Genomic DNA, 115343 nt, shown 5'->3' on the forward strand with positions numbered 1-115343 from the left:
ATGGATATCGACCGCGCCCGCACGTTTCTCGAGATCGTTCATTGCGGCAGCTTCCTCAGGGCCGCCGACCGGCTCCATGTCACCCAGACGACCGTCAGCGCCCGCATCCGTACGCTCGAGGACGAGCTCGGCCGCCAACTGTTCGTTCGCAATCGCAACGGCGCGCAACTGACCCCGGCCGGCCGCGAGTTCGAGCGCTTCGCCCAATCCTTCGTCCAGATCTGGGAGCGCGCCCGCTACCAACTGGCCATCCCCTCCGGGCGGACAAGCGTCGTCGCGCTCGGAGGCGAGCTCAGCCTGTGGAACCCGCTGCTGCTCGACTGGCTGGTGTGGATGAAGAAAGCCAGGCCCGAGATTGCCGTTCACGCCCATGTCGGCGTGCCGGACCAGTTGCTCGACCAGCTCAGGAACGGGGTGCTCGACATCGCCGTGCTCTATGCGCCGAAGCTTTTGCCCGGCTTCAAGGTCGAGATCCTCCAGGAAGAGCAGCTCGTGCTGGTCAGGACCTTGCCCGGCAATGGCAGGCCGGAGGCCGACACCTATGTCTATGTCGACTGGGGGCCGCTGTTCGCCGCCCAGCACGATGCCAGCTCGACGGCGTTTGGCGAGCCCGGACTTGTCGTCGGTCTCGGCCCGCTCGGCCTGAGCTACATCCTGCGCGCCGGCGGAACGGGCTACTTCCGCAAGGGCGTGGTTGCCCCGCTGATCGCCGCGGGCGAGCTGGAAACCGTCGAAGGCGCGCCCGAATTTACCTATCCGGTCTACGCCGTCTGGCCCGAAGCCAGCGAAGCACGGGCCGACGTGCAGGAGGCGCTGGCTGGGCTGAGGCAGACTGTCCGGTAAAGGAGCGCCCCAAGGCAGGAGCGCCCGCAACGCGGGTCATGCGCTGCCGATGACCCGCATCAACCGCAGATCGTGACTGCGCCGATGTTGCCGGCACGCGGCCGCAAGGGCAGCACCAAGAACCTCGATGTCGGACACTTCATGAGGCCGCCAGCCGCAATGGCAGCCATCGGGGCAGGCATGAACGTCGGCCACTTCGCGATAGATCGACCCGACCGCCTGCGCGGCTAGCCGCATCACCGCAATCGGAGACAGGCCTGTCTTGTGCATGACTTCGCAAAACTCATTCATGATCGTTGCGCGGATATGCGCCGACGCCTCTTCACTGCGGCGTTCCATCTCGGCCATCTTTGACACTCGATAGTCTCCATCTGATATGTTGTCCCGCGACAGTCCGGCCCTTCCTCAGGCAGGACGGCGTAGATCTGCCGCGGCGGTCTTGTCCTGTTCCAAGACGAAATCGGAGGCGATTGCCCGCAGCGCCCGGCGCGCTGCGTCTAGCTTGCGCATCGCCTCGAACATCGTCTCGCGGTCGGCGCGGTGGCGCTCCAGCTCAACCGCGAAAACGGCATTGCCCACACTGTGGGGTTCCGGCACGGCATTGACGCGCTTCAGGCTCAGATCAGCCTGACGCCTTGCCCGGCGAACCTGGGCGCCCAGCGCTTCGACCTCGGCGAACGTCTCGCGATATCGGCGCATCCCATCGCCCTGCGCCTCGCCGGCATCCTTGAAGGGGTTGACATGCATCATGACCTGCTGACCCCTGGCGCAAGCTCGTTGTCGCGGATGCGCGGAAAAGTCTCGCGACCAGCGATGACGACCGGCTCTTCCGCGGCATAGGATTCGGTCGAAAGCGGCTTGGGCTCGACACCCTTGCCGTATTGCAGTTTCTGCCAATGCCCAGGTTGTGGGCGAGCTATGTCATGACGATCGCAGGCCTGCGCCACCTGCTGGTCGCGCACGCCAAGCTGCACGGCGATCTCGGTCATCGGCCGTGACCAGACCAATTGATGAAGCTCGGCCCGCGTCAGTTCGACAGCTTGGCTGGTCGCACGCTGACCCAGCCTGCTGATCCGATGCGTCCCAACATTCATTGCCGAAAGAGCTATTGCCACGACCTGGTCCCATCGTGCCGACGGTGGCCGTTGCGGCCGTCCTGTCCCGAGCACAACCGGACCATATAAAACATGACTATTAATATCAAGTTTAGTTTGGCCCCGAATTTTGCTCTGTCGGCGACGGCCGGAGCCTTCGCCGACAGGCATGAGTTTGCGCACCGAAGCCTTAGGCCGCGTGGCCCGGCGCGTCGTCGTCCTCCGCCTCCGGCTCCGATTGCTCGAAGCTGGCTTGCCAGGTCGTGATCCTTTGGCGGCGTGCTTCATCTCCCAGGCACTCGGCCAGACGGACCTTCTGTCGCAGCGCGACACGCAACGCAGCCCGGGCATGGCGCCCGGCAGGCGCCTGGCCGGCGTCGAGCTCCCTGCCCGTCTCCAGCGCGTCGTCGACATAGGCCTTGCCGGCGAGAGCCTCGGCGGTGCCGAAACGGCTCATCAATTCCTGAAACTCGCTATGCAGGGTCAGGTCGAACGGCCGGTCCTTGCCCAGCGGATCGATGACCGGATTGCCCGGATGCAGCGAGCCGACTGGCAACAGGCCAGATGGGATCGGCGTGTTGGCCGAATGCGTGCGGCCTCCCTTCAGAAGCTTCGGCAGCAGATGTGTATGCGGTCCCTCGGGAGAAACCCCGCCCGTGTCGGGTCCACCGATCTTCTGGTAGACCTCGACACGGCCGATATTGGTCAAGGCGATCCGATGCGGATGGACCGCAAGGATCGCCGGCATCGCCTCATTGCCATGCTCGAACAGCGAACGGCCGAGATTGGCGCGCAAGACGGCCAGCAGCTTTGGCTCGCTGGTGCGGATGCAGAAGTCGCATTGCGGCAAGGACAGGCCCATGTCGAACAGGATGCCGGTGCGGTCGATACCCCGGATCGCGTGATCGTCCGGCCCGATCTCACTCAGCACGCTCCTGCTGCCGCGCCGCGCCTTGGTTTCAGGAAGGCACAACGCCACCGCCTGGCTCCAGCGATGCCGCTTCGGACTGAGCGCCTCGTAGGCGACAGGCACCAGTTCGCTCAACGTGCCGCGATCGACACGAATACCGCCCCGCCGGGTAGCCCGGGTCAGCAGGTGAGTGTCGTCTATCACCGCAACCTCGCCGTCATCCTGATGGAACTCGGCAATGGCGCCAAACGCGCCCATGCTCCATCCACTGCGCCAGTCGGTCAGGTGGTGACGCAGCAGCTGCTCGAGGTAACTCATGGTCGTGCTCCGGTATCGACGGCAACGAGATCGAGCGGCTGGACAACCAGCCCGCCCGCTGTCTTGCCGAAGAAGGCTTCGACGCCATAGACGTCGCGCAGGGTTTGGGCGGTCAGCACTTCATCAGGCGGGCCGTCGGCGACGATCCTGCCGGCGTCGATGAGCAGCAGTCGGGTGCACCAGCGGGCGGCGAGCCCGAGGTCGTGCAGCGAAGCCACGACGCTTCGTCCGCTGCTCGCGAGATCGGCAAACAGGCGCATCAGCGTGATCTGGTGCGACGGGTCGAGGCCCGATGTCGGTTCATCGGCGAGCAGCAGCGGCGTCTCTTGTGCCAGCGCCCGGGCGATCAGCACACGCGCCTTTTCGCCACCCGAAAGCTCGGTCGCAGCGCGGTCCCGAAAGCTGTCGACTTCCATCTTGCGCATTGCGGCGTCGATGGCGTTGCGGTCGGCAAGGGCGAGCGAGGCGAAACTTGGCCGATGGGGCGAGCGACCGAGGCCGACCAGCATCTCGACCGGCACGGCCCAGGCGATCTCGCGCTCCTGCGCAACGTAGGCCATATGCCGAGCGCGCTCCCTCGCGGGGACATGAGCGGCGGCGAGCGCACCCAACGCGATTGCGCCGTCTGCCGGTGTCAGTCCGAGCAATGCGCGCAGCAAGGTCGACTTGCCGGCTCCGTTCGGGCCGATAAGGCCGACAAACTCACCCGCCATGACGGAAAAGGACACGCCGTTGAGCACCGGCCGGCCGCCGAGCGACGCCCTGAGATCTTGAACATCGAGCAGCATCAGGCAAGCTTCCTTCTCGTGCGATAGACAAGCCACAGGAAGAACGGCGCGCCGACGATTGCGGTCAGAACGCCGAGCTTGAGGTCGCGGCCGGGCGCGATCAGCCGGACCAAAATGTCGGCGGCAAGCAGCATGCAGGCCCCGCCCAAGGCGCTCGCCGGCAGCAGCCGCGACGGGCGCGCGCCGACAAGCGGCCTCAGCATGTGCGGGATGACGAGGCCGACGAACCCTATGGCACCCGACACCGCCGTTGCGGCACCGACGGAGGCCGCCGTGCCGAACACGGCCAGCAACTGCACGCGGCGCATGTCGATGCCCATGCTGGCTGCCGTCTCGTTGCCAAGCGTCAACGCGTCGAGCGCCCGGCCGAGCGCCGCCAGCATCGCCCAGCCGACCAGCATGAACGGCAAGGCGAGCCAGACATGGGTCATCGACCTGTCGGTCAGCGAGCCGAGCATCCAGAACATGATCTCGAGCGCGGCGAACGGATTGGGCGACAGGTTGAGCGCCAGCGAAGTCATCGCGCCGGCAAAGCTCGACACGGCGACACCTGCCAGGATGATGGTCAAGGTGCTGCCGCGCAGGCCGGCAAGTGCCTGGACCACGACGACGGCGAGCACGGCGGCAGCCAATGCCGACAGCGGCAAGGCAAGCGGGAAGACAATCGTCAGGCCGGAATAGATGGCGATCACCGCGCCCAGCGAAGCTGAAGCGCTGACGCCGATCAGGCCCGGCTCGGCCAGCGGATTGCGCAGATAGCCTTGAAGTGCCGCACCGGAAAGCCCGAGTGTAGCACCGACCATCAGACCGAGCAGCGCGCGCGGCAGGCGGATCTCACGCATGATCAGCTCGATGGCGCCGGCCTTGTCGGAAAACAATGCAGCGATGCTGTCGCCGAAGCCGAGGCCCGCCGGACCGACGGTGAGCGAAAGCAGGAACAGAATGGTGGCCAGGATGGCAAGAACGGCAAACACGAGCCTGTAGCGGGACATGTCACTCACTTGGCGTCCCCCTCGGCGGCATCGCGCAGCAGGCGGGCGGCTTCAAGTGTAAACGGCGCGCCGCAAATGGTGTATCGCGACGGCACCGCCACCGCCCTGCCCTGCCCGGAGACCGCCCGATAGGCCGGGTGGACGAAGTTTTCCTGGGCGAGTGCCGGGACGCCATAGTCTTCGCCGCCACCGACGACCAAATCTGGTTTGGCCAGCACCAGCATCTCCAGCGGCAACCGCGCCGTGCCGCTGAGCCCGAGCTTGTCTGCAATATTGACCAGTCCGGAAAGCTTGACGATCTCGTCGACGAGCGTTCCAGTGCCCGAGGTGTAGCTGTTGGCGTAGTAGGTCGCGACGGTCTTGCCCGAGGCGCTTTCCTTGCCCAATTCGGCGACGCCACGATCAAGCGCGGCGACAAGTTTTGCCGCTTCTTCGCGCCGCTCCAGGACCTCTCCCATGCGCAGGATGTTGGCCCTGATGTCGGCAATGGAGCTGTCCGGCGCGAATTCCTCGACCCGGATGCCGAGGCGCCTCAGCAACTCAACCGTCGTCCGTGTCGTGTAGGCTCCGGCGAGTACCAGGTCAGGCTGCATCAGAAACACTTCCTCGGCAAGGCCATGATTGACGGCAAAGCCGTTGGTCCGATCGGCCAGCACCGACGTGTTGGGATCGCTTGCCAGATAAGACACTGAATGCAGCTGCCCCTCGGCCGCCAGAAGCATCGCCAGCTGGTCGGTGCAGACATTCATCGACACGACGCGTTTCGGCGGCCCGGCGGCTGCCGGTGCTGATGACAACGCGGCCAGCCCCGCGAGAGCGGACAGCCACGCTCGAAACCGAGCGCAGCTGAGACGATTGGTGGGCATGTTACCTCGCATCAGAACACACGCGTGAAGCTCAGATTGAAGCTTCGGCCCGGCGCGCGATAGTTGGTGACGGTCGAATAGTGTTCGTTGAACAGGTTCTCGACCGAAAACTTCAGGCTCGCCCGCTCGTCGAACGTGTAGTTGGCGGCGAAATCCACCGTCACATAGTCCGGCAGCTTGATGGTGTTGGCGGCATTGGCGTAGCGCGCCGCGCCGTAGAGCAGCTTGGCGGTGAGGTCGAGGCTGTCGGTCGCGGCAAAGCTCACCTCGGCGGCCGCCTTGAAGCGATCGCGATAGGGAATGTAGCGGCCGTTGTCCTCATTCTTCGGCGAGCGGTAGTCGATCGAAACCTTGCCACTCCAGCGCTCGTCGAACGCATGCGACAGGCTGGCCTCGATACCGGTCACCTTGGCGCGCGCGACATTGAACGGCAGGTAGGTCGGCGGGTTGGAGGCGATCGCGTCGGTCAGCCAGGTCTGGTAGAAGGCGACGTCAAGCTCGGTCCCCTCGCTTGGACGCCAGTTGATGCCGATCTCATAGGACCGCGACTTCTCCGGCTTCAGGTTGGGATTGGAGTAGTTGGGGTAATAGAGGTCGCTGAAGGTCGGCGCCCGGAAGCCGGTGCCGTACGAGGCGCGCGCCACAAGCTCGGGAACGAGCTCGTAGCTGGCACCGATGTTGTAGGTGGTGGCGCCTCCGAACTGTTCATTGTGATCGTAGCGCAGACCGCTGTCGATCGTCAGCGCGCCATAGTCGAGCGAGTACTGGCCGAACACCGCCACGAGGTCGCGCGAGCCGACACCGAAATCGACAGTCGAAGCCACCTCCTCGCGATAGGCCTCGGCGCCGCCGACCAGGACATGCCTGACTTCACCTGTTTCAAAGGACTTTTCCGTCGACGCGAAGATGCCGTAGCGCCTGGTGTCGAATTCGCTGCTGCCCACGACGCTGTCACGGACATTGGTCGAATAGTCGAGGTTGCCGGAAAGTTCGACGGTCGAGCTCCAGCTGTCGGAATGCTTCACCCGTGCGCCGATCCTGCCGGCGAAGGTGTCGGTGTCAACTTCATTGGCGGAAGGCGGGGAGGCATCGTACTGGCTGCGGCCCCGGGCAAACAGGCCATCGGCATATAGCGGCCCCAGCCAAACTCCTTGGCGGCTGCGACGCTGAGCGAGCCCTGCAGGAAGCCATCGTCGTCAGGCTCATGTCCCCAGGCCAGCGGCGTGGTGAAGTCGTAGCCGCGCGTGCCGAGGATGGAGCCACCGACGGAGTAATCGATGCCGTCCTCGGTGCGTCCGCGCAGATCGCCTGAGAGATAGCCACCCCAAGGATGCGTGAAGCCCGAGGTGATGCTGCCGCAGGCGTTACGGCCGTCGTCACACTGGCCGCCCTGTTTGGTGATGATGTTGACGACACCGCCGATGGCATCGGAGCCATACTGCGCTGAGTGCGGTCCCTTGGCGATCTCGATACGCTCGATCGACGACAGCGGAATGTTGAAGATCGAGCTCGTATCGCTGGTCGCCGATGAACTGCGGACGCCATTGACCAGCACCAGCGTCTGGCCGGCCGACATGCCGCGCAGATAGACATTGGACGAGGCCCCCTGGCCGCCATAACCGATGATCGAAACGCCGGCATAGTGCTTCAGCAACGACGGCAGGTCTGCTGCCGCGGACTTTCGCAATTCTTCCTCGTCGATCACTGTGGCCGACGACGTCGGGCGAACAAGCGCGGTTTCGCGGCGCAGCGGCGTAACGACCAGGCGCGGCAGCACGGTCACGCCGCCTGCAGCGGGCGCCTGCTGCGCGCTGGATGGTGTCGGGATGGCCAGCATGATCGCGCCGATGCCCAGGATAAGTCTCTGCATTTCTGCCCTCAAATGGTTTGGGGGGCGCGACAAGGATCGCACCCGGTTTCCAAACCGCAGGCAAGACAGGTCGGCAGGCAGACTTTGGGACAAGATTGACCCGACGGCCTTCCGCATGCGGCAACACTTTCGATGTCACCGCCACGAGCGACCGCGCCTGACCACACCCCGTGGACAAGCATGGGTGACTGGAACGGGCAGGTCTCCTGACTTCCGTGTCACAGCCTTTTTCCGCCTTCCCGAACGCGCGAATGCGTTCAGTGGCATGATGGAAGAGGCTCAACGGTTACAGTTGCGGGGGCAGTCGCGGATTTGGCCTTCGGCCTCACCGTGTTCCCTTTTCATCCGCCTCTCGGCGGAACCGATTCCGAGGCGGACGCTACTCAGGGATGCCGAGGCTTGTCAATCGCAATCATGCGATCGGCCATAAAATATATTGATTTTCAAATAGATAGGATCATTGGACACGGACAAACAGGGCAGCTTGTGCAATCGCCCCGGACGCGGCAAGCCCTGCATGGGACCGCCAATTGGACGGCACTGCCCCTCGTGGACAGAGGCCACCAGCACATTGCCAACGGGGTCGCGGAAACTGAACCGACGATGTGCGCGCTACGGCCATCGACATCATCTTCGGCCGCGTCGGTATCATCCGCGCATGTTCAGCCGAGCAAGGTCCTTGTCAGCGCATGATCCTTGTCGGCAAGCCCGTCGATGACGCTGAAGTGATGCCGGTCGGGCTCGACCACTGTAGCGGTGGTGGCGCCAAGCCCGGTCCAGATATTGGAAAGCAATGCGTTCTGGCGCAGGAACTCGGCGCGCTCGCCACCGCCGACCCAGCAGGTGATTCGGACGTTGTCCACCGGCCGCAGCAGCGCCGGGCTTTCAGCCAGCGCCTCGGTCTCGTCGATGTGGAGCGTCTTGTTCATGCCGGTGTTGATCAGCGGCCTGAGATCATGAACTCCCGAGAGCGAAACGACATGACGGATACGAGACTGCACATCGGGCGCAAGCGGCGAAGCAGCCGCGACCATGCGCGACACGAGGTGTCCGCCGGCGGAATGACCGGTCAGCATGATCGGGCCTTCGACCAACGCGGCTGCCTTGCCGATCGCCGCACCGACCTCGCGCACGATATCGCCGATCCTGACTTCCGGGCACAAGCTGTAGGACGGCATCGCCACCGCGTAGCCGCTGTCGATGGAACCCTTGGCGAGATGCGACCAGTAGCTCTTGTCGAGCGCCATCCAGTAACCGCCATGGACGAAGACGACGAGCCCCTTCGGCGTGCCTTCAGGCAGGAACAGGTCGAACCGGTTGCGCGGCCTGTCGCCATAAACGATGTCGAGTTGCGCCCTATCAGCTGCCGACAGGACGTCACGAAACGATTGCGCCGGTTCCACCCACGCAGCAGGCCAACGGTCGCCGCCGGCGATGTTGGCGCCATTGCTGTAGGCGTTGTCCCAATCGGCGATATGGCGTTCGAGCATACGGGCATCCCTCCAAGGCGGCAGCAATCCAGGCGCATAGCAATGGCCAGCGTGCCGGATTGCGTCAATGGGCCAGCGGCAGAAACTTTATGCTTGAAATAATTTTGGTCCGGTGCAATTCTCAGCCATCAGTCGAGAACGTGGGAGGTCTCGCTGTGCCAGACGCCGATCGCATGTCGATCTCGCATAGCCGCGGCCTGTGCCGAACGGCTACCCGTTGCGGCGCAGCACCTTCCCCCGAAGTAACGCATTCCAACGCACGCATGGCGCTTCCGTCATGCCGATGAGCAGGTAGGGGACAGCCGCAGAATGCTTGGACCGTCAGCGCATATTGACACCTTCACGCGCGATAACCTGCCACCCCAGGACCAGTGGCCGACCTTTCTGCTCGACGGCTTCGACTATCCCGAGCACCTCAATGCGGCCGTCGAGCTGACCGATCGCCTGGTCGAAAAAGGCCTGGGCGACCACACCGCGCTGATCGGCAACGGCCGCCGCCGCACCTACAAGGAGCTGTCCGACTGGACCAACCGACTGGCGCATGCGCTGGTCGAAAACTACGGCGTCAAGCCCGGCAATCGGGTGCTGATCCGCTCGGCCAACAACCCGGCAATGGTCGCCTGCTGGCTGGCCGCGACCAAGGCAGGTGCTGTCGTCGTCAACACCATGCCTATGCTGCGCGCCGGTGAGCTCGCCAAGATCGTCGACAAGGCAGAGATCACGATTGCGCTGTGCGACACGCGCCTGATGGACGAGATGATCGCCTGCGCCAAGGACAGCGCCTTCCTGACCAAGGTGATCGGCTTCGACGGCACCGCCAACCATGACGCCGAACTCGACCGGGTCGCGCTCGACAAATCCGTCATCTTCGAAGCGGTCAAGACCGGCCGCGACGACGTCGCCCTGCTCGGCTTCACCTCGGGCACCACGGGCGTGCCGAAAGCGACGATGCATTTCCATCGCGACCTGCTGATCATCGCCGACGCCTATGCCAAGGAGGTGCTTTCGGTCACCTCCGACGACGTCTTCGTCGGCTCGCCGCCGCTGGCCTTCACCTTCGGTCTTGGCGGCCTGGCCATTTTCCCATTGCGCTTCGGCGCGGCCGCGACCCTGCTCGAGCAGGCAACGCCGCCGAACATGATCCACATCATCGAGACCTACAAGGCGACGATCTCGTTCACCGCGCCGACCGCCTATCGCGCCATGCTGAAGGCCATGGACGAAGGCGCCGACCTGTCGTCGCTGCGCGTCGCGGTCTCTGCCGGCGAGACCTTGCCCGGGCCGGTGTTCGAGGAATGGCTGGCCAAGACGGGCAAGCCGATCCTCGACGGCATCGGCGCCACCGAGATGCTGCATATCTTCATCTCCAACCGCTTCGAGGACATGAAACCCGCCTCCACCGGCAAGCCGGTCGGCGGCTATGAAGCGCGGGTCGTCGACGGCGACATGAACGAGGTGCCACGCGGCACTGTCGGCAAGCTTGCCGTGCGTGGCCCGACAGGCTGCCGCTACATGTCCGATGACAGGCAGCTCGAATATGTCCGCGACGGCTGGAACCTGACCGGCGATGCCTTCATCCAGGACACCGACGGCTTCTTCCACTTCGCCGCGCGTTCCGACGACATGATCGTCAGCGCCGGCTACAACATCGCCGGTCCCGAGGTTGAAGCCGCCCTGTTCTCGCACCCCGAAGTCGCCGAATGCGCCGTCATCGGCGCGGCTGACAGCGAACGCGGCCAGATCGTCGAGGCCTATGTCGTGCTGGTTGCCGGCGTCGCCGCCGACGCCGCGACCGTCAAGCGCCTTCAGGATCACGTCAAGGCAACGATCGCGCCTTACAAATACCCGCGCTCGGTGAAGTTCATCGACGCCCTGCCCAAGACCCAGACCGGCAAGATCCAGCGCTTCCGGTTGCGTGCGGAGAAGATGAATTGAGCAAGCCTTACGATCCCTCCGTCGAGGGCGCGCAGATGTCGTTCAAGGACCGCATGTCCTACAGCGATTATCTGCATCTCGAAAAGATCCTCGACGCTCAGGCGCCGCTGTCGACCGCCCATGACGAGATGCTGTTCATCATCCAGCATCAGACGTCGGAGCTGTGGATGAAGCTCGCTTTGCACGAGATCGGCTCGGCGATCCGCTCGATTCGTGCCGACAAGCTTGAGCCCTCGTTCAAGATGCTGACCCGCGTGTCGCGCATCTTCGAGCAGCTCAACAGCGCCTGGGATGTGCTCAGGACGATGACGCCGAGCGAATACACCGAATTTCGCGACTCGCTCGGGCAGTCCTCGGGTTTCCAGTCCTGGCAGTATCGCGCCATCGAGTTCATGGCCGGCAACCGCAACACAGCCATGTTGCGCCCGCACGCCCACCAGCCCGAACTCAGCGAAAAGCTCGAGGCGGTTCTCGCCCAACCTTCGCTCTATGACGAGGCGATCCTGCTGCTTGGTCGCAACGGCTTCGATATCGGCGCCGACGGCAAGCGCACCGACTGGCGCGAAACGCGCAGCGAAAGCGAAGAAGTGCTCGTCGCCTGGCAGGCGATCTATCGCGATCCGCAACGCCACTGGATGTTCTACGAGCTGGCCGAGAAGCTTGTCGATTTCGAGGATTACTTCCGGCGCTGGCGCTTCAACCATGTCACCACGGTCGAGCGTATCATCGGTATGAAACGTGGCACCGGCGGCACGTCTGGCGCCTCGTATCTGAAGAAGATGCTGGAGGTTGAACTGTTTCCCGAACTCTGGAAAGTTCGCACCCGGCTCTAGGACTTCAAATCAAATAATCGGGAACACTTGGGAGGAGTAACCTAATGAAGAAAATCATTGCGGCAGGAATTTTCGGACTTTCGTTGGCGGCATCCGGCCTTGCCTATGCCGAACCGGTGAAGATCGGCGTCATCACCACGCTTTCGGGCGGCGGTGCGGGCCTCGGCGTCGACATGCGCGACGCGTTTGCGCTGGCCATGAAGCAGTCCGGCAACAAGGATGTCGAGCTGGTCGTCGAGGACGATGCCCAGAAGCCCGAGATCGCCGTCCAGCTCGCCGAAAAAATGATCCAGAGCGACAAGGTCGACCTGCTGACCGGCATCATCTGGTCGAACCTCGCAATGGCCGTGGTGCCTAACGCTGTGGCGCAGGACGTCATCTACCTGTCGCCCAACGCCGGCCCGTCGGCGCTCGCCGGCGCCAAGTGCAACAAGAATTATTTCAACGTCGCCTACCAGAACGACAATTTCCACGAGGCGATGGGCCAGTACGCCAACAAGGACTACAAGAAGACCTTCATCCTCGCGCCCAACTATCCGGCCGGCAAGGATTCGCTGACCGGCTTCAAGCGCTATTACAAGGGCGAGTTGGCCGGCGAAGTCTACACCCAGGTCGGCCAGACCGACTACGCCGCCGAGATCGCCCAGATCCGCGATTCCGGCGCCGACTCGGTGTTCTTCTTCCTGCCCGGCGGCATGGGCATCTCGTTCATGAAGCAGTACGCCCAGTCGGGCGTGAACATTCCGGTCATGGGCCCGGGCTTCTCCTTCGACCAGGACATACTGCCGGCGGTCGGCGACGCAGCCCTCGGCGTCAAGAACTCGGCGAGCTGGTCCAAGGATCTCGACAACGAGGCCAACAAGCAGTTCGTCGAGGCCTTCCAGGCCGAATACAAGCGCTTGCCCTCGGTCTATGCCGCCCAGAGCTGGGATACGGCAAACCTGATCCTCTCGGCGCTCGGCAAGGCCAGCGTCAAGGACAAGGATGCCTTCCGCGCAGCACTCAAGGCCGCCGATTTCAAGTCGGTGCGCGGCGAGTTCACCTTCAACACCAACAACCACCCGGTGCAGAACATCTACGTGCGTGAAGTGATCAAGGAAGGCGACGTGCTGACCAACAAGATCGTCGCCACTGCCTTCGAGCACCACAAGGACGCCTACGCCGACCAGTGCAAGATGTAGGATGGGTTCAGGCCCGCTCGTTGCAGGCCAGCCTTGTAACGAAGCGTCCGACCCCCACTCCGCCTCGCGGCGCTCGGCACCTCTCCTCCTCATAAGGGGAGAGGAAAGGAGCCAAGCCGCAGCGGCTTTTCCTCTCCACCGTCGAACGGGGGAGAGGTGTTTGCGAAGCAACCCGGAGTGGGGGTCGAATTCCCTCAGCAGCGCATTTGAAGAGTTGTAGGCGTCCCGCCACACTGAAACGACAATCCAGCCAGCGAAAGCGTCCCCTTGTCCATAGCACTGCTCCTCGAGCAACTTCTCAACGGGCTGCAGCTCGGGGTGATGCTGTTCCTCATGGCCGCCGGCCTGACGCTGATCTTCGGCGTCATGGGCCTGATCAACCTCGCCCATGGATCGCTCTACATGATCGGCGCCTTCGCATGTGCTGCGGTCGCGGCTGCCACCGGCTCGTTCTGGATCGGCCTGGCGGCGAGCCTCGTTGCTGCGGCAGCGGCCGGCGCAATCATCGAAGTGACGGTCATACGCCGCCTCTATGACCGCGACCATCTCGACCAGGTGCTGGCGACATTCGCGCTGATCCTGATCTTTTCCGAAGGCACGCGCTGGCTGTTCGGCTCGTTCCCGCTCTATCTCGACATTCCGCCGCTGCTGCAAGGCGCAGTCCCCCTGCCCGGCGGCGGCCAGTACCAGCTCTACCGTCTCGCCATCATCGGCGTCGGTGTGGTGGTAGCACTGGGCCTGTATGTGCTGATCTCGCGGACGCGGCTCGGCATGCGTATCCGCGCCGGCGAGTCCGACCGCGAGATGATCGCCGCACTCGGCGTCGATATCCGCACCCTTTACACCGTCGTCTTCGCACTTGGCGCTGCACTGGCCGGTCTTGCCGGCGCGCTCGTCGGCGCATTGCAGTCGGTGCAGGTCGGCATGGGCGAGCCGGCGCTGATCCTCGCCTTCGTGGTCATCGTCATCGGTGGCATCGGCTCGATCAAGGGCGCCTTGTTCGGCGCCATCCTGGTCGGCGTCGTCGATACCATGGGGCGTTTCCTGCTGCCCAAGGCTCTGGCGCTGATGATCCCCGCCGCCCAGGCCGGCCCGATAGGTGCAGCACTTGCCTCGATGCTGATCTACATCGTCATGGCGCTCATCCTTGCCTTCAGGCCTAGCGGCCTGTTTGCGACGCAGTCGTGAGGACGTCATGACCAACGCACCCATCATGACCCCCGAAACCATCGTCAACGTCAGCCTCGCATTGCTTTTGCTCGGCTTGCCGCTGGTGGCGCAGACGATGGGCGAGCCGTTCTACATCACGCTCGCAACGCGCATCGCCATCCTGGCGCTCGCCGCCGTCGGCCTCAACATCGCACTTGGCCTTGGCGGGCTGGTGTCGTTTGGCCACGCCGCCTTCTTCGGCCTCGGCGGCTATGCTGCCGGTATCCTCGCCACCCATGCCTTTGACGGCGTGCCGCTGTTCGCCGGTATCCCCGGCACCGCATCGATGCCCATCATCTGGCTTGTCGCTGTTCTCGTCTGCGGCCTGATCGCCTTGCCGATCGGCGCCATCAGCCTGCGCACCGCGGGCGTCTACTTCATCATGATTACGCTCGCCTTCGCGCAGATGATCTACTACTTCGCCGTGTCCTGGCCGGCCTATGGTGGCGAGGACGGGCTTTCGATCTATGTGCGCAACGAATTCCCCGGTGTGAACACCGCCCAGCCGCTGTCCTATTTCCTGATCTGCTATGCAGTTCTGATGCTGGCGCTCGGTCTGTTCTGGCTGCTGCGCGGCTCGCGCTTCGGCGCGTCCTTGCAGGCGGCCCGGCAGAACGCAACGCGGCTGTCCGCTGTCGGCATCGCTCCATTCAACATCAGGCTGGTTGCCTTCGCGATCTCGGCAATGGTCACCGGCCTCGCCGGCGCGCTGTTTGCCGACCTCAACAAATTCGTCAGCCCCTCCATGCTGTCCTGGCATATGTCGGGCGAACTGATCGTGCTGATCATCCTGGGTGGCAAGGGCCGGCTGTTCGGACCCGTCGCCGGGGCCATGCTCTATGTCCTGTTCGAATTCGCCCTTGGCGGCATCACCGAACGCTGGCAGTTCTTCCTTGGGTTGATCCTGCTCGGTGTCGTTCTGTTTGCCCGCGGCGGGCTGCTCGGTCTGCTGGCCGGAAAGGCGCGTCATGGCTGAGCCGATCCTCGAAATCCGCGACCTCCGCAAGACCTTCGGCGCCCTGAAGGCGACAGATGGCGTCAGCCTTGAACTCAGGCCCGGCGAGATCCACGCGCTGATCGGGCCCAACGGCGCCGGCAAGAGCACGCTGATCCACCAGATTTCCGGCTCGTTGCGGCCGGACAGCGGCAGCATCCGCTTCCTCGGCCAGGACATGGCCGGGCTCGACATGGCCGCGCGCGCCCGTCTCGGCCTCGGCCGCAGCTTTCAGATCTCGTCGCTGGCGCAGGAGTTTTCCGCCCTGCGCAACGTCATGCTGGCGGTGCAGGCACGCCAGGGCACGAGCTTCCGATTCTTGCGCCCTGTCATGAGCGACAAGAGCCTGACCGAACCGGCAATGGCGATGCTGGAGCGCGTCGGTCTCGCCGGACGCGCCCACCTGCCCGCTGCCGAGCTGTCGCATGGCGAACGCCGTCAGCTCGAGATCGCAATTGCGCTGGCGCTCGGCTCAAAGGCCTTCCTGTTCGACGAACCGATGGCCGGCATGGGTCCGGAGGGCTCGAAAGCGCTGACCAGGTTCCTCGACGGTCTGCGCCATGAAGCGCCGATCCTGCTGGTCGAGCACGACATGGATGCCGTCTTCGCCCTCGCCGACCGAATCTCCGTGCTTGTCTACGGCCGCGTCATTGCCACCGGCACTGTCGACCAGATCCGCAACGACCCCGAAGTCCGCCGGGCCTATCTCGGAGAAGCCGCGTGAGCCTGCTCGAACTCAAAGGCGTCGAAACCTTCTACGGCGCATCGCAGGCGCTCTTCGGCGTCTCGCTCGACGTCAAGGAGGGCGAGGTCGTGGCGCTCATGGGCCGCAACGGCATGGGCAAGACGACGACGATCAACTCCATTCTCGGCCTGGCGAAGCCGCGCTCCGGTTCAATCAGCTTCGCCGGCCGCCAGGTCGCCGGCATGCGTCCACATCGCATCGCCCGCTTCGGCCTGGGTCTGGTTCCGGAGGGACGGCGCTGCTTTCCCAACCTGACCGTTCTGGAAAACCTGCTTGCCGCAGCGCGCGGCAGCGAGTGGACACTGGAAAAAGTCGTCGAGCTGTTTCCACGCCTCGGCGAACGCCGCGACCAGTATGCCAACACGCTCTCGGGCGGCGAACAGCAGATGCTGGCGATTGGCCGCGCGCTGATGACCAATCCCAGCCTGCTCATTCTGGACGAGGCGACCGAGGGTCTTGCACCCGTCATCCGTCAGGACATCTGGGCGGCGATCCGCAAGCTTAAGGCTGCGGGTCAGTCGATCCTGGTTGTCGACAAGACGCTGTCGGAGCTGCTGCCGGTGGCCGACCGCTGCTTCGTGCTGGAGAAGGGCGTGACCGTATTCGAAGGCACGCCGGACCGGCTGACGCCTGACATCCAGGACCGCTATCTCGGTGTATGAAAAAGGGCGGCATCTGCCGCCCTCAGACTGCTGACAAACCCCTGGCGAGAGTTGGGGGTTTGTGATTCAGTGGGTGATGTTGAAGCGAGCCGGCCCTGAACAAACCGCACTTGAGATCGTCACGCTCGATCAACTGGTTCCAGTTGATCACCTTCTGCGCAAGATCGATGGTGTTATCGATTTCTCGTTCATCCACGATCTGACAGCGCCGCTTTACTGCGCCGACAATGGTCGCCCGCCACTTGATCCGACCTTGATGTTCAAGGCGCTGTTCATCGGCTACCTGTTCGGGGTGCGCTCGGAGCGGCAATTGGTGCGAGAGATCGAGGTCAATGTCGCCTACCGGTGGTTCCTGCGGCTGAAGCTGACGGACGCCTCGACATTGTCGCAAAACCGACGCCGGCGCTACCAGGACGAGACGATCGCGCAGGCGATCTTCGACCGCATTGTCGAGCAGGCGATCGGGGCAGGCTTGGTCGACGGCACGGTGCTCTACACCGACAGCACGCACCTGAAGGCCAATGCCAACAAGGGCAAGTACGACCTTGCCATGGTCGCCAAGTCGCGTGCCGACTACTGGGGCGAGCTCGACCGGGCGATCGATGCCGAACGGGCGTTGCACGGCCAGAAGGCGCTGAAGGAGCAGGAGCGGCAGCCTGCGGTGAAAGAGACGAAGGTCTCGCGCACCGATCCTGAGGCTGGCTATATGGTGCGCGAGGGCAAGCCGAAGGGCTTCTTTTATCTCGATCACCGCACGGTGGATGGCGGCTTCGGCATCATCACCGACACGTTTGCCACGCCGGCCAACGTGCATGACTCGATCGTCTATCTCGACCGGCTCGACCGCCAGGTGGAGCGTTTCGGCTTCGACGTCACGGCGGCGGGGCTGGATGCCGGCTATGCCACGCCAGGCATCGCCAAGGGCCTGGAGGACAGGAACATCCACGGTGTCGTCGGCTATCGCAACCCGACCCGGCCAAAGCCTGGCAAGATGAGGAAGGGCGCTTTCGTCCATGAGCCGGACCTTGACGGCTATCGTTGCCCGCAGGGCCAGTTGCTCACTTACGCCACCACCGATCGCGGCGGTTATCGCCACTACAGGAGCGACCCGACGATATGCCGCAACTGTCCGCTGCTGGCGTCTTGCACATCAAACGCCAAGGCCGAGCGCACCATCACGCGCCATGTCTGGCAGGATGTCCGCGAGCGGGTCGATGCCAACCGCTTAACCGCATGGGGCAAGGCGATCTATCGACGCCGCAAGGAGACGGTCGAGCGATCCTTCGCCGATGCCAAGCAGCTCTTCGGCCATCGCTATGCCCGCTTCCGAGGGCGAACACGCGTCGCCTGCCAGTGCCTGATCGCAGCCGCCGCCCAGAACATGAAAAAGATCGCAATCAGCCTCTGGCCAAAGCCAAAACCAAGCCTCGCATGAGGCCAAAGCGGGCTCGCAACGGCACTGGCATCTGCCCCCCGAAATCAATCCAAAAGCTCAATCAACCCACAAAACAAAACCCCGCCGAAATTCGACGGGGTTCGTCAGCAGTCTGAGGGCGGCATCTGCCGCCCTTTTCGTTTCCATTCGACCTGAGATCAGGTCACTGCCGACTTGACGGCAAAACGGGCTTCCTTCCAGGCGCCGGTCCGCATGATGTCTTCGAGGATCTCGACCGCCTGCCAGACGTCCTTGAAGCCGACATAGAGCGGCGTAAAGCCGAAGCGCACCGTAGCCGGTGCGCGGAAGTCGCCGATGACGCCGCGCGCGATCAGCGCCTGCATGATGGCATAGGCGTTGTCGTGCTCGAACGAGACTTGGCTGCCGCGCTTCGTGCCGTCGCGCGGGCTTTCAAGCTTGAGGCCGTAGGCGCCGCACCTGACCTCTACCAGTTGGATGAACAGGTCGGTCAGGGCAATGCTTTTCTTGCGCAGCGCTGCCATGTCGACGTTGTCCCAGTCATCGAGCGCGCCCTTGAGCGCCCGCATGGTCAGGATCGGCTGGGTACCGCACAGGAACCGGCGAATGCCGGCGTCCGCCGCATAACCCTGCTCGAAGGCGAAGGGTCTGGCATGTCCCCACCAGCCGCTCAGCGGTTGCTGAACGTCGGCGAGGTGACGCGTGGCGGCGTAAATGAAGGCCGGGGCGCCGGGACCGCCATTGATATACTTGTAGGTGCAGCCAACGGCGAAATCGACATTGGCACCGTCGAGATCAACCGGCAGGGCACCTGCCGAGTGGCAGAGATCCCAGACGATCAGGGCACCTGCCGCCTGGGCCTTTCTGGTCAGCGCCGCCATGTCGCGCAGCTCGCCCGACTTGTAGTTGACGTGGTTGACGAGAACCACCGCAACCTTGTCGTCGATCAGCTCTTCGATGCTTGGCGCATCGACGCCCTCGAGCCGGAGCACGGCACCGGCCCGCGTCGAGGCAACGCCTTCCGCCATGTAGAGATCGGTCGGGAAGCTGTTGCCTTCGGCGACGATGACCGAACGGTCGGGTCGCATCGCAAGGGCTGCATGCAGCACCTTGTAGATGTTGGTCGACGTGGTGTCGCAGACAACCGTCTGGCCAGGTGCAGCACCGATCAGGCGGCCGATGCGGTCGCCCAGCTCGGTCGGCATGTCGAACCAGCCGGCGGTGTTCCAGGCGCGGATCAGATCCTGCCCCCACTCCTTGGAGGCAGCTGCCTGGAGCTCGCTGAAGGCAGCATGCGACGCGGCGCCCAGAGAGTTGCCGTCAAGATAGATCACTCCTTCCGGCAGGATGAAGCGATCACGCATCGAACGCAGCGGGTCGACAGCGTCCATCGCCTCGACAGCGGCGAGATCGGGAAATGCAGTCATGATGCGGGCTATCCTTGATTATTCGCGAACGGTTTCGCGTGCTTGTGCCGGGCCCCGGCTGCGACGCAGGCTTGGAAGTGCAAGCATGGCGAGCACGAACAGGCCGGTGGCGAGCTTCAGATCGGGGGGCGGCATGCCGGCGGCGAGACAGAACGAGACCAGTTGGTAGTAGACGACAGCGCCGACGAACGGGGCAGCGAGCTGGCGCAGCACAGTCTGCTTGCCGACGATGGCTTCGCCGATCATCAGCGCGGCAAGGCCGTTGATCAGGATGCCGAGGCCCATATTGACGTCGGCAAAGCCCTGGCTCTGCACCATCAGCGCGCCGCTGGTCGCCGAGAACGCACTGGCGAGGCCGACGCCGCCGATGGTGGCGACCCAGACATTGATGCCTTGCGCTTCGGCCATGTCGGGATTGGCGCCGACGGCGCGGATCGCGGTGCCCTTCTCGGTCTTGAAGAACATGTTGAGCAGGATGAAGACGATCGCGCCAATGAGACCGGCAACGATGATCTTGGCGGCCGGAAAGCCGGGCTGGACGAAGGGCGCCCAGTCGAAAACCGTCGGCGCGCCGAACACGGACAGGTTCGACTTGCCCATGATGCGCAGGTTGATGCTGTACAGCATCGTCATCATCAGGATGCCGGCGAGCAGTGTGTGGATGCGGAAGCGCAGGTGGATGAAGGCGGTGCAGCAGCCGGCGAGGAAACCGGCGATCAGCGCCACGGCAAGCGCCGTCAGCGGAGAAGCACCAGCCGCCAGAAGCACGCCGCAGACGCAGCCGCCGAGCGGGAATGCGCCTTCGCTGGTGAGGTCGGGGAAATTGAGGGTACGGAACGGAATCATGATGCCGAGCACGACAAATGCCAGGATCAGGCTCTGCGCCAGGGTGACGGGAATGAGCGAGACGAAGCTCGTGAAAACGGTCTGGATAAAGTCCATGATGATCAGCTCGCCAGCAACATGCGGTCGGTTTTCACGGAGAAATGGCCGATCAGGTCGACAACCGTGACCTTGGCCTTTTCCTCGCCGGAGATTTCGAGCCGAAGTTTGCCGGCATCCAGCATGATGACGCTGTGACCGAAATCGACGGCATGCTGCATGTTGTGCGTCACCATCAAAGTGGTGAGCTTCAAGGCATCGACGGCACGCACTGTCGCCTGCATGACGATGTCGGCGGTGCGCGGATCGAGTGCCGCAGTATGCTCGTCGAGCAGCAGCAGATCCGGAGAGCCGCCGACCGCCATGATCAGCGACAGCGACTGGCGCTGCCCCCCCGAAAGCAGTTCGACGCGGGTGTCCAGGCGATTTTCGAGACCGAGGCCGAGAAGTGCCAGACGCTCCTTGTAGGCCGCGAGGCGTGAAGCATTGAGCCCCTGGCGCAAGGTACGTTTCTTGCTGCGCAGATCTGCGAGCAGCATGTTTTCGGCGACCGTCATCGAGGCGGCGGTGCCTTTCATCGGATCCTGGAAAACGCGAGCCAGGCGAATGGCGCGCTTGTGAACGGGCATGCCGGTGACGTCGTCACCATTGATCAGGATCTGGCCGGAATCGAGCACCAGCGCCCCCGAAATGGCATTGAGCATGCTGCTCTTGCCGGCACCGTTGGAGCCGATGACGACGCCGAATTCACCGGTGGCGAGCTTGAGGCTGAGGCCGTCCAGCGCGACTTTTTCGTCGGCCTGGCCCTTGTAGAAAACTTTACGTGCAGATCGGATTTCGAGCATCCGTCCCTCCCGGAAAAGGTAACGGCGCCTTGGAGCGCCAGGGCGCTCCAAGTTTCTGAACCTGCGCATCGTGCCTCTTGGGCCGATGCGCCAGACGCCGCTACCAGTTTTGACGAAGTCGAGTATTAGTCGACGATGCAGCCGCAATCAGCGAGCGACGCGGGGATCTCGATGCCGAAGGCGGCCATGGCCTTCTTCGAGATCGTCGCGGCATGGTCCTCATAGGCCGGGCGCGACGGCGCGATGGTCTTGGGGTCCTTGCCCTTCAGGATTTCGGCGGCGATCTTGCCGGCGTTGATGCCAACCTGCTCGTAGTTCACCGCGAAGCTGGCAGGCACGACACCGTCGCGGACTGCATTGTCGTCGGCATTGACGACCGGAATGCCAGCCTGGCGGGCCGCGGCGGCAACGGCCGGGATAGCCGGCTGGATCAGGTTCGAGGTCGGGCCGTAGATCACGTCGACCTTGCCGGCGAGCGAAGCGATGCGCTGCTGGATGTCGTTGACGTTGTCGATACCCACTTCGACCACTTCGAAGCCAGCGGCAGGCGCTGCTTCCTTGATCTTCTCGACCAGAGCGACGTCGTTGGCTTCACCCGGATTGTAGGGCACGCCGAAACGCTTGGCGTTCGGCAGCAGCTTCTTGGTGAATTCCATCACCGCCTTGACGTCCTGCAGGTCGGTAGCACCCGTCATGCCTTCGTCGCCGGCTTCCCACGACGGGACCAGCTTGGCGGCGACCGGGTCGGTCACAGCCGAAAAGACGATGTTGATACCCGAGCCGGCGAGCGCCTTCTTGGCGATCTGCGAGACCGGGGTGGTGACGGTGTACATCAGCTTGGGCTGTTCGGCCTGCAGCTTGGCGATCATCTGGGGAACCAGCGACGCGTCGAAATTGGTGTGGCTTTCGGTGAAGACGACGTCCTTGCCGTCGACATAGCCATTGTCAGCCAGCGCCTTCTTGAAGCCGGCGACGGCGGCGTTGAGCTGCGGGTGTTCGCCAAAATTGGCGACACCGATCTTGATCGGGTCGGCAACGGCTGCACCAAGGCTGACGGCAAGCGCGCCGGCCAGAACCAGGCCCGACATCAGACCGGATTTCAAGTTTCTCATCGATTCCTCCCAGATTGACTGCGCCGCACCCCTTAGCGGCGGCATGGAGGCAATCATGAGCAGTCCGGAGGGCTCTGTCAAACATTATATATAATTCTTGCCATGAGCCTCCATGATATATAATTTTTTGCAGAGACAGGGACGGATCACGATGCAGGATGACGAGCATTCGACCAAAACGGAAGCAGCCTACCGGCTGCTGCGCCGAGACATCCTGACCACCCGGCTGATGCCGGGAGCTCCGCTCAAGCTGAGCGCACTGCGCACGGCCTATGGCGTTGGTTGGACGCCGCTGCGCGAGGCATTGTCGCGACTTGAGGCTGAACGGCTGGTGACGGCGATTTCCAATCGCGGTTTCACCGTGGCTTCGGTTTCACGCCACGAGCTGGAAGATCTGGCGCGAGCCAGGATGGTGGTCGAACTGCCGCTTCTGCTGGAATCGATCGAGAAGGGTGGCAGCGACTGGGAAGAGGCTGTGGTTACCGCGCATTACCGCCTGTCGCGCTGCAAGACCGCAGTCGAGGATCCTTCCGATGCCTCCGTCGATGACTGGGACGAGAAGCACGAGGCGTTCCACTCGGCGCTGCTAAGTGCCGCCACGTCGAACTGGCTGCTGCGCTTCCGCTCGACAATCTCCGACCAGCTTCGGCGCCATCACAGGTTCCTAGGACTGGCACCAACCTTGCGCGCGGCCGCAGGCCAGAAGCAGGGCTACGAAGAGGCAATGGCAGCCCTTGGCGAGGCGCAGTCGATCGGACCGCACACCGCCCTTATGGAGGCCGCGCTCGACCGCGACCTCGAAAAGGCCAAGGCGTTGATGATCGATCACATCGGCTACACGCTGCATGTCTATGTCCACACCGAGGACTACAGCGGCAGCAGACACGCCGCCCGCGCCGGCAGCCTCAGAACACCCTCGGCCGCCGAATGACAGCCCCCTATCGCCCGTCTCTGGACGAGATCAGCGCCGCCCGCGCCCGAATCGCCTCTCATGTTCCGCGAACGCCGCTGGTCCGCCTCGATCTGGGCCTGCCCGACCGGCAGATCTTCCTCAAGCTCGAGACGCTGTCACCGATCGGCGCGTTCAAGCTGCGGCCGGCGCTGAACGCCCTTCTGTCACGCGACCGCGAGACGCTCGCCCGGGGTGTCGCCACCACGAGCTCCGGCAACATGGCTTATGGCATGGCCTGGGCTGCCAACAGGCTCGGCGTGCCGATGGCAGCCTACATGTATGCGGGCGCGCCGCAGACAAAGATCGATGGCGTGCGTCGGCTCGGCGGCGAAGTCCGCTTCATCTCGATGGAAACATGGTGGCAATACATCATCGGCGCTGACCGGCCCGAATTTCCGGAGCTTCTGATCAACCCGGTGTCGGACCAGGCGGTGCTGTCGGGCAACGGCTCCATCGGCATGGAAATTGTCGAGGACCTGCCCGAGGTCGACGTCGTGCTGACGCCTTATGGCGGTGGCTCGATGACCACGGGCGTGGCGAGCGCCGTCAAGGCCTTGCGACCCGAGGCAAAAGTCTTCGCCGTCGAGGACGAGAACGCCGCCCCTGTGACGGCGGCTCTTGCGGCTGGCCGCATCGTCGACATCGAGACGCGCCCTTCCTTCATCAAGAGCATCGGCGGGCCGTCGCTTGTGCCGCAGCTGTGGCCCATCGCGCGCGAGCTGATCGACGGCGCGGTGTCAGTCAGCCTGATGCAGGTCACCGAGGCTATGCGGCTGCTGTTCGCCAAGTCCAAGGTCGTCGCCGAGGGCGCGGGGGCAGCTTCGCTGGCTGCGGCGCTGACGAGCCAACATGCCAGGGGCAACATCGTATGCGTAATCTCTGGCGGCAACATCGATGCCGCCGCTTACTCGGCGGTTCTTGCCGGCAACATTCCTGCCCCTTGAACCTTTCAAGCTTGTACTATCGCGCGAAACGGCACTACAACTGCCCGAGAGGATAGCCGGCGCACCGGCCGCGGCGAGGAAAGACCCTGACACAGATGGAAGAGCGCAAGGATACAGCCGGCGCCGAAGGCTGGGTGGACGGCGAGACCAAGGTACTCGAAGCGCCTGCGGATCACGGCACCGAGCTTCGCCTTTGGCTGCGCCTGTTGACCTGCTCGACGCTGGTTGAAACAGAAGTGCGCCGCCGCCTGCGCGAAGAGTTCGATTCCACCCTGCCCCGCTTCGACCTGATGGCGCAGCTTGAACGCGCCCAGGACGGCATGGTGCTGGGCGAAGTGTCCAAGCGCATGATGGTATCGCCCGGCAACATCACCGTCCTGGTCGAGCGCCTGGCCGAGAGCGGCCACATCAGCCGCACCACCTCGCCCACCGACCGCCGCGTCCAGATCATCGCGCTGACGCCCTTCGGCCGCGCCGAATTCGAGAAGATGGCCGCAGCCCATGCCGACTGGATCGGCGACCTGTTCGGCACTCTGTCGGCCAAGGACGGCGGCATCCTGCTCGACGAACTCGGCAAGCTGAAGCGCTCCATCGTCGCGTCGCTGGCCAAGGGCAGCTAAGCGCTGCGTCACTCGCCTCAATAATGCGCTAAGCCCGAAACCGGGCCCGGTAGTCGCTCGGCGTCAGCCCGACGATGCGAGCAAAGACTTTTCGGAAAGCACCAGGATCGCCATAGCCGACCTCCCAGGCCACCTTGTCGACCGTCTGCGTGGTGAATTGCAGCAGCTCGCGCGCCTTGCCGACACGCAGGCGCTGGCCATATTCCGTTGTGGTGAGCCCGGTCGCCTTCTGGAAGCGGCGCAGGAAGGTGCGTTCCTCAAGGCCGGCCATTGACGCCAGCACGGCCAGGTTCAGTTCCTTGCCTTCGCCCGCCTGCAGCCAATGCTGCACCTTGAGGATGGCGGCGTCGCCATGGCTGAGTCGCGGCGCAAACGCGCTGTAGTAGCGCTGCTCGCGCCCGGGAGGGTCGAGCGCCAGGATGCGGGCCGTCTCGATCATGACGGTCGGCCCGAGAAAACGGTCGACAAGCCGGAGGCCGAGGTCGGTCCAGGCCATCAGGCTGCCGGCAGTGATGATGTCGCCGTCATCGATGAGCAGCCTGTCGGTGTCGAGCCTCGCCTCGGGAAAACGCGACCGGAACGCCTCGTCATAGACCCAGTTCGTCGTCACCGCCCGCCCGGCCAGCAACCCGGTTTCGCCGAGCACGAAGGCGCCGGCACAGACGGACGCCAGCACGCTGCCAGCACTATGGCGCTGGCGCAGCCAGCCGGCGAGCGACGCGATAGTCTCTCGCGAAATCGGATCGCCGAGCGCCGGCGGCACGACATAGACCTCAGCTACGCCAGAAGCGTCGGGATGGGTGTCGAACACCCGCTGAGGCGCATGCTCCGCCTGGTCCGCGCGCCAGTGGCTGACGCGCAGCTGGTTCGGCGGCATATCATGGCTCTTGCGGTTGGCGGTGCGGTTGGCGAGCTCGAACAGGTCGGTCATGCCAAGCACCGCCGACATCTGCGCGCCGGGGTACAACACCAGCCCGATCTCGATGACGCCAGCTTTTGCCATTTGTCGAAATCACCCCTTGTTATGTCGATATCGCCAATGGGTCGGCACCATAATCCATTGCATCCTGCAGGCAACATCCTTCCCAACAGCAAAGGCATCAGGGACATGAGCAAACGCGCGGTGATCGCCATCGACATCCAGAACGAATATTTCCCGGGCGGGAAGATGCCGCTCGTAGGCATCGAACAGGCAACTGAAAATGCCGCCCGCATCATCGCGGCGGCACGTGCCAAGGGCGACACCGTCATCCATGTCCGCCATCTCTCGAAGGCCGCCGACGCTCCGATCTTTGCGCCCGGCACGCCGGGCATCGAGATCAACGCCACCGTCGCCCCGGCCGACGGCGAGAAGGTCATCACCAAGAACTTCGTCAATTCATTCCGCGAGACCGATCTCAAGGCGACGCTCGACGCCAAGGGCATTGAGGAAGTCGTTATAGTCGGCGCGATGAGCCACATGTGCGTCGAAGGCGCCACCCGTGCTGCGGCCGACTTCGGCTACAAGACATCGGTCGTTCACGATGCCTGCGCCACGCGCGATCTCGAGTTCAACGGCAAGACGGTGCCGGCCGCCCAGGTCCACGACGCCGTCATGGCAGCGATCGCCTTCGGCTATGGCGAACTCGTGGATACCACGACGTACCTGTCGCGCTAGTACATTCAGGCCCTTCTGGCCCCGGTCGCACGCTCGCCGACCGGGGCCTTTTTGCGTTCACTTCCAAAATAACTTTAAGCTTGAAGTTTTTTTTGAAAGCGTCCATGGTGCCTCCATGGTCAGGGTCGGGCACGCATGTCCACTGGACCGAACGGCTTCAGGAGGAGGACGGCATGCGCATTGTCTGTATCGGTGGCGGACCGGCCGGTCTCTATTTTGCCCTGCTGATGAAGAAGCAGCACCCCGAGCATCAGGTTACCGTCGTCGAGCGCAACCGGCCCTTCGACACTTTCGGCTGGGGCGTGGTCTTCTCCGACGCCACCATGCAGTCGATGCGCCAGTGGGACCCGGCTACCGCCGAGACCATCGAGGACGCCTTCAACCACTGGGACGACATCGAGCTGGTGTTCAAGGGTCGCAAGATCCGCACCACCGGCCACGGCTTCGTCGGCATCGGCCGCAAAAAGATGCTGAACATCCTGCAGGAGCGCTGCATCGAGCTCGGCGTAGAGCTGGTGTTCGAGACCGACGTGCAGGGCGACCAGGACTTCCCCGAAGCCGACCTCATCATCTCGTCGGATGGCGTGAACTCGCGCATCCGGCACAAATATGCCGACATCTTCAAGCCCGACATGGTGATGCGGCCGAACCGCTACATCTGGCTCGGCACCGACAAGCGCTTCGACGCCTTCACCTTCGACTTCCAGCGCACCGAGCACGGCTGGTTCCAGGCGCACATCTATCGTTTCGACGACAACACCTCGACCTTCATCGTCGAAACCACCGACGAAGTGTTCAAGGCGCATGGCATCGACGAGATGGACCAGGATCAGTCGATCGCGTTTTGCGAGAAGCTGTTTGCCGGGACGCTCGAAGGCCACAAGCTGATGACGAACGCGCGCCATCTGCGCGGCTCGGCCTGGCTGAATTTCGGCCGCCTGATCTGCGACAAGTGGAGCCACTTCAATGGTCAAAGCCACGTCGTCCTGATGGGCGACAGTGCCCATACTGCACATTTCGCCATCGGCTCCGGCACGAAGCTTGCCATCGACGACGCCATCGAGCTGACCCGCCAGTTCGACCTCATCGGCCACGACAAGGCCAGCATCCCGGCCGTGCTCGAAGCCTATGAAGAAGTACGCCGCGTCGACGTCGCCCGCATCCAGAATGCGGCACGCAACGCCATGGAGTGGTTCGAAGTCGTGGGCACCCGTTATGCCGACACGCTCGAACCCGAGCAATTCATGTATTCGATGCTGACCCGCTCGCAGCGCATCAGCCATGAGAATTTGCGCCTGCGCGACAAGCACTGGTTGGAAGGTTTCGAGCGCTGGTTCGCCGAGCGCGCCGGCGTATCGCCTGCCCCCAACGGCTCGGTGCCGCCGCCGATGTTCACGCCGTTCTCGATCCGCGGGCTGACGCTGAAGAACCGCATCGTGATGTCGCCGATGGCGATGTATTCGGCCACCGACGGCCTGCCCGACGACTTCCACCTCGTCCATATCGGCGCCCGCGCCATGGGTGGTGCGGCGCTTGTCTTCCCGGAGATGACCTGCGTGTCGCCAGACGCGCGCATCACGCCCGGCTGCCTCGGCTTGTGGAACGACGAGCAGGCGAAAGCCTTCAAGCGCATGGTCGACTTCGTCCACCAGCAGACGCCGGCGAAAATCGGCATCCAGATCGGCCATGCCGGCCGCAAGGGCGCGACCAAGGTTGCCTGGGAAGGCATCGACCAGCCGGTAACCTCGGGTGGCTGGCCGCTGATCTCGGCCTCCGCCCTGCCTTATCTCAAGCATTCGGACATGCCGCGCGCCATGACCCGCGAGGATATGGATCGCGTTCTGGCCGATTTCGTCAGCGCCACGGAACGGGCCCGCGACCTCGGCTTCGACATCCTCGAACTGCATGCCGCCCACGGCTACCTGCTGTCCTCCTTCCTGTCGCCACTGACCAACCTGCGCGACGACGAATATGGCGGCAACCACGAGAACCGCGCCCGCTATCCGCTCGAAGTGTTCCGCGCCATTCGTGCCGTCTGGCCTGAGGACAAGCCGATCTCGGTGCGTCTCTCCACCCATGACTGGTACGAAGGCGGCAACACGCCTGAAGACGCGGCGATCTTCGCCAGGATGTTCAAGGACGCCGGCGCCGACATGATCGACTGCTCGTCGGGCCAGGTGGTCAAGGAAGAGCAGCCAGTCTATGGTCGCCTGTTCCAGACGCCCTTCTCCGACAAGATTCGCAACGAGATCCAGGTGCCGACAATTGCCGTGGGTGCGATCTCGGAAGCCGATCACGCCAACTCGATCATCGCCGCCGGCCGCGCCGATCTCTGCGCCGTCGCCCGCCCGCACCTCGCCGACCCGTCTTTCGTCATGCATGAGGCGGCAAAGATCGGCTATGCCGAACAGGCCTGGCCAAAGCAGTATCATTCGGCCCGTGCCCAATATGTGAACAACCTCGCCCGCGCCGCGGCGGCTGCTCCCACGGGCAAGGCATGAGCATGGCCAAGCGTCACGCCCTGGTCACCGGCGCCGGCAGCGGCATCGGCCGCGCCATCGCACTGGCGCTCGCCGCCGACGGCCACGGCGTCAGCCTGTGCGGACGGCGTGCCGCGCCGCTCGAGGCGGTGCGCGACGAGATCGCCAAGATCGGCGGCGAGGCCTTCGTCCTTGATGGCTTCGACGTCACTGAAGCGCATTCGGTCGAGGCAGGCATCGCCAAGGCGATTGCGCATGCAGGCGACATCGCCGTGCTGGTCAACTGCGCCGGCGAAGCGCCGTCGGCACCGTTCGACAAAACCGACCTGGCATTGTGGAACCGGGTGATGGGCATCAACCTCACCGGCACGTTCCTGGTCACACAGGCAGCGCTTGCTTCGGTCAAGCGCGCCGGCAAGGGCCGCATCGTCAATGTCGCCAGCACCGCCGGCCTGACCGGCTATGCCTATGTCTCAGCCTATTGCGCCTCAAAGCATGGCGTGGTCGGCATGACGCGCGCGCTGGCTCTTGAGCTTGCCCGCACCGACGTCACCGTCAACGCGGTTTGCCCCGGCTTCACCGACACGCCGCTGCTCGACGGCGCCGTGGAAACCATCACCGGCAAGACCGGGCGTTCGGCCGAAGAGGCACGCGCCACGCTCGCCCGCGTCAATCCGCAAGGGCGGCTGGTGACACCAGAGGAAGTGGCCGACACCGTGCTCTGGCTCGCCTCGGAAAAGGCAACCGCAATCACAGGCCAGGCGATCCCGGTCGCCGGCGGCGAAGTTCTGGGAAGATGACCATGACCAACCCGATGCAGGACAAGAAGCATCCCTTCCAGGGCCACAAGGCTCAGCACTTCAAGTTCGAGACCGATGCCGACGGCAAGGTCGCGACGATCACGCTGAACCGCCCAGAGAAGAAGAACCCGCTGACCTTCGAGAGCTACGAGGAACTCGGCAACCTGTTCCGCGCCCTGCACCGGGCCAGCGACGTGCGCGCCATCGTCATCACGGGTGCCGAGAACAACTTCTGCTCGGGCGGCGACGTCTTCGAGATCATCGAGCCGCTGACCCGCATGCCGATGCATGACCTGCTCGACTTCACCCGCCTCACCGGCGATCTGGTGCGCCAGATGCGCGCCTGCCCGCAACCGATCATCTCCGCCGTCGACGGCATCTGCGCTGGCGCCGGTGCGATCATCGCCATGTCGTCCGACTACCGCGTCGCAACCCCGGAGGCGAAGACCGCCTTCCTGTTCACCCGCGTCGGCCTGGCCGGCGCCGACATGGGCGCCTGCGGCATCCTTCCGCGCATCATCGGCCAGGGCCGCGCTGCCGAACTTCTGTTCACCGGTCGCGTCATGACCTCGACCGAGGGCCATGCCTGGGGCTTCTACAATGCGCTGCATGAGCGTGGCGCACTGCTCGCCGAGGCGCAGAAATTCGCCCGTAACCTGGCCGACGGCCCCTGGTTTGCGCATGCCATGACCAAGAAGATGCTCGACCAGGAATGGGCGATGGGCATCGACCAGCTGATCGAATCCGAAGCGCAGGCCCAGGCGATCTGCATGGCGACCGGCGACTTTCGCCGCGCCTTCGAGGCTTTCGCCGCCAAAGCCAAGCCCGAATTCAAGGGGAACTGAGCCATGGCCGCGCATTTGATGCCGACCAGTGCGCCAACCCGCGACCACCTCGACTGGCCGTTCTTCGCCGACCCCCACCGCGCGTTGGCGGCTGAACTCGACGCCTTCATCGCCAGCGGCGGGCTGGGCGAGATCGACCATGGCAATGCCGACGGCGCCTGCAAGAAGCTGGTGGCGGCGCTTGGTCAGGCGGGTATCCTGCGCCACTGCGTGCCGGCGGCCTTCGGCGGCGCGTCGGACGTGATCGACAGCCGCTCGCTCTGCCTGATCCGCGAGACACTGGCCTATGCCGACGGTCTCGCCGACTTCGCCTTTGCCATGCAGGGACTGGGCACCGGCGCGATCAGCCTGTCCGGTACGGACGAACTCAAGCAGGCCATCTTGCCTAGGATTGCCCGAGGCGAACTGATCTCGGCCTTCGCCCTGACCGAGCCAGAGGCCGGCTCCGACGTTGCCGCCATGAGTACCAGCGCCCGCCGTGATGGCGACACCTATGTGCTCGACGGCGAGAAGGTCTTCATCTCCAATGGCGGCATCGCCGACGTCTACACCGTCTTTGCCCGCACCGGCGAGGCGCCCGGCACGCGCGGTATCTCGGCCTTCGTCGTCTATGCCGACACTCCGGGCTTTTCGATCACCGAGCGCATCGAGACGATCGCCCCGCATCCCCTGGCACGCGTCAGGTTCGACAATTGCCGCATCCCGGCATCCCAGCTGTTGGGCGAACCGGGCGAAGGCTTCAAGATTGCCATGCGCACGCTCGACATTTTCCGGCCGTCAGTGGCTGCCGCAGCCCTCGGCTTTGCCCGCCGCGCCCTCGACGAAGCCGTAGCGCACGCCAGGTCCCGCAAGATGTTCGGGGCGACGCTGGCCGACCTGCCGACCGCTCAGAGCACGCTGGGCGAGATGGCGACTGCCATCGACGCAGCCTCGCTCTTGACCGTGCGTACTGCCTGGCGGCGCGACGTGCAAAAGCTGCCGATCACCCGCGAGGCCGCCATGGCCAAGATGACGGCGACCGAGAACGCCCAGTGGGTCATCGACCAGGCACTGCAGCTGTTCGGCGGCCGCGGCGTGCGTGTCGGCGAGATCACCGAGCGCCTCTATCGCGAGATCCGTGCGCTGCGCATCTACGAAGGCGCCACCGAAGTGCAGAAGCTGATCATCGGCCGCGAGCTGATGAAGGCCTCGAGGTAGGAGAGCTGACGTGCCCTTCCGTACCTCAAGGCCGCTGCGTTTCGGAGACTGCGATCCCTCCGGAATCGCCTACTTCCCGTCTTACCTGAACATCCTCGTCGGTGTTTTGGAGGAGTTCTTCGGCGATGCCGGTGCGCCGTGGAAAGACCTGATCGCCGAACGGCGCATCGGCACGCCGACGGTGCGACTGGACCTCACCTTTGCCCATCCGGGCTTCCATGGCGACACGCTCGACTTCGAGCTGTTCGTCCGCCGCATCGGCCGCTCCTCGCTCGATCTCGAGCACAAGGTTTCGGCCGCCGGCACGCTGCTCTGGAGCGCCCGCCACAGCGTGGTCGCCACTTCGCTCGATACCCACAAATCGCTTGCCTGGCCGGATGACCTCCGCGCCGCGCTCGAAAGCCGCCTGGAGACTTGAGATGCATGAGATCCTGCAACCCGAAGGGTGGGCCAAGCCCATCGGTTATGCCAACGGCATCGCCGCGAGCGGCCGCACCATCTTCGTCGGCGGCCAGATCGGCTGGAACGCGCAGTGCCAGTTCGAGACCGACGACTTCGTCGGCCAGGTGCGCCAGACGCTGGAAAACGTCGTCGCCGTGCTGAAGGCCGGCGGCGCCGAGCCGCACCACATCACCACGATGACCTGGTACTTCACCGACAAGAAGGAATACACCGAGAACCTGCGCGGCCTCGGCCAGGCCTATCGCGATGTGATCGGCCGCCACTTCCCCGCCATGGCCGCCATGCAGGTGGTGGCGCTGGTCGAGGACCGCGCCAAGATCGAGATCCAGGCCACCGCGGTCATCCCGGCATAGCCATGAGCGCGACGCGGTTTTCGGAGAGCGTTTCGGGCAGCATCCGTGACGGCGTGCTCGTCGTCATCATCGACAATGCGCCCGTCAACGCCACCTCGGCGCATGTCCGGCAGGGGCTGGTCAAGGCACTCGACCATGCGTCAGCCGTTGGCACCGTCATCGGCGTCGTCATCACCGGCGCCGGCCGCACCTTTGTCGGCGGCGCCGACATCAGGGAGTTCGGCAAGCCACCGGTCGAGCCGACGCTTCCCGAGGTCATGCAGCGCATCGAGAATTGCAGCAAGCCGGTGGTTGCTTCCGTCAATGGTGCTGCCCTCGGCGGCGGCTGCGAGATCGCGCTTGCCTGCCATGGGCGCGTTGCCGGCGAGGCGGCGAGTTTCGGTTTGCCCGAGGTCAAGCTCGGCATCGTGCCGGGCGCCGGCGGCACCCAGCGCCTGCCGCGCCTCATCGGCACCGTCGCGGCAATCGACCTGATCGGCAGCGGCCGCACAGTCAGGCCTGATGAAGCCATCAAGCTCGGCCTTGTCGACGGCGTCGCAGCCGATCATCTCGCGGCAGCCGTCGGCCTTGTCCATCAACTCGCCGGTCAGTCGCAAAGGCGCACGGGCTTGCTCGATGTCCCGATCGCCGAATTGGCCGCCGTCGAGGCGGCGTCAAAAAAGGTCTTGTCCAGATCACGCGGCCAATCGGCACCTGCCGAGGCCGTTCGCCTTGTCCGGCTGGCTTCGGAAAGGACTTTCCGGGACGGTCTCGCCGAGGAGCGCGCCACCTTCCTGCGCCTGCGGGATTCCAATGAGGCGGCAGCCCTGCGCCATGTCTTCTTCGCCGAGCGGCAAGCCGGCAAGGTCGACAAGCTTGAGGGCATTGCCCCACGCAGGATCGAGACGGTCGGCATCGTCGGTACCGGTCTGATGGGCGCCGGCATCGCGGTCGCAGCGTTGACAGCTGGCTACCGCGTCGTCGGCATCGAGCAGACCGAAGACGCCGCCACCAAAGGGCGCGAGCGCATCGCCGGCATTCTCGACAAGGCGGTCCAGTCAGAGCGCCTTGCGGCGACAGTTCGCGACGGATGCCTTGCGCGGCTGGCTGTGGCTGCGAACATCGGCGAACTCGCCGCAGCAGACCTCGTCATCGAGGCGGTGTTCGACGATCTCGCGGTCAAGACCGAGCTGTTCCAGCGCCTCGACGGCATCGTCAGGTCGGATGCGATCCTCGCAACCAACACCAGCTACCTGAACCCCGATGAGATCGCAGCGGCGACTGCTCACCCTGGGCGCGTGGTCGGCCTGCACTTCTTCTCGCCGGCCAACATCATGCGCCTGGTCGAGGTCGTCGACTGCAAGGCAACCGCGCCCGACGTGCTCGCTTCCGCATTGGCCTTCGCCAGGAAACTCGGCAAGCTGCCGGTGGTCTCAGGCGTAACCGAAGGCTTCATCGGCAATCGCATCTTCTCGGCCTATCGCCGCGAGGCGGAGTTCATGGTCGAGGACGGTGCAGCCCCCGAAGAGGTCGACGCAGCACTCGAAGCCTACGGCTTTCCGATGGGCATCTTCACCGTCTACGACATGGCCGGGCTGGAGATCGCCTGGGCGCGACGCAAGCGGCAGGCGGCAACGCGCGATCCAAACGCGCGTTATGTCGAGATCGCCGACAAGCTTTGCGAAGCCGGCCGTTTCGGTCGCAAGACAGGCAAGGGCTGGTACGACTATGCGTCAGGCGAAAAGGCCGTCGATCCAGAGGTCACTGCGCTGATCGCCGCCGCACGCGCGGCCAAGGACATCTCGCCCCGCCGCTTTACGGTCGACGAGATCGTCGACCGGTTGCTGCGCGCCATGGCCGACGAAGGCGCTGCCTTGCTCACCGAGGGCATCGCCGCGCGATCGAGCGACATCGATCTGGTGATGATCAATGGCTACGGTTTTCCGGCGCACAAGGGCGGGCCGATGTTTGCAGCCGAAACGCACAAGGACATCACACCATGACCGAAGCATACATCGTAGGCGGCGTCCGCACCCCGATCGGCCGTTATGGCGGCGCGCTTGCCTCTGTGCGCACTGATGATCTCGCCGCTCACGCCATTCGCGAAGCGCTGGCGCGGCACCCTGGCATCCCCGCCGACCAGATCGATGAGGTCGTGCTCGGCTGCGCAAACCAGGCCGGCGAAGACAACCGCAATGTCGCCCGCATGGCTGGCCTGCTTGCGGGCCTGTCGGTATCGGTGTCCGGAACGACGATCAATCGCCTCTGCGGTTCCGGCCTCGACGCGGTTGGTTATGCAGCACGCGCCATCAAGCTCGAAGAAGCTGACATCATCATTGCCGGCGGCGTCGAAAGCATGTCGCGCGCGCCTTTTGTCATGCCCAAGGCTTCAAGCGCATTCCAGCGCAGCACCGAGATCTTCGACACCACCATCGGCTGGCGTTTCGTCAATCCGTTGATGGAAAGACAATACGGCATCGATTCCATGCCTGAAACGGCCGAGAACGTCGCCGCCGAGTTTTCCATTTCACGCGAGGATCAGGATCACTTCGCCCTGCGCAGCCAGGCTCGTGCCGCCGCAGCGCAGAAGAGCGGCCGTTTTGCCCGCGAAATCGCTCCTGTCACCATCAAGGGCCGCAAGGGCGAAGCGACCGTCGTCGAGCACGACGAGCATCCGCGCGAAACGACGATCGAAAAGCTTGCGGGCCTTTCGGCACCCTTCAGAGATGGCGGCACGGTGACCGCCGGCAACGCGTCGGGCGTCAATGACGGGGCCGCAGCCGTCATCATCGCATCGGCACGCGCCGTCGAACGCCACGGTCTCAAGCCGCTTGCCAAAATCGATGGCATGGCGACATCAGGCGTAGCGCCGCGCATCATGGGCATCGGCCCGGTCGGCTCGACGCAAAAGCTTCTGGACCGCGCCGGCCTTGTCATATCAGACATCGATATAATCGAACTCAACGAAGCCTTCGCCGCGCAGTCGCTGGCATGCATGCGCCAGCTCGGCCTTGCCGACGACGCGGGCCACGTCAATCCGAACGGCGGCGCCATCGCGCTTGGCCACCCGCTCGGCATGTCGGGCGCACGTCTGGCACTGACCGCAGCGCTGGAACTCGACCTGCGTGGCGCAAGACGCGCGCTGGCCACCATGTGCATCGGTGTCGGCCAGGGCATCTCGCTTTTGATTAGCCGGCCGTAGCAGGCGGCGCGCCTCGTTCGTAACCGTCAGCCAGCAGCCCTGCGCAGCGGCTGGCGCAGGATCGCCGAACCTCCCGCCGCCTGGACGGCAAGGCTGCCATAAGTGATGCCGGCGGCAAGGCAGGCTTGCTCGGACTGACCCGAAAGCCATGCGTCGATGAAGCCTGCATTGAAGGCATCGCCCGCGCCCGTCGTATCGACGACAGGGACCTCTTCGGCCCGCCGGTGCAGCAACTGGGCAGCGGCCTTCAACCACGCGCCCTCGCCGCCCGCTTTCAGGGCCACGATCGGAAAGTCCCTGGACAGGATCTCGATTGCCGCGATCGGATCGTTCTCCTGCGTAATGGCGGTGGCCTCTTCCATGTTGGGCAGGAAGATATCAACGCCGGCGCAGCGATCGAGCAGTTCGGCTTCGTAGATCAGCGTCTCGTCCCAGCTCGGATCGAGCGAGACGGTCAGCCCCCTGGCCTTGGCGCGGCTGACCAGATCGGGGATCTCGTGCAGCGTGGCATATTCGGCGATGTGCAGATGGCCGGCGTCGCTCCAGTCGAGTGCGGCGTCAAGCGTCGCCGGCAGCGCGGTCCCAGCACGCCGCGACAGGAAGGCGCGGTCGTTGCCGATCACCGATGCGACGGTAACCTGCGGCCCGGCACCGGGTGAATGCTCGACGAAGCGCAGGTCGACATTGCTGGCACCGAGCTCAGCCTCGATCCCTGTCGACAGCGCGTCCGTGCCAAGGCGCGCCACCAGAGCGACTTGACGCCCGGCATGGGCCATGTGGGCGGCCGCAATGAACGCGCCGCCGCCGGCAGCCATCTTCATGTCCTGCGCAAACACCTCGCGCCCCGGCTCGGGCAGCGCAGCCAGGCCGGTGAAAATCAGGTCACAGTAAATCCGCCCGATGCTGAGCACCGCCGGACGCTTGGCATTTTTCGATGTCATTGCCGGCCCAGGCTCTTCTCGGTCTTGGCGTCGAAGAGATAGAGGCTGCCAGGCGCCGCGCGGCAGGTCAGCGTGCTGCCCGTCGCGGGGATGAACTTGCTCGGCGCAGTGGCAATCACGGCACTGCCGTCGACATCGAGATGCACCAGCGTCTCCGGTCCGAGCGGCTCGACCGCCGTCACCGTTCCGGTGAGCTCCAGACCACCGTCCGACTTCTCGACGGCTGCAGTCAGTTCGTGCGGGCGCACACCAATCAGGATGTCGCCGCCGGCAGCGGGCTCGATGCCCTTGCCGTTCTTGCGGCCCGGCACCAGGTTCATCGACGGACTGCCGATGAAGCGCGCGGTGAAGACATCGACCGGGTTTTCGTAGAGATCGGTCGGCGTGCCCACCTGCAGGATGTGGCCGTCCTTCATGACGACGATGCGGTCGGCCATGGTCATCGCCTCGACCTGGTCGTGGGTGACATAGACTGTGGTCGTCTTGAGCTTCTGGTGCAGGCGCTTGATCTCGATGCGCATCTGGGCGCGCAGCTGGGCGTCGAGGTTGGACAATGGCTCGTCGAACAGGAAGGCCGAAGGATTGCGGACCATGGCGCGGCCGATGGCGACGCGCTGGCGCTGACCGCCCGAAAGAGCCGCCGGACGGCGGTCGAGATATTTCTCCAGGCCGAGGATCTTGCCCGCCTCTTCGATGCGCTGGTCCTTCTCGGCCTTGGACAGCTTCGAGGTGTAGAGACCGAAGCCGATATTCTGGCGCACGGTCAGGTGCGGGTAGATGGCGTAGTTCTGGAACACCATGGCGATGTTGCGCTGCTTGGGGTCACGCTCGTTGACCACCTCGCCGCCGATCTTCAGCGTGCCGCCGGAGATGTCCTCGAGCCCGGCGATCATGCGCAAGGTCGTCGACTTGCCGCAGCCCGAAGGCCCAACGAAGACCACGAATTCGCCGTCGGCGATTTCAAGGTCGATACCCTGGACGACGTCCACCTTGCCGTAGCGCTTGACCAGCTTTTCAAGTTCGATCGTCGCCATCAGAGCGCCCCCGCCAGTGCCTTGAATTTCTCACCGAGTTCTTTTGCGGCTTTCGCCTCGTGCCCGGCATGTTCCTGTGCGACGGCTTCCAATGCCGCTGCCTTCTTCCTGTAGACGCCGATCGCCTCGGCCATCGCCGCCGGTGCCGGGCCGCCGAAACGGTCGCGCACGGCAACGAAATGTTCGGGCGAGACGATCTCTTCGAACTTGTCACGGCCGAAGCTCGGTTCGCGTCCGGTCGAATGCCTGAAGGCGTCGAGGAACGGCGCGTAGCCATCCTTGGCAAGCCCGCCGCCAGCCGCGACCACTGCCTTGGCGACCGTCGCCGCGATCTCGTGCGCCTCGCGGAAGGACAGGCCCTCGATGCGGACGAGCGAGTCGGCAAGTTCGGTGATGGTGATGCACGAGCGGCGGATGTTTTCAGCCACACGCTCCGGATCTATGCGGATCGCGCCGACGAAGGCGGCGAGCAGGTCGAGCACGCGGGAGGCAGCGGTAAACGCCTCGTAGCCCATCGACTGCGTTTCACCTTCGCTGTCGTTCATGTCGGTGAACGGCGTGTTGTGGATGACACCGAGCACGGTGCGGGCGCGGCCCATCGTCTGGCTGGCGAGCAGCCGCATATGCTCGATCGGCACCGGGTTGCGCTTCTGCGGCATGATCGAGGAGATCTGCACGAATGCGTTCGGCACGTAGACTTGTCCGACCTCGAAGCTGGTCCAGAACTGGAAGTCCTGGATCAGGCGGCCGACATGCAGGAACATCAGCTCGATCGCCGAATAGGTCGAGGTGATGTAGTCGGATGCCGCGATACAGCTGTAGGAATTGCGCAAGGGTGCGGCAAAGCCGAGCAGATCGGCGACGCGCTGCCGGTCGATCGGGAAACCCGACGTGGTGATGGCGGCGGCCCCCATCGGCGACAGGTCGACGATCTTGCGCGCCTCTTCGAAGCGCTCGATGTCGCGGAGCAGCACCTCGATGGCAGCCGACAGGTAATGCCCGAATGTCGAAGGCTGCGCCGGCTGGCCGTGCGTGTAGGCAACGATCAGTGTCGCCTTTTCACGCTCGGCCGCGTCGATCATCGCGGCCAGCAGATGTCGCGCCTTGACCATCAGCGCATCGATGCGCTGCTTGAGCCCTAGCTTGAACAGCGTGTGGTCGATGTCGTTGCGCGAGCGCGAGGTGTGCAGGCGTCCGGCGACATCAGCGCCGAGGCGGGCCTTCAGTTCCTTTTCGATAAGGAAGAAGAAGTCCTCGACCTCGCCGGTATAGACCAGCTTCTCAGGATCGACTTCACGGTCGATGGCTTCGAGAGCGCCGGCGATCGCCGACGCCTGCTTGGCATCAAGAATGCCGGTCTCGGTCAGCATTACCAGATGCGCCCGGTCGATGGCGCGGAAGCCGTCGACATGGTGTGTCTTGGCGCCGTCGAAAAGCGGCCGAAGCACCGTCTCCTTGTAGACGGGATCGGGGAAGACGCTCTTGTCGGAGAGCCTCGGGTTCAGTTCAGACATTTTTTATCCCTTGAGCCCGGCGAGCATGACGCCGCGGACGATGTAGCGCTGGAGCACGAGGAAAACGATCAGCGTCGGCAGCGTGGCGATCGCAGCACCCGTCATGATCATTTCCCACTGGATGGACTGTTCGACCGCGAAGCTCGATAGGCCGACCGGCAAGGTGTAGAGTTCCTTGCTGGTGGTCACGATCAGCGGCCAGAAGAACGCGGTCCAATTGCCGAGGAAGGTGAAGATGGCAAGCGCGGACAGAGCCGGTGTCACCAGCGGCATCGCCACTTTCCAGAAGATCTGGAACTCGTTCAGGCCATCGACGCGGGCTGCCTCGAGGAAATCGTTGGGCACGCCTTCGAAGAACTGCTTCATCAGGAAGGTGCCGAAGGCCGTCATCATGCCGGGGAACATGATGCCCCAATAGCTGTCCAGCCAGCCGAGATTGGCCGACATCAGGTACCACGGGATGACGAGCATCTCGGTCGGGATCATCAGCGTCGACAGGATGGCCAGGAAGATGAAGTAGCGGCCGCGGAATTCGAACTTGGCCAGCGTGTAGCCGACAAGGCTGTCGAAGAAGACATTCGACAGCGTCACCATGACGGCGACGAACATCGAGTTGAAGAACCAGCGCATGAAGCGCCCGTCGGCCAGGATCGCGATGTAGTTGGCGAAGGTCGGCGCTGCCGGAATGAGCCTGAGGTCATAGACCTGGCCGGCCGTCTTGAATGACGTCGAGAACATGAAGGCCAGCGGCGTCACCATGATCAGGCCGCCGATGAACAACAGCGTCCAGGCGAGGATGCGGCCGGGCTTGACGTTGGCGTGGGACAGCGCCGGCGTTTGGGTGACGGCACTCATTTCTTTTCCCTCAGGATCCAGAGCTGCAACAGCGATACGAACAGCAGGATGGTGAACAGCACCACTGTCTGGGCCGCCGCATATCCCATCGCGTAGGACGAAAACGCCGTCTGGTAGATCATCAGCACCAGCGGCTTGGTCGAGCCGAGCGGGCCGCCCGGGTCGTTGGTGGTCATGTTGTAGACCTGGTCGAAAATGCGCAGGAAGCCGATCGACGAGAACACGACGAGAAACACGGTTGTCGGCTTGAGCAGCGGTAGCGTGATCTTGCGCAGGATTGCCCATTCGCCGAGGCCGTCGATGCGCGCCGCCTCGTAGAAGGTGTTGGGGATCGACCGCAGGCCGGCCATGAAGATGATGATCTGGAAGCCGAGGCCGGCCCAGATCGCCGTCAGCATGATCGACGGCAAGGCCTGGTCGACCGAGCGGATGAACGGCTGCTGGGGGATGCCGAGCGTGCCGAGCGCATTGTTGATCACGCCGATCGGTGCCGGCTGGTAGAACCAGCGCCACACCCAGGCCATCGCGGCAGCCGTGGTCAAATAGGGCAGGAAGTAGAGACCACGGATCAACCCGTGCATGAAACGCACGCGATCGAGATGGTAGGCAATGACGAATGACAGCAACAGGCTGATCGGCGTGCCGACGAGCAGATAGGCAAAGGTGTTCTTGAACACCTTCCAGAACTGCGGGTCTGCGAACAGCTTCTCGTAGTTGGCCAGGCCGATGAACTGCGGCGGCTTCAAAAGGTCCCAGTTGGTCAGCGAAAGCCAGAAGGCTTCGATGGTCGGGTAAAAGCGGATCACCGAATAGAACAGGATCGGCAGAGCGAGGAAACTCCACACCCACACCAGCCGCTTCGTCCGCATGGAACGGCGTTCCCAGAAGGTCGCGCCGGGGCGGCTCAGCGCCGCCCCCTGTTGATCCGCTGTCACAGACATCAAGCCTTCGCCTTACTTCGGGGCTGCTGCGTCGATGATCGCCTGCTCGGCCGCTGCGGCCTGTGCGAGCGAATCCTTCACCGACTGGCCTTCGAGCAGCACGCGGTTGGCCATGTCGATGGTGGTCTGGCGCTGGGCTGCCTCATCAACGAACATGGTGGTGCGGGCGTATTCGAGGCCCTTGAGGAACGGGCCGTAGACCGGATCGGCAAGATTGGCTTCGGTCATGGCCGCCGAACGGCGTGCCGGCAGCTCGCCGACCGTCTTCAGCCAGACGTCCATCGCCTCGGGCGAGGAGATGTAGGCCAGGAACTTCTTCGAGGCTTCGAGCTTCTCGCCGCTGGTCGTCGCCGAGATGCCGTTGGCGAAGTAGCTGGCATAGTTGGAACGGGTGCCGTCGGCATTTGCCGGCAGTTCGGTCACGCCCCACTCGAAGCCTTCGATCGACTTGAAGGCGCCGAGACGGAAGGTGCCGTCGATGGTCATCGCCGCCATGCCGGCACGGAAGGCCGCCTGGCCTTCGTCCATGAAGCCGGCCTGGCCGATCTTCTTCTCGGTCTGCAGGTCGGTGTAGAACTTCAGCGCCTTTTCACCGGCTTCGGTGTTGTAGGCCACCTTGCGGTCGCCGTCGGTGTAGGGCTGGCCGCCGAACTGGCGGACCAGCACTTCACGCCACCACTGGTGATCCTGGCCGGCCATGTCGAGGGTCGAGCCGGCGACGATCAGATTGCCGGCGGCGTCACGCTTGGTCGCCTTCTCGGCGGCGGCAACGAACTCGTCGAGCGTCTTGGGCGGGTTCGCCGGGTCGAGGCCGGCTTCGGTGAACAGCTTCTTGTTGTAGAAGAGCGCCAGCGACCGCACGGCGGTCGGCAGGCCGTAATAGTCCTCGCCGCGCTTCATGGCGCTGACGATCGGGAAGAATTCGCTTTCGATCTTGTCGTGCGGGAACGCATCGGTCGGCAGCGGCTGCAGCAGGCCGCCGGCAACGAACTTGTCGAGCCAGCCGTAGAACAGCTGCATCACGTCGGGGCCCTGGCCGCCCATCTTCGCAGCGATGACGCGCGTCTGGTAGTCGGCATAGGGGAAGGTCGTCTGCTTGACGGTGATGTCAGGATTGGCCTTCTCGAAGTTCTCGATCAGCTGGTCCATCGCCTTGACGCGCGAGTCGAAGACATACTGCCAATATTCGATCTCGACGGCCTGCGCCGCGTTCATAGCCAGTGTGCTGAAACCAGCAATCAGACCGGCAAACAAGGTTGCTTTACGCATATTAGCCTCCAAATGCGCCCATCGGATATCCCGAACCACGGGCGACCATTATCCCCTTGGCCCGATTTTTCTCGCAGTCGAGAAACGGGCCACTCGCTTAAATTCATGGGCCATCGAACGCGGGCGGAACACGCCCGACAAAACTGACACCAAGGAGCTGCGGATCCTCCCCGCACACTCCCTCTACGGTTCCCTTTCATCAGCCGTTTGTCAATAAGATAATCTACTTGAATTAATCTATTGCAGCCAACGTCGCTTCCGCGTTATCAATTTTGCAACCGAGGTCAGGATGGGCGAAATGGCATTTCAGCCGGGCAGCACGCATCAGGTCACATTGGGCAACAACCCCGAGCGCAGCCGCGACCATAACCGTCGCGTGGTGCTCGACGTCGTGCGCCGGAACGGCGCCCTGGGGCGCATGCATATTGCCCGGCTGACGCACCTGACAGCGCAAGCCATCGCCAACATCGTTGACGAGCTGGTCAGCGAAAACCTGTTGATGGAGACCGGGCGCCTGCGTTCGGGCCGTGGCCAGCCGCCGATCCAGTTCGCCGTCAACCCCGACGGCGCCATGACCATGGGCATCGAGATGGCCTCCGACCACATGGTGTCGACAGTGCTCGACCTGTCGGGCCAGCCGCGTTCCAGGCGAATCATGCCGGTCAGCGACACCAGCCCGAGCCAGGTCATCGCGCATCTGCGCGCCGAGCTCGATGCGGTCAGGTCGACGTTCAAGTCGCGGCTGCTCGGCATCGGCGTGGTGATGCCCGGCCCGTTCGAGATCGAAGGCATGACCTCGGTCGGCCCGACGACGCTGCCGGGCTGGGCAAACATCGATGCGGCAAGCCTGCTCAGCGAAGCCTGCGGCGAGCCGGTGACAGTGGAAAACGACGCCAATGCGGCGGCCGTCGGCGAACGCTTCTTCGGCGCCGGCCACACCATCTCCAGCTTCTGCATGGTCTATTTCGGCGCCGGTCTCGGCCTCGGCATGATCCAGGACGGCACGCCGTTCCGCGGCGCCTTCGGCAATGCCGGCGAAATCGGCCATGTCGTCGTCGTTCCCAAGGGCAGGGCTTGCCCATGCGGCCAGCATGGTTGCCTCGAGCGCTACGCCTCGGTCCATGCGCTGCGCGAAAAGCTGTGCGAGGCAGGCATCCCCGACTGCGATTTCGCCGACTTCTCCGAACTCCATGCCAAGCGCCATCCGGTGCTGCTGGCGTGGATGGAGGAGACCGCGACCTATCTCGCGCCGATGATCGCGATGATCGAAAACATCCTCGACCCCGAAACGGTGATCCTTGGCGGCGTGTTGCCGGACGCGATCATCGACGAGCTGATCGAGCGGATGGGACCGTTGCCCATTTCCGTCGCCAGCCGACGGACCCGCGCCCTGCCCCGCGTCATGCGCGGCCAGACCGGGCAATACACGGCGGCACTCGGTGCCGCCGCGCTGCCGCTGTTCGAGGTGGTCACGCCCAAGCTCGAAACCGCCGCCACAGCGACCACCGAATAGCAGACTGGAATACCGGAGGACCTGAATGCCGAGCGCCCGCGAACGTATCGAAAGACAAAAGGCCAGCCCGTCGCTGCTCAGGCTTCACCGTGCCCTCAGCCGTCTCAGCTCTACCGTCACCATGATGAACACCGGCGCTCATCCCGATGACGAGCAGAGCGGTCTGCTTGCGTATTTCCGCTTCGGCCTCAGCATGCGCGTCATCGTCGCCTGCTCGACGCGTGGCGAAGGCGGCCAGAATTCACTCGGGCCGGAACGCCTTGGCGTGCTCGGCATGATGCGCACGCGCGAAATGGAGGAGGCGGCGCGCGCGCTCGACGCCGACGTCGTCTGGCTCGGCCATGGCCCCGATGACGAAGTGCATGATTTCGGCTTCTCCAAGGACGGCGACCAGACCTTCACCCGCTGGGGCGAGATGCGCACTGTCGAACGGCTGGTGCGCGCCTATCGCAGCGAACGGCCCGACATCGTCATTCCGACCTTTCTCGATGTCCCCGGCCAGCATGGCCACCACCGCGCCATGACCCGCGCCGCCGAAAAGGCGATCAGGCTTGCCGCCGACCCGCAGGCGTTCCCGGAACATTTCAAGGAAGGCATGAGCCCCTGGCAGGTGGCGAAGTATTATCTGCCGGCCTGGTCGGGCGGTGGCGACACCTATGACGACGAAGTGCCGCCGCCAGATGCGACGGTTGTCGTCGACGCGCCCGGCCGCGAGCCGGCGACCGGGGTGGAATATGACCGCATTGGCGAATGGTCGCGCTATTACCATGCCTCGCAAGGCATGGGATATTGGCCGAATACACCTAAGACACGCTGGCCGCTGCACCTGCTGCTGGCCGCCAACGGCACAAAGACCGAGACGTCGGTGCTCGACGCGCTGCCGGCGACGCTCGCCGATCTTGCCGCATCACGCGACCTCTCCTATGAAGCCGCGCAGGCACTGAAGGCCGCCGGTTTGGCCGTCGACAAGGCAATCGCCGCATTTCCACACGCCGATGCCATCATCGCAGCCCTCACCGAAGCGGCTGCCCAGCTTGCCGCTGCCCGCAGCAGTGCATCGCCCGCCTTCCTCGAGCTCAATCGCCACCGCCTCGACCGCAAGGCGCGCGAGATCGACGCCGCCTTGATCGAAGCCGCCGGCATCTTCGACCGCGCGACGCTGTCGCCGTCGACAATGTCGCCTGATGAGACGGCTGAACTCACTGTCGATCTGGCCCCCGCCGGCGACAGTCGTTCTGTCGAGGTCGAAGCTGTCCTGCCCAACGGTGTCACGGCCAAGGCGGAGGCAGGCACCGGACGCCGGCGCAGCCTGAAGATTGTGGCTACAGCCGACGCCGCCTACACAAGACTCTATCCGCCGTCATGGTCCACGCTCGGCGGCAATGGCGACGCCTATGTCGTCATCTCGGCAAAGTTTGGCGATCACACCGCCCGTGCCACCTTCGACCTGGAGGAGCCATTTGCCGTGCTGCCGGCAAGCTCGGTCGCGATGGAGCCCGAAGCGCTGATCGTGCCGCTCGACGGCACTAGGCGTGAATGGCCGATCAAGCCTGTCGTCGCAGGCAAGGATGCGCCCGTCTCACTCAACATGGAGGACGGCTGGTCGCTGGCCCAGGCGGAAGTCGGCCAGGTCATCCGCGCACCGGAAACACGTGTTGCCGGGCCAACCACCATCACCCCGATGGTCGGCGGCAGGCCGGCATTACGTTTGACCCCGATTGCCTATCCGCATATCGGCCGCGTCACCCACCGCCAGCCGGAAGCGCTGCGCGTGCTCACGCTCGACCTCAAGCTGCCGCAGGGTGCTGTCGTCGGCTATGTCGGAGCCGGCGCCGACCGCGTCGGGCTTTGGCTCACGCGCATGGGGCTCGACGTCACCGAGCTCGACGCCAAGGCATTGGCCGGAGACCTCAGCCGCTACACATCAATCGTCGTCGGCATCTTTGCCTTCGGCATTCGCAAGGATCTGGCAGCAAGCACCGAGAAGCTGCACCGCTTCGTCGAAAATGGCGGCCACCTTGTCACCCTTTACCACCGCCCGACCGACGGTTGGGATCCACTAGCGACGCCGCCGAGGAAACTCGAGATCGGCTCGCCGTCTTTACGCTGGCGCGTAACGGATCCGACCGCCGAGGTTACGGTGCTGGTGCCGGACCACGTCCTGCTCAAAGGGCCGAACATCATCGGCCCGCAGGACTGGTCCGGCTGGAACAAGGAGCGCGGGCTCTACTTCGCCGCGCGCTGGGACGAGGCCTACCAACCGCTGCTGGCGATGCACGACGCCAACGAACAGCCGCTGATGGGCGCTCTGGTCTCTGCCGAGATCGGCAAGGGCCGCCATACCCACACCAGCCTCGTCCTACATCACCAGATGGACAAGCTGGTGCCGGGAGCATTCCGCCTGATGGCAAATCTTGTCCAGCCAGCCTGACGGCACGGTGACGCCCGAGGCGGGGGACGAGCGTCACAAGGCCAACCGCGAAGGCATCGTCTGGGTGCTCGCAGACATGCTGCTGGTCTCCGGCGGCATGACGGCGCTCGTCAAGGCGCAAGGGCTCGTCTATCCGGCGTTCCAGCTCGTCTTCATCCGGGCGATGATCGGCTTGCTGTTCATCCTGCCGCTGATCTGGCGCCATCGTCACCACATTCGTCACACCAGGCATCCCTGGCAGAACGTCTCGCGCATCAGCTGCAACGCCATCGCGCTGACCAGCCAGTTCATGGCCTACACGCTGCTGCCGCTGGCGGTGGTCAACGCGCTGAGCTTTTCCAGGCCGCTCGTCACCATGGCCATGGCGGTCGCCTTCCTCGGCGAGACCGTTTCGCGGTTGCGCTGGGTGGGTGCCGCCTTTGCCTTCGCCGGCGTGCTCGTCATGCTGGCGCCGGGCGGCGTCGAGTGGAATCTCGGCTTGCTTGCAGTGTTTGCTACGATCGTCTTCGGCTCGCTCGCCATCATCCAGACACGCATGCTGCGCGACGAAAACACGACCGTGATGATGGTATTCTACACTGTCGGCCTTGCGGTCATCACCGCTGTTCCGGCCATCTTCGTCTGGCAGCCTGTCAAGACCTTCGACTGGGTGCCCCTGCTCGGCATCGGGCTTCTGGCACAGGCCGGTCAATACTGCTTCCTGCGCGCCTATCGCCTTGCCGATGCCAGCGTGCTCGCGCCGATCGGCTATCTCTCGATCGTCATCACGACTGCCGCCGGCTATGTCTTCTTCGCCGAAGTGCCCGACCAGCGCATCGTCATCGGCGCAATCGTCATCCTCGCCGCGTTGCAGACGACCGCCTATCTCGAACGCCGCGCCAACAGGAAGTGACGTCCCGTGCACGATTCGTGACCGCCATACACAGGCGGTCGCCAAATTCCTGACCCGACGGCCCCGCGATGCGGAATGGACCGCCTGGCACGAGGTCGGGAAAGATCAGCTGGTGACGCCCATCACCTTGCCGAGATAGGTGACATACTCGCCGAATTTCGGCATTGCACGTGTCGCTGCGGCGTTGCGCGGACGCGGCAGGTCGATCACCACTTCCTCGATGATCTTGCCCGGCCGGTCGGCCATGACCAGCACCCGGTCGGACAGGAACACCGCTTCGGCGATGCTGCGGGTGATCAGCATCACCGTCTTGTGATGCTCCTGCCAGACGCGCAGCAACTCGACATTGAGCTTGTCGCGGGTCAGCGCATCGAGCGCGCCAGCGCGGCTGAAGTTCAGCCGACCAGAGGTCAGCGTGAGAGGTCGAGCACCTTATTTTCGAACAGGCGGTTGCGCGAGCCCTCGAGGTGCTCGCGCATGCGGTCGCGCGCCAACTCCGCCTCGCCTGCGGCAATCGCATCGCAGATGCCCCGATGCTCGTCATAGACCTGTTCGAGCTTGGTCAGCGGGCCCATCAGCGACAGGCCGTGCAGGTTCATGCCAACGGCGATGTGTTGGCGCAGCGCATCGAGGCAGGCGGTGTAGTAGTGATTGTTGGCAGCCTCCGCCACCGAGCGGTGAAACAGGAAGTCGACATCGGAGCGGTGGGTCTGGTCGCGTGTCGCGTCGCGCAGTTCCGACAGCGCGGCGCGCATCTTCTGCATCGCGGCGGCGTCGTGGCGAAGTGCGGCGAAATAGGCAGCCTCCGGCTCGATTGTCAGGCGGAACTCGTAGCAGCGCTGGATATCGGCAATGGTCTTGACCGGGGAGAAGCCGAGGCTGGTCTTCTGGGTGTCGAAGACACGGACATAGGTGCCCGAACCCTGGCGGGAATAGACGAGGCCGACCTCGCGCAGGCGGCCCAGCGCATCGCGCACCACGGGTCGGGAGACGCCGAGCAGCGTCGCCAGGTCGTGTTCACCCGGCAGCTTGGACCCCGAGGGGAACTCGCCTGAGACGATGCGCTCCTGCAACTGGTCGAACACCTTGTCGACCAGCTTGGGCGCCTTGGAAACACCCTTGCTGCCGTTGCCCGATTTTTCGCCGGTGTCGGTGGTATCAGGCTCTGTTCCGTCCTGCTGCAGTTCGGTCGTCATGTGTGTCCCGCCTGTTCCCCGCTCGGTGGCCGCAAGAGATCGGAGAGAACCGCGACCGTCCCGAATCCGCCGGATTTTACGACACAGCGCAGCCCCTCGCCATGGTGTGTCGCAATGGTGAACCAGGGCAGGCCCGGCGCAACCTCGCCCTGCGGAAATAACACGTCGGCGCCAAGCGCGCCAAGTATGGCCAACGCGGTATCGCCGCCGCCCATGACCAGCGTCGAGGGGCGCATCAGGTAAACGGCATCGGCGACGGCTTCGGCGAAGCGTGCAGCGATACGTGCCGGCTGCTCGATCATCTCTCCGATGCAGCGCACCACCGTCGGCAAGGTGCAGTCGGCGGGCAATGCGAAACGGCCGTTTGGGGCGTCGATGATCTGGACGTGGCGACAATCCTCCAGCAATCGGGCAACCTGCTGGTCGGTGATAGGATCGCGCGAGCCGAAGGCGAACAACACGCTCCCGTCGCTTTCAAATGAGACGGCAGGCTTCGAATTGTCGTTGGCCTGCAGACGACGGGCGAAGGCCAGGCCCAGCCCCCGTGCCCCGACCGCAACGCTGTTGCTCCAGTCGGTGCCAGCGACGACCTGATCGAGATCGGCGTCGGTGTCAGCGTTGCGGACGGAGACGCGCCTGGCAATTCCAGAAAATATCGGCAAGACAGGCAAAGGCATATCGACACCGCGACCGACGACCGCACCGTCGCGTGTGGTACGGCCCTGGTCCGGAACGGCAGGTGCCACCACCAGAGCCTCGCGGCCCGAGGCCTCGGCCAGCGCATCGGCCTCGGCGCCGACATTGCCTTTCAGCCGGGAGTCGATCTTCTTCATGACGATGCCAGGGGCATGCGGCATCAATCGGCTCGCCACGTCGCGTATCCGGGCTGAGGCGACCTCCACCGGCAGCGCTCGCGAAGCCGTGCTCACGGCAAAGACGTCGGGTTCGCTCGCCAGCGCCTTGCCGGTCGCGTCGGGTGTCATCGCCACCGCCACCTTCAGTCCCGATGCGACGAAGGGCGCCGAGGTATCGAGCGCTCCGGTCAGGTCGTCGGCCACGATGGCGAGCATCAGCGTCATCCTGCGGTTCCCATGTCGACGGCATGGCAGGCAACGTGGTGGCCGGTGACCACCTCGCGCCACTCGGGCACGACGGCCCTGCACTTGTCCATGGCGATGGGGCAGCGCGTGTGGAAACGACAGCCGGCCGGCGGCGAAAGCGGGCTCGGCACGTCGCCGACGAGGATCTGCCGCTGCCGCGTCTTCTCCAGTTCCGGGTCCGCTTCCGGCACGGCGGAAAGCAGCGCCTTCGTGTAGGGATGCAGTGGGTTGGAAAACAGCTGTTCGCGTGTCGCGAGTTCCGCAAGACGGCCAAGATACATCACCCCGACCCGGTCGCTGATATGACGCACGACGGCGAGGTCGTGGGCGATGAAGAGATAGGTCAGGCCGTATTTTTCCTGCAGATCGAGCAGCAGGTTGATGATCTGCGCCTGCACCGACACGTCGAGCGCCGAGATCGCCTCGTCGCAGACGATGAACTTCGGCTGGCAGGCAAGCGCCCGCGCAATGGCGACGCGCTGGCGCTGACCACCCGACAATTCATGCGGATAGCGCTGGGCAAAGCGCGCGGGCAGGCCGACATCTCCAAGTAGGCGCGCCACGCGCTCGGGAAGCTCGGCTTTGGTGGCAAGCCTGTGGAACAGGATTGGTTCGCCAACGACTTGGCCGATGGTCATGCGCGGGTTGAGCGTCGAATAGGGATCCTGGAAGACGATCTGCAACTCGCGGCGATAGGCCCGCATGCGCTTTTCGTCGAGCGAGACGATGTTTTCACCCTGGAAGATGACCTTGCCCGACGTCGCCTTCTGCAGGTTGAGCAGCGTGAAGCCCGTCGTCGACTTGCCGCAGCCGGATTCGCCGACCAGCGACAGCGTCTCGCCGGCGAAGATGTCGAAGTTGACGTCGTCGACCGCGTGCACGGTGGCGCCGCGCTCGCCAAAAGCGCCGAGGCGGACGACGAAATGCTTGACGAGGTTCTCGACCTTGATCAACGGTTCGGCAGCCATCACGCGGCCTCCTTCATCTGGCGCTGGGCGACGAAGCAGGCGACGCGGTGGCCATTGCTGCCGACAACCGGTTCGAGCGCCGGCACACGTTCGTGGCACACAGCTTCGGCCAGCGTGCAGCGTGGCGCGAACGGGCAGCCCTTGGGGCGGCGGCCCGGCTCGGGCGGGGTGCCGCCGATCGAGGACAGCCGGCTCGCACGCTCGTCCGACAGCTTCGGGATCGAGGCCAACAATCCGCGTGTGTAGGGATGGGTCGGCCGGGCAAAGAGTTCGCCAACCGGAGCATCTTCGACCACGGTTCCGGCATAGAGCACGGCGACACGATCAACCAGGCCGGCAATCAGTGCGAGGTCGTGGGTGATCCATACCACCGACATGTTGAGCTTCTTGCGCAGGTCCTTCACCAGGTCGACGATCTGCGCCTGGATGGTCACGTCGAGCGCCGTCGTCGGCTCGTCGGCGATCAACAGTTCCGGGTCGCAGGCAAGGCCCATGGCGATCATCACGCGTTGACGCATGCCGCCCGACAGTTCGTGCGGATAGGCCGTGATACGTTGCTCCGGGCCCGGGATACCGACCAGCCTCAGCAATTCGATCGCGCGCATGCGCGCTTCGGCCTTGTTCATGTTGCGATGGTAGACCAGCGGCTCGCAGAGCTGGTCGCCGATGCGCATCACCGGGTTGAGCGAGGTCATCGGGTCCTGGAAGACGAAACCGATCTTTCCGCCGCGCACCTGGCGCAACTCCGACTTCGACATCTTTAACAGGTCGCGGCCGGCGAACTCGGCGGTGCCGCCCTTGACCTTGATCTTGTTGGGCAACAGCCGCACCAGGGAGAGCATGGTCAGGCTCTTGCCGCAGCCGGATTCACCGACGACGCCGACGGTCTCGCCTTTGCCGACGGTGAGGTTGATACCGTCGACGATGACAGCAGGACCACGGCGGGTTTCGATCTCGATGGTCAGGCCGCGAACGTCGAGCAGCGGCTTCTGGATTTCGGGAGCCGTCATTTGCTGCCCCTCGGGTTGAGAGCGTCGTTGAGGCCATCGCCGAGGAACGAGAAGGCGACGGTGGCGAGGCCGAGCACGGCGGCGGGAGCGGCCAGCAGGTGTGGGTAGTGCTGCCAGACGCGCAGGCCGTCGGAGATCATGTTGCCCCAGCTTGGCGTGGGCGGATTGACGCCGACGCCGAGGAAGGAGAAGGCGCTCTCCAGCACCATCGCCGTTCCGAGCCCAGCGCTGACCGAAACAATCAGCGGCCCAATGGCGTTGGGCACGATGTAGCGCATCAGGATCAGCCGGTTGGTCAGGCCAAGTGCGCGGGCGGCGGTGACGTAGGGCCGGCCGCGGATCGACAACACCTGGGCGCGCACCAGGCGGGCATAAGGCGGCCAGCTGATCAGCGCCATCGAACCGAAGACCAAGAGGAAGTCGACCCAGATGGTTTCGCGGTAGAAAGGGTTCAGCGTCGCCTGGTAGCGCGCTTCCATCCAGGCGGTGATCGGCGTCTTCAGCGAAGCGTTGATGACCACGACCAGCAATAAGTTGGGCACCGACATGGTCATGTCGGTGAACCACATGACGATGCGGTCGAACAATCCGCCGAAGAAACCAGCCATGGCCCCGAGCGCCACGCCGATGGCAACTGCGATTGTGGTGACGACGATGGCCACCACGAAGGCCGTGCGGGTACCGTAAACGACACGGGAGAAAACATCGCGGCCGAGATCGTCGGTGCCGAACAGATGAGCCAGCGACGGCGCCTGGTTGCGGGCGTTCAGGTCCTGGGTCAGGAAGTCGTAAGGCGTCAACCAGGGGCCGAAGACAGCGACGAAGGCGAGCAGGACGACCACGGCGAGACCGGCGACCGCCAGCTTGTTGCGGACCAGGCGGTGCCAGGCATCGCGCCACAAGCTGACGGTGGGCTCGTCGTCGGCCACTGACGAGGAGAGATTGACGGGCGTGATCGTCATGTCAGCGGCTCCTCATCGTGTCGTTGGCGCGCGGATCAAGCAGCGGATAGAGCACGTCGACCAAAAGGTTTGACAGCATCACCAGGAACGAGCCGATCAGCGTGATGGCCAGGATGACGGGATAGTCGGAATTGGTCAGCGCCGAGACGGTCAATCGGCCGAGGCCGGGCAGACCGAATACCAGCTCGACGAAGATGGCGCCGTTGACGATAGTGATCATGATCAGGCCGAGCTGGGTGACGACGGGCGTCAGCACCGGCCTGAGGATGTGGCGGAAGGCCACCACCATCTCGGGCACGCCCTTGGCGCGAGCGGTGCGAACGAAATCCTCCGACAACACCTCGATCACGGCGGCCCGGGTCTGGCGCACGATCAGCGCGATCGGCTGGAACGAGAGCACGAGCAACGGCAAAATAATACGCACGTCGAAGATGCCGCCCCAGCCGTAGGGAACACTGCCGCCGGGCAGGATGAGGATCAGGAGCACCATCAGCAACGGACCGGCGACATAGGCCGGGATGGCCCACAGGAACAGTGCCGAGCCGAGGATCGTGTAGTCGACCTTGGTGTTCTGGTTCATCGCCGCGATCATGCCGAGCGGAACGGCAACGACGGCGGTTAGCACGACCGCGCACAGGCCGAGCTTAAACGATACAGGTGCGGCGGCTGAAACCATTGCCCAGACCGAGCGGCCCGAGGTCAGCGAATTGCCGAAATTGCCCTGGATCAGGTTGAGGATGTAGCTGCCGAACTGGACGAGGAACGGCCGGTTGAGGCCGGCGGCATCGCGGATCGCCTCAATCTTTTCGGGATTGTAGGCGACGTCGCCCGGCGCGCGCAGGAAGATCAGCTTGATCGGGTCGCCGGCGCCAAAATAGGCCATGGCATAGACCGCCAGCATGACCAGCAGAACGGACGGAATCCACAGCAGCAGCCGTGTTGCAATATAACGCAGCATGGCGGGCGGCCTCCCACCGCACGGTTAGTCCTAACGAGGAGCATAACACGGGGGCCGAGCCCCCGTGCGCGTCATCGCCGCATCAGCCGATGGTGATTTCCCAAGGGGCGACAACCTGCCAGTCGAGGTTCTTGTCGATGCCCTTCACATTTGCATTGGCCCAGCGCGACATCGCCTGTGCGTACCAGGGGATGAAGGTCCAGTCCTCGCGGAAGGCCTTCTGGGCTTCCTGGGCGAGAGCGACGCGCTGCGGGTCGTCTGCCGCCTTGGTGGCGGCTTCGGCCAGCAACTGGTCGACTTTGTCGTTCTTGTAGCCGCCGAGCTTGTTCTGAGCGTTGGACGAGGTCGAGGCGATCGAGCCGGCGAGATAGCTCGCGGCGTCGGGCACGCGCGTGCCGACATCGTCGCGGAAGATCTGCACAGCGTTCTGGTCGGGGCCGGCGTAAGCGTCCTGCTGCGGCTTCATGTCGACGGCGGTGATGCCGAGATTCTGGCGCCACTGCTCGGCGATGAATTGGGCCGCCGCTTCGTTTGCCGGCGAGGAGATGCCGACGAACAGGATCTTGGGCAGGCGCTCCGGCCCGCCATAGGTCGACTCGGCGAGCAGCTTCTTGGCACCTTCCGGATCGTAGGGGTATGGCTCGAAGCCGGAATTGTCGGCGCCGGGCACCGAGTTGAGCACCTGGTCGGTCTTCTTGTGCGGGCCGTCGGGGAACGATGCCTTCATCAGTCCGTCGCGATCGACGGCCATGATCAGCGCCTGGCGAACCTTCGGATCGTCCATCGGTGCACGCTTGGAATTGAACCAGAAGTGCTGGCTGGTTGGGATCAGCGGGCCTGAGGCGAATTCGGCGCCAAGGTCCTGCACGATTGTCGAGGTGACGAGCTCGGTGTGGGCGTTGAACTCGCCCGACTTGAGCAACGAGGTTGCCGTGACGTTGTCCTCGATCGAGGTGATCTCGATGCGGGCCAGCTTCGGCTTAGGACCGAAGAAATGCTCGTTCGGCTCGAACACCAGCTTGCCGGCGTCGATGTCGATGCTGGTCAGCTTGAACGGGCCGGAATAGACCGCACCTGCATCGGGCGTGAACCAGTCCTGGATCTCGTTGCCGTCCTCGCCGCGTGACTGCGATGCCTTGGTGATCGGCACAATGTGATTGGCGACGCGCATGAAATAGATCGGGTCGGCCTCGTTCAGCGTCACGACGACAGTGCCTTCGTCGGGTGTGACGACGCCGGAAATGGTATTCGCACTGCCGCCAGTCACTTCGGCAAAGCCTGCGACCTTGGCGAGCACCTGGTCGGCACGCTGGCTCTTGGTGCCGGGCATGGCCGCCACGTTCCACGACCCGGCGACGTCGGCCGAGGTGATCTTACTGCCGTCCGAGAAGGTCGCCTTGGGGTCGAGCTTGAATGTCCAGATCTTGGAATCGGCCGAGCCTTCCCAGCTGGCGAAGACATAAGGATGGATCTTGCCTTCGCTGTCGAAATACATCGGCGAGGCCCACCACGCCGAGTTCCAGCGATAGGGCACGCCACCGCCGCGCAGCGGCGACCAGTCCTGATTGAAGGCCGGATTGGCGACCTTCAGCACCTGCCCTTCCTGAGCGAAGACGATCTTGGCGTTGAGGCCGAGCAGCGTGAAGCCCACAGCGCTGCCCAGGCCGAGCCTGAGCGCGTCGCGGCGGGTCATCCCGGCACGCGACGGAGTCTCGGTGTTCCGTTTCGACATCACAATTTCCTCCCTGAAACCCGTGAACGGCGATGCTCTGGTCAGTCGAAAGGCAACAGACACGGAAGCGGCTACCGTGGCCGAACAAATGCCGCCATATTGTAAACATGTCAATTCATTTTTTCAGATCGCCACCCAAAATAATCAGGCATTGGTAAAATGGCATCTAAATACCATCGTAATATCATACTGTTAGCACATTCATCGCGACGATCCGTTGACCCCGGGAGGAAAAAGCAACTTGACAACTTGTCTGCTTGTGGTCAGTTTTCCGGCCATAGTCCAAGTGCAGTTGGCACCGCGGGTGCATGTGCTCGGGAGGATTCCAGGCAGCCGCGCACCACAACCCTGGTGTCGCCGGCAGACAAGACGGACAGGGAGCGATGGCGAGTTCTAGCCGCACGATAGGCATCACCATGGGAGACCCCGCAGGGGTTGGCCCCGAGATCATCTGCAAGTCGCTCGTCGAGATGAGCGCCGCCGACCGCGCCACCATCCGCGTCTTTGGCAATCGCGACAGCCTTGAGGCTGCGGCCAAGATCGTCGGCGCAGCGCTGAAATTTGCACCCGCCTCCGACGGTGCCGACACGGTTGCCGTCGAGCATGTCGCTATCGACGGCGGCCCGATCGCCTTCGGCAAGATCGACACCCGCGCCGGCGACGCCTCGTTCCGCTTCATCGCACGCGCGGTGGAAGCTGCGACCGCCGGCGAGATCGGCTGCATCGTCACCGCCCCGATCAACAAGGAAGCGCTGAACCTTGCCGGGCACCACTATGACGGCCACACCGGAATGCTGGCGCATCTCACCGGATCGCGCTCATCCTGGATGCTGCTAGCTGCCGAGCGCATGTCGGTCATCCATGTCTCGACCCACGTGTCGCTCAAGGAAGCAATTGCCCGGGTCAGGCCGGAGCGCATTCTCGAGACCATCCGCACCGGCTATCGCCACCTGCGCCGCATCGGCGTCGAAAACCCGCGCATCGCGGTCGCCGGCCTCAACCCACATTGCGGTGAAAATGGCCTGTTCGGCACCGAGGATGACGAGTTTATCGCACCAGCCATCGCCGCGGCCAAGGCCGAGGGCATCGACGCCTACGGACCGGTGCCACCTGATACAGTCTTCCACCGCGCCTATTCCGGCGCCTTCGACCTCGTCGTCGCCCAGTATCACGACCAGGGCCACATCCCGATGAAGCTGGTGGCCTTCGACAGCGGCGTCAACATCTCGCTTGGCCTGCCGATCGACCGCACTTCCGTCGACCATGGCACCGCCTTCGACATTGCCGGGACCGGCAAGGCCAACCACGTCAACATGAATGCGGCGATCGCCTATGCGCGCAAGCTTGCCGGAACGCCCCGGGTGACAGCATGACGAAATTCGCAATCTCTGGCGTCTTCTCCGCCGCCGCCACGCCGATCAATGCCGACCTTTCGCCTGACCACGGCCTGCTCGCGGCGCACTGCCAGCGGCTGCTCGATGAGGGCTGCCATGGCGTTGCTCTGCTCGGCACCACGGGTGAGGCCAATTCATTCTCGCTTGGCGAGCGCAAGGCGATGCTGGAGAGCGTCGTCAAGGCAGGAGTCGGGGTCGACAGACTGATGCCCGGCACCGGCGTCGCGGCCATCCCCGAGACCATCGACCTGACCCGCCATGCGTTATCCATTGGGATCGACAAGGTGGTGATGCTGCCGCCCTTTTACTACAAGGGTGTATCAGACGACGGCCTGTTCGACGCCTATTCACGCATACTTGAAGGCATCGCCGACGATCGGCTCAAGGTCGTGCTCTACCATATCCCGCAGGTGTCGGGCATTGCGCTGTCCGTGGAGCTCGTCGGCCGTCTGATCAAGGCTTTCCCAGGGACCGTCGTCGGCATCAAGGAATCCAAAGGCGACTTCGCCAACATGCAGGCGCTGGTGAAGGCCTATCCCGGCTTCGCCGTATTTCCAGGTGCTGACCCGCTAATGCTGCCGCTTCTGCGCGAAGGCGGCGCCGGCTGCATCACCGCCACCTCAAACCTGATAGCGGATTCGCTGCGCACGGTGTTCGACAACCATGCCAATCCGGCCGAGGAAGCCAAGGTCGAGGCGGCACAGGCGCGCGTCAATGCTTGGCGCAATCTCTCCAACAGCTACGCCCAGATCCCGACCATCAAGGCGATGGTCGGCCTGAAGCACGGCGAAAAGGCATGGCAGCGTCTGCGGCCACCGCTGGTCGGGCTGAGCGAAGGCGAGATCGACGCTCTCAGGCCGCAGCTCGAACAGCTGCCGTAAGGAGGGTTCCATGACCACGATTACGGCACCAGCGGCCCCAGATGCAGCAGTTCTGACCCACGCCGAGGTCGCCGCCCGCATGGACGGCAAAATGCGCGCGACCGCGCCCGGCCGCACTGAGGCCTTCCTGCCGTCGCCGACAGTGCAGAACCACGCCGCCAACCTTTCGCTGCTGCCCGACGGTACGCTCGCCTGCGTCTGGTTCGGCGGCACCATGGAGGGCATGGGCGACATCTCGATCTACATGTCGCGCCTGGCGCCCGGCTCGGACGTCTGGTCGGAACCGGAGAAGATGTCGGACGATCCCCAGAAGTCCGAACAGAACCCGATGCTGTTCAACGCGCCCGACGGCAAGGTCTGGCTGCTCTACACCTCGCAGACCTCGGGCCACCAGGACGGCGCCGTGGTCAAGCGCCGCATCTCTGCCGACGGCGGCAAGACCTTCGGCGAAGTGGCTGTCCTTTGTGAAATCCCCGGCACCTTTGTGCGCCAGCCGATCATCGTCAACGACCGCGGCGAATGGCTCTTGCCGGTTTTCCGCTGCATCGGGGTACCAGGTGCCAGGTGGAGCGGCGACGCCGACACTGCTGCCGTGCTCATCTCAACCGATGCCGGCGCAAGCTGGACCATGCACGACGTGCCCGACAGCATCGGCGCCGTGCACATGAACATCGTGCCGCTCGACGGCGACGAGATGGTGGCAGTCTACCGCAACCGCTTTTCCGAGCAGGTGCTGCGCAGCCATTCGTCCGACGGCGGCCGCAGTTGGAGCGCGCCTGAGCCGACTGACCTGCCGAACAACAACTCCTCGGTGCAGGCCGTGCGCGCGAGCGATGGCCGCCTTGCCATCGTCTACAACCACGCCAACGCCTCGATGTCGGAGGACCGCCGGCAGTCGCTCTATGACGAGATCGAAGGCGAAGAGACCGAGGCACCCGCTGAGGCAGCCGAGCCGGTCGGCCGCAAGGCCGTCTGGGGCGTGCCGCGCGCACCGCTCAGCCTCGCCTTCTCCTCCGATGGCGGCGAGCGCTTCGGCGGCCGCATCGATCTCGAGACCGGCGACGGCTTCTGCCTGACCAACAATTCCAAGGACGGGCTGAACCGCGAATTCTCCTACCCGTCCATCCTCGCGACCCCCGACGGGGCGATCCACGTCGCCTTCACCTATTTCCGCCGCGCCATCAAACACATCCGCCTCTCGCCGGGAACATTCTGACCATGCGCGACGGCGGCAGCCACCTGGAGCACTGACGATGAACGGTCTCAACACGCCCATCACGATCGTTCGACCGCCCGTCATCGAGTTCGGCCCCGGCGTCGTCTCGCGGCTGGCCGGCTGGGTCAAGGCACGCAACATCAAGAAGGCTCTCGTCGTCGCCGACGCCTTCAATGCCGCCCGCGTCGACACGCTCGCGCTCGGCGTCGAGACGGTCGTCTTCGGCGAGGTAAGGCCCGAGCCGGACCTTCCCAACCTGGACAAGGTGCTTGAACTCGCCGCCCGTTCGGAGGCGGACTTGGTCATCGGTTTCGGCGGCGGCAGCGCCATGGATCTCGCCAAGCTGGTCTCGGTCATGGCCGGCACCGGCCAGCGCCTGCAGGACATCGTCGGCACAGGCAAGGCGGCCGGGCGACGGGTAGCCCTCGCCCAGGTGCCAACGACATCTGGCACCGGCAGCGAGGCAGGCATTCGCGCCTTGGTCACCGATCCTGAAACGCAGGCCAAGCTCGCCGTCGAAAGCATCGAGATGCTGGCCGACATCGCCATCGTCGATCCGGCGCTGACGATGACCGTGCCGCCAGCCGTCACTGCTGCAACAGGCGTCGACGCCATGGCTCACTGCGTCGAGGCCTACACCAACAAGAAGGCGCATCCGATGATCGACCTCTACGCGCTGGAAGGCGTGAAGCTGGTCGGCCGCTATCTCACCCGCGCGGTCAAGGACGGCAGCGACGTCGAGGCCCGCGCCGGCCTGGCGCTCGCCTCGCTCTATGGTGGTTTCTGCCTCGGCCCGGTCAACACGGCAGGCGGTCACGCGCTCGCCTATCCGCTCGGCACGCGCTGGCACGTCGCCCATGGTGCTGCCAACGCGCTGATCTTCCCGCATGTGCTTGCCTTCAACCTTCCAGCAGCTGTCGAAAAGACGGGCCATATCCTTTCAGCGCTCGGCCTGCCCGCAGCCTATGCGGTGCAGGACGTGTTCGGGTCGACGTGCGACTATTGCGCCTCGCTCGGCATCGAGATGCGCCTGTCGAAGCTCGGAGTGCCGGAAAACGACCTGGAGACGATGGCCGATGACGCTTTCGCCATCCGCCGCCTGCTCGACAACAACCCGCGCGAACTGGCACGCGACGATATCCTGTCGATCTATCGCGCGGCTCACTGAACCGCATGTGACAGCACGTGCCGCGCTGTCCTGGCGCGGCCGGGCGATGGTTGGTGCCCTAAGCGCCTGCTGCTTGCCGTGTCGGCCCAGCTGATCGCCGCTCAACTGAGGCTCAGCCCCAGGCGGCCCCGTTCAGCGCATCGAGAGGAAACTTGAGGTAGCGCTGGCCGTTGGCTTCGGGCTCGGGAAGCCGGCCGCCGTTGATGTTGATCTGCAGCGCATGCAGGATAAGCTTGGGCATCGGCAAGGTGCTGTCGCGCTCGTTGCGGAAGGCCACGAATTCCTCTTGCAGCGCATAACGCGTCAGGTGGATGTTCTGGTTTTTCTGGGCGGCCACTGTGCTCTCCCAAAGCGGGGTGCGCCCGCCCGGCTGGTAGTCGTGCCCGACGAAAATGCGGGTGTCATCAGGCAGCGCCATGATGTCCTGGATCGTCGACCATAACGCATTGGCGCTGCCGCCGGGGAAATCCGTACGTGCGGTGCCGCTGTCCGGCATGAAGACGGTGTCGTGGACGAAAGCTGAATCGCCGACGACATAGGTGACGGATGCCAGCGTGTGACCGGGCGAGAACATCACACCCGTCCTGATGTCGCCGATCTCGAAGGTGTCGCCCTTGTCGAACAGGCGGTCCCATTGCGAACCGTCGGTGCGGAGCTCAGGCCAGTTGTAGATACCGGCCCAGAGTTTCTGCACGTCCACGATGCGCGCCCCGATCGCCGTCGGCGCACCGGTCTTTGCCTTCAGATAGGACGCCGCCGAGAAGTGGTCGGCATGCGGATGGGTGTCGAGGATCCACTGGATCTCCAGATCCTGTTCGCGAACATGGTCCAGCAGCTTGTCGGCGTTGACGGTTGCGGTTGCGCCCGATTTCTCGTCGAAATCGAGGACCGGATCGATGATGGCGCATTTTCGGGTTCGCGGGTCGGAGACGACATACTGCACCGACCAGGTGCGTGGGTCGAAAAAGGCAGCGACGTCTGGTCTTGCCATCTCTCAAGCCTCGGCCATTTCGGCAGCGCGCGGATAGAAGATCGCACGGCTGGCATCGAAATCGTAGCGCTCCTGATACTGCACCGCGTCCGAAGCCAGCTTCAGGACCGCATCGAGGATGAACTGCACTTTCTCTTCCGGCAACAGCACGCTGAAATTGAGCCTGACAAAACCCGGCTTGCTGATCTCGTCGCCGGCCAGGATCGCTTGGCGCATGCGCTCAGATTCCGTCTCGCCGATCGACAGCAGGCGATGGACATAAGGCCCGGCACAGGCGCAGCCGCCACGCGCCTGGATGCCGAAACGATCGCTGAGCATGCGGGTCACCAGTTGCTGGTGAACATAGCCGCCCTTGCCGTCCCTGACCCGGAACGAAAAGATCGGCAGCCTTTGCGGCTCCAGCGCACCGAGCAGCTCGATGTTGCCGGCGTCGTTCCAGGCCGACATGGCGCGGCTGGTCAGTTCGGCATTGCGAGCCCGCATCGCGTCCGCGCCGAGCGCTTCCTTGACCAGGAAGGCTAGGGCCGCGCGGATGTCGCCGACCACATTGGGCGTGCCCGCCTCTTCCCGCGCTTCCAGGCTGGTGCTGTAATCGTGGCCCGAGGGCGAGACGAACTTGACGGTGCCGCCGCCGGGCCATGACGGCTTGTCAGTCGTAACCGCATCGCGGCGGACGATCAGCACGCCCGAAGCGCCCGGACCGCCAAGGAACTTATGCGGCGAGACGACCACGGCATCGATTTCAGCGCCTGATACCGGCGACATGGCGATCGGCATGTAGGGTCCCGCACCGGCGTAGTCCCAGACGATCTTGGCGCCAGCCGCCTTCGCCTGCCTAGTGATGGCAGCGACATCGGTAATGATGCCGGTGACGTTGGAGGCAGCCGAAAACGCGCAGACGGTGAGGTCAGCCTCCCATTGCAGCACTTCGTCCAGTGCGACGAGATCAGGTCCACCGGCAGCGCATTCGGCGATCTCGATCACCTCTGCCCCGCTTTCGCGCCAGGGCAGGATGTTGGAATGGTGCTCGTAGGGGCCGATGATGACACGGACCTGCTTGCCAACGGCAACGGCATCGGCAACGCCCAGAAGCTTGACCAGCCGATTGATGCCGGCCGTCGCGCCCGATCCGGCGAAGATGACCGCATGCCTGTCGCTCGCGCCGCAGCATGCGGCGATCGCCGCGCGCGCCTCGCGGCGCAGGCGGGTCATCATGCCGCCGCAGTAGGAAGCCTCGGTGTGGCTGTTGGCATAATAGGGCAAGACTTCCTCGAGCACGAAGCGCTCGATCTGCATCAGCGCCCGACCTGATGCGACATAGTCGGCATAGACCATGGGCTTGAGACCGAACGGACCGTCGATCTTCGCGTCCTTGCCGACAAGGCCGCTGCGCAGCTCCGCGACGACGTCACGTACGGCAAGGCACTCCTTGAACTTGTCCAGCAAGCCGGTGCCGCCAGGCTTTTCGCAGCGCTCGGTCTTCATCGAATCTCTCCCGCAACCAACTCAAGGCGATTCTAATCGGATGTGGGAGATGAAACCTCATCGTTTTCGCACGACTTTGGCACCAACTTGGGTCATATGATCTGAATCATGGAAAAAATCGACGAAATCGACAACAAGATTCTGGCGTGCCTGCAAAAGGACGGTGCGATCTCGCAGCGCGACCTGGCCGAGCGTGTCGGGCTGTCGCAAAACGCCTGCTGGCGCCGCCTCCAACGGCTCAACACATCAGGCTTGATCCGCGGCACCCATGCCGACATCGACCTTGCGGCACTCGGCTACGACCTGACCGTGTTCGTCATGATCCGCACCCGCCACCACTCCAAGGAATGGGCGGACAATTTCCGCAAGCATGTCGAACGCATGCCCGAGGTGACCGACTTCTACCGCATCGGCGGCGACTGGGACTATCTGATCAAGGTGGTGACCAGGGGCATGGCGGGCTACGACGCCTTCTACCAGAAGCTGATCACCAACTTCGACCTGGCGACGGTGACCGGTTTCTTTTCCATGGAAGCGATCATCGAGAACCGCGCCGCGGACCTCGCCCGGCTACGCTAAATCCGATCAAGCCAGCGCGTCGATCATCGTCTCCTGGCCGCCCGAGAGCCAGAAGGCCGCGGTTTGTGGCTCGCAATAGGCGAGAATGTCCTCAGGTGCCGCACCTGTGTAGACCCCGCGCAGCGCCCGCAGGCTGACACTGTGGGCGACCACGACATGCGGCGTCGAGCGGTCGAGACCGACGAGCCAGGACCGCATGCGTGCCATCAGTTCGACATGGCTCTCGCCACCAGGCATCGCATAACTCCAGGGATCGGCGCGGTCGGCCTCGAACTGCTCGGGAAACGCCTGTTCGATTTCTTCGGCTGAGCGTCCCTCCCAGACGCCGAAAGCACGCTCGACAAGCGACGTCTGGTCGACGAAGCAGTCGAAGGAGACACCCCAGACATCGGCGAGTATCGACGCCGTCTGGCGGGCGCGGCCGAGCGGGCTGACCCAGAATCTGGCGTCCTTGCAAGCGGCGACCCGCACCGCGAGATGTGTGCCCACCTCAAGTGTCCGCCGCACGCCATTGGCTGTCAGCGGCGTGTCCTTGTGACCCTGCAGGCGGCCGGCGACATTCCACTGGGTTTCACCGTGGCGGATGACGAGCATATCGGGAAAATGAAAAGGCATAAATTTCTGCGTGCTGAAAATGGGAGGGATGGGCCGCCGAGCGATGCCGGCGGCCATGATGTCATTCGGCGAGCCATTGCGCCGACGAGGGCTGCAGCCCGACCGACGTCCGGGCGCCAGTTTCGAGCAGTGCGTCACCGGAATGGAAGGGCACGTCCACCAACACCGACGCGGTGCCAACCTGCACGCCGTAGCGCACGGTTGCGCCGAGAAACTCTCGATGTGTGATGGTTCCTGCCAGCGCCACGGCGTCTGATGCAACGGTGCCGATGGTTGCGTATTGCGGCCGGAAGACGAGCTTGGCGCCGCGTGGCACGGTGGTCCCTGCCGGGATAGGAATACTGCCCGCACCCGGCACTTCGAACAGGCGATCCGCACCGCTTCCGACGACATGGCCGTCAAGGATGTTCGCCGTGCCGAGGAAGTTGGCGACGAACAGGTTCGCCGGCTTCTCATACAGCCCCATCGGCGTGCCGACCTGCTGGATTCGGCCTTCGTTGAACACGGCGATGCGGTCGCAGACGGTGTTGGCCTCCTCCTGGTCGTGGGTAACGAAGATGGTCGTCAGCTGCAGCCGCTGCTGCAATTCACGCAGCTCGCGCCGCACCTCGACACGCATCTTGGCGTCGAGGTTCGACAACGGCTCGTCGAGCAGCAGCACCTTGGGCTCGATGGCGATGGTGCGGGCGAGCGCGACGCGCTGCTGCTGTCCGCCCGACAGCTGGGCGGGACGCCGCCCGGCCAGATGCTTGAGCCCAACCAGGTTGAGCGCGGCATCGACACGGCGCTCTACCTCGGCCCGCGGCAACCGGCGCTCTTCCAGTCCGAAGGCGACGTTGCGGGCCACCGTCATGTGCGGCCACAAGGCATAGGACTGGAACACCATGCCGATGTCACGTTTCCAGGGCGGCATGTCGAGTACGTCGACGCCGCCGACGACCACGCTGCCCTGGCGGGCGGTGTTGAAGCCGGCGATCAGCCTGAGCAAGGTGGTCTTGCCGCAGCCCGAAGGCCCGAGAAAGGCAAAGAATTCGCCCGGCTGGATTTCAAGATTGATGTCCTTCAGCACCTGCAGGTCGCCGTAGAACAGGTTGACGTCGCGAATGCTGATCGCCTTGGCGGGGCTTGGCGCAAGGCCGGTGGTGCTAGCGTTCATGTTCATTGTTCTCTCCCCAAGTTCCTATTTGGCCGACCCGATGGCCTTTTGCCGGCGTTCGATGACGTAGTGCGAAAGCAAGGTGCACAGCGCCACCATGATGACGGCGATGACCCCGAGCGCGGCACCTGGCCCACGCCCTGCCGGCGACTGCATGAAGACGTAGATGCCGTAGGCGATCGGTGCGTCCGAGTTGCTCTGGATCAGCATCAGCGTCGCCGAAAGCTCAACCGCCGCTGTCGAGAAGCTGGTGACGAAGCCGGCGAGCAAACCGCCGGTCATCAGCGGCAGCACGATCCGGCGGATCGTACGCTGCTTTGTGGCACCGAGATTTTCGGCAGCCTCCTCGAGCGATTCCGACACCTGCTGCAAGGCGGCGTAGCAGGCGCGCAAGGCATATGGCAGGCGGCGGATCGCCAGCGCCAGAACGACCATCACCCACAACGTCGCCAGTGGCGTGCCATCAGGCAACGTCACGCCATAAAAGGTGCGGAGATAACCGATGCCGAGGACGACGCCGGGAATCGCCAGGGCTGAGGTTGCCGCCCAGTCGAGCCAGCGGCGGCCGACGACCTTGGTGCGCAGCACGAGATAGGCGATGGCGCCACCGATGACGACGTCGATCAGCCCGGCAAGCGAGGCATAGATCAGCGTGTTCTTGATGTAGACAGAGCTTTCGTCGAACACCCTGGCGTAGTGAACCATGGTGAAATCGTCAGGCAGCGGGCTGTAGGACCAGACGGTCGCAAAGGACAGCAGCAGCAGGCCGATATGCGGCGACAGGACGAGCAGCAGGATGAAGCCGACGACGCCATAGGCGACGATGCTCTCGCCACGGCTCAGGCTCCGGCGCATCAGGCCGCCGCCGCCGCGCTGCACGGTCGAATAGTCCTTGCCGCGCATCGCAACGGCCGACAGCCACATGGCGAAGATCGAAACGATGATCAGGATCACCGAGATGACGTAGCCCATGGGATCGGTCAGACCGACCGAGGTGACGCGCAGATAGGCCTGCGGCGCCAGCATGTCCTTGACGTTGAGCAGCAGCGGCGTGGCGAGGTCGTCGAAAACCTTGACGAACACCAGAGAAGCGCCGGCGAGATAGCCCGGCATCGACAGTGGAAACACGATGCGGCGGAACAGGCGGAAGCCGGACGAGCCGAGGTTCTGGGCTGCCTCTTCCATCGACCGGTCGATGTTGCGCAGGCTGGTCGAGAGATTGATCAGGATGAACGGAAAATAGTGCAGCGACTGAACGAAGATGACGCCGTTCAACCCTTCCATGAAGGGGATGCGGACGCCGAACCAGTCATTGAGCAGCAGGTTGACGGTGCCGTTGCGGCCGAACAGCAGTTGCATCGCCACCGCGCCGACGAAGGGCGGCATGATCAGCGGCACGAAGCCCAATGTCTGGATGACCATCGAACCGCGAAAATCGAAGCGCGTCGTCAACACGGCGAGCGGCAGCGCAATCAGCGTCGCCCACACGACCGACATGCCGGCGACATAGACCGAGTTGAAGAACGAACGGCGGAACAGGTCGGTGGCGAAGAAATCCAGAAAGTTGACGAAGGTCAGGGCGCCGGTGCCCTTCTCGGTGAAGGCCGTGTAGATCACGGTTCCCGCGGGAACGATCAGGAAGATCGCCAGGAACAGGCCGATCAACGCCACCGCGGCGATCTGGCCGGGCTTGGCGGTAACCCGCCGCAGCGGGAACGAAGTAACAAAAGCCATGAGGCAGACTCCGAAATGATATCGGCTGGCCCGGCCGCATCGATGCGCCAGGATCGCCTGCTATCAAGGATGTGAAGAGGTTGGCCGCCCGCGCCAGGCAGGCGGCCGCTGTTGCCCTGACGTCTCAGTCGACGAGGGACAGTGCCTTTTCCGCCTTGGCCTGGGCCTCGGCGTAGTTCTTGGTCGCAAATGCCGCCCACTGCTGCTCGAGCTCGGCCTGGCGCGCGGTCTTCTGCTCGCCACCGGTGAAGGCGTCGCGGATCTGCGGGCTGGCGGCCTCGTCGGCCGTGACGGGCATTGCCGAGATCAGGGCACGCGCTTCGTCGACCAGCGTGCGCGCTTCCGCCACGTCCTTGGCGGCAAGCGCCTTTTCGGCGGCGTAGATCGCCTTGGTCGCGCCCTTCAGCGGATCGAGCTGGAACGAGATCAACTGGTCGAACAGCGTGTCGACGACATCCGTGCGCTTTTTCGACACATCGGAAGCGAAGGTGATCATCGACTGGAAGCGTGGATCCTTGAACGGATTCGGGAAGCCTTCAGGCGCGTTCGCATAGAGCGCGGGGTTGATCGGCAAGCGGCGGATCGACGGCTCGAGCAGGACTGCCTGACCCTTCTCCGAGAGCAGGTAGTTGACGAAGGTTTCGGCGCCTTTCTGGTTCGGGGCGTTGGCGACGATGCCGATGTTCGCCGGCACCACCGTCGTCACCGACGGGTAGACGAAGCTGACCGGGAAGCCACCGGCCTGCGCCGAGAAGGCAAAGAAGTCGATGACGATGCCGATGCCGGCCTGGCCAGAGTTGACTGCATCCGGAACGCCGAAGGAGCGCTCGGTCACCTGCTGCAGGTTGCCGCCGATACCCTTCAGCGTGCCCCAGCCCTTGTCCCAGCCTTCGCCCTGCAGCACGGTCTCGATGGTCAGGTGCGTCGTGCCCGAACGCGAGGGTGCTGCGATGGCGACGTGGTCGTGGAATTCGGGCTTGGTCAGATCGCTCCACTCAGCCGGCTTGGGCAAGTTGTTGGCCTCGAGATAGCGGTCGTTCCACATGATGCCGTAACCTGAGGCCGCGAAGCCGAAGTAGAAGCCGTCCGGATCGTTCACAGGATAGGAGCCGACTTTTTCCGGCAACCCGGTCACCGATGGCGCGAACTTGGCCAGCAGGCTTTTGCCCTTGAGGCTGTCGAAGGCGTCGGGCGCCGATGCCCAGAACAGGTCGACTTGGTTGTTGGCCTTGATTTCATCGAGATACTTCACGCCCGAGCTTGTGCTCTTGTTCTGGACGTCGAGCGTGAAGCCCGGATTGGCCGCCTCGAAGCTGGCCTTGAACGGGTCGGTCACATCCTTGGAAAAGGAGGTGACGACGGTCACCTTGCCGCCATCCTGGGCGTAGGCGGTCGAAATGGCGGCGGCCGAAACCAGCATCGCCGCGGCAATGGTCTTCAACATAGGTACTCCTCCCAATGACACCGCCAAATGCCGGCGGCCACTTCATGGACAGCAAGGCGCGTGCCAATTGGCGAAAGCCCCGAAATCAAGGCTTTCAGTGTGCGACATGGGAAATGGAGGTAACATCCGGCCTGATGGCATGGGTCAGACGGGTAACATTGCGCGCGCCGGACGGTGCCTAGTCGCCTTCGCCCTCGCCGGCCACCGAGATGCCGAACTTGCGCATCTTGAGATAAAGCGTCTTGCGCGAAATGCCGAGCGTGTCGGCCGTGGCGCCGATCCGGCCGTCGTGATGAGCCAGGCTGTCGAGTATGACGGCCCGTTCGTGCCGGTCCATCCGCGCCTCGAGGCTGTCGCTGTTGCCGGCTGGCCTGTCGAACATCGCATGATCTTCCAGACCAAGCATGAAACGCTCGGCGACGTTGCGAAGCTCGCGAACGTTTCCCGGCCACGGCCTGCTTTCGAGCTCGGCCAGCCAGGCAGCTTCCACCTTGGGGGCCGTTCGCCCCTGGCGCTTGGCAGCGAGTCCGAGAAAATGGCGAAACAGCAGGCCGACATCGCTCTTGCGGGCGGCAAGCGGCGGAATCTCGACGCGGGCGATATCGAGACGGAAGACAAGATCCTCGCGGAACTTGCCTTGCCGTGCCAGCTGATGCAGGTCCGCCTTGGTCGCCGCGACGACCTTGATATCGACTGGCAGCTCGACATTCGAGCCGAGCCGCTCGATGACCCGCTCCTGAAGCACGCGCAGCAGCCGTACCTGGGCGACGAGCGGCATCGATTCGATCTCGTCGAGAAACAGCGTGCCGCCGCTGGCGTGTTCGATCTTGCCGATCCGGCGCTCGCGGGCGCCGGTGAAGGCGCCGGCCTCGTGGCCGAGAAGCTCGGTTTCCAGCATGGTCTCGGGGATTGCCCCGCAATTGACCGCAACGAAGCGCCCCTTGCGACCGCTGAAATCGTGGATGGCGCGCGCCGTCACTTCCTTGCCGGTGCCGGTTTCGCCGATGACCAGGACGTCGGTAGCAGCACCTGCGATCCGCTTCAGCTTCTCACGCAAGGCGACCATCGGCGCGGAATGCCCGATCAGCCGCGTCTCCCAGGCGTCCGTCTCCGACGACAGCCGAAGCTGCCGGTTTTCGATGACAAGATGCCGGTGTTCACGGGCCCGGCGCACCGTCTCGATCAGGTGCAGCGGATCGGCGGGCTTTTCGAGAAAGTCCCAGGCACCGTCGCGCATCGCCCGCAGCGCCATCGGAATGTCGCCATGGCCAGACATCAGGATGATGGGAATTTCGCGGTCGATCTTGCGTACCGCCGCCACCAGATCGAAGCCGTCATGATCGGGCATGCGCACGTCCGAAACGATGACGGCCGAGGTGTCTGCCCTCAATCCGGCGAGCGCCGATTTGACCGACCCATGCGCGGCCACGCGCAGCTCTTCGAGCTCCAGCACTTCGCGGCAGGCGTCAAGCACGTTGGCGTCGTCATCGATCAGGATGATGTCGGGCGTCATTCAGGTCCTTTCAGGCTAACAAGAAAGCGGGTGCCTTGCGGACCGGTCTCGAGGATCGAAATGTCGCCGCCGAAATCCTTGACGATGTTGTAGGAAATCGACAAGCCGAGCCCGAGGCCGGACCCGACCGGCTTGGTGGTAAAGAACGGATCGAACACCGCACCGACATCGGTTGGCGCGATGCCCATGCCGGTATCGCCGACGATCAGGCGGGCACCCGCCCCGTCTGGTTCCACCAGGACACTGACATGCCTCTCGGGCTGGCCCTTGACGGCGTCGAGCGCATTGGCAACCAGATTGACCGCGACCTGTTCGAGCCGCACCGGCTCGGCCATCACATTGGCCCGACCAGCGTCAGGCAGGCTGACGTCGAGAACGACGCCTTCCTCTTCGAAGCGGTGCTCGAGCAGCGCAAGCGCATCGCGCACGCAGGCGGAGATGTCAGTCGGCCTGAGCTTCGCGTCCGGGCGGCGGGCAAAGCGCCTGATGTGGCTGATATGGTCGGCCATCCGGCCGGTCAGCGCCTTGATCTTGTCCAGGTTGACCAGCGCCTGCTCGCCCTTGCCGCGCGATATCAGCGTCGAGCCGCTGTGGATGTGGGCGCGGATGGCAGCCAGAGGCTGGTTGAGCTCGTGGCCGATACCGGCGGCCATCTGGCCGAGGGCAGCGAGCTTTGCCGACTGGACAAGCTCGTCGCGGGTTTGCCGGAACATCGTCAGCGCATGGGCGAGATCGCCGAGTTCGTCGGCGCCTTCGGGCAATGCTGCGGCCGTCGGCCTGCCGCTGCTGATGGCGCCAGCTTCGTCAGCAAGCAAGCGAATGCGGCTGAGCAGGTTGCGCTGGACGTAGAAGATGCCGATCCCCAACGCCAGCACCACGGACAGGACGGCGATCGCCGCCAGCAGCTTGCGCCCGGTGTCGATGGCCGCAGCGGCACGTTTGGCGGCGGCATTGGCACTTGCCTCGATCGCTACGACTTCGGCTGCGATCTTGCGGCCGAGCTCGTCGACCAGCCGACCGTTCTGGCCGGCAAGCTCGGTCAGCCTGGCCGCCTCGATCATCTCCGAGCGCTTGCGGTTCGGGATCCCGGTCTGGGCGTTGGATTGCTCAAGGATGCGGCCGCTCAACTGGCGCACGGTGATGCTGTCCGGCCAGTTGCCAAGCGTTCCCAGCCGGTTGGCCAGTTCGTCGGCGCTGTCGCCGAGGAAGGCGTTGGTTTCCTGCACCTCCTCGGCCGTGGTGGCATTCACCAGCCGACCGATGAGGCCTGTCGCAAGATTGGCCTGCGACACTGCAGTCAGCAGCGCTTCACTCTTGCGCTGTTCGGCCAGCGCTGCCGCTCCCTGGCTGTTACGTGTTTCGGCCTCGATGTTGAAACGGATATCCTCGACCAGCGGCTCGGCTTCGTCGAGCAGGTCGGCCTGCACCCATCTGAGTTCGTCGATATCCGAGCGCATGGCCTCCAGCAGTGTGAAACGCTTGCCGGCGGCGACATCGATCTGACGCAGATTGTCGTTGATCCCGTTGGCAAGCGGCAGCAAGGCGCCGACCGGCGAGTTGGAATCGCTTTCGGCCAGCAATGACTGCAGCAGCTTCAACCGCTCGGCATAGGTGGCGCGGATTTCGTTGAACTCGCTGCGCGTCTCGGCCCCCGCCAACACCGCCGTGACCGAGCCGATGTCGGCGCCCGCCGTTGAGAGGCGGGAGGCGTAAGCCAGTTGCGGCATCTGTTCGTTGGCGATCCGTGACAGCTCTCCGGACAGGCGTTCGTAAGACAGCCAGCCGACGACGCAGGCGCCCACGGCAAGGCCGACAATGGCAATGAAGGCCAGAGCGAGGCGGGCGCCGATGCCAAAGCGCCAGTCGCGGGTTGCGGCAGCGCCGGGATGATCGACCGCCATCATTGCCGCCATGGCTGATAACGCAGACTGTCGGGATCACGCGACGCAGTCATGATCAGGCTTTCTGCAGCAGCCAGGTTTTGCTCGATGGTGCTGCGCAAGGCGCGGGCGAATGCCTGCTGCTCGGGCGAGCGCACCGCCCCGCGCGGCCATTCCGCCTTCAGTGGGTCGGCAAGGCTCGTCATCTCCTCTGCCGAGAGCGGCGGCATGCTCAGCAAGGCACGGGCCCTCCCCAGCATCTCTTGCCGTTGCGGATCGTCAATGTTTGCCGTCTCCAGATCGGTAAGCCGCTTCCACAACCGCGCGAGCATTGCCCGGCGGCGCACGATGTAATCGTCGAACATGAGGTTGACGAGTCCATATCGCGCTGCCGAGGCGGAGGGGTCGAAGCTGTGGTACTTCAGCAGGCCGTCGCCAGCCTGCTGCGGCAGCAACCCTCCGTTCAACGACGCCAGCACGGGAATGCGACCGACTACCGGCGTGAGCAGGATTTTCTGGCCCTCCTCCGAAAGAACGAAATCGACGAAGCGCTCCGCGCCCTCGATGTTGCGCGAACGCGACAGGATGGCGATGCTTGCGGGCACGAAGACCGCATTGCGTGGCGTGATGAAGACATTGTCGGCATTGGCCAGATCCGGTGCCCGCGCCAGGAAGTCGATGGTGATACCGATGCCGAAGCGCCGCTGCGCGACGCCGGAAGCAACACCGAAGCTGCGCGCCGTGACCGTCGACAGGTTGCCGCCCAACTGCGACAGCAGCGCCCAGCCGTGATCCCAGCCGTAGGTCTGCAGCAGCGCTTCGACGATCAGGTGCGTCGTGCCCGAGCGCGACGGCGAGGTGATGCCGATGTGTCCCGAATAGACCGGCTTGATCAGGTCCTGCCAGTCGCGCGGGACCGGCAGGCCGTGCTGTGCGAGATAGGATGGATTGTAGACGAAGCCATAGCCCGACAAGGCGAAGCCGAGATAGTAGCCGCCGGGATCGTCGACCGGATAACCGAGTACCCTGGCAGGTGCGCCGGTTGGCCGCGGCGCGATCGGTCGCAGTTCACCTGTCCGCTTCAGCAGCTCGAAGGCATCGGCGGCGGAAGCCCAGAAGATGTCGGCGGCAACTTCCGTCTTCTCGATGATGAAGCGGCTGGCGCTTGCCGTGTTGCGCTGGATGACGACGAGGCGGATGTCGGCGTTGCGGCGCTCAAATGCCCTCTGGAACTGCTCGATGAAGGATGGCGGATAGGAAGTGACCACGACGAGGTCACGACGCTCCGCCGCCCAGACAGCGCCGGCAAGCGATGCGAGCGTGCACATGGCCGACAGCACAAGCGCCGACAAGATACCTATCCTGGCCAATCTGCCCTCATCGTCGTGGCCGCCTTCGTGGAAACGCTCAATCTAACGTATGGCCATCCAGAGGCGCCACCCCGGACGGCACTGCGACGGCAGGCCCCTCTCAGTCGTTCCTGCCGCGCGTTTCCTCGAGGAACGTCACCAGGGCGCGGCCGGCGCCGAGAATGTGGTCGCGGGTGAGCTCGGCAGCCTTGTCGGCATCGCCCGCGATACAGGCATCGAGAATACCCTTGTGCTCGCGCCGTGCCCGGCTCATGCCGTTGGTCAGCGTCAACTGGGCGCGCAAATAGCGGTCGATGCGGTCGAGCGAAGCCCGCACGATCTGCAGGTAGTAGGGCCGTCGCGCCGCCTCGTAGAGGCTGTAGTGGAAGTTGCGGTTGATCTCGCCCCACATCGCCGAATTGGCCTCGCTGTCGAACGCTTGGCAGTGGCGTCGGGCCGCGTCGAGGGTCTTACCGGTCAACCTCGGCACGGCCAGTCGGATGACCTCGGCCTCGATCAGCGCACGGAACTCGAATATCTCCTCGATCTCCTCGATCGACAAGCCTGCAACGACTGCGCCCTTGTAGCGCTGCGTGGTGATCAGGCCGTTCTGCTCGAGCCGCGACAGCGCCTCGCGCACCGGGATGCGGCTGGTGTTGAACATCGAGGCGATCTGGTCCTGCCTCAGGTTTTCGCCTTCGGCGAGGTCACCCTCGATGATCGCCTTGCGCAGCGCCTCGTAGACGATATCGGCCGCCGATGCGGCCTGCCTGATATCGACGGTCTCCAGTTTCATTGCGGTCCAACCTTGCGGGATTGCGGCAAACGGCCAAGCCTCGGTGATAGGTGCTGCGACGGCGTGGGGCAACATGCCCAGCATCTTCTTCCCGCACAATTGCATATTCCAGATTGTATATTGGATCCGATGTTTCTATGGGTGCCAAGGTGCGTGCGGCTAAGGCACGATACGGCAACGCGACCGGTATCGTACCGGAAGCCGACAAGGCGAATTCACGGGGAGGCGAAGGATGCGCACAAGCAAGGTGATCCATATCGTGTCGTGCCACGCCGAGGGCGAGGTCGGCGACGTCATCGTCGGCGGCGTCGCGTCGCCGCCTGGCGAGACGCTATGGGAACAGCGGCGCTTCATCGCCGAGGACAAGACCCTGCGCAATTTCGTGCTCAACGAGCCGCGCGGCGGCGTGTTTCGCCACATCAATCTTTTGGTGCCGCCCAAGGATCCGCGTGCCGCGATGGGCTTCATCATCATGGAGCCGGAAGACACGCCGCCGATGTCTGGGTCCAACTCGATCTGCGTTTCGACAGTGCTGCTCGACAGCGGCATCGTGCCGATGCAGGAGCCGGAGACACGATTTGTCCTTGAAGCGCCGGGCGGCCTTGTCGACGTCGTGGCCAGCTGCCGCAATGGCAAGGCCGAGCGGATCACGGTCACCAACGTGCCGTCCTTCGCCGACAGGCTGGACGCAAAGCTCGAAGTCGAGGGCCTGGGCACGCTGACCGTCGACACCGCTTACGGCGGCGACAGCTTCGTCATCGCCGATGCGAAGGCGCTGGGATTTTCCGTCACGCCCGACGAGGCGCGCGAGCTGGCCGAAACCGGCATAAGGATCACCCGCGCCGCCAATGAACAGCTCGGCTTCTCGCATCCCGAGAACCACGAATGGGACCACATCTCGTTTTGCCAGTTGGCGCTTCCGGTCGAAGAAAGGGACGGCGTCCTGCATGGCCGCAACACCGTCGTCATCCAGCCCGCCAAGCTCGACCGCTCGCCGACCGGCACCGGCTGCTCGGCACGCATGGCCGTGCTGCACGCACGCGGACTGATGAAGGTCGGCCAGCGTTTCAGCGGCCATTCGATCATCGATTCGACCTTCGATTGCCGCATCGTCGGCGAGACGTCAGTCGCCGGCCGGCCGGCGATCGTTCCGGAAATCTCCGGACGCGCCTGGATCACCGGAACCCACCAGGTGATGCTCGATCCCGACGATCCCTGGCCGGCAGGCTACCGGCTCGCCGACACCTGGCCGCGAAAGCAGTAGGGTCAGGTCTCGGAGATGATGCGCGTGGTGCCGACCCAGAGCTCGCGCGCCGGACCCGGGCCGACGTTGCGGGCACGATGCGGCAGCGAAGCAGGGAAATGCAGCGTGTCGCCGGCCTTGAGCAGGTATTCCTTGCCATCGATCTCGTAGAGCATCTCGCCCTCGATCAGATAAAGAAAGTCCTCGCCCTGATGGGTCGTGATCTCCGAGGCATAGCCTTGTGGCATGTGGGTGATGCAGCCATTGAGCTGGGCACCGGGAAAGCCGCGTTCGAGCAGTTCATAGACCCGCTCCTTGGTCTCGACATTGTAGCTGCGGCGCGCACCGGCATGGGAGACCATCGAGTGGGCATGCTCCGGCGGTTGCGACAGGAAGGTGTCGACGGTGGTTTCGAGCGCGTTGGCGACATTGTAGAGCGAAATCAGCGACGGCGTCGAAATCCCGCGCTCGATCTGGCTGATGAAGCCTTCGGTCAGGCCCGCCTCGGCCGCGACCTGCTTCATCGTCTTGCCGATCAGCTTGCGGCGCGCCCGCAACATCTGTCCGATCGAAGCGGCGGCAGGCATGTCCGGATGCGGCGCGTCCGCGGTGCCTGCGGCCGCGTCATCGATATCGAGGGGCATCACTGTCTTTCCGCTTGACTTCACAATTTCGATGAACTTTAGTCCAGCTAAAGTTGGTTGCGCAAGCCAAATGGCCACCGCGCCGCCGCTTTGATGGGGAACTGCACAATGCCTTCGCGGCAATCCGGACGCAAAGAAAATTGTCCGGCAAGATTGGATAAAATATCCAAACTGGTCGTCGAGGCGTAGCGCCGGCATTGCCGGCAGGCCAAGAGGAGGAGAAGACATGAAACGCTTTTTGCCGCTTTTGCTCGGCGCAGCTCTGGGATTTGGCGCCGCGACGTCGGCTTTGGCGATCGAGCGCGGCGGCTCGATGACCTTTGCCCGTTATGACGACTCCACCGTCATCGACCCGGTCTGGGCCGACCGCAATCCCGATCTGTGGATGATCACCAGCCTGTATGAGACGCTGCTGCGCAACGGCGCCGACGGCGCGATCGAGCCCGGCCTAGCCGAAAGCTACGCGGTCGCCGGCGATGGCAAGTCGATCTCGCTCAAGCTGCGCGACGGCCTGAAATTCTCCGATGGCTCGGCCATCACGGGCGACGACGTTGTCTTTTCGCTCGATCGCGCCCGCAATCCCGACGGGCCATGGGGCGGCCTGCTCGGCTCGGTCGAAAAGGTGGCGGCAGAGGGCGGCAAGGTCACGCTGTCGTTGAAGCAACCCGATCCGACGATCCCCTCGATCCTCGCCACCTTCAACACCGGGATCATCTCCAGGGCGGCGTTCGAAAAGGCATCAGGCAGCAACGACCAGGAAAAGGCCAAGGCCTATTTCGACAACAACCCTGTGACGTCAGGGCCTTTCACGATGAAGAGCCGGGTTGCCGGTTCGAGCATGAGCTTCGCCAGGAACCCGAACTACTGGCGCGCCGGCGAGGACGGCAAGTCGCTGCCCTATCTCGATGGCGTCGATTTCGTCGTCATTCCAGATGACGCCACCCGCATCCTCAAGCTTCAGGCCGGCGAGGTCGATGTCGCCGAATTCATTCCGTTCGCCCGTGTCGGCGAACTCAGCGGCGACGCCAGTCTGAAGATGGAGCTATTTCCCTCGACCCGCATCATCTATGCGCCGATCAATACCCGCGACACCCGCAAGGACGGCTCGAAGAACCCGCTCGCCGACCTCAAGGTGCGCCAGGCGCTGAACTACGCTACCGACAAGAACATGCTGATCAAGCTGGTGACCTTCGACACCGGCAAGCCAATGACCTCGCTGATGTCGGCAGCAACCCAGCTGCACTATGGACCGGAGCCGCTCTATCCCTACAACCCGGAAAAGGCCAAGCAGTTGCTGGCCGAAGCGGGCGCCGATGGCGGCCTCGACATCACCTTCACCACGCTCGCAGGCAGCGCCGACGACGCCACGCTGTTCACCGCGCTGCAGCAGATGTGGGCGCCGCTTGGCGTCAATCTGAAGGTCGAGCAGGTCGACAACCCGACGCGCGGCGCCAAGAACCGCAATGGAGAGTTCGACATCCACACCTATGGCTGGGCCAACGACGTCAACGACCCTGCCCAGGTCACTGGATGGCTCGGCTATTACAAACAGCGCCAGGCCGTCGGCACAGGCTGGAACAACCAGGAATTCAACACGCTGTTCGAGGCGTCGAACTCCGAAGTCGATCCAACCAAGCGCAAGGACGAATACAAGCGCATGCAGGAAATCTACGCCGCAGAAGCGCCGCTGCTCTTCCTCTATGAGACGCCCTTCGCAGTCGCCGTGTCGAAGTCGGTCGAGAATTACGTCCAGACCCCGCTCGGTGCCAACGACTTCTCGGAAGCCTGGCGCGCCAAGTAACCCAAGCGTGACCGCTGCGCGCCGGACGGGCCATCCGTCCGGCGCGCCTCTTTGCAAGGCGAGTGTTTCGAGGCGAAGCCAATGCCCTCTCTCTCATATCTCGCGGCGCGGCTGCTGCAGATCATCCCGACCTTCCTTTTGGTCATGGTCTTCATCTTTCTGCTCGTGCGCATGCTTCCCGGTGACCCAGCCATCGCCATGGCCGAGGCCAAGGCGACCGATGCGCAGGTCGAGCAGATCCGCCGCAATCTCGGCCTCGACCAGCCGCTACCAGTGCAGTTCATGGTCTTCGTCAAGAACACGCTGTCAGGTGATCTCGGCCGCTCGATCATGATGAAGGCGCCGGTGAGCGAGGTGATCCTCAGCCGATTGCCGACCACCATCTTCCTGTCGCTCTACGCCGTTGCACTTGCTGTGCTCCTGGCCGGGCCACTCGCCTTTCTTGCCGCCATGCGTGCCAACACCACGACTGACGTCGTCATCCGCGGCGTCTTCCAGGTCGGGTTGTCGATGCCGGTGTTCTACATCGGGCTGGTGCTTTTGACCGTGCTTGCCGCGCAGTTGCGCTGGTTCCCCGTCGGCGGCTATGGCACGACCTTCCTCGGCAATTTGCACCATCTGATGCTGCCGGCGTTGAGCGTTGCACTCTACACCTCCGCCATCATCGTCAGAAACCTGCGCGCCTCGCTGATCGAGGTGCTCGACGCCGACTATGTCCAGTTCGCCCGCGCCAAGGGGCTTACGCCGCGCATCGTCATGACCCGCCACGTGCTGCGCAATGCGCTGGTCTCGACGGTGACCCTGCTCGGCCTGTCGATCGGCAACCTGATGAGCGGCACGCTGGTGACCGAGACAGTGTTTGCCATTCCCGGCGTCGGCCGGCTGATGCTGGAAGCGATCTTTGCCCGCGACTATCCGCTGATCCAGGGCTTGACCTTGACCTTCGCGGTGATGGTCTCGGTCGTCTTCCTGCTCACCGACGTCGTCCAGTCGCTGCTCGATCCGAGGCTTCGCAAGTCATGAGTGCACTCGGTCACACTTCACAGCGCAGGCCAAACCGCTTGCTGGCCTTCCTCGGCCGTGCCTTCGCCCGGCCGTCCTTTGTCATCGGCTTCGCCATCATCGCCTGTTCGATCCTGCTGGCGCTCTGTCCGCAGGTCTTTGCACCCTACGATCCGCTCGCCTTCGACATGACGGCGATCCAGCAACCACCGAGCCTCGCCCATCCATTCGGCACCGACAATTTCGGCCGCGACGTTCTTTCACGCGTCATCTGGGCCTACCGTGTCGACATGCAGATGGCGCTGCTTGCCACCATCTTCGCGCTGACCATCGGCGTCACGGCGGGCGCCTTCGTCGGCTATTACGGGGGCATCGCCGACACCATCTTCGGGCGCTGCGTCGATGCCATCATCACCTTCCCGTTCCTGGTGCTGGTCATCGCCATCGTCGCCGTGCTCGGGCCGGGCCTGGTCAACATGTACATCGCCATCACCATGGTGAACTGGGTCTATTACGCCCGGCTCACCCGCGCCGAGATCATGACGCAGAAGGCCAACGACTACGCCGCCGCCGGCCGTGTGCTCGGCTTTTCCGACCGCCGCATCATCTTCCGCCACCTTTTGCCCAACGCGATTTCGCCTGTAATCGTCTACTGGATGACCGACATGGCGCTGGCCATCCTGCTCGGCTCGTCGCTCGGCTATCTCGGCCTCGGCGCGCAGCCGCCGGCGGCCGAATGGGGCGTGCTGATCTCGGAGGGGCGTAACTTCCTGATCACGGCCTGGTGGATGAGCCTGATGCCGGGTGTCGCCATCGTGCTCACCGGCCTCGGCTTCAGCCTGCTCGGTGACGCGCTGGCCGACCTGCTGCGAGCGAAGGGGCGCTGAGATGTCCGAACCCAGGCAACATACGGTGCTCGAACTGCGCCACCTCAGAACCGAATTTGGTTCGCGAGAACGGCCGCTGATCGCCGTCGACGACGTCTCCTTCAGCGTCAAGGCCGGCGAGATCCTCGGCCTCGTCGGCGAATCCGGCTCGGGCAAAAGCATCACCTTGCGCTCGATCCTCGGCATCGTCCGTCCGCGTGGCCGCGTCGGCGGCGAAATCCTCTGGAAGGGCCGCGATCTCGCAGCGCTCGACGAAGCGGCGTTGCGCAAGGTGCGCGGCCGCGAGATCGCAATGATCTTCCAGGAGCCGATGTCTTCGCTCAATCCGCTGCTCACGGTGGGGCTGCAGATCTCCGAAAACCTCGCCACCCATACCGACCTCGACGCCCGCGCCCGCAAGACCAAGGCCGTCGAACTGCTTGAGATGGTCGGCATCCCCGCTGCACGCAACCGGCTCGGCGACTATCCGCACGAGTTCTCTGGCGGCATGCGCCAGCGCGTCATGATCGCCATCGCGTTGGCGTCGAACCCGCAGCTGCTGCTCGCCGACGAGCCGACGACGGCGCTGGACGTTACGATCCAGGACCAGATCTTGCGCCTGATTCAGTCTTTGAGCCGCGATCTCGGCATGGCGGTGATCCTCGTCACCCATGACATGGGCGTGGTGGCACAGACCTGCGACCGGGTGGCGGTGATGTATGGCGGCAGGCTGTGCGAACTGGGGACGACGACCCAGGTGATCGGCGACGCCCGCCATCCCTACGCGCTGGGGCTCTTGCGCTCGATCCCGCGCGACGTCGCCCCACGCACGCCGCTCTACTCGATCCCCGGCGCACCGCCGTCACTCAGCGCGCTGCCTCCGGGCTGCGCCTTCACCGCGCGGTGTCCGGTCGCCGGTTTGGAATGCGGCGATGTTCGTCCCCCGCTTGCCGCCGTCGGCCAGCATCACCAGGTGGCCTGTCATCGTCGCGCCGAGGCGCTCGCTCACTTCCGTCAACACGAGGCGGCGTCATGAACATGCTGACCATGGAGCCGGCCAAGCCGCTGCTGTCCATCCGCGACCTCACCATGCGCTTCGAAAAGCCACGCTCGCTATCCGATGCCATCGCCCGCCGCCCGCGCCAGGTCGTGTCGGCGCTCAACGGCGTCGATCTCGACGTCATGGCTGCCGAGACGCTTGGCATCGTCGGCGAGTCCGGCTGCGGCAAGTCGACCCTGGCGCGCTGTATCGCCGGACTGCACCAGCCGAGCGGCGGCGACATTCTGTTCGAGGGTGAGAGCGTCGTCGGGCTCAAGGGACCGAAACGCCGCGCCTACAACAAGCGCGTCCAGATGATGTTCCAGGATCCCTATACCTCGCTCAACCCGCGCATGACGGTGCGCGATACGCTGCGCGAGGCGATCTCGGTGCACAGGATGCGCGAAGGCGCTGCCATCGAGCGGCGCATAGACGAGTTGCTCGATCTCGTGCGCCTGCCCGAGGGTGCCGCCGACAAGTACCCGCACGAATTCTCCGGCGGGCAGCGCCAGCGCATCGGCATCGCGCGTGCGCTGTCGCTCGAGCCGATCTGTCTCGTCGCCGACGAGCTTGTGTCAGCGCTCGACGTCTCGGTTCAGGCGCAGGTGGTCAACCTTCTGCTCGAGCTGCAGGACAATCTCGGACTGACGGTGCTGTTCGTTGCGCATGATCTCAGGCTGGTGCGCCACGTCTCGCACCGGGTCGCGGTGATCTATCTCGGCGCCATCGTCGAGGTCGGCCCGTCCGAGGCACTGTTTGCGCGGCCGCGCCATCCGTATTCGCAGGCCCTGCTGGCTGCGGCACCGTCGCTCGATCCGGCCGACCGCAAGCGCGCGCCGGCGCTGTCAGGCGAGTTGCCGAGCCCGCTCGACATCCCTCCGGGCTGCCCGTTCCATGTGCGCTGCCCGCATGCCGCCGAGCGCTGCCGTATCGAAAAGCCAGCGCTGCGACCTGTCGGCGCCGGTATGGCCGCCTGCCACTTCACCGAAACCATATCAGCGGTGTGACCGCGACCATCTGCAGATCAAGGACAGACGACATGACACCGACCGACAGGCTGGACATGACCGGCCGCGTTGAAGCGCTGCGCCACAAGCTCGCCGAAGAAGGGCTCGACGGCTACGTCGTGCCGCGCTTCGACGAGCACCAGAGCGAGTATTGCGCGCCACATGACTGCCGGCTCGCCTACCTCACCGGCTTCACCGGCTCGGCGGGCGTCGCGATCGTCATGCGCGACAAGGCGGCAATCTTTGTCGACGGCCGCTACCAGGTGCAGGTGCGCGACGAGGTCGATCTCGGCACCTTCACTGTCGAGCATTTCTACGATGCGCCGCTGAAGGATTGGCTGGCGAAGAACATAGATGAAGGCCAGCGCGTAGGCTTCAATGCGATGCTTTTGCCCTCGACCTGGGACCAGGATTGCGGTCGCGCCGTGGAATCAGCTGGCGGGAGCTGGGTCGCGACCCCGGGCGATCTCGTCGATGCGATCTGGCCGGACCAGCCGGAAAAGCCGCTGGGGTCGATCATGGCTTTCGGTCGCCAGTATTCCGGCGAGAGCGTTGCAGACAAGAAGCGTCGTATCGTGGAGTTGGTCGCGGCGCAGGGCGCCGACTTCCTCGTCGAGGCCCAACCCGACAACATCTCCTGGCTGCTCAACGTGCGTGGCCGCGACGTGGCGTTCAACCCGATGCCGCATTCCTTCCTGATCCTCGACAAGGACGGCCGCACCGAGTGGCTGGTCGACCACCGCAAGCTGCCCAACGATCTCTCCGACTTGGAGCTCGACGGGGTCGCAATCGCCGAGCCGGCGCGCCTTCTGGAACGCGTCGCGGCCTTCGCCGAGGGGCGAACAGCGCTCGTCGATCCCGGTTTCGCGCCGTCGGCGGTTGTCCATGCGGCGCGTGACAGTGGCGGCGAGATCAAGCTGACCCGCAGCCCGATCACACTCGCCAAGATGGAAAAGAACGACATCGAGCTGCAAGGTTTCCGCGACTGCCATCAGCAGGATGGCGCGGCCTGGGTGCGTTTCCTGGCCTGGCTCGACCGCTACGGCCGCACGCGCGAAAGCCAAGGCATGCCGGTGAGCGAATTGGAGGCCGAAGAGCGCATCCTGACCTATCGCCGCGACAGCAGGCTGTTCGTCGAGCCGAGCTTCCGCACGATCTCGGCCTCCGCCGGCAATGCCGCGATGTGCCACTACAACGCCACCATCGAGACCAACACGCCGATCACCTCGGCCGATGTCTATCTGCTGGACAGCGGCGGGCAGTACCTGACCGGCACCACCGATGCCACGCGTACGACGGCATTGGGCAGCATCAGCCCGGAAATCCGCCGCGCCTATACGGCCGTGCTCAAGGGGCTGATCTCGATGCTGACGTTGAAGTTCCCGACCGGAACCTGCGGGCACCAGATCGACGCCTTCGCCCGGCGCCCGCTCTGGGACCTCGGCCTCGATTACGACCACGGCACCGGGCACGGCGTCGGCCACTTCCTGTCGGTGCACGAGCAGCCGCAGCGTTTCGACAAGCGGGTCAACGAGATTGCCTTGCGGCCCGGCATGGTGACCACAATCGAACCCGGTTACTACAGGGCGGGAAAATACGGCATCCGGCTCGAAAACCAGGTCGAGGTTGTCGCGGCGGGCGACGGCTTCATGGCCTTCAAGAGCCTGACGCTGGTGCCGCTCGACCTGCGCCTTGCCGACATCCAGTTGCTGACCCCGCCGGAGAGACGATGGCTCGACCGATATCATGAGGTGGTCAGGTCGGCGCTGAGCCCCTTGCTCGGCCGCGATGACATCGAGTGGTTGCAACGCATGTGCACGCCCTGCGAGGCAGCCATCTGAACCGGTCGCGACCAGTCCATTCACAAGCCGATCACCTGACGGCGCCCGGCACAGGCCTCCAATTGGAGGCCTGTTTGCGTTTCGGGCGCAAGTGCTCGCGCGAATGCATGTGCTCTCCATCGCCGCACCAACGTGCATGGCAGGCACGGGCCGCCTCATCGCTCGCATGCTGTCCTGAAGTCACGGCTCGATGTTTTGCCCGCCCTCGACCCAGGTCCGCTCGACTTTTTTCGCCGGCTCCAGGGCCAAGTATCTTGAAAGTTGTCCAACGCTGTGTGTAGCATGCGTTGCTGTCCACTATATAGCAATACTGTCCAATATAGCAGACAAATGAAGTCCTGGAGCGAGCCGACCAAAGACGAACGGACCGACGGCTTCTGCCCTGCAGAAGCCGACAGGCGGAGCCGTCTTTGCAAGGCACCCAAGGCTCAAGTTTTGAGGGAGAGAGAACAATGAAACTGTCGTATTTTGCATCCGCGAGTGCCCTTTGCCTGGGCCTCGCTTTGAGCTTCGGCGCAACATCGGCGGCAGAGGCCGCCGCCAACTGCATCAAGGGCGACCGCAAAGCCCCCTATACTATCGGCTGGGCCAACATCTATTCGGTTCCAACCTGGATGAAGCAGACCCAGGGCACGCTCGAAGCCCAGGTCGAAGACTTGAAGAAGCAGGGCCTCGTCGACAAGCTCGTCATCACCGACGCGCAGGGCGATGCCAACGTCCAGATCCAGCAGATCCAGTCGATGATCGATTCCGACGTCGATGCGATCATCCTCATTGCCGGCTCGTCGACGGCCCCGGCACGCGTGCTGGCCGATGCTTGCGCCAAGGGCATCGCCATCATCAACTTCGACAGTCTCGTCGATACCGACCAGGTGACCGCCAAGGTCAATACGGATTCGGCCCAATGGGGCGAACAGGCGGCCAAGTTCCTCGTCGAGCAGATGGGCGGCAAGGGCAACATCCTGGTGCTCAACGGTCCGGCCGGCGTTTCGGTCAGCGACGACCGACGCAAGGGCGCGACGCCGGTGCTCGAAGCCAACCCCGACATCAAGATCCTGGCAGAGACCAACACCGCCTACAACGTCGCCCCGGCACAGGACGCCGTCACCAGCCTGCTGTTTGCCAATCCGGAGATCGACGGCATCCTGTCGCTCGGCGGCGCGCTTTCCGCCGGTGCCGTCCTGGCGCTCGACAAGCAGGGCCGCACGCAGGTTCCGATCACCGGCGAGAACGCACGCCAGTTCCTCGAATTGTGGAAGGAAAAGGACCTGAAGGGCTGGGCCACCATGCAGCCCAACTGGCTCGGTGCTTTCGCCACCTGGCTTTCCGTACAGGCGCTGGAAGGCAAGGACGTGCCGGCATTCGTAAAGATTCCGCTGCCGGTGATCGACAACGCCAACATCGGCGACTACCTGGCGCGCGCCGGCGATTTCCCCGCCGACGGCTACATCTATTCGCCCTACGACCAGGCCCTGTTCGAGAAGATCCTGGCCGCCAAGTAAACCTCCAGGGACTTATCGACGTGGCGAATACGGCTCCGCTTCTTGCCGCGCGGGGGGTGTCGAAGGCTTTCTTCGGCAACCCCGTCCTGCGCGACGTTTCCATCGCACTTCTGCCGGGGCGCGTGCATGCGCTGCTCGGCGAGAACGGCGCCGGGAAATCGACCTTGATCAACATGCTGTCCGGCGCGCTGCGGCCGGACGGCGGCAGCATCGAAGTGGACGGCAAGGCGTTGCCGTACATGACCCCGCCGGAGGCGCGGCTATCAGGCATCGCGGTCGTCCAGCAGGAACTTTCGCTGACAGCCAACCTGTCGATCGCCGAGAACATCGGCCTCGGCGCCTATCCGCGCCGCTTCGGCCTTGTCGACTATGCCGAACTGGCATCGCGTGCCCGTGAGGCTTGCGCGCTGGTCGGCTTGCACGAACCCTTGTCGACGCCGGTCGGCGAGCTTTCGCTCGGCCGGCGCCAGATGGTCGAGATCGCCAAGGCGCTCTATCGCAAACCGCGGGTGCTGATCCTCGACGAGCCGACATCATCCTTGTCGGCAACCGAAACCCGCATCCTGACCGAACTGTTGGAAAGGCTGCGCAGCGAAGGCACTGCCATCCTCTACATCTCGCACCGGCTCAACGAGGTGATGGCCCTGTGCCAGCACGTCACCGTGCTCAAGGACGGTTCGGTGACGTCGGATCGGCCGCTTGAGGGAACCGATGCCGCCGGCCTCGTGCGGCTGATGGTCGGCCGCGACCCCGGCGACCTGTTTCCCGAATGGCAGCCTTCCCCGTCGGTAGCGTCCGCCGTTTCGGTCCGCGGCTTCTCCGCAGGCCAGATGCGAGACGTCGATCTCGACATCAGGGCCGGCGAGGTGCTTGGCATCGGCGGCCTTGTCGGACAGGGACAGGAAGACCTGTTGCTTGGTCTCTACGGCGCGATTCCAGCCAGGTCCGCATCGGCGCAGGTCAACGGGCGTCAAGCCCTGCCCGGCGGCGTACCCAATGCCAATGCGCTTGGCCTTGCCTATGTGCCGGCCGACCGCAAGCGCGAAGGCCTGCACCTCATCCATCCGATCATCACCAACCTGATGCTGCCCGCCTTCGCGCGGCTGCCGGCGCTCAAGCCCCGCAATCGTGGCGACGAACGCGAATTGGCACGTAGCCTTGCCGCCCAGCTCGGCATCAAGGGCGACCTCGGCCGGGCGGCCCAGGCGCTGTCGGGCGGCAACCAGCAGAAGGTCGCGCTGGCGAAATGGATGCCGCATGATCCATTGGTGCTTTTGCTCAACGATCCGACGCGCGGCGTCGACGTCGAGACCAAACGCGAAATCTACATCATGCTGCGCCAGCTCGCAGCGGCCGGCAAGGCAGTCGTGCTGATGAGCTCCGATACACCCGAGCTCGTGCATCTGTGCGACCGCGTCGCCGTCGTGCGCGAGGGCCGCATCGCCGCCATGCTGGAGCATGGCGCATTGAGCGAAGAAACCATTGTTGCCGCAGCCGTCGGTGCCGACAAGCCGGAGGTCGCCGCATGAGCACCGTCCCATCGACATCAGGGCAAGGCTCCGGTGGACTCTACTGGCCGGTCCAGGCCGGCCGAAACGTCGGCGTTCGCGGCCTTTTCCTGGTCGTGCTCGCCTTTATCGTCGCTTACGGCTTCCTGTTCCCGGGCCTGTTCACCATCTCGGGCTTCGCAAAGTTCACCCAGAGCTGGTTCCCGCTGGCCCTGGTCGCCATGGCACAGGCGCTGCTGATGCTGACTGGCGGCATCAACCTGGCCATCGGCGCGACCGTCAGCCTTGGTGCCGTCATCGCCGCAACGACGATGACCGGGCCGCTCGGCGTCGGTGGCGGCTCTGCCTTGGTCGCGGCAGCCGGCCTCGGCATCGGCGCGGTCACCGGCTTCATCGTGGTCAAGCTGCGTCTGCCGGCGATCGTGGTGACGCTTGCCGGTTCCTTCATCATCGGCGGCGCCGCCTTGCTCATCCTGCCCAGGCCTGGCGGCGCCATGCCTGAATGGCTGTCCGACCTGCTGGCCGGCAACACGCCAGCGGCGTTCCTGTTGCTGGTCGTCATCGTCCTGTTGTGGAAACTTTATCTTGCCACGCCGCTCGGGCTTAGCCTCTATGCCGCCGGCGAAAATCCCGTCGGCGCCTACCGTTCGGGCGTGCCCGTCGATGCGGCACGCATCGCCGCCTATGCGCTGAGCGGCCTGCTCTCGACAAGCGCCGGCCTGTTCGTCGCCGCTCAGACAGGATCGGGAGATCCGGTCATCGGCACGGCCTTCACGCTCAACTCGATCGCCGCCGCCGTGCTCGGCGGCATCGGCTTCCTCGGCGGCCAGGGCACCATGCGCGGCGCGCTCGCTGGCAGCCTGCTGCTCAGCCTGATGATCTCGGTCATGTTCTTCCTCGGATTCACGCCAGTCGCGCAATATGTCGCGCAGGGCCTGATCATCATCGGCGCGGTTGCGCTGCCGCAATTCCGCAAGGTGCAAAGATGACTGGCACGAACCAGACCACTTCCTCTTCGAAAGTCCGCCTCGGCGCCGTCCTGCGCAGCCGCCCGTTCCTGACTGTGCTCGTCGTGGCCGCCGTCTGGATCGTCGCCAGCTTCGCTACGCGCGGCTTCGGCGCCTTCGGTCACCTCCGCTATCTGGTCGAGCTTGCCGCCGTCATCGGCCTGGTCGCTGCCGGACAGACCTTCGTCGTCATCGCCGGCGGCATCGATCTCTCAGTCGCGGCCATCGTCACCGTTGCCGCCGTCGGCCTGCCCCTGGTCTCCTCCTCGGCCGACCCGACAGGCGTGTCGGCGATCCTTTTGGTCCTGGCGACCACCACCGCCATCGGCCTGGTCAACGGACTTGGCGTCGCCTACCTCCGGGTCCACCCGATGATCATGACGCTGGCGATGGCGACCTTCCTGCAGGGCCTGCTCATCATCATCGCCGGCGGCAGCGCCGTCTCACTGCAGAACCCGCTCGTCGGCTGGCTTGGCAATGCCCGCCCGGCCGGCATCCCGGCAGGCGTTCTGTTGTGGGTTGGGCTATCGGCCATCGTGCTGTTTGTCATGCACGCCACGCCATTTGGCGCCCGCATCTTCGCTATCGGCGCCAACCCGCGCGCCGCCGAGCTTTCCGGCGTGCCGGTCCCGGCCACGACGATCGCCATCTACGGTATCAGCGGCCTGACAGCAGGGCTCGCAGGCGTGCTCGTTCTCGGCATGAACGGCCAGGGTTATGTCGGCATCGGCGACCCGTATCTGCTGGCTTCGATCGCTGCCGTCGTGCTCGGCGGCACCTCGATCCTCGGCGGGCTCGGCACCTATGCCGGCACCATTCCGGGTTCGATCCTCCTGGTCACGATCACCGCGCTGATCACCGTCGTCAACGCCTCGCCCGGCTGGCGCAGCATCTTGTTCGGCTCGCTGATCCTCGGCCTGCTGCTACTTTCCGGCCGCGAGGCTGCCCGCCGATGAAAACTCTTCAAGCCTGTAAATGCGCCTTGCGGTGTCGAAAAACAGCGCGCTCTGTTCGGCCGCCGAAAGCTCCGAGGTGATCGCCTTGAAGCTGTCGAACACCTGGCCAAACGTCGCATGCAGCCCGGCAACGGGAAAGTCGCTGCCAAACATCGCCCGCTCGGAGCCAAAGCACTCGATGCAGTGCATGACCACCGGCCGCAGGCTGTCGAGCGTCCAGTCATGATCGTAGGCGACGAGATCCGAAATCTTGATGGCGACGTTGTCCTGGCGTGCAAGCTGGCGCAGCCCGTCGCGCCAGACACGCATGCCTTCGGCATCCCTGTCGATCGGACTGCCGCAATGGTTGAGAACGAAGCGCAGGTTCGGGAATGCGGACGCGAGCCGCGCAGCGCCGGCCAGCTGGCGCGGAAAGACCATCAGGTCGAACACGAAGCCATGGCGCTGCACAAGGCTGAGGCCGGCGCGCCAGGCCGCCTCGTCCATGAGGCCGTCACGCCGAGCAAAACGCCGCGCTGGGTCAGTGTCCCAGCTCAGAATGTCCCGCACACCAACGACACGGGCAAAGGCGGCATGCACTTCAAGCGCCGCTTCGGCATTGCTGTCGGCCAGCGGCACCTGCACGACATAACGCGCTGCCACACCACCGGTCTTGTCGAGGCTTTCCAGCCAGCGCGTCTCGCCGGTCGTGTCGTCGCGGGCCCAGCCGGCCTCGACATGGATCGTCGCAACGACATCGTGGCCATGCGCGTCGCGCAAATAGTCGCCGGGAAAATAGTTCCGGCGCAGCGGAGCAAGATCGCCAAGGCTGTCACGTCCGCCGGCTGCCGGTACCAGCCAGGGATGGCGGCCCATGCCGAGATCCCAAAGATGGTGATGGGCGTCGATGATCGGACCGGAATAATGCGCCACGCGTCCCCCTTGTTTGGCCCCGAACGACTTTGCGCCGGAACCCAGCTTCCGGCCGCGCGCAGGGGTAGCACCGGATGAAACGGAAACACCAGCCATGCTGACAGGCCCCCGCGAAAATTTCATGCTCGACGATCGCATCCGCGGTGTGCCGCCCGGCACGACGGCATTCGCCGGCAGCACCATCGGCTCCAAAGGTTGGCACCCTGCCGACGGCGCAATGTCGTTGCCGGTGTTGACCCTCGACGAGCAGGCCTTCGCCGGCAATCGCGACCTGTTCTTCCGCTACCTAAGGCAGGCCGGCGCCGAGATCGCCCCGCATGCCAAGACGCCGATGGCTCCCGATCTTGCCCGCGCGCTGCTCGACGCAGGTGCCTGGGGCACCACAGTCGCCGACATCAGGCAGGCCTCGGTAATGCTGGATGCCGGCCTCGACAGGCTGATCATCGCCAATGAAGTCGGCGGCAAGGGTGGCGCGAGCCGGCTCGCCATGCTGGTAGCGGCCAACCCGCAAGCCGACCTCCACGTCTTCGCCGATTCGGTTGCGTCGGTCGACGCGCTGGCCGGGATATGGCGCGCCAACGACGTCCTGCCGCCGCTGCGCGTTTTGGTCGAGACAGGCGCCGGGCGCGGTGGCGCACGCACGCTCGGCGATGCCGAGGCCATCATCGACGCGATCCTCGGCAGCGCCGGCCGCCTCGTGGCAGCCGGCGTCGCCACCTATGAAGGTGCTGCCGGACGACAGACCCAGGCGGAGACCCATGCTGCGATTTCGGGACTCCTCGACCTGACTGCCGATGCGTTCGCTGTGCTGCGCAAACGGGTTGGCGCCGATGCGCCGCTGATCGTCAGCGCCGGTGGTTCGGTGTTCTTCGACAGGGTTGTTTCGGTGCTGGCACCAACCGTCGCGCGCGACGGCAACGCCAGGCTGGTGCTGCGCAGCGGTGCGATCTTCTTCCACGACAATGGCGTCTACGACCGGGCCATGGCCGCCGTCGATGAACGTCACGGGTTCGCGCTCGATGGCCGAATCGTCTCCGCGCGGCAGTCATTCCGCCCGGCCCTTCGGCTCTGGGCAGAGGTGTTGTCGCGTCCCGAACCCGGCACAGCCGTCTGCGGCATGGGCATGCGCGACGTGTCTTTCGACCAGGGCTATCCTGTCATGCTTGGCCGCTATCGCGCCGGCGCGCCGCTGCCGCTTTCGGGGCCGCTGCCGACCGTGATCAAGCTCAACGACCAGCATGCGTTCCTGTCGCTTGCACCGGAAAGCCAGCTTGCCGTCGGCGATGTCGTGGAATTCGGCATTTCCCACCCGTGCACCTGCCTCGACCGCTATCGCGTCATTTTCGGCGTCGACGAGAAGGGCCATGTCAACAACGCCTTCCCAACCTATTTCGGCTGACCGCCCCTGACACGCCGAACCGAGAAACGCTGAAAGGAGCTGCAATGATACAATACTTCCAGTCGGGGTCGCGCATGTCGCAGGCTGTCGTCTATGGCGGCATGGTCCATATTGCCGGGCAAGTCGCAAACGATCGCAAGGCCGGCATCGAGAGCCAGACGAGGGACGTGCTGGCGAAGATCGACCAACTGCTGGCCGAGGCCGGCACCAGCAAGTCGAAGCTCGTGGCCGTCAACGTCTTCCTGCCGCAGATCGGTGACTTCGAGGCGATGAACAGCATCTACGACGCCTGGGTCGACCCGGAGCGCCTGCCTGCCCGCGCCTGCGTCGAAGCACGCCTCGCCGATCCGGATCTCCGGATCGAGATCACCGCAATCGCTGCCGTCTGAGAGGACCCATCATGCATTCCGGCCTCGTCCACAGCCTCGACTTCGACCGCGACGGCAAGACGCTCACACATCTGAGCATTCCGTTCTCGATCGATCGCTCGCCCTATTTTCAGGTCAAGGTGCCGATCTGCCTGATCCGCAATGGCGAGGGACCGTCGGTGCTGCTGATGGCCGGCAACCATGGCGACGAATATGAAGGCGAGCTGTCGCTGGCGCGGCTGATCCGCAAGCTCGACCCGGCCCGCATCAAGGGGCGCATCACCATCCTGCCGATGGCGAACACGCCGGCGGTGATGGCGGCCAAGCGCTGCTCGCCGCTCGACGGCGGCAATCTCAACCGCGCCTTCCCCGGCGACCCGGCAGGAAACCCGACGAGCCGGCTGGCGCATTTCCTTGAGAAGGAACTGTTCCCACGCCATGAGATCGTCTTCGACCTGCATTCGGGCGGCACGTCGATGGAGCACCTGCCGACGGCACTCGTCGAACGCAACGGCGAACCCGGTCGCCACCAGCGCACCGTGGCGCTGATGCAGGCACTCGGCATGCCTTACGGCTTCATCGCCGACAATGGTGCTGCCTCGCCCACCTCGATGGGGGCGGCGCGGCGCGCCGGCGCGATCGGCATCTCAGGCGAGTTCGGCGGCGGCGGCACGGCGACTGTCGATTCGATGGCGATCACGGCGCGTGCCATCGACAACCTTCTGCTTGCTGCCGAGGCGGTCGACGAACCCGTGCTGGCTCCACCCTCCGGGCACGACGCCGCAACGCAGCTGCTGTCGCTGTCGCGTCACAGCCAGGGCATCTACGCCACACGCCGCGGCTGGTTCGAGCCGGCGACAAAACTCGGCGACCGCGTCGCTGCCGGACAGCTGGCCGGCTGGTATCACGATCTCGAGCGGCTGGATGCGCCGGAAGAGGCGCTGCATTTCGCCGAGACCGGCATCGTCCTGTCGCGCCGGCTGCATACCATGTGCGAAGCCGGTGATTGCCTGATGCAAGTCGCCGAGCCGGTTCAGGCATGACGAAACCCGCGAGGAACCCGATGCAGCTTTCGATGTGGACCTACCCTTGGGACATCCAGGATATCAGCCATGACACGGTCGCGCGCGAACTGGTCGAGCGTGCCGGCATGAACACGGTCAGCCTGGCGACGTCCTACCATGCCGGACGTTTCCTGCAGCCGCGCAGCCCACGCCGCAAGGCCTATTTCCCAGAGGACGGGACCATCTATTTCCAGCCGACGGCCAGCCGCTGGGACACGCTGACAATCCAGCCGAAAGTCGCCGACGTGATCTCCGAAGGCGGCGACGTCCTTGCCGAACTGATGCGGCGGCGCGACGGCGGCGACCTGAAGGTGTCGTGCTGGACGGTCTGCCTGCACAATACGCGGCTCGGCATGCTCCATCCTCACGCCGTCACCCGCAACGCTTTCGGTGACCCCAACTACTACAGCCTTTGTCCGACCAATGCCGATGCCCGCGCCTATGTCAGAGCACTGATCGAGGACATCAGCCACAGCTACCGGCCCGACATGATCGAGCTCGAAACGCCGACCTTCATGGGCTTCGCGCATGAATACCATCATGAAAAGGACGGTGTCGGCCTGACGGCTGAGGACGATTTCCTGCTCTCGCTGTGCTTTTGTCCATCCTGCCTTGCCGGCGCGGCAAAAGCGGGCAACGATGGCGAAGCCGCGCGCCGGCTGGTCTGCGAGTGGATCAACGAAGCCTGCGAACGCGCTACGCCGCAGCCGCGCTTCCCGGACTTCCCGGCGCGAGGGCTCGATACCTTCGCGCCATGGCCGCAACTGCACGCCTTCCTCGCTTGGCGCTTCCAGCCCGTCACCAGCCTCGTCGCCGAGTTGCGAGAGATTGCCCATCCGGCCACCCGCGTCGTTGTCATCGATCTCAAGGAAGGCTGGCTCGGCGGCTCCGACCTCGCCTCGATCGGCAAGGCCTGCGACGGCGTCATCCTCTCTGCCTACGGCATGGAAGCCGACCTGGTGCCCGAACTGCTCGCCACCGGACGCCAGCTGCTCGGTTCCGACAAGTTTCTCGGCACCTGCTACCGCCTCTATTATCCGGAGATGAGCAGCTCCGAGGTGCTCGCAGCCAAGGTCGCGCCGGCACTTGCGGCGGAAGTCGATGGCATCAATTTCTACAATTACGGCCTGATCCCGGCGGCTCGGCTCGACTGGATTGGCGCCTCGATCGGGCGAGGCAGGGCCTGAGCTTCAGGCGTTCGCGGCCCCGATAAGCAGATCGCGCAAAAGCCTGATGGCGTTCGGCTTTTGCGGCACGCTCGGCGCGAGAAAGGACAACGAACGTTCATGCGCATGCGCGTGCGGCACGGGAATGATGTTGAACCCGTTGGCAACGAGCCCCGGCCAGTGGGGCACCAGCGAACTGCCGATGCCCTTGGCAACCAGGATCGCGATCGTCTCCAGCGCGTCCATGTCGCAACGCACGTCGGCATAGAGCCCTGCCTTCTCCATGTAGGCGGCGACGATCCGGCCACCCCATGACGACGGGTCGTAGCGGATGAACGGCGTTTCCCGCGCATGTGCGATGATATCAGCAGCCGCAACGGCATCGCGCGTCAAATAGACCAGCGGCTCACGCGAAATGCGCGTGGCGTCCAGCAGCTTGGGCAGCGCGAAAGGCGGCTCGACCAGAACGGCAACGTCAAGCTGGCCGGCGAGCATCTGGTCGTAGAGATGCTCGGACGTTCCGGGTGTCAACCGCAGTTTCAGGGACGGCGCGCACTCCGTCAGCTTGCCCAGCACCACAGGAACAAGCCCGGTCAGGACAGTCGAGATCGCCCCAACCCTGAGATCCCCGGAGAGACCGCTTGCGTCGAGGTCATGGACCAGCAGCGAGGCATCGCGAACAAGCATGCGGGCACGCGGCAGCAGCGAAAGGCAGGCTTCCGTCGGCCGTGCAGTGTGCGCACCTCGCACCAGAAGCGGGCAGCCGAGCGTCCGTTCCAGGGCCTGGATGCGTTGGCTGACAGCCGCCGGGGTCAGCCGTTCCCGCCGCGCGGCGGCAACGATGGAGCCGGTCTCGACCACCACAACGAGGCTCTGTAGAAACCGGATATCCAATGGAATTCCTTATGCTGAGAGAAATAATTCCCTAGTTTTCCTTTCCTAGCGGACGCTCTAGATGTCGGTCAAACACTGGGAGCCTTTGACAATGAAATCACTGTTCCACCTCGCCATCCACGTCACGGACCTCGACGCGGCGCGCGGCTTCTATGGCGACGTGCTTGGCTGTGTCGAAGGGCGTTCGACCGACAGCTGGGTCGACTTCGATTTTTTCGGCCATCAGCTGTCGCTGCATCTCGGCAAGCCGTTCGAGGTCACTCGCACCGGCAAGGTCGGCACGCACCTCGTCATGATGCCGCATTTCGGCATCGTGCTGCCGCTCGACGACTGGTTTGCGCTCGCCGATCGTTTGAAAAAAGGCGGCGTCGCATTCGACATTCCGCCTGTCATCCGCTTCGAAGGTGAACCCGGCGAACAGCGCACGATGTTCTTCTTCGACCCCTCCGGCAATCCGATCGAGGTCAAGGGCTTCAAGGATTTCGACAGCGTCTTCGCCGCTTAGACGAGACAGGTCACGCTCGACAGGTTCTAGGATGAGATCGCGTGCCTGGCTTGATCAGATCGCGATCGTCGCCGAATGAAGCGCAGCTGCAACGTCCGGATCGTCGGCGTCGGTGACTGCCAGAAGGTCGAGGCGATTGCCGTCGAGCTCAGCGTGAATGCCCTCGATCTTGTACGGCCGATCGAGCCGGCGAACGAAACGCAGCCGCCCGTCGTTCCCGACGATGCCGATGGCAGCCCCGACACATGCGCCGTCGTTGAAGGCGTCGTCCGTGTCTTCGGCCACCGCGCTGAACACCATGTCGCCACCGGGCAGCGCCGTGGCGTCCGTAAAGCACAATGGCACGCCATCGACATGGCCGAGATCGAAGCTGTCGATTGTCATCGGCCTGAGCGCATCGGAACGTCTGCCGGTCAAGACGTCGAAGGCCGCCGCAAGCGGATATCGGATGATGGCATTTTCAGTATGCTGCTTGTTGCCGCGCTGGAACAGGCGCAGTTCATCATTGACGACGACGGCGCCTTCGACATTGACCTCGGCGAAGGCGTCGGTAAGCGGAACCAGCACCGCCGACAGGTCGAGGCTTCGCGGCACGCCTGAAATGCGCCCCACCGGATCGAGCCCGAGCACGGCACCCCGGCGCCGGTTGGGCCGCGAGCCCGACCCGACAGCCAACAGCGCGCCATGGGCGAAACCAGGGAAAGCCGGCAGCAGCGTCAGTGCTTCGAGGTCGGGCTTTTGCCGCTTGCGCACAGCTTTCGCATCCGGCAGCACGCCGTCGAACAGCCGTACCAACTTGCCAGGACGATCGTCCTTCGTGGAAAAGACGCCGAGATGGAGTTCGTCGTCGGCGACGACGTACATCGCCGAACTGAGGCAAACGAGACCGCTTGCGGCGCTCAGATGCAATGGCCGCTCAGAGCTTGCCGCAGCCGTCAGGGTCAGTTTGCGCAGCTTCTTGAGGGCGATCATGCGGAAGTCATAGCCGCTTGTGCGCGAATGGCTCCTACCTGCCGGGACATTGCCGCAGCCGCCTGACCGTCACTTCTTATCAAGATCGATCAGCCCCTCCAGCAGGTCGAGCAGCTGTTCGTAGCGCTCCTGCCCTATACGCCTTTGGACGTCATCATAGATGGCGCTGCTTTCCGGCGACACTTCCGATATCAGGACCTGCCCTTTCGGCGCGATGGACAGCATCACCCGCCGGCCATCGCCTTCGACCTTGCCGCGCGTTATGAGGCTGCGCTCCTCAAGCGCCTTGATGATTCGCGTCAGGCTCGGCGCCAGGATCGAGGCGCGTTCGGCAAGTTCCGTCGCGTCGAGGGGGCTCTGCTCGCCCAGAACGCGAATGACGCGCCATTGCTGCTCCGAAACGCCATGCTGAGCGAGAATGGGCCGGAACTGGGCCATCACCACTTCACGCGCACGCAACAGTGACATTGGCAACGAACGTCGGGTGCTTTGCAGCAAGGGCGAACTCCTGATGGCAGGCGACGGCTTGGCCGGCATTCCACTCTACTCCGATAATACCGACACTCCGTCGGATCAACGCCACGCGACGGCAATCAGCCGAATTCCGCCGCAGCCGCCTTGACATCGACGCGCATAACTACTTAACATGTTAAATATCAAAATGCCACATGTGTGGGAAGACACGCCTTGCCTCACCTCACGCTCGAATATTCCGCCAATCTCGACGGTCGCGTCGACATGCCGTTGCTGTGCGGGGAGCTGTCACAGGCAATCCTCGACACCGGCCTGTTCGAACACGGTGCCGTCAGGGTGCGGGCGCTGCGCGCCGACGCCTATGCGGTTGCCGACCGCCTGCCGGAAAACGCCTTCATCGACATGAGCTTCAGGATCGGCGCCGGCCGCACCGCCGCCGACAAGAAGAGTGCCGGCACAGCAATCTTCGCTGCCGCGAACGCGTTCCTCGCGCCTCTTTTCGCAACGCCTCATTTCGCGCTTTCGCTCGAGATCCGCGAGATCGACGCCGAGCTGAGCTGGAAGAACAATGCCATCCACCCGCGCCTGCGGAACAAGTGACGGAAACACCAATGTCAGATCTCGAAAACAACCTGCGCAAGGCTGAAGCCTATCTCGAACGCTTCAAGACAGGCGGGGTCAGTAACCACATCAATGGCGAGGCGATGCCAGCGCTCGACGGCACGACCTTCGAGACCATTTCGCCGGTTGACCTCAAGCCGCTCGCCCGGGTAGCGCATGGCAAGGCGGCTGATGTCGACATGGCCGCCAAGGCGGCCAAAGCAGCCTTCCCCGCCTGGGCCGCCCAGTCGGGCGATGCCCGCAAGAAGGTACTGCACGCCATCGCCGATGCCATCGTCAAACGCGCCGAGGAAATCGCCTTCGTCGAATGCATGGACACCGGCCAGTCGCTGAAATTCATGGCCAAGGCCGCCCTGCGCGGTGCTGAGAACTTCCGCTACTACGCCGACAAGGCACCCGAGGCGCGCGATGGCCGCACGCTGCAGGCGCCCGGCCAGCTGAACATCACCACCCGCGTGCCAATCGGCCCGGTCGGCGTCATCACGCCGTGGAACACGCCGTTCATGCTGTCGACGTGGAAGATCGCGCCGGCGCTCGCCGCAGGTTGCACCATCGTCCACAAGCCGGCCGAGTTCTCGCCGCTGACCGCACGGCTGCTTGTCGAGATTGCCGAAGAGGCGGGCTTGCCGAAGGGTGTCTGGAACCTGGTCAACGGCCTGGGCGAGGATGCCGGCAAAGCTCTGACCGAACACCCTGACATCAAGGCAATCGGCTTCGTCGGCGAAAGCCGCACCGGTTCGATGATCATGCGCCAGGGCGCCGACACGCTGAAGCGCGTGCATTTCGAGCTCGGCGGCAAGAACCCGGTGATCGTCTTCGCCGATGCCGACCTCGAGCGCGCAGCGGACGCCGCAGTGTTCATGATCTACTCGCTCAATGGCGAGCGCTGCACTTCGTCGTCACGGCTGCTGGTCGAAGCTTCGATCCACGACAAGTTCGTGGCCATGGTGGCGGAAAAGGCCAAGCGTATCCAGGTCGGCCACCCGCTCGATCCGAAGACTGTCGTCGGCCCGCTGATCCACCCGGTGCATGAGACCAAGGTGCTGTCCTACATCGAACTCGCCCGCTCGGAAGGTGCTACCATCGCCGCCGGCGGCACCAAGGTCGAAGGGCCCGGCGGCGGCTGCTATGTCGCGCCGACATTGTTCACCGGCGCGCGCAACGACATGCGCATCGCCCAGGAAGAGATCTTCGGGCCGGTGCTGACGGCGATCCCGTTCGAGACTGAAGCCGAAGCGCTTTCGATTGCCAACGACACCCAATACGGTCTTGCCGGATATCTGTGGACATCGGATGTGACGCGCGCCCTGCGCTTCACCGAAGGGCTGGCTGCGGGAATGATCTGGGTCAATTCGGAGAACGTCCGCCATCTGCCGGCGCCGTTCGGCGGCGTCAAGAATTCCGGCATCGGCCGCGACGGCGGCGACTGGTCGTTCGACTTCTACATGGAAACAAAGAACATCGCCTTCGCCACGGCGGCCCACAACATCCAGAAGCTCGGCGGCTGAGCGGGAACACTAGACATGCCATCGCCCACACCAAACCTCTATCCCGCCTTCAACATCGTACGGCTGAGCCATGTCGAACTGGCGGTGACGGACCTTGCCAAGTCCCGCGCCTTCTATGTCGACACGCTCGGCCTGCAGGTCACCGACGAGACCGCCGACACCATCTATCTGCGCGCCATGGAAGAGCGCGGCCACCATTGCATCGTGCTGAAAAAGAGCGACCGGGCCGAAGCCCGCGACCTCGGCTTCAAGGTGTTTTCGGACGAAGATCTCGACAAGGCCGAGCATTTCTTCAGGGCGAAGGAGTTGCCGGTCGAATGGGTCGAGCGGCCGTACCAGTCGCGCACGTTGCGCACCCGCGACCCGCACGGCATTCCACTGGAGTTCTATTCCAGGATGGACCGGCTGGCGCCGATCCACCAGAAATACGCGCTCTACAAGGGCGTGAAGCCGCTACGCATCGATCACTTCAACTGCTTCTCGCCCGACGTCGACCAGTCGGTCGCCTTCTACAACGAGCTCGGCTTCCGCGTCACTGAATTCACCGAGGACAACGAGACCGGTCGCCTGTGGGCGGCGTGGACCCACCGCAAGGGCGGCGTGCACGACATCGCCTTCACCAACGGGCTCGGACCGCGCCTGCACCATGTCGCCTTCTGGGTGCCGACGCCGCTCAACATCATCGACCTGCTCGACCTGATGGCGACCACCGGTTACGTCGGCAACATCGAGCGTGGACCCGGCCGCCACGGCATCTCCAACGCCTTCTTCCTCTACATCCGCGATCCCGACGGTCACCGCATCGAGATCTATTGCTCGGACTACCAGACGGTTGACCCCGACCTGGAGCCGATCAAGTGGGACCTCAAGGATCCGCAGCGCCAGACGCTGTGGGGCGCCCCTGCCCCGCGCTCATGGTTCGAGGAGGGCAGCACATTCTCCGGCACCGAGCCGCGCCCGTCGGCGCTTGCCGCCTCGCCGATCATCGCACCGTGAGATCAGACATGACCGAACGGCCGCGTTTCGCCACTTACACCCACGCCGGCAAGACGAGCTATGGCGCGGTGACCGCCAAAGGCGTTGTCGACCTGGCACCACAGTTCCCGCAATGGCCGACGCTGCGCGAGGTTATTGCGGCGAACGGTCTCGCTCGGCTCACGGAAGCCGCTGAACAGTGCGCGGCCGACATTTCGGAAGCCGAGATCACCTACCAGATCCCGATCCCGGGTCCGGAGAAGCTGATCTGCGTAGGGGTCAACTTCCCCGACCGCAACGAAGAGTACAAGGACGGCCAGGCGGCGCCCGGCAATCCGTCGCTGTTCATCCGTTTCCCGCGTTCCTTTGTCGGCCATGGCACAACCATCATACGGCCGCCGGAATCGCCGCAACTCGACTATGAGGGTGAGATTGTCATCGTCATCGGCAAAGGCGGCCGCCGCATTGCCGAGCGCGACGCGCTCGACCATATCGCAGCACTTTCGCTCTGCAACGAAGGCACGATCCGCGACTGGGTACGGCACGCCAAGTTCAACGTGACCCAGGGCAAGAACTTCGACGCCACCGGCGCCATCGGCCCCTGGCTGGTGCCCTATACGGACGAAGCCCAGCTTGCCGACATTCGCCTGACGACGAAGGTCAATGGCGAGCTGCGGCAGGATGACCGCACAAGCCGCATGATCTTCGGCTTCCGCACGCTGATCAGCTACATCTCGACCTTCACCACGCTTGTTCCGGGCGACGTCATCGTCACCGGCACACCGACCGGCGCCGGCGCGCGCTTCGATCCGCCGCGCTGGCTGGTCCCCGGCGACATCGTGGAAGTCGAAGCGGAAGGCATCGGCACATTGCGCAACACCGTCATGGACGAACAGCCATGAAGCTCAAGCCAGAGCAGTATCAGACAGCAGCGCAACGCCTCGACCAGGCCGAAAAGCAGCGCAAGCAGATCGGGCTGTTGTCGCTCGATCACCCCGAGATGGACATGGAGGACGCCTATGCCGTGCAGGCCGCATGGGTCCAGCTCAAGCTCGCCCAGGGTCGGCGCAGGATCGGCTGGAAGATCGGCCTGACGTCGAAGGCGATGCAATATGCGCTCAACATCGACATTCCCGATTCAGGCGTCCTGCTTGACGACATGATGTTCGCCGATGCCGCGACCATCCCGACTGACCGCTTCATCCAGCCGCGCATCGAGGCCGAGATCGCTTTCGTCATGAAAGCGCCGCTGCAGGGTCCGAACACGACGGTGTTCGACGTTCTCAACGCCACCGATTTCATTGCGCCGGCCATCGAGATCCTCGACACGCGTATCCTGCGCAGCGACCCGGCAACGGGCCGCACCCGAACCATCGTCGACACCATCTCCGACAATGCTGCCAATGCCGGCATCATCACCGGCGGGCGGCCAATGCGGCCGACCGAGGCCGATATGCGCTGGATCGGCGCCATTGTATCGCGCAATGGCGAAGTCGAGGAAACCGGCCTGGGTGCCGGCGTGCTCAATCATCCTGCAGCCGGCATAGCTTGGCTGGCCAACCGGCTCGCCATGTTCGGCGGTTCGATTGCGGCCGGCGACATCGTGCTCTCGGGCTCGTTCATCCGCCCCGTCGAAGCGCGCCACGGCGACACCATCATGGCCGACTTCGGCCCCTTCGGCACTGTAAGCGCCTACTTCGCCTGAGGACATCGTCATGCCCGCACCACGCAACATTTTCAAAGCCGCCCTGCTGAACGGCGACGCCCAGATCGGCCTCTGGCTCGGTCTTGCCAATGCCTACACCGCCGAGATCTGCGCCGGCGCCGGCTTCGACTGGCTGGTCATCGACGGCGAGCACGCGCCGAACGACCTGCCCGTCATGGCCGCGCAACTACAGGCCATCGCGGCCTCCGGCTCTCATGCCGTCGTGCGCCCGCCGATCGGCGAAACCTGGATCATCAAGCAACTGCTCGACATCGGCGCCCAGACCATCCTGGTACCGATGGTCGAAACCGCCGACCAGGCGAAAGAGCTGGTCAAGGCAATGCGCTACCCGCCGCATGGCGTGCGCGGCGTGGGCGCAGCGCTTGCCCGCGCTTCCGCCTTCAACCGCATCCCCGACTATCTGGTCACCGCAAACGACCAGACCTGTCTGCTGGTCCAGCTGGAGAGCCGGGCCGGACTGGCGCAGCTTGAAGCCATCGCCGTTGTCGACGGCGTCGACGGCGTCTTCATCGGCCCGGCCGACCTCGCCGCCGACATGGGCCATCTCGGCAAGCCCGGCGCACCGGAGGTGCAGGCAGCCGTGGAGGATGCGATCCACCGCATTGGCATGTCAGGCAAGGCTGCCGGTATCCTCACCTCCGACCCCAGTCTGGCCCAGCGTTACCTGAACCTCGGTGCAACCTTCGTCGCAGTTGGCAACGACGTCGGCTTGCTGGCACAAGCAACCAGCGCACTTGCGGCGAAGTTCAGGACCAGCGGCAAAGGCGAGCCGCAGGCAAGTGGCTCCGGCTACTGAGAATGCTCTATCTGAAATGAAGAAAGGGCGGTCCTTGTGCCGCCCTTTCCTTTTGCTGTCCTGCGTCTGCCGGCGCCAGCGGGCGGACTGCTTCGGCAGCACAAACTTGCAGCCACATCACGCTCAGCGCGTGATGTGGACCGTCTGCATCTGCATGTACTCTTCAAGCCCCCAGTGGCCGAACTCGACGCCGATGCCTGACTGTTTGGCGCCGCCAAAGGGTGCCGCCGGCGAGATCGAGCTGTGGTCGTTGACCCAGGCGGTTCCACATTCGAGACGCCGCGCCAGAGCTTCCGCTTTCTTGATGTCGGTCGACCAGATCGAACCACCCAGCCCGTTTTCGCTGGCATTGGCGCGCGCAATCGCATCGTCGACGTCGCTGTAGCGCACGATTGGCAGGATCGGGCCGAACTGCTCTTCGTCGACGATGCGCATGCCGTCCGTCACTTCGGTGACGACGGTCAGCGGGAAGAAATAGCCCGCCTCGTCTGACGCTTCGCCGCCTGCCAGGAAACGTCCGCCATTGGCCCTGGCGTCGTCGGCAAGTGCACGCACCAGATCGAACTGCGCCTTGTTTTGCAGGGGCCCAAATTGGCTGGCCGGATCGCTGGCCGGACCGACCTTGGCGGCACGCGCCAGGACAGCGATCTTTTCGGCGAGCGCGTCATGCAGGCTCTCATGCACGTAAAGGCGCTTGAGCGCGGCACATGTCTGGCCGCTATTGCCGAAGGACTTGGCGAAGATCACCGGCGCGATGGCGTCGATGTCGGCGTCGGGCAAGACGATTGCCGCATCGTTTCCGCCGAGTTCGAGCGTCAGGCGCTTCAGCGTGTCGGCGGCATTCGACATGATGTTGCGGCCGGTCGGCGTCGAGCCGGTGAAGACGATCTTGTCGATGCCGGGGTGGCCGGTGATGGCGCGACCAATGCCGCCTTCGCCGGTGACCGAATTGAGCACGCCGCGCGGCAGATGCACATTGGCAAGCTCGACGAGCCGAAGCGTGCTCAGCGGCGTGTAGGACGACGGCTTGATGACAACGCAATTGCCCGCCATCAGCGCCGGCATGACGTGCCAGGTGGCGATCAGCACCGGATGGTTCCACGGCGTGATCGAGCCGACAACGCCGAGCGGCTTGCGGTGTACCTCGATCCTGTTCTTCTCGTCGTCACGGATCACTTCAACCGGTGGCCTGAGCTTTGCCGTCTCGCGCATCCAGTGAATGGCGGCACCAATCTCGCCATGGGCGCTGCCGCGTGGTTTGCCCTGTTCGGTCGAGAGCAGCACCGCCAAGGCATCTTTGTCGGCTTCAACCGCGTTGGCGATCTCGTAGAGCAGGCGCGCCCTCTCTTCGATCACCGTGTCACGCCATGTCGGGAACGCTTTACGCGCGGCTGCGACCGCTGCGTCGAGATGCTCAGGACTAGCGGCAGGACAGTCGGCGAAGACCTCCGCCCGTGCGGGATCGATGACGCCAAACGTGCCTGCCGCCTCCACCCTTTCGCCATTGATGATCATCGCATGGGACTGCGTCATGGTTGTCTCCCTCGAATTTGACCCACCGCAAATCACGGCACTGGCCGCACAAGCGGCCACGCCTCCATCAGGCGGCATCGGCGGAAAAGCCGTCCAGCCAGCCTTCCCGTAGCTGCGGCACCGCGCGGATCAGGCTGCGCGTATAGTCGGACTGCGGCTGTTCGAACACGGTACGCGTGTCGCCATGCTCGACGATACGTCCTGCCTGCATCACGGCGGTCTTGTGCGAGAAGCGCAGCGCGAGGCCAAGATTGTGGGTGATGAACAGGATGCTGAGGCCCTCGTCCTTGATCAGACGGGTGAGCAGCTTGACGATGCTTTCCTCGACCAGCGGATCGAGCGCCGAGGTGATCTCGTCGCAGATCAGGATGTCCGGTTTTGCGGCAAGCGAACGGGCGATGCAGACGCGCTGCTTCTGCCCGCCCGAAAGCGATGCCGGATAGCGGTCGAGAAAGGCCGCCGGAAGTTCGATCGCCTCCATCAGTTCGAGCAGCCGCTGCTCGGCGGCGGCGCCACGCAATCCGTAGAAAAAGCTGAGCGGACGCCCGATGACATCGCGGACGGTCTGGCGCGGATTGAGCGCGAGGTCGGGCAGCTGGTGGATGTACTGGATCAGCCGCCGCTGATCGAAGCTGCGGCGCTCGACCACAGGCGCCAACACGCTGTCGCGCATGCGGATCTGCCCAGTGCGCGCTGGCTGCAGGCCAGCGATGCTGCGCGCCAAAGTGGTCTTGCCGCTGCCGGACTCGCCGACGAGCGCCAGCACCGAGCCGGCGCCAAGCCTGATCGACGCGTCCTTGACCGCCGTGACGCCGCCATAACCGACATCGACGTTGCGGACGTCGAGCAGGGTTTCGTCGCTGCCATTGGCAGTGGCATAGGTGCCATCGCCCTGGTGCGCGACAAGACGCTGGGCGTATTCCGTCTGCGGGTTGTCGACGAGCTGGCGCGTCGGCCCCTGCTCGACCATCTTGCCGTTGCGCATGACGACGACGCGGTCGGCCATCTGCGACACTACGGCCAGGTCATGCGAGATGTAGAGGGCGCCGCAATTGTGGGTGCTCGCCACCTTCTTGATCAGCCTGAGCACCTCGATCTGCGTCGTCACGTCGAGTGCTGTGGTCGGCTCATCGAAAATGATCAGGTCGGGCTGGTTGATCAGCGCCATGGCGATCATCGCCCGCTGCAACTGGCCGCCCGAGACCTGATGCGGATAGCGCCGGCCGAAATTCCTGGGGTCAGGAAGCTGGAGCTCCTCGAACAGCTCGACTGCCATGCGACGCCGCTGGGCTGAGGTCAGCTTCTGCGCCATCGCAGGGATTTCGGTGACCTGGTCCTCGAGCCGGTAGAACGGGTTGAACGCAGCCGCGGCACTTTGGGCGACGTAGGACGCCCTGGTGCGCCGGATGGTTTCGAGCTCGGTGGTTCCGAGTTCCACCAGCGACTGACCACACAGCTCGATCGAGCCTGATGTCGGCCTGCACCCAGACTTGAACAGCATGATCGAGCTCAGCGCCAGCGTGCTCTTGCCGGCCCCTGACTCACCGATGATGCCAAGAACTTCGCCGCGATCGACATGGATCGAGACGTCGTCGAGCAGCACGCCCGACTTTGTCTCGACGCGTAGATTGTCGATGCTCAGTACCCGATTTCCGCTCATTTCACGTCCGGTTTGTCTGAAAAGCGGCCAACAAGCCAATCAACGATCCCGTTCACGCTCAGGCAGAACAGCGCGATGCAGAATGCCGGGATCAGCGGCGTCAGACGGCCGGTTGAAAGGGCGAGCGCATTCTCGCGGACAAGTCCGCCGAGATCGGCCGCAGGCGGCTGGATGCCGATGCCCAGGAAGCTGAGCGAACTGATGAAGAGTGCCGCGGAGGAAAGCCCCAGTCCGAACTGCGCCAAAAGCGACGGCACCATGTTAGGCAGTATTTCCTTGAACAAATACCAGTGCAGCCGTTCGCCGCGCAGGCGACCGACCTCGACATATTCCATCGCCGCGAGGTCGCCGGCGATCGGCCGGGTCACGCGGTAATAGGTGCTCGACTGCAGCACTGCCATGGTCAGGATCAGCGTCGTCAGCGACACGCCGGCGATGGCAAGGATGATCAGCGCAAAGATGATCTGCGGGATCGACATCAATATGTCGACGGCACGGCCGATGACGATATCGACCCAACCCTTGCTCAGGCCGGCGATGATGGCCAGCGACACGCCGATCATGCAGGCAAGGGTGGTGGCGATCAGCGTCGCAATGAAGGTGTAGCGCGTGGCGTAGAGAATGCGGGACAGCATGTCCCGGCCGAGGCCGTCGGCACCCAGCAGACCGCCCACGCCGGGCGCATCGAAAGCGGCATGGACCATCTCATTCGGCGGGAACGGCGCCAGCACCGGCGCAAGGATGGCGGCTGCCGCCATAGTTGCGAGGACGGCAAGGGAAACGGTCAGCGTCAACTTGCTCGACACGGTTCAGTTCCCCTTCCTGGGCAGGCGCTGACGCGGATTGACGAGCATGGCCAAAAAGTCGGCGGCAAAGTTGAGCGAGATGAAGATCGTCGAGAACAGCACGCCGCAGGCCAGCACCATCGGGATGTCGCGATAGGCGACCGCGTCGACCATCAGCTTGCCCATGCCGGGATAGTTGAACACCGCCTCGATCACCACGACGTCGACGATCAGATACGCCATGGTGATCATGCAGATCGAGACGATCGGCGACAGTGCGTTGGGCAGCGCGTGCTTGAGGATGATCCTGTTGCGCGGAATGCCTTTGGTCTCGGCCATCAGGATATAGTCGGAACTCATCACTCCGAGCACGGCAGCACGGGTGAGTTTCATCACATGGGCCTGGGCTACCAGCACCAGGGTCAGCACCGGCAATGTCAGCGCCGAAATCCATGTCGGCAGGCTGGCGCTGGAGCGAACCATCGACAGCGGTGGAAAAAGCCCTAGCTTGACCGCGAAGATGAAGACCAAGAGGTAGCCGATCAGGAACGACGGCATCGACAGGAAGATCGCGGAGATCGAACCGGTGGCGGTGTCAATCGCCTTGCCGCGGTTGATCGCCGCGAGCAGCCCGACGCCGACGGCCAGCGGCAGAACGATCGCCGCCGCCGAAAAGGCAAGGATCAGCGAGTTGATCAGCCGCGGCACCAACAGGTTGATGACCGGCTGCGAATTGGACAGCGATGTCCCGAAATCGCCGTGCAGCGCATTGCCGAGCCAGTGAAAATAGCGCACCGGCAAAGGTTGGTCGAGGCCCAGCTCGGTGCGCAGGGCCAGGACCGTTTCAGGGGTGGCATTCTGGCCGAGCAACGCATTGGCTGCGTCGCCCGGCAACATCGACGTTCCCAGGAAAACCAGGAACGAAATGAAAAAGATCGACACGAGCCCGGACGCAACCCTGGCGACTACGAACGATTTCACCGGGGAATTGGCGAACAGAGTCATGCCGTCTTGTCCTGTCAGGCGAACCAGACTTGCTCGATGGCGCGGTAGCCGGCCATCTGCAGGGCCGACGGCACGAAACCGTCGAGGTCGCTGGTCGTGCCTTCAACCGTGCTGGAGAAGAACGGAATGATGGTGCCGCCATCTTCCCGGCAGATCTTCTGTGCGGTCGCATAGAAGGCCTTGCGCTTCTCGAGGTCAGGCTCGGCGCGCGCGGCGATGACGGCGGCGTCGAAGTCCTTGTTCACCCACTTGCACTCGTTGTTTCCTGATGTGCTGAGGAAGGCGACCGAGAAGATCGCATCGGCAGTCGGCCGGTCGGAACGGGCCGAAACATGGAACGGCGTCTGGCCGACGATGGTTTCCCAATAACCGTCCGACGGCTCGCGCTTGACCTCGATCGGAATACCCGCCTTGGCGGCGTGCTCCTGGAAGATCACCGCCATGTCGACGGCACGCGACGAGATCGCTTCCGAGGTCTGCAGCACCAGCGGACCCTTGAAGCCGGTCTTGTCGAACAGCTCCTTGGCGCGCTTCGGATCGTATTCCGTCTGCGGCAGGTCGGCGGCAAAGACCGGATCGCTCGGTGCAACCGGCGTATCGTTGGCGATGCGGCCGACGCCCACCGAGACACGCTCGAGCATGTCGGGACGGTTGACGGCGAGCTTGAGCGCCATGCGCATGTCGGGATTGTCGAACGGCGCCATGTCGGTGCGCATGTTGAAGCAGATGAAGCCGCGGCCTTCGGTGTTGTAGATCTTCAGGTTCTGCATCTGGCGCATCAGCGGCGCGGTACGAGCGTCGAGCAGCGTGGTCAGATGGATCTGGCCGCTCTGGAACGCGCTGCCAAGCGCCGAGGCATCGTTGATGGCGAGGAATTCGAGGCTGTCGACGAAAGCTGCGTCCGACTTGAAGTAGTTTTCGTTGCGCTCGGCTTCAAGAATCTCGCCCGGCGAAAACCGCTTCAGCTTGTAAGGGCCGGTGCCGACACCGTCGAAGGTCGTCGTCCCGGCCGGAACGATGCCCAGCGAGAACGCCGTCAGCATCGCCGGGAACATGTAGTTGGCCTCGGGCAGGTCGATGATGACGCGGTTCGGCCCATCGGCGCGGATATCGCTCACGCCCTTGATGATGCTGCGCATGTTGGAGCGCGACGCTTCTTCGGCATGGCGCTTCAGGGAGAACACCACGTCCTCGCTCGTAAACGCCTTGCCGTTGTGGAAGGTCGCGCCCTCGACCAGATCGAAGATCCAGCTCTTGCCACCATTGGACGGCTCCCAGCTCTTGGCGAGGCCGGGCCGCAGTTCCATGTCGAGGCCATGGACCTCGATCAGCGAATTGTAGGTGATGCCGGACATGACCGCGGTATAGGGCGAACCGAACGTGCGCGGATCCAGCGAATCCGCCGTCGAGGCGCCACCGCTGGCCACGACAAGGTGCCCGCCGCGCTTGGGCTCGGCCGCCCATGCGCCACCGCCGGGCAAAGCCGCCATCAGGCCGGAAGCCGCTGAGATCTTGAGCAGGCTTCGGCGCGAAATCGTAAACATCTTCCTCACTCCCTTTTTTGCAAATTGACCCGCAACGCCGCTTCTCTTGCGGCGTTCAGCAGGCATTCCCCTCTGCATTTCGGCTTGGAACCAAGCGGCAGGACGCAGACCCTGCCGTTCCTCCGTGGTCAGTCGCCGGCTTCTCCTTTCGCCAGGTCGCCCAACTGACGCGACTTGACGAACTGCAGACGTCCGTAAACGAGGTTTCTGGCCGCATCGGGCTCACGCGCCTCGATGCAGGCGATCAGCGCGCGCTGGAACGCCACCGCGCGACGGGCCACGTCAGGCGAAGATCCCCTGACATAGAGCGGCATCAGGACATGGCTCAGCGCCCTGAATTGCGCTGCCAGCACCCGATTGTGTGAGGCGGCGACGACGCAGCCGTGAAAGTTGATCGCCGCCCAGGTGAACTCCTCAGCGTCGTCGACCAGACGCTCGGCCTCGGCCAGCGCATCATGCAGCGCCTTGATGTCGGCACCGGTCGCATTGCTGGCGGCAAGCCCCGCCGCCATCACTTCGATGGCAATCTGCGTGTCGAGCAGTTCCTCGGTGCTTATCCCGATCAGCTTCAGCTGAATGGCGATGGTCTCGGCCAGCCGCTCCGAATTGCCCTCGGCAACGAAGATGCCGCCCTTGATGCCGACCTTGACCTCGATCACGCCCGACGCCTGCAACGAGCGCAACGCATCGCGCATGGTCATGCGGCTGACGCCGAACTGCAGCGCAAGCGAAGCTTCCGAACCCAGCCGATCACCGGGCGCCAGCCTGCCGGCAAACAGCACGGTCCGGATCTGGTCGATCACACTCGCCGACAGCGTCGTCTGCTTGCCCGAAGACCACAGCCGCTCGGCCGGGCCAACCATCTGGGTAAGACCGCTACCTTCGGCGTCAGGTGCCTTTTGCATGTCGATCCCTTTGATAAGATATTTAGGACAAAAAAGATCATTCCAAGCCAAATATCAAGCGAAAAATGACGATTGCGCGACCATTTTTTTTAAACTATCATATATTTCAAGATTGGCGGTGACGAGCTCCCGCCTTCAACAATTTCAATCAGTTGAGTGGGACATGGTCACAGAAGATCTGATAGATCGCTCGTTGCGCATCGGCTCCGAGAGGGTTCGGGCGGCCGATCGCGAGATCCTGCCCGTCATCAACCCCGCCAGCGGTGAAACCGTCGGCGAAATCCCGGTTGCGACCACCGTCGACCTGGACAATGCACTGGCCGCGGCCGACACGGCCTTCCGCTCCTGGCGCAAGGTTTCGGCCTTCGAGCGCTACAAGATCCTGCGCCAGGCAGCGGCCCTGCTGCGTGAACGCGCACCTGCCATCGCCCGCTTCATGACGCTCGAACAAGGAAAGCCGGTCGGCGATTCCATGGCCGAGGTGCAAGGTGCTGCCGACATCTTCGACTGGTATGCCGAGGAAGGCCGACGCGCCTATGGACGCATCATCCCTTCGCGCACAGCGGGTGTCCGCAGCCTGGTGTTCCGCGAGCCGATCGGCCCGGTCGCAGCCTTCACGCCGTGGAATTTCCCGGTCACCATCCCGGCGCGCAAGATCGCCGCTGCCCTTGCCGCCGGCTGTTCCTGCATCGCCAAGCCGGCTGAGGAGACACCTTCACCGACGCTGGCGATTGCCCAGGCGCTCGCAGATGCCGGCCTTCCCGACGGCGTGCTCAACATCGTCTTCGGCGTGCCGGACCATATTTCGACGCATCTGATCGCATCGCCGATCATCAAGAAGATTTCGTTCACCGGCTCGACCCGCGTCGGCAAACACCTCGCCAGACTGGCGGCAGACGGCGTCAAGCCAGCGACGCTCGAACTCGGCGGCCACGCTCCCACGATCGTTTTCGCCGACGCCGATATCGAGAAGGCGGCGGAGATGACGGCACGGTCCAAGTATCGCAATGCCGGCCAGATTTGCATCACGCCGACACGCTTTTACCTGCACGAAGCCATTCACGACCGGTTCGTCGCAAAATTCCGCGCCGTCGCTGCGTCACTCAAGCTGGGTGATGGCCTCGATCCTGCAACGCAGATGGGTCCCCTCGCCAATAGCCGCCGCGTCGACGCCATGGAAAGCCTGGTTTCGGACGCGCAGCGCGCCGGCGCCCGTATCGAGCTGGGCGGCGAACGCAAGGGCGAGCGCGGCTACTTCTGGCAGCCGACCGTGCTGACCGACGTACCGAACGAGGCGCGGATCATGAATGAGGAGCCGTTCGGCCCGGTCGCTGTGACACGTCGATTCAAGGACTTCGACGAGGTCGTTGCCGAGGCCAACAGGCTTCCTTTCGGCTTATCCGCCTATGCCTTCACCCGCGACACGACGACGGCCACCCGCATCGGCGACGAACTCGAATCCGGCATGGTCGGCATCAACAACATGATGCTGACGACGCCCGAGACCCCGTTCGGCGGGGTCAAGGAGAGCGGCTATGGCTCCGAAGGCGGGGCGGAAGGCCTTGATAGCTATCTCGTGACCAAATTCGTGACACAGGGTTGAAGCGTAGCGCAATGACCGAGCATTCCATTCCCAATTTCCGTGAGATCGGCGAAATCACCGGGTCGACGGATTCCCGCGACGTGCTGGCGCACGCCACCAAGCAGGCCGCCAGGAATTTCGACGACTATCTCATCGTCGACGTCGACGCCCATGTTTCGGAAGATCATTTCTGGTCGGAGATCATCGACCTGATCGACAATGACGTGCTGCGTCAGATCGGCCAGCACCAGGTCAAGGGCTTTGGCGGCCAGAACGCGCTGCTCAACATCTCACCGGGCCTGTCGCTGCAAAGCGTCGGCGGCCGCATCGGCCACCAGGGCCGGCGCGAGCCGGTAAGCGACGACAGTGTCCACCGCTTCATCTCGACCGCCCGCCGCAGCATGGATGCGATGGGTCTCGACTACCAGGTGGTGTTCCCGAGCGCCATGCTGCTGCTCGGCATGCACCCGCAGGACGAGATCGAGGTGGCGCTGGCCAAGGCGTTCAACCGCTGGATGATCGAACGCATCCTGCCGATCGACAGCCGCATGAAGGGCCTGCTCTATTTGCCCTTCAACACGCCCGAGGCGTGCGAAGAGCTGGTCGAGCGCTACGGCGACACCGAAGGCATCATCGGCTTCACCGTCTGCTCGACCCGCAACAAGCCGGTCCACCACGACTGCTACATGCGGCTCTATTCGATGATCCAGGAACTGGACAAGCCACTGGCTTTCCACTCCGGCTATCATTGGGGCGATCCGTCCTTCGCGCAGCTCAACCGCTTCCTGTCGATGCATGCGCTGTCGTTCACCCACTACAACCAGATCCATCTCACCAATTGGATCGTCAACGCGATGCCCGAGCGCTTCCCCAAGCTCAACATGCTGTGGGTGGAGAGTGGCCTCGCCTGGATCCCGTTCCTGATGCAGCGGCTCGACCATGAAGTGCTGATGCGCCCCAGCGAGGCCCCTGGCCTGAAGCGGCTGCCGAGCGAATATATGCGCGAGATGTACTACACGAGCCAGCCGCTCGAGCGCACCAACATGAAGCTTCTCGAAGCGACCATGGAGGCGATGAACGCCGAGACCCAGTTGCTCTACTCCTCGGACTGGCCGCACTGGGACTGGGATTCGCCGGCGACCATCGACTCGCTGCCGTTCCTCTCCGAGCAGGCCAAGCGCAACATCCTCGGCCTCAACGCAGCGCGGCTGTTCAAGCTCGACACGACCCGTCGCAAGCCGCTGGCTGAGGACGTCCTCGCCAATCGCCCCAAAACCGCATCGTAATGGCACAGAACATGACGACATCAGAACATGGCGCTGGTTTCAGCGCGGCCGCCGCAGCGATAGCCGCATCTGCTGAGGAGGCGCTGGCATCCGGAACGCTCGACAGGGTGAGCGAGGCCGATATCGCCGTAGCACTCACCGCGCTCGGCAAGCTCTACGCAACCAAAGTCGAGAAGTCGGACAAGATTTTTCCGCCTGTCGGCCAGGACGCGCTGACCGCCACCGAGACAGCAGTCCTGGTCAGCGAACTGCTGCGCGCCGCCGATCTCAACGTCTTCGACCTCGCAATGTGGTTCCGGAGGGCATCGTGAGCGCCCCTGACATGGCGACGGCAGCGTCGCAACAGATCGTGTTGGGCCGTCACGACGAGCTCAAGAAGCGCCAGCGCATGGTCATCGATGTCGACGGCACAGGCATCGGCATCTACTTCGTCGGCGAAGAAGTGCGCGCCTACCTCAACATCTGCCCGCATATGGGCGGACCGGTGTGCCAGGGCAAGATCATGCCGCGCACGCTGGAACTGGTGGCCGACAACGGCAAGAGCCTCGGCCTCGGCTTTTCCAAGGAACAGCTCCACATCGTCTGTCCCTGGCATGGCTTCGAGTTCGACATGTTGACCGGCCGTCACCCGATCGACCCAAAGGTCGGCCTGACTCCTGTTCCCGTGCAGGTAACCGACGGCAACGTGGTGGTGACAGTCGGGAGCCCACGGGCATGACGGCGATGGTGGAAACCGACGTCCTCATCGTCGGCGCCGGGCCGGTCGGGCTGACGCTGGGCATGATCCTGGCGCAGCGCGGCGTCGCCGTGACGATCCTTGAGACACGTCACCATGGCGAACCGCCGAACGTGAAATGCAATCACGTCTCGGCACGTTCGATGGAGATACTGAGGCGGCTGGGCGTCGCCGGCGCGGCACGCAACGCCGGCTTGCCCGAGGATTATGCCAACGACATCGCCTACCGCACCTCGATGACCGGCAAGGCGATCACGCGCATCCCCATCCCCTGCCGACGCGACCGCTTCACGGCAACAGGCGGGCCCGATACCGACTGGCCGACGGCCGAGCCGCCACACCGTATCAACCAGCTGTTCCTGGAACCGATCCTGTTCGAACACGCAGTGGCAATGCCGGGGCTGACGGTGCTCAACCGCACCGAATATCTGGCGCATGCCGAAACCAAAGATGGCGTGCAGATCAGCGCCCGCAACATAGACAGCGGCGAACAGACGACGATCACGGCGCGTTATCTCGCCGGCTGCGATGGCGGGCGCTCGCAGGTTCGCCGCGACATCGGCGCCAAGCTCGTCGGCGACGCCGTCGTGCAGCGCGTGCAGTCGACCTACATCCGTGCGCCGCAGTTGCTCGGCATGATGAACGACGCGCCGGCCTGGGCGAGCTTTTCGCTCAATCCACGGCGCAGCGGCAATGTTTATGCCATCGACGGCCGCGAGACCTGGCTGGTGCACAACTATCTGCGTGACGACGAGCCGGATTTCGACAGCGTCGACCGCGACTGGTCGATCCGCGAAATCCTCGGCGTCGGACCGGACTTTTCCTACGAGGTCCTGTCCAACGAAGACTGGTTCGGCCGTCGCCTCGTCGCCGACAGCTTCCACAAAGGCCGGGTCTTCATCTGCGGCGACGCAGCACATCTGTGGGTGCCTTACGCCGGCTACGGCATGAACGCCGGCATCGCCGACGCCGAGTGCCTGGGCTGGCTGCTTGCCGCCAACATCGCCGGATGGGGCAATGCAGGCATGCTCGATGCCTACGCAGCCGAGCGCCAGCCGATCACCGAGCAGGTCTCGGTCTTCGCCATGAACCATGCCCATGCCATGGCCAAGGAACGCAAGGTCGTGCCTGTCGACATCGAAGACGACACGGCAGAAGGTGCCGCCGCGCGCGAGGCGCTGGGACGCAAGATCTACGACCTGAACGTCCAGCAATATTGCTGCGGCGGCCTCAACTTCGGCTACTATTACGACCACTCGCCGATCATATCCTATGACGGGCAGGCGCAGCCGGCCTACTCGATGGCCGAGTTCACGCCGTCGACGGTGCCCGGCTGTCGCACGCCACACATCTGGTTGGCGGACAAGCGCTCGCTCTATGACGCGATGGGCCCCGACTACACCTTGCTGCGCTTCGACCCGACCCGCGACGTCACACCCTTGATGGCGGCGGCAGCCGCGCGTGGGATTCCGGTCCAGCTGCTTGACGTGGTGCCCGGCAGCGATGGCGTGGGGCCTTACGCCGAAGCCATGGTGCTGTCGCGTCCTGACCGGCACGTCGCCTGGCGCGGCGATGCCTGCCCGACCGACCCCAACGCCCTGCTCGACACCATCACCGGCACCACCGCATCAATGAACTGAGGCGGGCCAATGCGAAATTTTCTGGAATTCTGGAGTGCCCGATGAAGATCATCGACTGTCACGCACATATGGCGGTGCCGCATCAGCTTCCCGCCTACAAGGCCAGCATCCTGTCGCATCGCGGCGCGCATGGCCGCAAGGCGCCGCCTGTATCCAACGAAGCGCTGGAGCAGGCCTTCAACCGCGTCGAGATGGCACCGATGGGTCACCTCGCCTGTCTCGACCAGGCCGGCGTCGACATCCAGCTTTTGTCGCCGCGCCCGTTCCAGCTCATGCATTCCGAAGAACCCAAGAAGCTGGTGCACTGGTATGTCGAATACGCCAACGACATCATCGCCCAGGAATGCGCACTCTATCCGGAGCGCTTCTATGGCGTCGCCGGCCTGCCGCAGACCGGTGACAGCCCTATCACCGAGGCGCTGCCGGAGCTCGAACGCTGCGTCAAGGAATTCGGCTTCCGCGGCTGCCTGATCAACCCCGATCCGTTCGAAAACAATGGCCGCATGGCGCCGCCGATGGGCGATCGCTACTGGTACCCGCTCTACGAAAAGCTCTGCGAACTCGACGTCGTCGGCCATATCCATTCGGCAAGCTCACGGGCGCCTGAGCGCGAACCCTATTCGCTGCACTTCATCAACGAAGAGACCACCGCGGTCTACGGCCTGTGCAAGTCGACCGTGCTGGAAGACTTTCCCGAGCTCAAGATCCTGGTCAGCCACGGCGGCGGCGCGATCCCCTACCAGCTCGGCCGCTTCGACGCGACCACAGTGCCGCGCAACGGCATGTCGACATCAGGTGTGCGTTTCCGCGACAGGCTGCAGAAGCTCTATTTCGACACCGTGCTCTATTCGCGCGACGCCATCGAACTGCTGGTCAAGGTGGTCGGCGCCTCGCAGTGCCTCTACGGCGCGGAAATGCCCGGCGTCGGATCGTCGATCGATCCCGAGACCGGCGAGACCTTCGACACCATCATCCCGCACATCAACGGTCTGTCGTTCATCTCTGATGATGAACGCAAGGCAATCCTGGGCGGCAATGCCGCGCGGCTTTTCAACATCGAAGCCTGAAGCCAGGTCACCTGAAGCGCAGCCTTGGAACAACATGGAGGCTACCTATGGCGAAAATAGTCGGTTTCATCTGCACGGCCCATGGGCCGCAACTGCACACCACGCCTGACAAATGGCTGCTGCGCGTCCAGTCGGACCGAACCCGCATGCACCCGTTCCGGGGCGGCGTCTATTCGTTCGACCAGCTCTGCGAATTGCGCAAGGACGAGAACCTTGCCGAACGCAGCACCATGGCGGCGATGACTGCAAATTATGAGAAGTGCCACATCGCCAGCGAACGACTGGCCGATGCCTTCGATGCCATGAAGGCCGACGTCGCCATCATCTTCGGCAACGACCAGCACGAGATATACGGCGAGGATTTGAGCCCGCCCTACATGATCTAC

The 115343-nt window shown here is 64.1% G+C and carries 108 protein-coding genes and 1 riboswitch (1 of these 109 running past the window's edge); of the genes, 58 read left to right on the forward strand and 50 right to left on the reverse strand.

From position 1 onward, the window contains the following. The gene (locus tag IG197_RS27940) at positions 1–843 is read left to right on the forward strand and encodes a LysR family transcriptional regulator (protein WP_192320316.1); all 843 of its coding nucleotides are present in this window, start codon (positions 1–3) and stop codon (positions 841–843) included. Between the two features lie 36 nt (positions 844–879). On the opposite strand, the gene IG197_RS27945 is transcribed toward IG197_RS27940, so the two are convergent. The 10 genes from IG197_RS27945 to IG197_RS27985 form a co-directional block, all read right to left on the reverse strand. Continuing rightward, positions 880–1191 carry a hypothetical protein gene (locus tag IG197_RS27945; protein WP_192320318.1) on the reverse strand — a complete coding sequence of 104 codons (312 nt, stop codon included), beginning with the start codon at positions 1189–1191 and terminating at the stop codon, positions 880–882. Between the two features lie 57 nt (positions 1192–1248). Next, positions 1249–1593 (reverse strand): hypothetical protein, encoded by a 345-nt coding sequence (locus tag IG197_RS27950; protein ID WP_192320320.1) that lies wholly within the window; start codon positions 1591–1593, stop codon positions 1249–1251. Next, positions 1590–1832 carry a hypothetical protein gene (locus tag IG197_RS27955; protein ID WP_067967793.1) on the reverse strand — a complete coding sequence of 81 codons (243 nt, stop codon included), beginning with the start codon at positions 1830–1832 and terminating at the stop codon, positions 1590–1592. Before IG197_RS27955 ends, IG197_RS27950 begins: the two co-directional genes overlap by 4 nt. A gap of 295 nt (positions 1833–2127) precedes the next feature. Beyond that, positions 2128–3165 carry a hypothetical protein gene (locus tag IG197_RS27960; protein WP_192320321.1) on the reverse strand — a complete coding sequence of 346 codons (1038 nt, stop codon included), beginning with the start codon at positions 3163–3165 and terminating at the stop codon, positions 2128–2130. Next, positions 3162–3956, reverse strand: a complete 795-nt coding sequence (locus tag IG197_RS27965; protein ID WP_371746589.1) for an ABC transporter ATP-binding protein — start codon at positions 3954–3956, stop codon at positions 3162–3164. The genes IG197_RS27960 and IG197_RS27965 overlap by 4 nt, the downstream gene beginning before the upstream one ends. Next, positions 3953–4945, reverse strand: a complete 993-nt coding sequence (locus IG197_RS27970; protein ID WP_371746590.1) for a FecCD family ABC transporter permease — start codon at positions 4943–4945, stop codon at positions 3953–3955. The genes IG197_RS27965 and IG197_RS27970 overlap by 4 nt, the downstream gene beginning before the upstream one ends. A gap of 5 nt (positions 4946–4950) precedes the next feature. Continuing rightward, on the reverse strand, positions 4951–5811 hold the full coding sequence (locus IG197_RS27975; protein WP_192320327.1) for an ABC transporter substrate-binding protein: 861 nt from the start codon (positions 5809–5811) through the stop codon (positions 4951–4953). Positions 5812–5822: 11 nt separating this feature from the next. After that, a complete protein-coding gene (locus tag IG197_RS36910; RefSeq protein WP_371746591.1) occupies positions 5823–6929 on the reverse strand; it encodes a TonB-dependent receptor domain-containing protein in 1107 nt (368 codons plus the stop codon). Beyond that, complete coding sequence (locus tag IG197_RS36915) at positions 6833–7681, reverse strand: TonB-dependent receptor (protein WP_371746579.1); 849 nt, start codon at positions 7679–7681, stop codon at positions 6833–6835. Before IG197_RS36915 ends, IG197_RS36910 begins: the two co-directional genes overlap by 97 nt. Before the next feature lie 178 nt (positions 7682–7859). Then, a riboswitch (cobalamin riboswitch) is annotated at positions 7860–8062 on the reverse strand. Between the two features lie 281 nt (positions 8063–8343). Next, positions 8344–9171 carry an alpha/beta hydrolase gene (locus tag IG197_RS27985; protein WP_192320329.1) on the reverse strand — a complete coding sequence of 276 codons (828 nt, stop codon included), beginning with the start codon at positions 9169–9171 and terminating at the stop codon, positions 8344–8346. A 309-nt stretch (positions 9172–9480) separates the two neighbouring features. Between IG197_RS27985 and IG197_RS27990 the strand changes: the two genes are divergently transcribed. The 8 genes from IG197_RS27990 to IG197_RS28025 all read left to right on the forward strand — a co-directional run bounded on the left by IG197_RS27990 (position 9481) and on the right by IG197_RS28025 (position 18165). Next, positions 9481–11106: an AMP-binding protein gene (locus tag IG197_RS27990; protein ID WP_067967773.1), complete on the forward strand. Its 1626-nt coding sequence runs from the start codon at positions 9481–9483 to the stop codon at positions 11104–11106. Further along, positions 11103–11939: a tryptophan 2,3-dioxygenase gene (gene kynA / locus IG197_RS27995; RefSeq protein WP_256441270.1), complete on the forward strand. Its 837-nt coding sequence runs from the start codon at positions 11103–11105 to the stop codon at positions 11937–11939. Before IG197_RS27990 ends, kynA begins: the two co-directional genes overlap by 4 nt. A 44-nt stretch (positions 11940–11983) precedes the next feature. After that, positions 11984–13120 carry an ABC transporter substrate-binding protein gene (locus tag IG197_RS28000; RefSeq protein WP_192320331.1) on the forward strand — a complete coding sequence of 379 codons (1137 nt, stop codon included), beginning with the start codon at positions 11984–11986 and terminating at the stop codon, positions 13118–13120. A gap of 267 nt (positions 13121–13387) precedes the next feature. Continuing rightward, positions 13388–14308: a branched-chain amino acid ABC transporter permease gene (locus IG197_RS28005; RefSeq protein ID WP_067967767.1), complete on the forward strand. Its 921-nt coding sequence runs from the start codon at positions 13388–13390 to the stop codon at positions 14306–14308. Positions 14309–14333: 25 nt separating this feature from the next. After that, entirely contained in the window at positions 14334–15305 is a 972-nt protein-coding gene (locus IG197_RS28010) for a branched-chain amino acid ABC transporter permease (RefSeq protein WP_192320633.1), read from the forward strand. Further along, positions 15298–16047, forward strand: coding sequence for an ABC transporter ATP-binding protein (locus IG197_RS28015; RefSeq protein ID WP_067967763.1), 750 nt, complete (start codon positions 15298–15300; stop codon positions 16045–16047). Before IG197_RS28010 ends, IG197_RS28015 begins: the two co-directional genes overlap by 8 nt. After that, positions 16044–16730: an ABC transporter ATP-binding protein gene (locus tag IG197_RS28020; RefSeq protein ID WP_182574337.1), complete on the forward strand. Its 687-nt coding sequence runs from the start codon at positions 16044–16046 to the stop codon at positions 16728–16730. Before IG197_RS28015 ends, IG197_RS28020 begins: the two co-directional genes overlap by 4 nt. Positions 16731–16806: 76 nt before the next feature. Then, positions 16807–18165, forward strand: coding sequence for an IS1182 family transposase (locus IG197_RS28025; protein WP_192320333.1), 1359 nt, complete (start codon positions 16807–16809; stop codon positions 18163–18165). A gap of 158 nt (positions 18166–18323) precedes the next feature. On the opposite strand, the gene kynU is transcribed toward IG197_RS28025, so the two are convergent. The 4 genes from kynU to IG197_RS28045 all read right to left on the reverse strand — a co-directional run bounded on the left by kynU (position 18324) and on the right by IG197_RS28045 (position 22410). Then, the gene (kynU, locus tag IG197_RS28030) at positions 18324–19571 is read right to left on the reverse strand and encodes a kynureninase (protein WP_192320334.1); all 1248 of its coding nucleotides are present in this window, start codon (positions 19569–19571) and stop codon (positions 18324–18326) included. Positions 19572–19589: 18 nt separating this feature from the next. Further along, positions 19590–20513, reverse strand: coding sequence for an ABC transporter permease (locus IG197_RS28035; RefSeq protein WP_182574335.1), 924 nt, complete (start codon positions 20511–20513; stop codon positions 19590–19592). 5 nt (positions 20514–20518) lie between these two features. Further along, complete coding sequence (locus IG197_RS28040) at positions 20519–21298, reverse strand: ABC transporter ATP-binding protein (protein WP_182574334.1); 780 nt, start codon at positions 21296–21298, stop codon at positions 20519–20521. Between the two features lie 125 nt (positions 21299–21423). Then, positions 21424–22410 carry an ABC transporter substrate-binding protein gene (locus IG197_RS28045; RefSeq protein WP_067967750.1) on the reverse strand — a complete coding sequence of 329 codons (987 nt, stop codon included), beginning with the start codon at positions 22408–22410 and terminating at the stop codon, positions 21424–21426. A 151-nt stretch (positions 22411–22561) separates the two neighbouring features. Here IG197_RS28045 and IG197_RS28050 point away from each other — a divergent pair, with 151 nt between their 5' ends. The 3 genes from IG197_RS28050 to IG197_RS28060 all read left to right on the forward strand — a co-directional run bounded on the left by IG197_RS28050 (position 22562) and on the right by IG197_RS28060 (position 24926). Further along, positions 22562–23341 carry a GntR family transcriptional regulator gene (locus IG197_RS28050; RefSeq protein ID WP_192320336.1) on the forward strand — a complete coding sequence of 260 codons (780 nt, stop codon included), beginning with the start codon at positions 22562–22564 and terminating at the stop codon, positions 23339–23341. Continuing rightward, positions 23338–24306 carry a threonine/serine dehydratase gene (locus IG197_RS28055; RefSeq protein WP_192320338.1) on the forward strand — a complete coding sequence of 323 codons (969 nt, stop codon included), beginning with the start codon at positions 23338–23340 and terminating at the stop codon, positions 24304–24306. The genes IG197_RS28050 and IG197_RS28055 overlap by 4 nt, the downstream gene beginning before the upstream one ends. 95 nt (positions 24307–24401) lie before the next feature. Further along, positions 24402–24926, forward strand: coding sequence for a MarR family winged helix-turn-helix transcriptional regulator (locus IG197_RS28060; protein WP_182574331.1), 525 nt, complete (start codon positions 24402–24404; stop codon positions 24924–24926). A gap of 28 nt (positions 24927–24954) precedes the next feature. Here the strand turns inward: IG197_RS28060 and IG197_RS28065 are convergent, their stop codons facing one another. Beyond that, positions 24955–25929: a GlxA family transcriptional regulator gene (locus tag IG197_RS28065; RefSeq protein WP_192320339.1), complete on the reverse strand. Its 975-nt coding sequence runs from the start codon at positions 25927–25929 to the stop codon at positions 24955–24957. A gap of 105 nt (positions 25930–26034) precedes the next feature. Between IG197_RS28065 and IG197_RS28070 the strand changes: the two genes are divergently transcribed. The 9 genes from IG197_RS28070 (at position 26035) to pcaF (ending at position 35901) form a co-directional block, all read left to right on the forward strand. Further along, positions 26035–26583: a cysteine hydrolase family protein gene (locus tag IG197_RS28070; protein WP_192320341.1), complete on the forward strand. Its 549-nt coding sequence runs from the start codon at positions 26035–26037 to the stop codon at positions 26581–26583. Positions 26584–26756: 173 nt separating this feature from the next. Beyond that, complete coding sequence (locus IG197_RS28075) at positions 26757–29084, forward strand: bifunctional salicylyl-CoA 5-hydroxylase/oxidoreductase (RefSeq protein ID WP_192320343.1); 2328 nt, start codon at positions 26757–26759, stop codon at positions 29082–29084. 2 nt (positions 29085–29086) lie between these two features. Further along, positions 29087–29863: an SDR family NAD(P)-dependent oxidoreductase gene (locus IG197_RS28080; protein ID WP_371746586.1), complete on the forward strand. Its 777-nt coding sequence runs from the start codon at positions 29087–29089 to the stop codon at positions 29861–29863. Further along, the gene (locus IG197_RS28085) at positions 29860–30708 is read left to right on the forward strand and encodes an enoyl-CoA hydratase family protein (protein WP_067967731.1); all 849 of its coding nucleotides are present in this window, start codon (positions 29860–29862) and stop codon (positions 30706–30708) included. Before IG197_RS28080 ends, IG197_RS28085 begins: the two co-directional genes overlap by 4 nt. A 3-nt stretch (positions 30709–30711) precedes the next feature. After that, entirely contained in the window at positions 30712–31905 is a 1194-nt protein-coding gene (locus IG197_RS28090; RefSeq protein ID WP_246765453.1) for an acyl-CoA dehydrogenase family protein, read from the forward strand. Positions 31906–31915: 10 nt separating this feature from the next. Then, entirely contained in the window at positions 31916–32323 is a 408-nt protein-coding gene (locus IG197_RS28095) for a thioesterase family protein (RefSeq protein WP_067967728.1), read from the forward strand. 1 nt (position 32324) lies between these two features. After that, the gene (locus tag IG197_RS28100) at positions 32325–32720 is read left to right on the forward strand and encodes a RidA family protein (protein ID WP_067967726.1); all 396 of its coding nucleotides are present in this window, start codon (positions 32325–32327) and stop codon (positions 32718–32720) included. Positions 32721–32722: 2 nt separating this feature from the next. Beyond that, a complete protein-coding gene (locus IG197_RS28105) occupies positions 32723–34702 on the forward strand; it encodes a 3-hydroxyacyl-CoA dehydrogenase NAD-binding domain-containing protein (protein ID WP_192320347.1) in 1980 nt (659 codons plus the stop codon). Then, positions 34699–35901: a 3-oxoadipyl-CoA thiolase gene (pcaF, locus tag IG197_RS28110; protein WP_192320349.1), complete on the forward strand. Its 1203-nt coding sequence runs from the start codon at positions 34699–34701 to the stop codon at positions 35899–35901. The genes IG197_RS28105 and pcaF overlap by 4 nt, the downstream gene beginning before the upstream one ends. A 26-nt stretch (positions 35902–35927) precedes the next feature. Here the strand turns inward: pcaF and IG197_RS28115 are convergent, their stop codons facing one another. From IG197_RS28115 to IG197_RS28140, 6 genes are read right to left on the reverse strand one after another with little or no spacing between them, the layout of a single operon-like run. Beyond that, positions 35928–36842, reverse strand: coding sequence for a carbohydrate kinase family protein (locus tag IG197_RS28115; RefSeq protein ID WP_192320351.1), 915 nt, complete (start codon positions 36840–36842; stop codon positions 35928–35930). Then, positions 36839–37876 carry an ABC transporter ATP-binding protein gene (locus tag IG197_RS28120; protein ID WP_154384300.1) on the reverse strand — a complete coding sequence of 346 codons (1038 nt, stop codon included), beginning with the start codon at positions 37874–37876 and terminating at the stop codon, positions 36839–36841. Before IG197_RS28120 ends, IG197_RS28115 begins: the two co-directional genes overlap by 4 nt. Further along, complete coding sequence (gene argH, locus IG197_RS28125; protein WP_192320353.1) at positions 37876–39390, reverse strand: argininosuccinate lyase; 1515 nt, start codon at positions 39388–39390, stop codon at positions 37876–37878. The genes IG197_RS28120 and argH overlap by 1 nt, the downstream gene beginning before the upstream one ends. Positions 39391–39393: 3 nt before the next feature. Continuing rightward, on the reverse strand, positions 39394–40245 hold the full coding sequence (locus IG197_RS28130) for a carbohydrate ABC transporter permease (protein ID WP_192320355.1): 852 nt from the start codon (positions 40243–40245) through the stop codon (positions 39394–39396). Next, positions 40242–41180, reverse strand: coding sequence for a carbohydrate ABC transporter permease (locus IG197_RS28135; RefSeq protein WP_067968462.1), 939 nt, complete (start codon positions 41178–41180; stop codon positions 40242–40244). The genes IG197_RS28130 and IG197_RS28135 overlap by 4 nt, the downstream gene beginning before the upstream one ends. 18 nt (positions 41181–41198) lie before the next feature. Next, positions 41199–42455 carry an extracellular solute-binding protein gene (locus IG197_RS28140; RefSeq protein WP_192320357.1) on the reverse strand — a complete coding sequence of 419 codons (1257 nt, stop codon included), beginning with the start codon at positions 42453–42455 and terminating at the stop codon, positions 41199–41201. Positions 42456–42753: 298 nt separating this feature from the next. Here IG197_RS28140 and IG197_RS28145 point away from each other — a divergent pair, with 298 nt between their 5' ends. From IG197_RS28145 to IG197_RS28155, 3 genes are read left to right on the forward strand one after another with little or no spacing between them, the layout of a single operon-like run. Continuing rightward, on the forward strand, positions 42754–43968 hold the full coding sequence (locus IG197_RS28145) for an ROK family protein (protein WP_371746580.1): 1215 nt from the start codon (positions 42754–42756) through the stop codon (positions 43966–43968). 25 nt (positions 43969–43993) lie between these two features. Continuing rightward, positions 43994–46399: a PIG-L family deacetylase gene (locus IG197_RS28150; RefSeq protein WP_192320361.1), complete on the forward strand. Its 2406-nt coding sequence runs from the start codon at positions 43994–43996 to the stop codon at positions 46397–46399. Beyond that, positions 46383–47291: a DMT family transporter gene (locus IG197_RS28155; RefSeq protein WP_192320363.1), complete on the forward strand. Its 909-nt coding sequence runs from the start codon at positions 46383–46385 to the stop codon at positions 47289–47291. Before IG197_RS28150 ends, IG197_RS28155 begins: the two co-directional genes overlap by 17 nt. Positions 47292–47396: 105 nt before the next feature. Here IG197_RS28155 and IG197_RS28160 read toward each other — a convergent pair whose 3' ends face one another. From IG197_RS28160 to IG197_RS28195, 8 genes are all read right to left on the reverse strand, one after another. Then, positions 47397–47630, reverse strand: coding sequence for a hypothetical protein (locus IG197_RS28160; RefSeq protein WP_192320364.1), 234 nt, complete (start codon positions 47628–47630; stop codon positions 47397–47399). Positions 47631–47701: 71 nt separating this feature from the next. Continuing rightward, complete coding sequence (locus IG197_RS28165; RefSeq protein ID WP_184770487.1) at positions 47702–48487, reverse strand: FadR/GntR family transcriptional regulator; 786 nt, start codon at positions 48485–48487, stop codon at positions 47702–47704. Continuing rightward, positions 48484–49566 (reverse strand): four-carbon acid sugar kinase family protein, encoded by a 1083-nt coding sequence (locus tag IG197_RS28170; protein ID WP_192320366.1) that lies wholly within the window; start codon positions 49564–49566, stop codon positions 48484–48486. The genes IG197_RS28165 and IG197_RS28170 overlap by 4 nt, the downstream gene beginning before the upstream one ends. Next, the gene (locus tag IG197_RS28175) at positions 49563–50555 is read right to left on the reverse strand and encodes an ABC transporter ATP-binding protein (RefSeq protein ID WP_192320368.1); all 993 of its coding nucleotides are present in this window, start codon (positions 50553–50555) and stop codon (positions 49563–49565) included. The genes IG197_RS28170 and IG197_RS28175 overlap by 4 nt, the downstream gene beginning before the upstream one ends. Next, the gene (locus IG197_RS28180) at positions 50555–51565 is read right to left on the reverse strand and encodes an ABC transporter ATP-binding protein (protein ID WP_192320370.1); all 1011 of its coding nucleotides are present in this window, start codon (positions 51563–51565) and stop codon (positions 50555–50557) included. Before IG197_RS28180 ends, IG197_RS28175 begins: the two co-directional genes overlap by 1 nt. Next, entirely contained in the window at positions 51562–52527 is a 966-nt protein-coding gene (locus IG197_RS28185; RefSeq protein WP_371746581.1) for an ABC transporter permease, read from the reverse strand. Before IG197_RS28185 ends, IG197_RS28180 begins: the two co-directional genes overlap by 4 nt. 1 nt (position 52528) lies before the next feature. Continuing rightward, positions 52529–53485, reverse strand: a complete 957-nt coding sequence (locus IG197_RS28190; protein WP_192320372.1) for an ABC transporter permease — start codon at positions 53483–53485, stop codon at positions 52529–52531. 82 nt (positions 53486–53567) lie between these two features. Continuing rightward, entirely contained in the window at positions 53568–55217 is a 1650-nt protein-coding gene (locus IG197_RS28195; RefSeq protein WP_192320374.1) for an ABC transporter substrate-binding protein, read from the reverse strand. 383 nt (positions 55218–55600) lie between these two features. Between IG197_RS28195 and pdxA the strand changes: the two genes are divergently transcribed. The 4 genes from pdxA to IG197_RS28215 all read left to right on the forward strand — a co-directional run bounded on the left by pdxA (position 55601) and on the right by IG197_RS28215 (position 59876). After that, entirely contained in the window at positions 55601–56590 is a 990-nt protein-coding gene (pdxA, locus tag IG197_RS28200; protein WP_192320376.1) for a 4-hydroxythreonine-4-phosphate dehydrogenase PdxA, read from the forward strand. Continuing rightward, positions 56587–57492 carry a dihydrodipicolinate synthase family protein gene (locus tag IG197_RS28205; RefSeq protein ID WP_192320378.1) on the forward strand — a complete coding sequence of 302 codons (906 nt, stop codon included), beginning with the start codon at positions 56587–56589 and terminating at the stop codon, positions 57490–57492. The genes pdxA and IG197_RS28205 overlap by 4 nt, the downstream gene beginning before the upstream one ends. 79 nt (positions 57493–57571) lie before the next feature. Next, positions 57572–58708: an exo-alpha-sialidase gene (locus IG197_RS28210; RefSeq protein ID WP_192320639.1), complete on the forward strand. Its 1137-nt coding sequence runs from the start codon at positions 57572–57574 to the stop codon at positions 58706–58708. 37 nt (positions 58709–58745) lie between these two features. Beyond that, complete coding sequence (locus IG197_RS28215) at positions 58746–59876, forward strand: iron-containing alcohol dehydrogenase (protein ID WP_192320380.1); 1131 nt, start codon at positions 58746–58748, stop codon at positions 59874–59876. 112 nt (positions 59877–59988) lie between these two features. Here the strand turns inward: IG197_RS28215 and IG197_RS28220 are convergent, their stop codons facing one another. Continuing rightward, positions 59989–60867 carry an MBL fold metallo-hydrolase gene (locus tag IG197_RS28220; RefSeq protein WP_192320382.1) on the reverse strand — a complete coding sequence of 293 codons (879 nt, stop codon included), beginning with the start codon at positions 60865–60867 and terminating at the stop codon, positions 59989–59991. Positions 60868–60870: 3 nt separating this feature from the next. Then, positions 60871–62352: an aminotransferase class V-fold PLP-dependent enzyme gene (locus IG197_RS28225; protein WP_192320384.1), complete on the reverse strand. Its 1482-nt coding sequence runs from the start codon at positions 62350–62352 to the stop codon at positions 60871–60873. 108 nt (positions 62353–62460) lie between these two features. Between IG197_RS28225 and IG197_RS28230 the strand changes: the two genes are divergently transcribed. After that, a complete protein-coding gene (locus IG197_RS28230; protein WP_192320386.1) occupies positions 62461–62931 on the forward strand; it encodes an Lrp/AsnC family transcriptional regulator in 471 nt (156 codons plus the stop codon). A gap of 6 nt (positions 62932–62937) precedes the next feature. Here IG197_RS28230 and IG197_RS28235 read toward each other — a convergent pair whose 3' ends face one another. The 8 genes from IG197_RS28235 to IG197_RS28270 form a co-directional block, all read right to left on the reverse strand. Continuing rightward, entirely contained in the window at positions 62938–63546 is a 609-nt protein-coding gene (locus tag IG197_RS28235; RefSeq protein ID WP_192320388.1) for a histidine phosphatase family protein, read from the reverse strand. 61 nt (positions 63547–63607) lie between these two features. Next, positions 63608–64702, reverse strand: a complete 1095-nt coding sequence (locus IG197_RS28240) for an ABC transporter ATP-binding protein (protein WP_246340752.1) — start codon at positions 64700–64702, stop codon at positions 63608–63610. Between the two features lie 24 nt (positions 64703–64726). Then, positions 64727–66436, reverse strand: a complete 1710-nt coding sequence (locus tag IG197_RS28245) for an iron ABC transporter permease (protein WP_192320390.1) — start codon at positions 66434–66436, stop codon at positions 64727–64729. A gap of 124 nt (positions 66437–66560) precedes the next feature. Then, complete coding sequence (locus IG197_RS28250) at positions 66561–67880, reverse strand: ABC transporter substrate-binding protein (RefSeq protein WP_192320392.1); 1320 nt, start codon at positions 67878–67880, stop codon at positions 66561–66563. A 178-nt stretch (positions 67881–68058) separates the two neighbouring features. Further along, the gene (locus IG197_RS28255; protein WP_192320394.1) at positions 68059–69393 is read right to left on the reverse strand and encodes a sigma-54 dependent transcriptional regulator; all 1335 of its coding nucleotides are present in this window, start codon (positions 69391–69393) and stop codon (positions 68059–68061) included. Further along, positions 69390–71306, reverse strand: a complete 1917-nt coding sequence (locus tag IG197_RS28260; RefSeq protein ID WP_246765454.1) for an ATP-binding protein — start codon at positions 71304–71306, stop codon at positions 69390–69392. Before IG197_RS28260 ends, IG197_RS28255 begins: the two co-directional genes overlap by 4 nt. Next, positions 71294–72625 (reverse strand): ABC transporter substrate-binding protein, encoded by a 1332-nt coding sequence (locus IG197_RS28265; RefSeq protein WP_192320396.1) that lies wholly within the window; start codon positions 72623–72625, stop codon positions 71294–71296. Before IG197_RS28265 ends, IG197_RS28260 begins: the two co-directional genes overlap by 13 nt. Before the next feature lie 118 nt (positions 72626–72743). Then, a complete protein-coding gene (locus tag IG197_RS28270; RefSeq protein WP_192320642.1) occupies positions 72744–73418 on the reverse strand; it encodes a GntR family transcriptional regulator in 675 nt (224 codons plus the stop codon). A gap of 232 nt (positions 73419–73650) precedes the next feature. Between IG197_RS28270 and IG197_RS28275 the strand changes: the two genes are divergently transcribed. Next, positions 73651–74682, forward strand: a complete 1032-nt coding sequence (locus IG197_RS28275) for a proline racemase family protein (protein WP_067967643.1) — start codon at positions 73651–73653, stop codon at positions 74680–74682. A gap of 2 nt (positions 74683–74684) precedes the next feature. Here the strand turns inward: IG197_RS28275 and IG197_RS28280 are convergent, their stop codons facing one another. Continuing rightward, positions 74685–75305, reverse strand: a complete 621-nt coding sequence (locus tag IG197_RS28280) for a helix-turn-helix domain-containing protein (RefSeq protein ID WP_192320398.1) — start codon at positions 75303–75305, stop codon at positions 74685–74687. A gap of 226 nt (positions 75306–75531) precedes the next feature. Here IG197_RS28280 and IG197_RS28285 point away from each other — a divergent pair, with 226 nt between their 5' ends. The 10 genes from IG197_RS28285 (at position 75532) to IG197_RS28330 (ending at position 87834) form a co-directional block, all read left to right on the forward strand. Beyond that, on the forward strand, positions 75532–77106 hold the full coding sequence (locus tag IG197_RS28285; protein ID WP_192320400.1) for an ABC transporter substrate-binding protein: 1575 nt from the start codon (positions 75532–75534) through the stop codon (positions 77104–77106). A gap of 81 nt (positions 77107–77187) precedes the next feature. After that, positions 77188–78129 carry an ABC transporter permease gene (locus tag IG197_RS28290; protein WP_192320402.1) on the forward strand — a complete coding sequence of 314 codons (942 nt, stop codon included), beginning with the start codon at positions 77188–77190 and terminating at the stop codon, positions 78127–78129. Beyond that, entirely contained in the window at positions 78126–78995 is an 870-nt protein-coding gene (locus IG197_RS28295; protein WP_192320403.1) for an ABC transporter permease, read from the forward strand. Before IG197_RS28290 ends, IG197_RS28295 begins: the two co-directional genes overlap by 4 nt. A gap of 1 nt (position 78996) precedes the next feature. Then, entirely contained in the window at positions 78997–80010 is a 1014-nt protein-coding gene (locus IG197_RS28300) for an ABC transporter ATP-binding protein (protein WP_192320405.1), read from the forward strand. Beyond that, entirely contained in the window at positions 80007–81020 is a 1014-nt protein-coding gene (locus IG197_RS28305) for an ABC transporter ATP-binding protein (RefSeq protein WP_371746582.1), read from the forward strand. Before IG197_RS28300 ends, IG197_RS28305 begins: the two co-directional genes overlap by 4 nt. Before the next feature lie 32 nt (positions 81021–81052). After that, complete coding sequence (locus IG197_RS28310; RefSeq protein ID WP_192320407.1) at positions 81053–82861, forward strand: aminopeptidase P family protein; 1809 nt, start codon at positions 81053–81055, stop codon at positions 82859–82861. Positions 82862–83313: 452 nt separating this feature from the next. Beyond that, positions 83314–84363, forward strand: a complete 1050-nt coding sequence (locus IG197_RS28315) for an ABC transporter substrate-binding protein (RefSeq protein WP_192320409.1) — start codon at positions 83314–83316, stop codon at positions 84361–84363. Positions 84364–84383: 20 nt separating this feature from the next. Then, positions 84384–85892 carry a sugar ABC transporter ATP-binding protein gene (locus tag IG197_RS28320; protein WP_192320411.1) on the forward strand — a complete coding sequence of 503 codons (1509 nt, stop codon included), beginning with the start codon at positions 84384–84386 and terminating at the stop codon, positions 85890–85892. Beyond that, complete coding sequence (locus tag IG197_RS28325) at positions 85889–86860, forward strand: ABC transporter permease (RefSeq protein WP_192320413.1); 972 nt, start codon at positions 85889–85891, stop codon at positions 86858–86860. The genes IG197_RS28320 and IG197_RS28325 overlap by 4 nt, the downstream gene beginning before the upstream one ends. Beyond that, complete coding sequence (locus IG197_RS28330) at positions 86857–87834, forward strand: ABC transporter permease (RefSeq protein WP_192320415.1); 978 nt, start codon at positions 86857–86859, stop codon at positions 87832–87834. Before IG197_RS28325 ends, IG197_RS28330 begins: the two co-directional genes overlap by 4 nt. On the opposite strand, the gene IG197_RS28335 is transcribed toward IG197_RS28330, so the two are convergent. Next, positions 87802–88746, reverse strand: coding sequence for an amidohydrolase (locus tag IG197_RS28335; RefSeq protein WP_256441271.1), 945 nt, complete (start codon positions 88744–88746; stop codon positions 87802–87804). The two genes, IG197_RS28330 and IG197_RS28335, sit on opposite strands and share 33 nt — an antisense overlap. A gap of 94 nt (positions 88747–88840) precedes the next feature. Between IG197_RS28335 and IG197_RS28340 the strand changes: the two genes are divergently transcribed. The 4 genes from IG197_RS28340 to IG197_RS28355 are packed head-to-tail and all read left to right on the forward strand — an operon-like array spanning position 88841 to position 92764. Next, positions 88841–90145 (forward strand): alanine racemase, encoded by a 1305-nt coding sequence (locus tag IG197_RS28340; protein WP_192320419.1) that lies wholly within the window; start codon positions 88841–88843, stop codon positions 90143–90145. A 44-nt stretch (positions 90146–90189) separates the two neighbouring features. After that, positions 90190–90534: a RidA family protein gene (locus IG197_RS28345; RefSeq protein ID WP_192320421.1), complete on the forward strand. Its 345-nt coding sequence runs from the start codon at positions 90190–90192 to the stop codon at positions 90532–90534. An 11-nt stretch (positions 90535–90545) separates the two neighbouring features. Beyond that, on the forward strand, positions 90546–91556 hold the full coding sequence (locus IG197_RS28350) for a succinylglutamate desuccinylase/aspartoacylase family protein (RefSeq protein ID WP_192320423.1): 1011 nt from the start codon (positions 90546–90548) through the stop codon (positions 91554–91556). 20 nt (positions 91557–91576) lie between these two features. Beyond that, positions 91577–92764, forward strand: a complete 1188-nt coding sequence (locus IG197_RS28355; RefSeq protein WP_192320646.1) for a hypothetical protein — start codon at positions 91577–91579, stop codon at positions 92762–92764. A 3-nt stretch (positions 92765–92767) separates the two neighbouring features. Here IG197_RS28355 and IG197_RS28360 read toward each other — a convergent pair whose 3' ends face one another. Then, complete coding sequence (locus IG197_RS28360; protein ID WP_192320425.1) at positions 92768–93637, reverse strand: LysR family transcriptional regulator; 870 nt, start codon at positions 93635–93637, stop codon at positions 92768–92770. Positions 93638–93728: 91 nt separating this feature from the next. Here IG197_RS28360 and IG197_RS28365 point away from each other — a divergent pair, with 91 nt between their 5' ends. After that, a complete protein-coding gene (locus IG197_RS28365; protein ID WP_192320427.1) occupies positions 93729–94142 on the forward strand; it encodes a VOC family protein in 414 nt (137 codons plus the stop codon). Between the two features lie 54 nt (positions 94143–94196). Here IG197_RS28365 and IG197_RS28370 read toward each other — a convergent pair whose 3' ends face one another. Both IG197_RS28370 and hpaR read right to left on the reverse strand, forming a co-directional pair. Continuing rightward, positions 94197–95114 carry a hypothetical protein gene (locus tag IG197_RS28370; protein ID WP_192320429.1) on the reverse strand — a complete coding sequence of 306 codons (918 nt, stop codon included), beginning with the start codon at positions 95112–95114 and terminating at the stop codon, positions 94197–94199. A 69-nt stretch (positions 95115–95183) separates the two neighbouring features. Beyond that, complete coding sequence (gene hpaR, locus IG197_RS28375) at positions 95184–95651, reverse strand: homoprotocatechuate degradation operon regulator HpaR (RefSeq protein WP_192320431.1); 468 nt, start codon at positions 95649–95651, stop codon at positions 95184–95186. 150 nt (positions 95652–95801) lie between these two features. On the opposite strand from hpaR, the gene IG197_RS28380 reads away from it, so the two are divergent. From IG197_RS28380 to hpaI, 6 genes are read left to right on the forward strand one after another with little or no spacing between them, the layout of a single operon-like run. Next, positions 95802–96188 (forward strand): 5-carboxymethyl-2-hydroxymuconate Delta-isomerase, encoded by a 387-nt coding sequence (locus IG197_RS28380; RefSeq protein WP_192320433.1) that lies wholly within the window; start codon positions 95802–95804, stop codon positions 96186–96188. Positions 96189–96199: 11 nt separating this feature from the next. Next, positions 96200–97717, forward strand: a complete 1518-nt coding sequence (gene hpaE / locus IG197_RS28385; RefSeq protein ID WP_192320434.1) for a 5-carboxymethyl-2-hydroxymuconate semialdehyde dehydrogenase — start codon at positions 96200–96202, stop codon at positions 97715–97717. Positions 97718–97732: 15 nt separating this feature from the next. Further along, a complete protein-coding gene (hpaD, locus tag IG197_RS28390; protein WP_192320436.1) occupies positions 97733–98713 on the forward strand; it encodes a 3,4-dihydroxyphenylacetate 2,3-dioxygenase in 981 nt (326 codons plus the stop codon). 8 nt (positions 98714–98721) lie between these two features. Next, positions 98722–99594 carry a fumarylacetoacetate hydrolase family protein gene (locus tag IG197_RS28395; RefSeq protein WP_192320438.1) on the forward strand — a complete coding sequence of 291 codons (873 nt, stop codon included), beginning with the start codon at positions 98722–98724 and terminating at the stop codon, positions 99592–99594. Next, entirely contained in the window at positions 99591–100397 is an 807-nt protein-coding gene (gene hpaH, locus IG197_RS28400; protein ID WP_192320440.1) for a 2-oxo-hept-4-ene-1,7-dioate hydratase, read from the forward strand. The genes IG197_RS28395 and hpaH overlap by 4 nt, the downstream gene beginning before the upstream one ends. A gap of 10 nt (positions 100398–100407) precedes the next feature. Continuing rightward, positions 100408–101214, forward strand: a complete 807-nt coding sequence (hpaI, locus tag IG197_RS28405; RefSeq protein ID WP_192320442.1) for a 4-hydroxy-2-oxoheptanedioate aldolase — start codon at positions 100408–100410, stop codon at positions 101212–101214. 123 nt (positions 101215–101337) lie between these two features. On the opposite strand, the gene IG197_RS28410 is transcribed toward hpaI, so the two are convergent. From IG197_RS28410 to IG197_RS28435, 6 genes are all read right to left on the reverse strand, one after another. Beyond that, positions 101338–102747, reverse strand: coding sequence for an aldehyde dehydrogenase family protein (locus IG197_RS28410; protein ID WP_192320444.1), 1410 nt, complete (start codon positions 102745–102747; stop codon positions 101338–101340). Positions 102748–102814: 67 nt separating this feature from the next. Then, a complete protein-coding gene (locus tag IG197_RS28415; RefSeq protein WP_192320446.1) occupies positions 102815–104407 on the reverse strand; it encodes an ABC transporter ATP-binding protein in 1593 nt (530 codons plus the stop codon). Then, positions 104404–105213: an ABC transporter permease gene (locus IG197_RS28420; RefSeq protein ID WP_246765455.1), complete on the reverse strand. Its 810-nt coding sequence runs from the start codon at positions 105211–105213 to the stop codon at positions 104404–104406. The genes IG197_RS28415 and IG197_RS28420 overlap by 4 nt, the downstream gene beginning before the upstream one ends. Positions 105214–105216: 3 nt before the next feature. Further along, positions 105217–106197 (reverse strand): ABC transporter permease, encoded by a 981-nt coding sequence (locus IG197_RS28425; protein ID WP_246765456.1) that lies wholly within the window; start codon positions 106195–106197, stop codon positions 105217–105219. A 14-nt stretch (positions 106198–106211) separates the two neighbouring features. Next, positions 106212–107741, reverse strand: a complete 1530-nt coding sequence (locus IG197_RS28430; RefSeq protein ID WP_192320652.1) for an ABC transporter substrate-binding protein — start codon at positions 107739–107741, stop codon at positions 106212–106214. 128 nt (positions 107742–107869) lie between these two features. After that, entirely contained in the window at positions 107870–108646 is a 777-nt protein-coding gene (locus tag IG197_RS28435; protein WP_067967588.1) for a FadR/GntR family transcriptional regulator, read from the reverse strand. Positions 108647–108809: 163 nt separating this feature from the next. Between IG197_RS28435 and IG197_RS28440 the strand changes: the two genes are divergently transcribed. The 7 genes in view from IG197_RS28440 to IG197_RS28470 are tightly spaced (at most 47 nt apart) and all read left to right on the forward strand, a layout consistent with a single transcriptional unit that may run on beyond the window. Then, positions 108810–110249: an NAD-dependent succinate-semialdehyde dehydrogenase gene (locus tag IG197_RS28440; protein ID WP_192320448.1), complete on the forward strand. Its 1440-nt coding sequence runs from the start codon at positions 108810–108812 to the stop codon at positions 110247–110249. Positions 110250–110260: 11 nt separating this feature from the next. After that, entirely contained in the window at positions 110261–111514 is a 1254-nt protein-coding gene (locus IG197_RS28445; RefSeq protein ID WP_067967582.1) for an amidohydrolase family protein, read from the forward strand. 11 nt (positions 111515–111525) lie between these two features. Next, positions 111526–111825, forward strand: coding sequence for a hypothetical protein (locus IG197_RS28450; protein WP_157097240.1), 300 nt, complete (start codon positions 111526–111528; stop codon positions 111823–111825). After that, a complete protein-coding gene (locus IG197_RS28455) occupies positions 111822–112232 on the forward strand; it encodes a Rieske 2Fe-2S domain-containing protein (protein ID WP_210252501.1) in 411 nt (136 codons plus the stop codon). Before IG197_RS28450 ends, IG197_RS28455 begins: the two co-directional genes overlap by 4 nt. Then, the gene (locus IG197_RS28460) at positions 112229–113890 is read left to right on the forward strand and encodes an FAD-dependent oxidoreductase (protein ID WP_192320450.1); all 1662 of its coding nucleotides are present in this window, start codon (positions 112229–112231) and stop codon (positions 113888–113890) included. Before IG197_RS28455 ends, IG197_RS28460 begins: the two co-directional genes overlap by 4 nt. A gap of 41 nt (positions 113891–113931) precedes the next feature. Continuing rightward, positions 113932–114957, forward strand: coding sequence for an amidohydrolase family protein (locus IG197_RS28465; RefSeq protein WP_182574310.1), 1026 nt, complete (start codon positions 113932–113934; stop codon positions 114955–114957). A 47-nt stretch (positions 114958–115004) separates the two neighbouring features. Further along, positions 115005–115343, forward strand: partial view of a hypothetical protein gene (locus IG197_RS28470; RefSeq protein WP_067967568.1) — the 5' end (the start) only. It continues 678 nt past the right edge of the window; the window shows 339 of its 1017 coding nt (coding positions 1–339); the start codon lies at positions 115005–115007; its stop codon lies off the right edge, out of view.

Origin of the sequence: Aminobacter sp. SR38 (assembly GCF_014843375.1) — a bacterium.
Classification (GTDB): domain Bacteria; phylum Pseudomonadota; class Alphaproteobacteria; order Rhizobiales; family Rhizobiaceae; genus Aminobacter; species Aminobacter ciceronei.

Excerpts from the sequence above, each read along its gene's own strand:
- IG197_RS28350 (WP_192320423.1), top strand. The coding sequence starts at position 90,546 with ATGCATTCCGGCCTCGTCCACAGCCTCGACTTCGACCGCGACGGCAAG.
- IG197_RS27970 (WP_371746590.1), bottom strand. The coding sequence starts at position 4,945 with ATGTCCCGCTACAGGCTCGTGTTTGCCGTTCTTGCCATCCTGGCCACC.
- kynU (WP_192320334.1), bottom strand. The coding sequence starts at position 19,571 with ATGACTGCATTTCCCGATCTCGCCGCTGTCGAGGCGATGGACGCTGTC.
- IG197_RS28060 (WP_182574331.1), top strand. The coding sequence starts at position 24,402 with ATGGAAGAGCGCAAGGATACAGCCGGCGCCGAAGGCTGGGTGGACGGC.
- IG197_RS28465 (WP_182574310.1), top strand. The coding sequence starts at position 113,932 with ATGAAGATCATCGACTGTCACGCACATATGGCGGTGCCGCATCAGCTT.
- IG197_RS28445 (WP_067967582.1), top strand. The coding sequence starts at position 110,261 with ATGACCGAGCATTCCATTCCCAATTTCCGTGAGATCGGCGAAATCACC.
- IG197_RS28055 (WP_192320338.1), top strand. The coding sequence starts at position 23,338 with ATGACAGCCCCCTATCGCCCGTCTCTGGACGAGATCAGCGCCGCCCGC.
- IG197_RS28070 (WP_192320341.1), top strand. The coding sequence starts at position 26,035 with ATGAGCAAACGCGCGGTGATCGCCATCGACATCCAGAACGAATATTTC.
- IG197_RS27945 (WP_192320318.1), bottom strand. The coding sequence starts at position 1,191 with ATGGCCGAGATGGAACGCCGCAGTGAAGAGGCGTCGGCGCATATCCGC.
- IG197_RS28090 (WP_246765453.1), top strand. The coding sequence starts at position 30,712 with ATGGCCGCGCATTTGATGCCGACCAGTGCGCCAACCCGCGACCACCTC.
- IG197_RS28415 (WP_192320446.1), bottom strand. The coding sequence starts at position 104,407 with ATGAGCGGAAATCGGGTACTGAGCATCGACAATCTACGCGTCGAGACA.
- IG197_RS28270 (WP_192320642.1), bottom strand. The coding sequence starts at position 73,418 with ATGAAACTGGAGACCGTCGATATCAGGCAGGCCGCATCGGCGGCCGAT.
- IG197_RS28050 (WP_192320336.1), top strand. The coding sequence starts at position 22,562 with ATGCAGGATGACGAGCATTCGACCAAAACGGAAGCAGCCTACCGGCTG.
- IG197_RS27990 (WP_067967773.1), top strand. The coding sequence starts at position 9,481 with ATGCTTGGACCGTCAGCGCATATTGACACCTTCACGCGCGATAACCTG.
- hpaD (WP_192320436.1), top strand. The coding sequence starts at position 97,733 with ATGCCATCGCCCACACCAAACCTCTATCCCGCCTTCAACATCGTACGG.
- IG197_RS28410 (WP_192320444.1), bottom strand. The coding sequence starts at position 102,747 with ATGACGCAGTCCCATGCGATGATCATCAATGGCGAAAGGGTGGAGGCG.
- IG197_RS28295 (WP_192320403.1), top strand. The coding sequence starts at position 78,126 with ATGAGTGCACTCGGTCACACTTCACAGCGCAGGCCAAACCGCTTGCTG.
- IG197_RS28040 (WP_182574334.1), bottom strand. The coding sequence starts at position 21,298 with ATGCTCGAAATCCGATCTGCACGTAAAGTTTTCTACAAGGGCCAGGCC.
- IG197_RS28150 (WP_192320361.1), top strand. The coding sequence starts at position 43,994 with ATGCCGAGCGCCCGCGAACGTATCGAAAGACAAAAGGCCAGCCCGTCG.
- IG197_RS28285 (WP_192320400.1), top strand. The coding sequence starts at position 75,532 with ATGAAACGCTTTTTGCCGCTTTTGCTCGGCGCAGCTCTGGGATTTGGC.
- IG197_RS28115 (WP_192320351.1), bottom strand. The coding sequence starts at position 36,842 with ATGACATCGAAAAATGCCAAGCGTCCGGCGGTGCTCAGCATCGGGCGG.
- IG197_RS28130 (WP_192320355.1), bottom strand. The coding sequence starts at position 40,245 with ATGAGTGCCGTCACCCAAACGCCGGCGCTGTCCCACGCCAACGTCAAG.
- IG197_RS28300 (WP_192320405.1), top strand. The coding sequence starts at position 78,997 with ATGTCCGAACCCAGGCAACATACGGTGCTCGAACTGCGCCACCTCAGA.
- IG197_RS28100 (WP_067967726.1), top strand. The coding sequence starts at position 32,325 with ATGCATGAGATCCTGCAACCCGAAGGGTGGGCCAAGCCCATCGGTTAT.
- IG197_RS28450 (WP_157097240.1), top strand. The coding sequence starts at position 111,526 with ATGACGACATCAGAACATGGCGCTGGTTTCAGCGCGGCCGCCGCAGCG.
- hpaR (WP_192320431.1), bottom strand. The coding sequence starts at position 95,651 with ATGCCGGCCAAGCCGTCGCCTGCCATCAGGAGTTCGCCCTTGCTGCAA.
- IG197_RS28330 (WP_192320415.1), top strand. The coding sequence starts at position 86,857 with ATGACTGGCACGAACCAGACCACTTCCTCTTCGAAAGTCCGCCTCGGC.
- IG197_RS28345 (WP_192320421.1), top strand. The coding sequence starts at position 90,190 with ATGATACAATACTTCCAGTCGGGGTCGCGCATGTCGCAGGCTGTCGTC.
- IG197_RS36915 (WP_371746579.1), bottom strand. The coding sequence starts at position 7,681 with ATGCAGAGACTTATCCTGGGCATCGGCGCGATCATGCTGGCCATCCCG.
- IG197_RS28025 (WP_192320333.1), top strand. The coding sequence starts at position 16,807 with ATGTTGAAGCGAGCCGGCCCTGAACAAACCGCACTTGAGATCGTCACG.
- IG197_RS28230 (WP_192320386.1), top strand. The coding sequence starts at position 62,461 with ATGGAAAAAATCGACGAAATCGACAACAAGATTCTGGCGTGCCTGCAA.
- IG197_RS28185 (WP_371746581.1), bottom strand. The coding sequence starts at position 52,527 with ATGACGATCACGCCCGTCAATCTCTCCTCGTCAGTGGCCGACGACGAG.
- hpaE (WP_192320434.1), top strand. The coding sequence starts at position 96,200 with ATGTCAGATCTCGAAAACAACCTGCGCAAGGCTGAAGCCTATCTCGAA.
- IG197_RS28085 (WP_067967731.1), top strand. The coding sequence starts at position 29,860 with ATGACCATGACCAACCCGATGCAGGACAAGAAGCATCCCTTCCAGGGC.
- IG197_RS28180 (WP_192320370.1), bottom strand. The coding sequence starts at position 51,565 with ATGACGGCTCCCGAAATCCAGAAGCCGCTGCTCGACGTTCGCGGCCTG.
- IG197_RS28460 (WP_192320450.1), top strand. The coding sequence starts at position 112,229 with ATGACGGCGATGGTGGAAACCGACGTCCTCATCGTCGGCGCCGGGCCG.
- IG197_RS28245 (WP_192320390.1), bottom strand. The coding sequence starts at position 66,436 with ATGGCTTTTGTTACTTCGTTCCCGCTGCGGCGGGTTACCGCCAAGCCC.
- IG197_RS28430 (WP_192320652.1), bottom strand. The coding sequence starts at position 107,741 with ATGTTTACGATTTCGCGCCGAAGCCTGCTCAAGATCTCAGCGGCTTCC.
- IG197_RS28355 (WP_192320646.1), top strand. The coding sequence starts at position 91,577 with ATGCAGCTTTCGATGTGGACCTACCCTTGGGACATCCAGGATATCAGC.
- IG197_RS28035 (WP_182574335.1), bottom strand. The coding sequence starts at position 20,513 with ATGGACTTTATCCAGACCGTTTTCACGAGCTTCGTCTCGCTCATTCCC.
- IG197_RS28045 (WP_067967750.1), bottom strand. The coding sequence starts at position 22,410 with ATGAGAAACTTGAAATCCGGTCTGATGTCGGGCCTGGTTCTGGCCGGC.
- IG197_RS28080 (WP_371746586.1), top strand. The coding sequence starts at position 29,087 with ATGGCCAAGCGTCACGCCCTGGTCACCGGCGCCGGCAGCGGCATCGGC.
- argH (WP_192320353.1), bottom strand. The coding sequence starts at position 39,390 with ATGTCTGAACTGAACCCGAGGCTCTCCGACAAGAGCGTCTTCCCCGAT.
- IG197_RS28170 (WP_192320366.1), bottom strand. The coding sequence starts at position 49,566 with ATGACGCTGATGCTCGCCATCGTGGCCGACGACCTGACCGGAGCGCTC.
- IG197_RS28370 (WP_192320429.1), bottom strand. The coding sequence starts at position 95,114 with ATGATCGCCCTCAAGAAGCTGCGCAAACTGACCCTGACGGCTGCGGCA.
- IG197_RS27960 (WP_192320321.1), bottom strand. The coding sequence starts at position 3,165 with ATGAGTTACCTCGAGCAGCTGCTGCGTCACCACCTGACCGACTGGCGC.
- IG197_RS28425 (WP_246765456.1), bottom strand. The coding sequence starts at position 106,197 with ATGACTCTGTTCGCCAATTCCCCGGTGAAATCGTTCGTAGTCGCCAGG.
- IG197_RS28165 (WP_184770487.1), bottom strand. The coding sequence starts at position 48,487 with ATGACGACCGAACTGCAGCAGGACGGAACAGAGCCTGATACCACCGAC.
- hpaI (WP_192320442.1), top strand. The coding sequence starts at position 100,408 with ATGCCCGCACCACGCAACATTTTCAAAGCCGCCCTGCTGAACGGCGAC.
- IG197_RS28105 (WP_192320347.1), top strand. The coding sequence starts at position 32,723 with ATGAGCGCGACGCGGTTTTCGGAGAGCGTTTCGGGCAGCATCCGTGAC.
- IG197_RS28240 (WP_246340752.1), bottom strand. The coding sequence starts at position 64,702 with ATGAACGCTAGCACCACCGGCCTTGCGCCAAGCCCCGCCAAGGCGATC.
- IG197_RS28325 (WP_192320413.1), top strand. The coding sequence starts at position 85,889 with ATGAGCACCGTCCCATCGACATCAGGGCAAGGCTCCGGTGGACTCTAC.
- IG197_RS28225 (WP_192320384.1), bottom strand. The coding sequence starts at position 62,352 with ATGAAGACCGAGCGCTGCGAAAAGCCTGGCGGCACCGGCTTGCTGGAC.
- pdxA (WP_192320376.1), top strand. The coding sequence starts at position 55,601 with ATGGCGAGTTCTAGCCGCACGATAGGCATCACCATGGGAGACCCCGCA.
- IG197_RS28065 (WP_192320339.1), bottom strand. The coding sequence starts at position 25,929 with ATGGCAAAAGCTGGCGTCATCGAGATCGGGCTGGTGTTGTACCCCGGC.
- IG197_RS27975 (WP_192320327.1), bottom strand. The coding sequence starts at position 5,811 with ATGCCCACCAATCGTCTCAGCTGCGCTCGGTTTCGAGCGTGGCTGTCC.
- IG197_RS28195 (WP_192320374.1), bottom strand. The coding sequence starts at position 55,217 with ATGTCGAAACGGAACACCGAGACTCCGTCGCGTGCCGGGATGACCCGC.
- IG197_RS28235 (WP_192320388.1), bottom strand. The coding sequence starts at position 63,546 with ATGCCTTTTCATTTTCCCGATATGCTCGTCATCCGCCACGGTGAAACC.
- IG197_RS28140 (WP_192320357.1), bottom strand. The coding sequence starts at position 42,455 with ATGCGTAAAGCAACCTTGTTTGCCGGTCTGATTGCTGGTTTCAGCACA.
- IG197_RS28220 (WP_192320382.1), bottom strand. The coding sequence starts at position 60,867 with ATGGCAAGACCAGACGTCGCTGCCTTTTTCGACCCACGCACCTGGTCG.
- IG197_RS28010 (WP_192320633.1), top strand. The coding sequence starts at position 14,334 with ATGACCCCCGAAACCATCGTCAACGTCAGCCTCGCATTGCTTTTGCTC.
- IG197_RS28205 (WP_192320378.1), top strand. The coding sequence starts at position 56,587 with ATGACGAAATTCGCAATCTCTGGCGTCTTCTCCGCCGCCGCCACGCCG.
- IG197_RS28215 (WP_192320380.1), top strand. The coding sequence starts at position 58,746 with ATGAACGGTCTCAACACGCCCATCACGATCGTTCGACCGCCCGTCATC.
- IG197_RS28395 (WP_192320438.1), top strand. The coding sequence starts at position 98,722 with ATGACCGAACGGCCGCGTTTCGCCACTTACACCCACGCCGGCAAGACG.
- hpaH (WP_192320440.1), top strand. The coding sequence starts at position 99,591 with ATGAAGCTCAAGCCAGAGCAGTATCAGACAGCAGCGCAACGCCTCGAC.
- IG197_RS27950 (WP_192320320.1), bottom strand. The coding sequence starts at position 1,593 with ATGATGCATGTCAACCCCTTCAAGGATGCCGGCGAGGCGCAGGGCGAT.
- IG197_RS28365 (WP_192320427.1), top strand. The coding sequence starts at position 93,729 with ATGAAATCACTGTTCCACCTCGCCATCCACGTCACGGACCTCGACGCG.
- IG197_RS28440 (WP_192320448.1), top strand. The coding sequence starts at position 108,810 with ATGGTCACAGAAGATCTGATAGATCGCTCGTTGCGCATCGGCTCCGAG.
- IG197_RS28145 (WP_371746580.1), top strand. The coding sequence starts at position 42,754 with ATGGCATTTCAGCCGGGCAGCACGCATCAGGTCACATTGGGCAACAAC.
- IG197_RS27955 (WP_067967793.1), bottom strand. The coding sequence starts at position 1,832 with ATGACCGAGATCGCCGTGCAGCTTGGCGTGCGCGACCAGCAGGTGGCG.
- IG197_RS28305 (WP_371746582.1), top strand. The coding sequence starts at position 80,007 with ATGAACATGCTGACCATGGAGCCGGCCAAGCCGCTGCTGTCCATCCGC.
- IG197_RS28280 (WP_192320398.1), bottom strand. The coding sequence starts at position 75,305 with ATGCCCCTCGATATCGATGACGCGGCCGCAGGCACCGCGGACGCGCCG.
- IG197_RS28175 (WP_192320368.1), bottom strand. The coding sequence starts at position 50,555 with ATGGCTGCCGAACCGTTGATCAAGGTCGAGAACCTCGTCAAGCATTTC.
- IG197_RS28310 (WP_192320407.1), top strand. The coding sequence starts at position 81,053 with ATGACACCGACCGACAGGCTGGACATGACCGGCCGCGTTGAAGCGCTG.
- IG197_RS28015 (WP_067967763.1), top strand. The coding sequence starts at position 15,298 with ATGGCTGAGCCGATCCTCGAAATCCGCGACCTCCGCAAGACCTTCGGC.
- IG197_RS28275 (WP_067967643.1), top strand. The coding sequence starts at position 73,651 with ATGCGCACAAGCAAGGTGATCCATATCGTGTCGTGCCACGCCGAGGGC.
- IG197_RS28340 (WP_192320419.1), top strand. The coding sequence starts at position 88,841 with ATGCTGACAGGCCCCCGCGAAAATTTCATGCTCGACGATCGCATCCGC.
- IG197_RS28120 (WP_154384300.1), bottom strand. The coding sequence starts at position 37,876 with ATGGCGACGATCGAACTTGAAAAGCTGGTCAAGCGCTACGGCAAGGTG.
- IG197_RS28190 (WP_192320372.1), bottom strand. The coding sequence starts at position 53,485 with ATGCTGCGTTATATTGCAACACGGCTGCTGCTGTGGATTCCGTCCGTT.
- IG197_RS28435 (WP_067967588.1), bottom strand. The coding sequence starts at position 108,646 with ATGCAAAAGGCACCTGACGCCGAAGGTAGCGGTCTTACCCAGATGGTT.
- IG197_RS28315 (WP_192320409.1), top strand. The coding sequence starts at position 83,314 with ATGAAACTGTCGTATTTTGCATCCGCGAGTGCCCTTTGCCTGGGCCTC.
- IG197_RS28210 (WP_192320639.1), top strand. The coding sequence starts at position 57,572 with ATGGACGGCAAAATGCGCGCGACCGCGCCCGGCCGCACTGAGGCCTTC.
- IG197_RS28250 (WP_192320392.1), bottom strand. The coding sequence starts at position 67,880 with ATGTTGAAGACCATTGCCGCGGCGATGCTGGTTTCGGCCGCCGCCATT.
- IG197_RS28290 (WP_192320402.1), top strand. The coding sequence starts at position 77,188 with ATGCCCTCTCTCTCATATCTCGCGGCGCGGCTGCTGCAGATCATCCCG.
- pcaF (WP_192320349.1), top strand. The coding sequence starts at position 34,699 with ATGACCGAAGCATACATCGTAGGCGGCGTCCGCACCCCGATCGGCCGT.
- IG197_RS28255 (WP_192320394.1), bottom strand. The coding sequence starts at position 69,393 with ATGACGCCCGACATCATCCTGATCGATGACGACGCCAACGTGCTTGAC.
- IG197_RS28075 (WP_192320343.1), top strand. The coding sequence starts at position 26,757 with ATGCGCATTGTCTGTATCGGTGGCGGACCGGCCGGTCTCTATTTTGCC.
- IG197_RS27940 (WP_192320316.1), top strand. The coding sequence starts at position 1 with ATGGATATCGACCGCGCCCGCACGTTTCTCGAGATCGTTCATTGCGGC.
- IG197_RS28260 (WP_246765454.1), bottom strand. The coding sequence starts at position 71,306 with ATGGCGGCAATGATGGCGGTCGATCATCCCGGCGCTGCCGCAACCCGC.
- IG197_RS28000 (WP_192320331.1), top strand. The coding sequence starts at position 11,984 with ATGAAGAAAATCATTGCGGCAGGAATTTTCGGACTTTCGTTGGCGGCA.
- IG197_RS27985 (WP_192320329.1), bottom strand. The coding sequence starts at position 9,171 with ATGCTCGAACGCCATATCGCCGATTGGGACAACGCCTACAGCAATGGC.